Source organism: Brasilonema angustatum, assembly GCF_059505445.1.
The window spans coordinates 64,084-179,426 of record NZ_JCACKO010000117.1 but is presented as its reverse complement, the minus strand read 5'-3'; the positions used below and the strand labels follow the sequence as shown (position 1 = coordinate 179,426).

General features: G+C 42.4%; 97 protein-coding genes, 1 other RNA gene and 3 pseudogenes (1 of these 101 running past the window's edge). 63 read left to right on the top strand and 38 right to left on the bottom strand.

Annotated elements, in window-relative coordinates; genetic code table 11:
* The 3 genes from AC5JM2_RS19430 to AC5JM2_RS19420 form a co-directional block, all read right to left on the bottom strand.
* Positions 1-1,025, bottom strand: the 5' portion of a protein-coding gene (locus tag AC5JM2_RS19430; protein WP_495836483.1) for an acyltransferase family protein. It extends 307 nt beyond the left edge of the window; 1,025 of the gene's 1,332 nt are visible here — the first part of the coding sequence; it begins with the start codon at positions 1,023-1,025; its stop codon lies beyond the left edge, outside the window.
* A gap of 135 nt (positions 1,026-1,160) precedes the next feature.
* Positions 1,161-1,844 (bottom strand): TylF/MycF/NovP-related O-methyltransferase, encoded by a 684-nt coding sequence (locus AC5JM2_RS19425; RefSeq protein ID WP_495836482.1) that lies wholly within the window; start codon positions 1,842-1,844, stop codon positions 1,161-1,163.
* Between the two features lie 156 nt (positions 1,845-2,000).
* A complete protein-coding gene (locus tag AC5JM2_RS19420) occupies positions 2,001-3,617 on the bottom strand; it encodes an alpha-amylase family glycosyl hydrolase (protein ID WP_495836481.1) in 1,617 nt (538 codons plus the stop codon).
* Between the two features lie 383 nt (positions 3,618-4,000).
* On the opposite strand from AC5JM2_RS19420, the gene AC5JM2_RS19415 reads away from it, so the two are divergent.
* The 10 genes from AC5JM2_RS19415 (at position 4,001) to AC5JM2_RS19370 (ending at position 14,128) form a co-directional block, all read left to right on the top strand.
* On the top strand, positions 4,001-4,342 hold the full coding sequence (locus tag AC5JM2_RS19415; RefSeq protein WP_495836480.1) for a polysaccharide biosynthesis C-terminal domain-containing protein: 342 nt from the start codon (positions 4,001-4,003) through the stop codon (positions 4,340-4,342).
* Positions 4,343-4,480: 138 nt separating this feature from the next.
* Positions 4,481-5,590 carry a DegT/DnrJ/EryC1/StrS family aminotransferase gene (locus AC5JM2_RS19410; RefSeq protein WP_495836479.1) on the top strand — a complete coding sequence of 370 codons (1,110 nt, stop codon included), beginning with the start codon at positions 4,481-4,483 and terminating at the stop codon, positions 5,588-5,590.
* The gene (locus AC5JM2_RS19405; RefSeq protein WP_495836478.1) at positions 5,583-6,554 is read left to right on the top strand and encodes a hypothetical protein; all 972 of its coding nucleotides are present in this window, start codon (positions 5,583-5,585) and stop codon (positions 6,552-6,554) included. Before AC5JM2_RS19410 ends, AC5JM2_RS19405 begins: the two co-directional genes overlap by 8 nt.
* A gap of 72 nt (positions 6,555-6,626) precedes the next feature.
* Positions 6,627-7,238, top strand: a complete 612-nt coding sequence (locus tag AC5JM2_RS19400; RefSeq protein ID WP_495836477.1) for an IS607 family transposase — start codon at positions 6,627-6,629, stop codon at positions 7,236-7,238.
* Between the two features lie 41 nt (positions 7,239-7,279).
* The gene (locus tag AC5JM2_RS19395; RefSeq protein WP_495836476.1) at positions 7,280-8,464 is read left to right on the top strand and encodes an RNA-guided endonuclease InsQ/TnpB family protein; all 1,185 of its coding nucleotides are present in this window, start codon (positions 7,280-7,282) and stop codon (positions 8,462-8,464) included.
* Positions 8,465-8,647: 183 nt separating this feature from the next.
* Entirely contained in the window at positions 8,648-9,184 is a 537-nt protein-coding gene (locus AC5JM2_RS19390; protein WP_495836475.1) for a DUF1349 domain-containing protein, read from the top strand.
* A 396-nt stretch (positions 9,185-9,580) separates the two neighbouring features.
* Positions 9,581-10,438, top strand: coding sequence for an alpha/beta fold hydrolase (locus AC5JM2_RS19385; RefSeq protein ID WP_495836474.1), 858 nt, complete (start codon positions 9,581-9,583; stop codon positions 10,436-10,438).
* A 165-nt stretch (positions 10,439-10,603) separates the two neighbouring features.
* On the top strand, positions 10,604-11,554 hold the full coding sequence (locus AC5JM2_RS19380) for an alpha/beta hydrolase (RefSeq protein ID WP_495836473.1): 951 nt from the start codon (positions 10,604-10,606) through the stop codon (positions 11,552-11,554).
* The gene (locus AC5JM2_RS19375) at positions 11,551-12,456 is read left to right on the top strand and encodes an alpha/beta hydrolase (RefSeq protein WP_495836472.1); all 906 of its coding nucleotides are present in this window, start codon (positions 11,551-11,553) and stop codon (positions 12,454-12,456) included. Before AC5JM2_RS19380 ends, AC5JM2_RS19375 begins: the two co-directional genes overlap by 4 nt.
* 7 nt (positions 12,457-12,463) lie before the next feature.
* Complete coding sequence (locus tag AC5JM2_RS19370; RefSeq protein ID WP_495836471.1) at positions 12,464-14,128, top strand: phosphatidylglycerol lysyltransferase domain-containing protein; 1,665 nt, start codon at positions 12,464-12,466, stop codon at positions 14,126-14,128.
* 238 nt (positions 14,129-14,366) lie between these two features.
* Here AC5JM2_RS19370 and AC5JM2_RS19365 read toward each other — a convergent pair whose 3' ends face one another.
* The 5 genes from AC5JM2_RS19365 to AC5JM2_RS19345 all read right to left on the bottom strand — a co-directional run bounded on the left by AC5JM2_RS19365 (position 14,367) and on the right by AC5JM2_RS19345 (position 21,114).
* A complete protein-coding gene (locus AC5JM2_RS19365; RefSeq protein WP_495836470.1) occupies positions 14,367-14,783 on the bottom strand; it encodes a hypothetical protein in 417 nt (138 codons plus the stop codon).
* Positions 14,784-14,803: 20 nt separating this feature from the next.
* On the bottom strand, positions 14,804-15,928 hold the full coding sequence (locus tag AC5JM2_RS19360) for a hypothetical protein (RefSeq protein ID WP_495836469.1): 1,125 nt from the start codon (positions 15,926-15,928) through the stop codon (positions 14,804-14,806).
* A 91-nt stretch (positions 15,929-16,019) separates the two neighbouring features.
* Positions 16,020-17,300: an RNA-guided endonuclease IscB gene (gene iscB / locus AC5JM2_RS19355; RefSeq protein WP_495836468.1), complete on the bottom strand. Its 1,281-nt coding sequence runs from the start codon at positions 17,298-17,300 to the stop codon at positions 16,020-16,022.
* Between the two features lie 245 nt (positions 17,301-17,545).
* Positions 17,546-18,811, bottom strand: coding sequence for a TRAFAC clade GTPase domain-containing protein (locus AC5JM2_RS19350; RefSeq protein ID WP_495836467.1), 1,266 nt, complete (start codon positions 18,809-18,811; stop codon positions 17,546-17,548).
* Between the two features lie 74 nt (positions 18,812-18,885).
* Positions 18,886-21,114, bottom strand: a complete 2,229-nt coding sequence (locus tag AC5JM2_RS19345) for a hypothetical protein (RefSeq protein WP_495836466.1) — start codon at positions 21,112-21,114, stop codon at positions 18,886-18,888.
* A gap of 204 nt (positions 21,115-21,318) precedes the next feature.
* Here AC5JM2_RS19345 and AC5JM2_RS19340 point away from each other — a divergent pair, with 204 nt between their 5' ends.
* The 5 genes and pseudogenes from AC5JM2_RS19340 (at position 21,319) to AC5JM2_RS19320 (ending at position 26,071) form a co-directional block, all read left to right on the top strand.
* Positions 21,319-21,753, top strand: coding sequence for a hypothetical protein (locus tag AC5JM2_RS19340; RefSeq protein WP_495836465.1), 435 nt, complete (start codon positions 21,319-21,321; stop codon positions 21,751-21,753).
* Between the two features lie 156 nt (positions 21,754-21,909).
* Entirely contained in the window at positions 21,910-23,013 is a 1,104-nt protein-coding gene (locus AC5JM2_RS19335) for an NB-ARC domain-containing protein (RefSeq protein ID WP_495836544.1), read from the top strand.
* Positions 23,000-23,635, top strand: a pseudogene (locus tag AC5JM2_RS19330) (tetratricopeptide repeat protein); the annotation flags it as partial. The gene AC5JM2_RS19335 and the pseudogene AC5JM2_RS19330, both read left to right, overlap by 14 nt.
* Before the next feature lie 509 nt (positions 23,636-24,144).
* Positions 24,145-24,420: a DUF485 domain-containing protein gene (locus tag AC5JM2_RS19325; RefSeq protein WP_210617021.1), complete on the top strand. Its 276-nt coding sequence runs from the start codon at positions 24,145-24,147 to the stop codon at positions 24,418-24,420.
* Positions 24,421-24,499: 79 nt separating this feature from the next.
* On the top strand, positions 24,500-26,071 hold the full coding sequence (locus AC5JM2_RS19320) for a sodium:solute symporter family transporter (RefSeq protein WP_495836464.1): 1,572 nt from the start codon (positions 24,500-24,502) through the stop codon (positions 26,069-26,071).
* Between the two features lie 394 nt (positions 26,072-26,465).
* Here the strand turns inward: AC5JM2_RS19320 and AC5JM2_RS19315 are convergent, their stop codons facing one another.
* Together AC5JM2_RS19315 and AC5JM2_RS19310 are read right to left on the bottom strand one after the other, a co-directional pair.
* Complete coding sequence (locus AC5JM2_RS19315) at positions 26,466-27,554, bottom strand: glycosyltransferase family 4 protein (RefSeq protein ID WP_495836463.1); 1,089 nt, start codon at positions 27,552-27,554, stop codon at positions 26,466-26,468.
* Positions 27,555-28,153: 599 nt separating this feature from the next.
* A complete protein-coding gene (locus AC5JM2_RS19310; protein WP_495836462.1) occupies positions 28,154-29,653 on the bottom strand; it encodes an FAD-dependent oxidoreductase in 1,500 nt (499 codons plus the stop codon).
* 187 nt (positions 29,654-29,840) lie between these two features.
* Between AC5JM2_RS19310 and AC5JM2_RS19305 the strand changes: the two genes are divergently transcribed.
* On the top strand, positions 29,841-30,626 hold the full coding sequence (locus AC5JM2_RS19305; RefSeq protein ID WP_495836461.1) for an HAD family hydrolase: 786 nt from the start codon (positions 29,841-29,843) through the stop codon (positions 30,624-30,626).
* 372 nt (positions 30,627-30,998) lie between these two features.
* Here the strand turns inward: AC5JM2_RS19305 and AC5JM2_RS19300 are convergent, their stop codons facing one another.
* From AC5JM2_RS19300 to AC5JM2_RS19290, 3 genes are all read right to left on the bottom strand, one after another.
* Positions 30,999-31,223, bottom strand: a complete 225-nt coding sequence (locus tag AC5JM2_RS19300) for a hypothetical protein (RefSeq protein ID WP_495836460.1) — start codon at positions 31,221-31,223, stop codon at positions 30,999-31,001.
* The gene (locus AC5JM2_RS19295) at positions 31,201-31,392 is read right to left on the bottom strand and encodes a hypothetical protein (protein WP_495836459.1); all 192 of its coding nucleotides are present in this window, start codon (positions 31,390-31,392) and stop codon (positions 31,201-31,203) included. Before AC5JM2_RS19295 ends, AC5JM2_RS19300 begins: the two co-directional genes overlap by 23 nt.
* Positions 31,393-31,567: 175 nt before the next feature.
* A complete protein-coding gene (locus AC5JM2_RS19290; protein WP_495836458.1) occupies positions 31,568-32,002 on the bottom strand; it encodes a hypothetical protein in 435 nt (144 codons plus the stop codon).
* Positions 32,003-32,395: 393 nt separating this feature from the next.
* Here AC5JM2_RS19290 and AC5JM2_RS19285 point away from each other — a divergent pair, with 393 nt between their 5' ends.
* The 3 genes from AC5JM2_RS19285 (at position 32,396) to AC5JM2_RS19275 (ending at position 34,526) form a co-directional block, all read left to right on the top strand.
* Positions 32,396-33,586, top strand: a complete 1,191-nt coding sequence (locus AC5JM2_RS19285; protein ID WP_495836457.1) for a DNA double-strand break repair nuclease NurA — start codon at positions 32,396-32,398, stop codon at positions 33,584-33,586.
* Between the two features lie 421 nt (positions 33,587-34,007).
* The gene (locus tag AC5JM2_RS19280; protein WP_495836547.1) at positions 34,008-34,178 is read left to right on the top strand and encodes a hypothetical protein; all 171 of its coding nucleotides are present in this window, start codon (positions 34,008-34,010) and stop codon (positions 34,176-34,178) included.
* A 75-nt stretch (positions 34,179-34,253) separates the two neighbouring features.
* Positions 34,254-34,526 carry a hypothetical protein gene (locus AC5JM2_RS19275; RefSeq protein WP_495836456.1) on the top strand — a complete coding sequence of 91 codons (273 nt, stop codon included), beginning with the start codon at positions 34,254-34,256 and terminating at the stop codon, positions 34,524-34,526.
* A gap of 154 nt (positions 34,527-34,680) precedes the next feature.
* Here AC5JM2_RS19275 and AC5JM2_RS19270 read toward each other — a convergent pair whose 3' ends face one another.
* On the bottom strand, positions 34,681-34,833 hold the full coding sequence (locus AC5JM2_RS19270) for a ribbon-helix-helix domain-containing protein (RefSeq protein WP_495836455.1): 153 nt from the start codon (positions 34,831-34,833) through the stop codon (positions 34,681-34,683).
* Between the two features lie 141 nt (positions 34,834-34,974).
* On the opposite strand from AC5JM2_RS19270, the gene AC5JM2_RS19265 reads away from it, so the two are divergent.
* From AC5JM2_RS19265 to AC5JM2_RS19230, 8 genes and pseudogenes are all read left to right on the top strand, one after another.
* A complete protein-coding gene (locus AC5JM2_RS19265; RefSeq protein WP_495836454.1) occupies positions 34,975-36,621 on the top strand; it encodes an NCS2 family permease in 1,647 nt (548 codons plus the stop codon).
* A 202-nt stretch (positions 36,622-36,823) separates the two neighbouring features.
* Positions 36,824-37,004: pseudogene (locus tag AC5JM2_RS19260) on the top strand (hypothetical protein); the annotation flags it as partial.
* Positions 37,005-37,440: 436 nt separating this feature from the next.
* A complete protein-coding gene (locus AC5JM2_RS19255; protein ID WP_495836453.1) occupies positions 37,441-38,262 on the top strand; it encodes a WGxxGxxG-CTERM domain-containing protein in 822 nt (273 codons plus the stop codon).
* Positions 38,263-38,557: 295 nt separating this feature from the next.
* Positions 38,558-41,188 carry a DNA polymerase III subunit alpha gene (locus tag AC5JM2_RS19250; RefSeq protein ID WP_495836452.1) on the top strand — a complete coding sequence of 877 codons (2,631 nt, stop codon included), beginning with the start codon at positions 38,558-38,560 and terminating at the stop codon, positions 41,186-41,188.
* A 455-nt stretch (positions 41,189-41,643) separates the two neighbouring features.
* Positions 41,644-41,937, top strand: a complete 294-nt coding sequence (locus AC5JM2_RS19245) for a hypothetical protein (RefSeq protein WP_495836451.1) — start codon at positions 41,644-41,646, stop codon at positions 41,935-41,937.
* A gap of 296 nt (positions 41,938-42,233) precedes the next feature.
* A complete protein-coding gene (locus AC5JM2_RS19240; RefSeq protein WP_495836543.1) occupies positions 42,234-42,980 on the top strand; it encodes a CAP domain-containing protein in 747 nt (248 codons plus the stop codon).
* A gap of 677 nt (positions 42,981-43,657) precedes the next feature.
* Positions 43,658-44,362, top strand: coding sequence for a CAP domain-containing protein (locus AC5JM2_RS19235; RefSeq protein WP_495836450.1), 705 nt, complete (start codon positions 43,658-43,660; stop codon positions 44,360-44,362).
* A gap of 107 nt (positions 44,363-44,469) precedes the next feature.
* Positions 44,470-45,324, top strand: a complete 855-nt coding sequence (locus AC5JM2_RS19230; protein ID WP_495836542.1) for an alpha/beta fold hydrolase — start codon at positions 44,470-44,472, stop codon at positions 45,322-45,324.
* A 173-nt stretch (positions 45,325-45,497) separates the two neighbouring features.
* Here AC5JM2_RS19230 and AC5JM2_RS19225 read toward each other — a convergent pair whose 3' ends face one another.
* From AC5JM2_RS19225 to carA, 5 genes are all read right to left on the bottom strand, one after another.
* Positions 45,498-45,800, bottom strand: a complete 303-nt coding sequence (locus AC5JM2_RS19225) for a DUF1816 domain-containing protein (protein WP_495836449.1) — start codon at positions 45,798-45,800, stop codon at positions 45,498-45,500.
* An 80-nt stretch (positions 45,801-45,880) separates the two neighbouring features.
* Positions 45,881-46,858, bottom strand: coding sequence for a 23S rRNA (guanosine(2251)-2'-O)-methyltransferase RlmB (gene rlmB, locus AC5JM2_RS19220; protein ID WP_495836448.1), 978 nt, complete (start codon positions 46,856-46,858; stop codon positions 45,881-45,883).
* Positions 46,859-46,953: 95 nt separating this feature from the next.
* Entirely contained in the window at positions 46,954-47,436 is a 483-nt protein-coding gene (locus tag AC5JM2_RS19215) for a Mini-ribonuclease 3 (protein WP_495836447.1), read from the bottom strand.
* A 446-nt stretch (positions 47,437-47,882) separates the two neighbouring features.
* A complete protein-coding gene (locus AC5JM2_RS19210) occupies positions 47,883-48,272 on the bottom strand; it encodes an STAS domain-containing protein (protein ID WP_495836541.1) in 390 nt (129 codons plus the stop codon).
* Between the two features lie 272 nt (positions 48,273-48,544).
* Positions 48,545-49,711, bottom strand: coding sequence for a glutamine-hydrolyzing carbamoyl-phosphate synthase small subunit (gene carA / locus AC5JM2_RS19205; RefSeq protein WP_495836446.1), 1,167 nt, complete (start codon positions 49,709-49,711; stop codon positions 48,545-48,547).
* A 367-nt stretch (positions 49,712-50,078) separates the two neighbouring features.
* Between carA and AC5JM2_RS19200 the strand changes: the two genes are divergently transcribed.
* From AC5JM2_RS19200 to AC5JM2_RS19170, 7 genes are all read left to right on the top strand, one after another.
* On the top strand, positions 50,079-51,269 hold the full coding sequence (locus AC5JM2_RS19200; RefSeq protein WP_495836445.1) for a retroviral-like aspartic protease family protein: 1,191 nt from the start codon (positions 50,079-50,081) through the stop codon (positions 51,267-51,269).
* Between the two features lie 435 nt (positions 51,270-51,704).
* Entirely contained in the window at positions 51,705-53,534 is a 1,830-nt protein-coding gene (locus AC5JM2_RS19195; RefSeq protein ID WP_495836444.1) for a cyclase family protein, read from the top strand.
* A 153-nt stretch (positions 53,535-53,687) separates the two neighbouring features.
* A complete protein-coding gene (locus AC5JM2_RS19190) occupies positions 53,688-55,184 on the top strand; it encodes an aldehyde dehydrogenase family protein (protein ID WP_495836443.1) in 1,497 nt (498 codons plus the stop codon).
* 31 nt (positions 55,185-55,215) lie between these two features.
* Positions 55,216-55,449 (top strand): hypothetical protein, encoded by a 234-nt coding sequence (locus tag AC5JM2_RS19185; RefSeq protein WP_495836442.1) that lies wholly within the window; start codon positions 55,216-55,218, stop codon positions 55,447-55,449.
* Positions 55,439-55,828, top strand: coding sequence for a type II toxin-antitoxin system VapC family toxin (locus AC5JM2_RS19180; protein WP_495836441.1), 390 nt, complete (start codon positions 55,439-55,441; stop codon positions 55,826-55,828). Before AC5JM2_RS19185 ends, AC5JM2_RS19180 begins: the two co-directional genes overlap by 11 nt.
* A gap of 158 nt (positions 55,829-55,986) precedes the next feature.
* Positions 55,987-56,196 (top strand): RNA-binding S4 domain-containing protein, encoded by a 210-nt coding sequence (locus tag AC5JM2_RS19175; RefSeq protein ID WP_495836440.1) that lies wholly within the window; start codon positions 55,987-55,989, stop codon positions 56,194-56,196.
* 277 nt (positions 56,197-56,473) lie between these two features.
* Positions 56,474-59,641: an NACHT domain-containing protein gene (locus AC5JM2_RS19170; protein ID WP_495836439.1), complete on the top strand. Its 3,168-nt coding sequence runs from the start codon at positions 56,474-56,476 to the stop codon at positions 59,639-59,641.
* A 200-nt stretch (positions 59,642-59,841) separates the two neighbouring features.
* Here the strand turns inward: AC5JM2_RS19170 and AC5JM2_RS19165 are convergent, their stop codons facing one another.
* Positions 59,842-60,726, bottom strand: coding sequence for a LysR family transcriptional regulator (locus tag AC5JM2_RS19165; protein WP_495836438.1), 885 nt, complete (start codon positions 60,724-60,726; stop codon positions 59,842-59,844).
* A gap of 330 nt (positions 60,727-61,056) precedes the next feature.
* Between AC5JM2_RS19165 and AC5JM2_RS19160 the strand changes: the two genes are divergently transcribed.
* The 10 genes from AC5JM2_RS19160 to AC5JM2_RS19115 all read left to right on the top strand — a co-directional run bounded on the left by AC5JM2_RS19160 (position 61,057) and on the right by AC5JM2_RS19115 (position 69,805).
* On the top strand, positions 61,057-61,350 hold the full coding sequence (locus AC5JM2_RS19160; protein ID WP_495836437.1) for a muconolactone Delta-isomerase family protein: 294 nt from the start codon (positions 61,057-61,059) through the stop codon (positions 61,348-61,350).
* A 209-nt stretch (positions 61,351-61,559) separates the two neighbouring features.
* Entirely contained in the window at positions 61,560-61,988 is a 429-nt protein-coding gene (locus tag AC5JM2_RS19155; protein WP_495836436.1) for an SgcJ/EcaC family oxidoreductase, read from the top strand.
* A gap of 206 nt (positions 61,989-62,194) precedes the next feature.
* Positions 62,195-62,497 carry a muconolactone Delta-isomerase family protein gene (locus AC5JM2_RS19150; RefSeq protein ID WP_495836435.1) on the top strand — a complete coding sequence of 101 codons (303 nt, stop codon included), beginning with the start codon at positions 62,195-62,197 and terminating at the stop codon, positions 62,495-62,497.
* A 185-nt stretch (positions 62,498-62,682) separates the two neighbouring features.
* Entirely contained in the window at positions 62,683-63,648 is a 966-nt protein-coding gene (locus tag AC5JM2_RS19145) for an alpha/beta hydrolase (protein WP_495836434.1), read from the top strand.
* Between the two features lie 98 nt (positions 63,649-63,746).
* Entirely contained in the window at positions 63,747-63,980 is a 234-nt protein-coding gene (locus tag AC5JM2_RS19140; protein WP_495836433.1) for a Nif11-like leader peptide family RiPP precursor, read from the top strand.
* 142 nt (positions 63,981-64,122) lie between these two features.
* Entirely contained in the window at positions 64,123-65,007 is an 885-nt protein-coding gene (locus tag AC5JM2_RS19135) for an NmrA family NAD(P)-binding protein (RefSeq protein WP_495836432.1), read from the top strand.
* A 134-nt stretch (positions 65,008-65,141) separates the two neighbouring features.
* The gene (locus AC5JM2_RS19130; RefSeq protein WP_495836431.1) at positions 65,142-65,879 is read left to right on the top strand and encodes an SDR family oxidoreductase; all 738 of its coding nucleotides are present in this window, start codon (positions 65,142-65,144) and stop codon (positions 65,877-65,879) included.
* A gap of 184 nt (positions 65,880-66,063) precedes the next feature.
* Positions 66,064-66,987 carry an NADP-dependent oxidoreductase gene (locus AC5JM2_RS19125; RefSeq protein ID WP_495836430.1) on the top strand — a complete coding sequence of 308 codons (924 nt, stop codon included), beginning with the start codon at positions 66,064-66,066 and terminating at the stop codon, positions 66,985-66,987.
* Between the two features lie 233 nt (positions 66,988-67,220).
* Positions 67,221-68,222, top strand: a complete 1,002-nt coding sequence (locus AC5JM2_RS19120) for a substrate-binding domain-containing protein (RefSeq protein WP_495836429.1) — start codon at positions 67,221-67,223, stop codon at positions 68,220-68,222.
* Positions 68,223-68,506: 284 nt separating this feature from the next.
* Positions 68,507-69,805 carry a dicarboxylate/amino acid:cation symporter gene (locus AC5JM2_RS19115; RefSeq protein WP_495836428.1) on the top strand — a complete coding sequence of 433 codons (1,299 nt, stop codon included), beginning with the start codon at positions 68,507-68,509 and terminating at the stop codon, positions 69,803-69,805.
* A 243-nt stretch (positions 69,806-70,048) separates the two neighbouring features.
* On the opposite strand, the gene AC5JM2_RS19110 is transcribed toward AC5JM2_RS19115, so the two are convergent.
* From AC5JM2_RS19110 to AC5JM2_RS19085, 6 genes are all read right to left on the bottom strand, one after another.
* Positions 70,049-71,119: a TIR domain-containing protein gene (locus AC5JM2_RS19110; RefSeq protein ID WP_495836427.1), complete on the bottom strand. Its 1,071-nt coding sequence runs from the start codon at positions 71,117-71,119 to the stop codon at positions 70,049-70,051.
* A 141-nt stretch (positions 71,120-71,260) separates the two neighbouring features.
* Positions 71,261-72,364: a TIR domain-containing protein gene (locus tag AC5JM2_RS19105; protein WP_495836426.1), complete on the bottom strand. Its 1,104-nt coding sequence runs from the start codon at positions 72,362-72,364 to the stop codon at positions 71,261-71,263.
* A 143-nt stretch (positions 72,365-72,507) separates the two neighbouring features.
* Entirely contained in the window at positions 72,508-73,545 is a 1,038-nt protein-coding gene (gene rtcA, locus AC5JM2_RS19100) for an RNA 3'-terminal phosphate cyclase (RefSeq protein ID WP_495836425.1), read from the bottom strand.
* A complete protein-coding gene (locus AC5JM2_RS19095) occupies positions 73,532-74,899 on the bottom strand; it encodes an FAD-binding oxidoreductase (RefSeq protein WP_495836424.1) in 1,368 nt (455 codons plus the stop codon). The genes rtcA and AC5JM2_RS19095 overlap by 14 nt, the downstream gene beginning before the upstream one ends.
* A 283-nt stretch (positions 74,900-75,182) precedes the next feature.
* Complete coding sequence (locus tag AC5JM2_RS19090) at positions 75,183-75,395, bottom strand: hypothetical protein (protein WP_495836423.1); 213 nt, start codon at positions 75,393-75,395, stop codon at positions 75,183-75,185.
* Positions 75,374-75,844 carry a tetratricopeptide repeat protein gene (locus tag AC5JM2_RS19085; RefSeq protein ID WP_495836422.1) on the bottom strand — a complete coding sequence of 157 codons (471 nt, stop codon included), beginning with the start codon at positions 75,842-75,844 and terminating at the stop codon, positions 75,374-75,376. The genes AC5JM2_RS19090 and AC5JM2_RS19085 overlap by 22 nt, the downstream gene beginning before the upstream one ends.
* 324 nt (positions 75,845-76,168) lie before the next feature.
* Between AC5JM2_RS19085 and AC5JM2_RS19080 the strand changes: the two genes are divergently transcribed.
* The 11 genes from AC5JM2_RS19080 to AC5JM2_RS19030 all read left to right on the top strand — a co-directional run bounded on the left by AC5JM2_RS19080 (position 76,169) and on the right by AC5JM2_RS19030 (position 92,794).
* Positions 76,169-77,428 carry a GTP cyclohydrolase II gene (locus tag AC5JM2_RS19080; RefSeq protein WP_495836421.1) on the top strand — a complete coding sequence of 420 codons (1,260 nt, stop codon included), beginning with the start codon at positions 76,169-76,171 and terminating at the stop codon, positions 77,426-77,428.
* Positions 77,429-77,516: 88 nt separating this feature from the next.
* Complete coding sequence (locus AC5JM2_RS19075) at positions 77,517-78,821, top strand: URC4/urg3 family protein (RefSeq protein ID WP_495836420.1); 1,305 nt, start codon at positions 77,517-77,519, stop codon at positions 78,819-78,821.
* A gap of 289 nt (positions 78,822-79,110) precedes the next feature.
* Positions 79,111-79,743 (top strand): uracil phosphoribosyltransferase, encoded by a 633-nt coding sequence (gene upp, locus AC5JM2_RS19070; protein ID WP_495836419.1) that lies wholly within the window; start codon positions 79,111-79,113, stop codon positions 79,741-79,743.
* A gap of 1,402 nt (positions 79,744-81,145) precedes the next feature.
* Positions 81,146-84,625, top strand: coding sequence for an efflux RND transporter permease subunit (locus tag AC5JM2_RS19065; RefSeq protein WP_495836418.1), 3,480 nt, complete (start codon positions 81,146-81,148; stop codon positions 84,623-84,625).
* Positions 84,626-85,071: 446 nt separating this feature from the next.
* Positions 85,072-86,445: an efflux RND transporter periplasmic adaptor subunit gene (locus tag AC5JM2_RS19060; RefSeq protein ID WP_495836417.1), complete on the top strand. Its 1,374-nt coding sequence runs from the start codon at positions 85,072-85,074 to the stop codon at positions 86,443-86,445.
* Between the two features lie 1,007 nt (positions 86,446-87,452).
* A complete protein-coding gene (gene corA, locus AC5JM2_RS19055) occupies positions 87,453-88,607 on the top strand; it encodes a magnesium/cobalt transporter CorA (protein ID WP_495836416.1) in 1,155 nt (384 codons plus the stop codon).
* A gap of 62 nt (positions 88,608-88,669) precedes the next feature.
* A complete protein-coding gene (locus AC5JM2_RS19050) occupies positions 88,670-89,380 on the top strand; it encodes a hypothetical protein (RefSeq protein WP_495836415.1) in 711 nt (236 codons plus the stop codon).
* 49 nt (positions 89,381-89,429) lie between these two features.
* Positions 89,430-89,872: RNase P RNA component class A (rnpB, locus tag AC5JM2_RS19045), an RNA gene on the top strand.
* A gap of 89 nt (positions 89,873-89,961) precedes the next feature.
* On the top strand, positions 89,962-90,681 hold the full coding sequence (gene rnc, locus AC5JM2_RS19040; protein WP_495836414.1) for a ribonuclease III: 720 nt from the start codon (positions 89,962-89,964) through the stop codon (positions 90,679-90,681).
* Positions 90,682-90,855: 174 nt separating this feature from the next.
* The gene (locus AC5JM2_RS19035; protein WP_495836413.1) at positions 90,856-91,962 is read left to right on the top strand and encodes a Gfo/Idh/MocA family protein; all 1,107 of its coding nucleotides are present in this window, start codon (positions 90,856-90,858) and stop codon (positions 91,960-91,962) included.
* Between the two features lie 226 nt (positions 91,963-92,188).
* Complete coding sequence (locus AC5JM2_RS19030; RefSeq protein ID WP_495836412.1) at positions 92,189-92,794, top strand: PEP-CTERM sorting domain-containing protein; 606 nt, start codon at positions 92,189-92,191, stop codon at positions 92,792-92,794.
* Between the two features lie 110 nt (positions 92,795-92,904).
* Here AC5JM2_RS19030 and AC5JM2_RS19025 read toward each other — a convergent pair whose 3' ends face one another.
* The gene (locus tag AC5JM2_RS19025; protein ID WP_495836411.1) at positions 92,905-94,938 is read right to left on the bottom strand and encodes an ATP-binding protein; all 2,034 of its coding nucleotides are present in this window, start codon (positions 94,936-94,938) and stop codon (positions 92,905-92,907) included.
* Between the two features lie 288 nt (positions 94,939-95,226).
* Between AC5JM2_RS19025 and AC5JM2_RS19020 the strand changes: the two are divergent.
* The 3 genes and pseudogenes from AC5JM2_RS19020 to AC5JM2_RS19010 all read left to right on the top strand — a co-directional run bounded on the left by AC5JM2_RS19020 (position 95,227) and on the right by AC5JM2_RS19010 (position 97,702).
* A pseudogene (locus tag AC5JM2_RS19020) lies at positions 95,227-95,956 on the top strand (RibD family protein).
* A 44-nt stretch (positions 95,957-96,000) separates the two neighbouring features.
* Positions 96,001-97,182: a GNAT family N-acetyltransferase gene (locus AC5JM2_RS19015; RefSeq protein WP_495836540.1), complete on the top strand. Its 1,182-nt coding sequence runs from the start codon at positions 96,001-96,003 to the stop codon at positions 97,180-97,182.
* Between the two features lie 136 nt (positions 97,183-97,318).
* On the top strand, positions 97,319-97,702 hold the full coding sequence (locus AC5JM2_RS19010; protein ID WP_210619572.1) for a DUF4346 domain-containing protein: 384 nt from the start codon (positions 97,319-97,321) through the stop codon (positions 97,700-97,702).
* 85 nt (positions 97,703-97,787) lie between these two features.
* Here the strand turns inward: AC5JM2_RS19010 and psb32 are convergent, their stop codons facing one another.
* The 4 genes from psb32 to ybiA all read right to left on the bottom strand — a co-directional run bounded on the left by psb32 (position 97,788) and on the right by ybiA (position 103,937).
* Positions 97,788-98,531: a photosystem II repair protein Psb32 gene (gene psb32 / locus AC5JM2_RS19005; protein ID WP_495836410.1), complete on the bottom strand. Its 744-nt coding sequence runs from the start codon at positions 98,529-98,531 to the stop codon at positions 97,788-97,790.
* 154 nt (positions 98,532-98,685) lie between these two features.
* The gene (locus AC5JM2_RS19000; RefSeq protein ID WP_495836409.1) at positions 98,686-99,852 is read right to left on the bottom strand and encodes an acyltransferase family protein; all 1,167 of its coding nucleotides are present in this window, start codon (positions 99,850-99,852) and stop codon (positions 98,686-98,688) included.
* Positions 99,853-100,974: 1,122 nt separating this feature from the next.
* Positions 100,975-102,456, bottom strand: a complete 1,482-nt coding sequence (locus AC5JM2_RS18995) for a SulP family inorganic anion transporter (RefSeq protein WP_495836408.1) — start codon at positions 102,454-102,456, stop codon at positions 100,975-100,977.
* Positions 102,457-103,466: 1,010 nt separating this feature from the next.
* Positions 103,467-103,937, bottom strand: coding sequence for a riboflavin biosynthesis intermediates N-glycosidase (gene ybiA / locus AC5JM2_RS18990; protein ID WP_495836407.1), 471 nt, complete (start codon positions 103,935-103,937; stop codon positions 103,467-103,469).
* Between the two features lie 161 nt (positions 103,938-104,098).
* Between ybiA and AC5JM2_RS18985 the strand changes: the two genes are divergently transcribed.
* A complete protein-coding gene (locus AC5JM2_RS18985; protein ID WP_495836406.1) occupies positions 104,099-104,581 on the top strand; it encodes a DUF2243 domain-containing protein in 483 nt (160 codons plus the stop codon).
* A gap of 78 nt (positions 104,582-104,659) precedes the next feature.
* Here the strand turns inward: AC5JM2_RS18985 and AC5JM2_RS18980 are convergent, their stop codons facing one another.
* Positions 104,660-105,451: a DUF1868 domain-containing protein gene (locus AC5JM2_RS18980; protein WP_495836405.1), complete on the bottom strand. Its 792-nt coding sequence runs from the start codon at positions 105,449-105,451 to the stop codon at positions 104,660-104,662.
* Positions 105,452-105,644: 193 nt separating this feature from the next.
* Between AC5JM2_RS18980 and holA the strand changes: the two genes are divergently transcribed.
* Together holA and AC5JM2_RS18970 are read left to right on the top strand one after the other, a co-directional pair.
* Positions 105,645-106,631: a DNA polymerase III subunit delta gene (gene holA / locus AC5JM2_RS18975; RefSeq protein ID WP_495836404.1), complete on the top strand. Its 987-nt coding sequence runs from the start codon at positions 105,645-105,647 to the stop codon at positions 106,629-106,631.
* 105 nt (positions 106,632-106,736) lie between these two features.
* Positions 106,737-107,216 carry a DUF4168 domain-containing protein gene (locus AC5JM2_RS18970; RefSeq protein ID WP_495836403.1) on the top strand — a complete coding sequence of 160 codons (480 nt, stop codon included), beginning with the start codon at positions 106,737-106,739 and terminating at the stop codon, positions 107,214-107,216.
* A 954-nt stretch (positions 107,217-108,170) separates the two neighbouring features.
* Here AC5JM2_RS18970 and AC5JM2_RS18965 read toward each other — a convergent pair.
* From AC5JM2_RS18965 to AC5JM2_RS18950, 4 genes are all read right to left on the bottom strand, one after another.
* Positions 108,171-108,830 carry a helix-turn-helix transcriptional regulator gene (locus AC5JM2_RS18965; RefSeq protein WP_495836402.1) on the bottom strand — a complete coding sequence of 220 codons (660 nt, stop codon included), beginning with the start codon at positions 108,828-108,830 and terminating at the stop codon, positions 108,171-108,173.
* Positions 108,831-109,221: 391 nt separating this feature from the next.
* Positions 109,222-109,773, bottom strand: a complete 552-nt coding sequence (locus AC5JM2_RS18960) for a pyridoxamine 5'-phosphate oxidase family protein (protein ID WP_495836401.1) — start codon at positions 109,771-109,773, stop codon at positions 109,222-109,224.
* A complete protein-coding gene (locus tag AC5JM2_RS18955) occupies positions 109,766-109,951 on the bottom strand; it encodes a hypothetical protein (protein ID WP_495836400.1) in 186 nt (61 codons plus the stop codon). The genes AC5JM2_RS18960 and AC5JM2_RS18955 overlap by 8 nt, the downstream gene beginning before the upstream one ends.
* A 256-nt stretch (positions 109,952-110,207) precedes the next feature.
* Positions 110,208-110,978, bottom strand: coding sequence for a hypothetical protein (locus AC5JM2_RS18950; RefSeq protein ID WP_495836399.1), 771 nt, complete (start codon positions 110,976-110,978; stop codon positions 110,208-110,210).
* Between the two features lie 638 nt (positions 110,979-111,616).
* Between AC5JM2_RS18950 and mltA the strand changes: the two genes are divergently transcribed.
* Positions 111,617-112,912 (top strand): murein transglycosylase A, encoded by a 1,296-nt coding sequence (gene mltA / locus AC5JM2_RS18945; RefSeq protein ID WP_495836398.1) that lies wholly within the window; start codon positions 111,617-111,619, stop codon positions 112,910-112,912.
* A 389-nt stretch (positions 112,913-113,301) separates the two neighbouring features.
* A complete protein-coding gene (gene lpxD, locus AC5JM2_RS18940) occupies positions 113,302-114,354 on the top strand; it encodes a UDP-3-O-(3-hydroxymyristoyl)glucosamine N-acyltransferase (RefSeq protein ID WP_495836397.1) in 1,053 nt (350 codons plus the stop codon).
* Between the two features lie 430 nt (positions 114,355-114,784).
* Here lpxD and AC5JM2_RS18935 read toward each other — a convergent pair whose 3' ends face one another.
* Positions 114,785-115,078: a tetratricopeptide repeat protein gene (locus tag AC5JM2_RS18935; RefSeq protein ID WP_495836539.1), complete on the bottom strand. Its 294-nt coding sequence runs from the start codon at positions 115,076-115,078 to the stop codon at positions 114,785-114,787.
* Between the two features lie 18 nt (positions 115,079-115,096).
* The coding region (locus tag AC5JM2_RS18930) for a tetratricopeptide repeat protein (protein WP_495836396.1) at positions 115,097-115,343 on the bottom strand (247 nt) is incomplete at its 5' end.

Genomic DNA, 115,343 nt, shown 5'->3' with positions numbered 1-115,343 from the left:
GATGTATAATATTTAGTAAGTACAATTGCAAATATAGTGAACAAAGATGCTGCTACCAATTTCGGTTCTTGAAAAATATCACTTTGCAAAATTATCCAAAGTAGGTGAAAAATAGGAAGCAGGAAACAGAGTAAACGCAAATAAATAAAACCAGAAAAATAGCGACCTGTTATTTCACAAATTATTAATATACAGATTGGCAGAGTTGTTAGGTCAGACAAATTGACAAAACTAGCAACTGGATTGGGAAAACCTAAGCCGTTTAAAATCGATTTACCTGTGAAAAAATGATTTGTAGCATGAAATAGTAAAATATAGCTAATAAGAGGAAAAAAAGATTCTCTCTGACTAGAAGGTTGTACTTTGCATGATAATAATAGTCCACTCAACCAAAAAATCCATCCAGATGCATAACCAGCAATAAATTGTGGAAATAAGGGAAGAAACCAGCCAAGAACACTGATTAGAAGAGCGCTTAAAAATAAATCTAAGATTTTAGGTCGCAACCACCAGACTAAGAGAAAAACTAAATAATATAGAATTTCGTAATTTAAACTCCATACAGCTGCATCACCTGCTATAGGAGGTAGTGAAAAAGAAAAGTATTTATCAAAATTTTGCAAAAAAAATAAATTTCCTAAAACTATATTTAATTTTTCGTTGGGTTTAGCCAATACTGCCAAACAAATAGCAATCAAATAAATAGGTAAAATTCTAATGTATCGGCGTAATATATAATTACGAGCCTGGTAAATTGAGAATTCTTTTGTGGTCGTTAAGCCAATGACATAGCCTGAGAGAACAAAGAATAGTAAAACAGCACTATGTGCCGCTGCTAAATAACCAAAATAAATATTGGGATGGTAGGTAGGGTCTAAAAAGTTTTTTAGAAACAAAACATGAGATGATGCAACAGACAATGCAGCAAGTCCCCTGATACCCTCTAAATTAGAGTCATAGCTTGAATTTTTTTCTAAAGAGTAATCACTTCTGTTATCAGGCTCGATTTTTGCATTCATTTTCATGGGGTTTCATTCACCTCCCATATAACAATTTCTCAACTGGTAAGGTACACCATATCCCATCGAGCAAGGGGCTTAAGCCCCTTGCTTATAACTCATTAACTTAAGAAGCGCTATGTTTACTAAAAAATCATCAGTCTAAATCTTGATTCCAAGGCGCACTTCTTTATCAATGCGTGTCAACATTGGCCCAGGCACATCACGGAAGTAATCATCCGTAGCTTTGCGAGATCCAGCCCAACAGCCATAGTCATCAATGATCAGAACGCCTGCTGTCGAGAGTCGAGGGTAGAGATGCTGAAACTCAACTGCTGTAGATTCATACCAATCAGTATCTAAACGCAGAACAGAGATGGTTTCTGGCTTAATCTTTTCCAATGTCTCAATGACATCTCCTTGAATAAAATCAATCTCAAAATCAAAATTATGGATCGAGAACGCTGCTTTAACCTCTTCCAATAAAGCGTAACACCAACCAATATCGTCCCCATATTGCTCCATCATTTCAAAGCCAGTGCGTCCATATTTGTCCACATCAAATTCAGTGGGGGTTGGCATACCCTGAAATGTGTCATACAAATATAACTTACGATCGCTAACCTTTCGCGCCTTCATAATTAAGGCTGCAAGTAAAGCGCTTCCTCCTCTCCAAACTCCGCACTCCACAATGTCACCAGGTATTCCGCGATCAAGCACATAATTCACCGCTGTATAAAGTGCAAACAGTGCCTCTACGCTGGTCATTGTATAGGGTTTTACTTGCTCAAATAAATCCATGAACACCGAATCTTTGCCAATATCTGGCGTGACCTGGTCTTTCATGGTCACTTGATGCTTGGTGGAGAAAACTATCGTGCGCTCATTAATCATAACAACGAAGAGTGGTAATAGTTTGACTGGATGGGACTTTCAAGGCTCTGGCAATTATACATTATCAAATAGATTAGTAGATAGCCTTTTCGACTTGATATAAGGTCATTACGATTGATGTCTACGCTGGATAATCACACCTTCATTTCCTCGTAGTTCAAGGGTGTCTCCCAACTGTCCTCCCTGGCGATCCATGAATGTAGAGAGGAGAACTGTTGACTGGTTACGAAACTCGACTGGTAATATCCATTCCTGGTATTCAGAACTGAAGTTCAAGGCTACAACAAGCTCCGATGTCTCATTAAAGCGTCGGTAGCAGAAAACCTCTGGGGGTGAGTATAAAGACATATAGTCACCAAGCTGTAGTGCCGATTGTTGCCGACGCAAGCGCAACAGTGCCCGTGTCAGTGAAAGAAATGACCGGGAGTTCTGCTTTTGTGCCTTGACATTGATACTGCTGTAGTCATGGGTGATAGGTAACCAGGGTTGGACTGATTCCAAACAGAAACCCGCATTAGCAGAGTCATCCCAGAGCATTGGTGTGCGCTCACAATCCCGCCCAACCCCAATACCGGGAGCTTTTTTTTCCCAAGGATCTTGGATATGCTCCGAGGGAATCCAGGCGTCTTCCATTCCTAGTTCCTCTCCGTAGTATATTGTTGGCGTACCGCGAAGGGTAAGCAATAGCATCATGCCGATTTTAGCTTGAGAAGTCCCAATTCTGCTGGCAACGCGATGCTTGTCATGATTACCCAAGGACCAATTGGGCCATGCACCTTCAGGTAGCAGCCTCTCGTAGCGCTCGACAATTTCTCGGACGGAATCTGCACTCCATTGACAATCAGATGACATCAATTCTGAATTGAGTGGTAAATGAAATTCGTCATTCGATCCATAGTGCTTAACAATTTCTTCTAGTGATTTATAGAGTTCAGCAATCAAAAGGCGATCGCCATACCCATCTACAAGCGTCCGCAGCATGCAATTGAAATCATGAATTTCCGGTATATTCTTACTAAAGACTTCAAACAAGCGATCTGATGGTTCCATGCCTGGATGCCAGTCGGGATTCACTGGATTATCTCGAAACTGCAAATCTTTGTAGGCACGATAGGCGGCATCAACTCGGATTCCATCCACACCTCGCTGTAACCAAAAATGTAAGACATCTAACATTGCCTGTCTTGCACCAGGGCTACGCCAATTGATATCTGGCTGCTCTTTAAGAAACGAGTGTAGATAGTATTGCTCTGTTTTGTGATCCCATTCCCAAGCAGAAAGCCCATCAAAACGTCCGATCCAATTATTGGGAAATCCACCATTTGCACTTGGATCTTTCCATATGTACCAGTCTCGCTTGGGATGAATACGCGAACTGCGGGATTCAATAAACCACTGATTCTGATCAGAGGTATGCGCGGCAACAAAGTCAATCAATATCCTGAGATTGCTATCGTGCAAATATCCTATCAAACTATCTACATCTGAAAGGGTTCCAAAGATAGGGTCAATATTGGTATGATCGCTCACATCATAACCAAAATCGACCATTGGAGAGGGATAGAATGGTGTTACCCAGATGGCATCTATGCCAAGCCATTCTAAATAATCTAGTCGCTTGATAATGCCAGGGATATCACCGATGCCATCCCCATTTGAGTCCTGAAAGCTGCGTAGATAAGTCTGATAAATAACAGCAGACTTCCACCAAGGAGAATGAGACATTTCTGCTATGGATAACTGAAATTAATGAAAAAATGATTTAGGTAGCTCCATTCTCGCATATCCTGTACTATGACCTCTTTAATTCTCCCGTACAAAGCTTACTAACAATTGCAGTTTGAGATGTGTAAATGCCGGACTAATGTAATTTAAGAATTTCTTCAACTTTTTGAAGGGAAAAATCCGGGATAATTCCTATGTAATTAGCGCAGAACCAGACAATTCGCCTGATTCGTCAGGTGCTAAAGGTTTTTAATTTATTGGAAATGGGGCATCTGTACAAGCCCATAAACCACCCAACTGATACCGATGTAGTATGCGTGTTCTGTGAAAATGTTACTGATTGAGGTGAAATAGTGTTTGAAGTTGGAAAGATATCTTGCTACATGAATCAATCAGATCGAAGGGGTTTATTTCTGGGTCTTGTAAATCAAGGGGTTTGGCAGGAAATAAATTTTGTCAAAACTCAAGCGGCTCAGATTCGAGGCGGGCATTTCCATACTAGAACCAATGAAGTTATTTTTCTGGTGCGCAGTAGGGCAGAGGTAGAACTGCAAGATTGTGATAACCCTCAACAAAAGCAGCAGTTTATTTTGAACCCAGGAGAAGGGGTTCAGATTAAGCCTTATATGCTTCACACCTTGCGCTACATAGAGGACAGCGAACAAATTGCGCTACTGGATGTTCCTTTCGATCCTGCCGATCCAGATTTGCACACTTTTACTTAACCAATAAGGCGACAACAAACTTAAGCTTCTTGTTTTCTCAGTGAGCCAATAGCTTGAGCTAATGGGTTTTCGTCTCTTAGGCTCTAAGTCAGATATTTCAGGAGGCTGGATTTTTCTAAAGCTAAGATAATAATTGATATGATCCCTCAAATTCAACCTTGGATTGACGATAGTGAATGGCAAGAAGTTAAGCGGGTGATGGAATCAACCTACTTAACCGAGAATAAGGTGACAGAAGAATTTGAAGCTGGTATAAGGGCTTTAACAGGGGCAAAGCATGTAATTGCTGTTTGCAACGGTACTGCTGCCTTATACTGCATCTTAAAGGCTCTGGATATTGGTCATGGAGATGAAGTTATTGTCCCTAACCTGACCTTTGTTGCTTCCTCGAATGCAGTGATTATGGCAGGAGCTAAGCCCGTCTTTTGCCCAGTTAGAGCAGATACTTTGTGCATTGATGTAGAGGCAGCTTTCTCGCTGGTCAATGACAAGACCAAAGCGATCATGCCTGTCCATTTGTACGGTCAAAGCGCAGATATGGACGCGGTACTTGCCTTTGCTAAACGCTTTGAGTTGAAGGTGATTGAAGATGCAGCACAGGCGATCGCAGTAGAGTTCAATGATCGCCATGTAGGCTATTACGGAGACGCAGGTGCCATTTCCTTCTATGGCAACAAAACGATCACCTGTGGTGAGGGTGGGATTATTCTAACCGACAGTGATACTATTGCCCAGACCTGCCGTCGGCTTAAGAATCATGGGCGATCGCGTCGTGGCACCTTTGTCCATGAGCATATTGGCTTTAATTTTTCCATGACAGAAATGCAGGCAGCCATTGGTGTTGCCCAGCTCAGAAAGTTACCTGCCATTATTAACCGCAAACAGCAAATTTATGAAGCTTACATGGCTGGTTTAGCAGATGTGCCCCAGTTGAAGCCGATCTTTATGGATCCACGTTGTAAGCCCGTACACTGGTTTACCTCTTTCTATGCTGAAAACCGGGCTGAACTGGCTGACTATTTAGCCAATCAGGGAATTCAAACTCGACTCTTTTTCTGTCCGCTTCATCTTCAACCTTGCTATCAAGGCTGGGTCGATCCAAGCATGACCTATCCCGTGAGTACATCTGCTTATGAGCGAGGAATTTCTTTGCCGTCATCCTATAGTTTGACTGATGAAGAACTAGATTTTATCATCGCCGAAATTCACCAGTTCTATCAGCTTTGTGAGCAATTGGAAAGTGCTTGAATCTCTCCTCTGTCAAACCCCCGAATATCTTGCCTGTCAAGAGAAGGTAGTTACATATTTGGCAGATTTGCCCCAAGGTAAGGCGTTATCTGAGGCACTCATTGCAGGTCGCGATTTTCTTCACTTGATCCATCCCGATGAGGTGGCAGGCGTAACCAGAATTCAGGTGCGGGAGGGGCATGGTTCTCAAAATCTTAATGATGAGCCGCTTGACACACAGTTCCATGCTTATTTGGAAGCTGTGATTAATCCCCAGATTCGGATTGGTCTGCTGGCAGATGGCACCAAACCCAGAAGCTATGACGATCGCAAAGTCCGCTGGTCAGGGGCTGGAGTGACTGGATTCTGGTCTCGCTGTCAAGACAGCTTTACCCTGGAAGTTGGACCAACTAGCTATCCCCATTGTCGTCTGGATATGACTCGTAGTTCGTTGGACGCACTAAAGTTGATGATGCGTGGTCTGACAACTTACCAAGATCCCTACACCTATTTTGCTAGGGGGATTGGGGTTACGGTGGTTCCTCTGACTACGGATGGTAATGTCTACATTGGTAAGCGATCAACTTCATCAGATTACGCAGGCGTTCTCAATTTTGTGTCCGGTTGGGCTACATTTTCTCCTACAGTTCAAGACATCAATTTTTATCAAGATGCCCAGCGGGAGTTGTGGGAAGAAGTGAATGTTGCCATGACCTTAGATGACACGAATACTCGGTTTGTTGGCATGTCTGGCAACCCTATCACGGGGGAAGTTGATTTGGTCTTTGTGGTGCAAACGGAAATGCCCGATCGCCATTTTCAATCCGGTCAGTGGGAAGAGCATTCGTATTTGGTTCGCATTCGGAGTAAAGCTGAAGTTGAGGCTTTACTAGAATATGGACTGTTACCTGGAGAGCAAGAACCTTGCTCTGTGATGTTTTCCTCTCGCTTGGGCTTAGAATACTTAGTCCAATATCATTGGTAAATGGTTAGAGTAGGACTTAGTCTCAAAATAGTTTGCTAAACTTTGCCATAGTTAACCGCTATGGAGATATTCATGTGGAAAGTTGCAGAGTTTGGAGAACTTGTTGGAATTTCCCCTTCTACTTTACGACGCTGGGAAAGGGAAAAGAAATTAATCCCAGAACGGACATTGGGGAATCAACGCATTTATACTGAAGAGCACCTTAGTGTTGCCCGAAACTTGAAAGGCGGTAAAATACCAAGTCGAGTTATTGTCTACTGTCGCGTCTCATCAAGCGGACAGAAAGATGATTTACAAAGCCAAGTTGAAGCAATGGAGCGATTCTGCTTGTCTCAGGGAGTTGTAATCACTGATTCGGTTCAAGAGATTGGCGGTGGGTTGAATTTTAAACGCCCCAAGTTCTTGGAAATTATTCAGTGGGCTATCCAAGGTGAAGTGAAGTCACTGTACGTAGCGCACAAGGACAGGCTGTGTCGTTTTGGTTTTGATTTGGTTGAGCACATTGTACAGTCTGGCGGTGGCTCAATCGTTGTTGCCAATGCTGAAACTTTGTCTCCACAAGAAGAACTGGTACAAGACCTACTGTCTATTATCCATTGTTTTTCGTCGCGATTATACGGTTTACGAAAGTATAAAAATAAGGTGAAGAAGATCGTAGACGGGGTTGATCCTTGCCTGAAGTAGGCTAGAATTATCTATATAGAGAAGTTTGGAAAAGTTTGGCAATGTACGCCATTAAGCGAGAGTTAAAACTAAATAAGGTTGAGACTTCGCTTCTTCGCGGCAATGCTGGCTTTAAGCGCTGGGTTTACAACTTTGGGTTGGATTTAATCCAAGCAAGTTGGGATTTTACGGGCATACAAGCATCTGACGCAAAACGAATTGATGCTATCAAGAAAGTCTTTACTCAGGTCACGATGCGAAGGACTGAAAACGCATGGATGAAAAAATATCCATCTACTGTTTATCAGTCTGCGTTTATTGATTTGAAAAAAGCTTTTTCTCGTTGGCGCGAAGGCTTGTCTGAATTTCCTGTAAAGAAGTCGAAAAAGAAAGGCGATTCTTTCACAGTTTACAAAACGGCTGGTGTTTATCCATCGATTGGACAGCCGCCAATACCTTTCACAAATCGAGTTGTCATTAATCCTGGTAAACGAATTAAGCTACCAGGATTGAAAGAATTTCGATTAAAAGAACGAATCAATTTTTATTGCAGTTCTCAGACTTTTACTGTTTCTAGAACTGCCGATCAATGGTTCGTTTCATTTGTTTTAGATGCCGAAAAAGTTCCACCCATTATCCACCCAATTGAGACAATCGGTGTCGATTTTGGTGTCAAAGCGCTAGCAACATGTTCTGATGGTTCAAAATACGATATGCCTGCTACCACGAAAAAGGCGAAAACCAAGCTCGGTAAGTTCCAATGGCGTAATCGGAATAAGAATCTTGGGAACAAAAGGTTGAAGATTAAGGCGTCTAAAAACGCTTGTAAGTTTTACGATAGATTAACTTGTCAACATGCGCGGATTGTCAATATTCGGCAAGATACTACGCAAAAGATGACAACAGATTTAAGTCGTAAAGCTTATACAATTCGGATCGAGGATCTGAATGTTTTGGGCATGATTGCAAATCATAAATTAGCAAGCGCGGTTAGCAATAACTGTTTTTACGAAATTCGCCGTCAGCTAATTTACAAGCAAGCTCACTATGGTACAAAAGTAGAATTGGTTGACCGATGGTATCCAAGCTCAAAGAAATGTTCTAAATGCAATCACGTTCAACCGATGAAACTCTCAGATCGGGTGTTTCAATGCCAAAACTCTCAGTGTGGGCATATTCAAGACCGTGACGAGAATGCAGCGGTAAATCTTGAATATGCTCCTGAAGATAAAGTACGGCTGGCTTAGTCGGAACTTAACGCCTGTGGACAAGAAGGAGCCGACTCCCTTGAGTGAAGCAGGAAGAAATCACGAAACTTGGTTTGACCAAGTTTCGGTAAGTATTTTGAAGCAGTTTAAGTGTTTAACTTGGTAGCACGGAAAGCTCCTAAAACCTTTGGCAATCAAACATCTTAAGCTGGATGAGACTCTATGCAATGGCTCAATGAACCCTCCCAATGGACCGACTCAGGCGATCGCTTGATTGTGAAAACTTCTCCCAAAACAGATTTCTGGCGAATTACCCATTATGGGTTTATTCGTGACACCGGGCATTTTTACTTTGATTTCATCAGCACTGATTTTGTTGTTGATGTCAAAATACGCGGCAATTATAAGGATATCTACGACCAGGCGGGCATCATGCTGCGTGCCGATGAGAAGCATTGGATCAAGACAGGCATTGAATATGTTGATGGTGTACAAAATCTGAGTGCTGTCGTTACCGATGACTATTCAGATTGGTCAGTCATTCCCTTACCAAATCCTCCTGATGTTTTACACTTGCGGGTTGAACGCTGTAAAGAAGCTATCCAAATTTTCTACTTAAATGAAGCTTCTGACTATGTAATGCTTAGAATGACATATTTACCCTATGAAACGCTTCAAGTAGGCGTTATGTGTGCCTCTCCAGACGGAGATGGATTCGAGGTCACGTTTGAGGATTATCAGGTCAATGCTACAGCTTAAAAAGTAAAAAGATAAAAGTAAAAAGTAAAAAGATAATCCCCTTCTCATCGCACAGGCAAGGAGTGGATACAACTTAACTTCTATTCTTTCGGAATTTTTTCGACTTGCCACAGTTGGTCAACACAACCAACAGCGATTGCCGGAGGCGCAGCTACGCTTAAAAAGTCCGTACACCTCTTTCTCCGTTATTTCCTTAGGTATTCTTCTGGCGGTTCGGGAGTAGTCGTAAGGTTTCTGGAAAACTTTTCGATTTACTAACATTCGCAAAATTTTCATTATGTTGTCATAGAATTGACACATCATTGGCGTAAGCTTTTGACTGTACGACAAAGGACAAGAAAGGAGATGAGTTTCTTGTTATTAATTGTTAATTTTGTTTGACACAAGTCGTGACCAATGAATGACTCTTTTCAAGATGCCTTAGCTGGTTCAACAATTCATCTGCGACGGGGGATAAATTTACAAGTTTGCCACAGTTCGGGGAGAACTCCAGCTATAGTTTTTCTGCACGGAGGAACGGGGAACCGCTTTAACTTTCGTTCTCAGTATGAGTTTGCTCAAAGTCAAGGTTGGGAAGTTCTGGTGTATGATTTGGCAGGACACGGACAGTCTAGTCCCTATCCTCGCTACTCCATCGGGCGACATCGTCGGGATTTAGAGCGATTGTTGTACAAATTGGGCATTTCCTCACCAGTGCTGTGTTGTCATAGCTACGGAGTTCCTATTGGTTTAGAGTTTGCCCAGCACAATTGTGTGAGTGGTTTTATTGCGATCGCAGGCGGAACTCATAACTTAGCACCTTGGTGGGAAATTCCGCTGATGAAGTTTATGGCTTGGGGCGGCAGATATTTATACTCTTTACCTGGTGTACAAGCTTTCTCAAACTTTTTCTCGACTTCTTACCGCCACAGCGTTATAGAACGGTTTTTTGCCGAATGTCCAACACCAACGGATTTCCAATCCTACAAAGCTTTAGAAATCTTTTGGGGTTATAACTTTTTTACGCGTCACTCTTTGCCGCAGAATTTGCATACTCCTGCTTTAATTATAACTGCGGGTCTTGATCCCATGTTTACACACCAGATGGGGAACGATTTAGCAAGACATTTCGTCAATGCTACTCATTTACATGTTACCAATGCAGGACATTTAGTTATGGCAGAGTGTCCAGAGTTAATCAACAGTGCTATATTGAAATATCTTATTGGGATTAATACACAAACACCTTTGTCTTCGCAAATTTCATCTCTATAGGATTCAGGTTTGATTTGGTGAATTGACAAAGTAGAGGTAGGGAACGCTTAACAGGGAACAGAGAACAGAAACTGTACCTAGCTTCGCAAAAATAAAATAGGAATCCTATATAAGTTTTGTCATTTTTTATAGTTTTAATTCAATTGCTATTAATCAACATTCTTGATGAACTGCTTCAAATCTAAAATTGTGCTGCTGGTTTCGATGTTCACTTTATGTAATTGTAATTACATAAAATCTGCACAAGCACAAACACAGGTGCGTCCGCAAACCCTAGTATCTGTGTTACCGCCACAACCAACGGCTAAGGATCTAAGTACCCAGCTAACATATAAAACCGAAACTTACAATAGCAAAGTTATGGGAGGAAATCGCATTTACTGCGTTGCTTTACCTCCGGGCTATGATCAAAACCAAAATCAACGCTATCCAGTTATCTTTCTCCTTCACGGTGGACACGGAAATGCTGACCATTGGTTTACAAAAGGAGATGCCTTAACAGTTGTGCAACAGCTTTATGCAACAGGCAAGTTGCCGCCCAGTATTATTATCACACCAGATGGTAATGACAAACGTGGTTCTAGCGCCTACTGGGATCCCGATTATATTGATGGCCCCAATGGCAAAGTTTCTACAGCTATTGGGGATGAACTAGTAAAAATTGTGCAAAACCGCTACCGTACAATCCCCAGTCCTGATTTTTGGGCAATGGGGGGATTATCTTCAGGAGGTTGGGGTGCAATGAATGTGGGATTGCATAATTTAAATAACTTTTCAATATTATTTAGTCATAGCGGTTACTTTCAAGACAAGAGTGGACCGCAAAATAGTCCAATCACCTATATCAAGACCATTTCACCTCAAATTAAAAAACGCTTACGGATATACCTGGATGCAGGTATAGCAGATACTGAAGTAGGAGTTGACGAATCCAAAAAATTTAATCAAGTACTCAGTACTGAGAACATTTTTAATATATTTCATCCGTTTCCCGGAGGTCATACTTGGGACTACTGGCACGAACATCTGGCAGATTCGCTAACATTTGTAGGAAGACAATTTAAAATCTCGGCTATTCTACACGCTAGTGATAATTTGGGTTTTAACAAGCCATGAAATTATCTAAAGTTTTAATGGGCGTTGCAGGTGCAATTGCAATCCTGACTGCTGCTGGCTACTGGTATGTCTTTATCTTAGGTGCACCACAACTAGATCCGCCTCAAGAGGTTACCAATAGTGGGTTGAAGCTTGAGCTAGAAACTTTTAACAGTCAAGCAATGGGCACACAACGGCAATATGGTGTTATTTTGCCCCCATACTATAATAAGAATTCTCTCAAACGATATCCTGTTATATTTCTACTACATGGTGGTCACGATGATGCTCGTGCTTATGTTGATAAATATGCAATTTTAAAAGTCCTACATGAACTTTATAGAGAGCACAAACTACCGCATTCGATTGTGATTACACCAGATGGAAATGATAACCGGGGTTCAAATCCCTTATTCGACCCTGATTATTATGATGGGCCTAATGGTAAAGTAGGAACGTTGATCGGTTCGGAGTTAGTACAAGTCGTCAAGTCACGCTACCGTACATTAGAAAATCCAAAGTTTTGGGCGTTGGGAGGTCTATCTTCTGGAGGATGGGGCGCGTTTAATATTGGATTACGCTATTTGAAAAACTTCAATATTCTGTTCAGCCATAGCGGCTATTTTACCGATAACAGTGGTTCACAAAATAGCCCCCAACAAATTGTCCAACAATTATCACCTCAGGAAAGACAGGAACTACGCGTATATCTTGATGCTGGAGAACACGACTCTAATTTACTTGCCTCTACCCAAACATTCCACGAAACCTTAGACAAATTAGGTATAGAAAACGTGTTTTATGCCTTTCCTGGAGGACATGGTTTGTCAGGTCCAGATGTTGGGTGGAATTACTTTCACAAACATCTCAAAGATTCGCTATCTTATGTAGGAAAACAGTTTGAAAATTCACAAAAGAACTAAGTGACTAATGACTCTTGATTTGAGAACTCGGATTGGGCTTTGGAGTGCAGCTTTCCTCACTGGTTTAGTCGGAGTGGTAAACTTGGTGTCAGCAGTGACGCCTAACCTGAATGAGCGAAATCACTGGTTGAAGCACTTTTTACCTTTTGATATTCGCGTTAGCGGTCATTTATTTGCAGCACTGACTGGGTTTGTGTTACTGACGCTTGCAACCAACCTGTTGCGTCGAAAACGAATTGCTTGGTTACTCACTATTGGGTTCTTGATTCTTTCTGTTGTCAGCCACTTGATTAAGGGACTGGACTATGAAGAAAGTCTGTTGTCTGGTGTTTTGCTGATGCAATTACTCTTGATGCGCCATGTTTTTACAGCAAAATCAGATCGTCCTTCGATTGCGCAGGGAGTGCGGGTGTTAATTGCAGCTTTGCTGTTTACTTTGGCATATGGAACAATTGGGTTTTACTTGTTAGATGGCAAATTTACGGAAAATTTCACTTGGAGTGATGCCATAGGCCAAACTTTTGATATGTTCTTCACAGATGATAATGGCGGACTGAAACCAAGAAGCCGATTTGGGGACTTTTTTGCTAATTCTATTTATATTATTGCAGCAAGTACGATCGCTTATGCATTGTTCATGCTACTAAGACCAGTTTTTCTACGTGATGCCGCCAGTGTTAAAGAACGGCAGCAGGCAAAAGATATTGTAGAAAACTATGGATGCTCTTCATTAGCAGCATTTACATTGTTAAGTGACAAAAGTTACTTTTTTAGTCCTTCTGGTCGCAGTGTTATTGGTTATGTCCCTAAAGGACGGGGTGCGATCGCCTTAGGTGATCCCATTGGACCAGATGAAGACCGTAAAGAAGTGATTGTGAGTTTTCAGTTGTTTTGCCAACGTAACGACTGGTATCCAGCTTTTTACCAAACTTTACCCAATGATATTGATCTCTACAAGTCGCTGGGATTTCAGGTAGTCAAAATTGGTGAAGAAGCAATAGTTGACCTCCAAAGCTTCACCTTACAAGGAAAAGCAGGTAAAAACCTCAGAACAGCAATGAATCGCATGACTAAGCTGGGGTATGAAGTCAAATTTTACCAACCACCAATTGCTGATAAATTGTTGCATAAAATAAAACCTGTTAGTGACGAATGGCTGCAATTGGTGCAAGGTTCCGAAAAAAAGTTTTCTCTAGGTTGGTTTGATGAAGCTTATTTGCGAGACTCTGAAATCGTAACGGTGCAGTCCTCCGACGGTGAAATTATTGCCTTTACCAATATTGTATTAGAGTACCAGCTCAACGAAGTGACTAACGACATGATGCGACACCGAAAGTCGATTGAGAATGGAACAATGGACTTTTTGTTTATATCTATGTTCCAGCACTACAAGGAGCGAAATTACGATAGTTTTAATATTGGTCTTTCTGCCCTTGCTGGAGTAGGTAAAACTCAAGAATCGGCTCGTTTAGAGAAAGTGTTGTACTATCTTTATAAGCATTTGGAGCGGTTTTACAATTTCCAAGGCTTGCATGCATACAAAGACAAATTTCACCCTCGTTGGGAATCACGTTATCTGGTTTTCCCCAGTTTAACTGCTTTACCCGACGTCGTTGTCGCATTGATTCGTGCTGATTCAGGCGATCGCCTTTTAGATTATTTCAAAGGATAAAACTTGACTGACCTTTCGTGCCCTACGACTTACAAATTCTTTCTTTTGAAGACTTGGGATATACAAAAGTCTGACCATCGTTTTCATTTAAATTATAATAGGATTTCTATTTGATTTTTGCGAAGCTAGGTACACCTTTATCAGTTATCAAGTACCCGCAGTACCAGTTACCAGTGATCAATTGTTCACTGTTTCCTGTTCCCTGTTCCCTGTTCCCTATTCCCTGTTCCCTACCTCATTACTCAGAAGGTGGAGAATTTCGGAATTGCTCAATTCTTGTTAAATAAGAACGTAAAACCTTTCTTATATACTCAAACTCTTCTTGTGTTGATAACTCCCCTTGTAAAAAGTAACCTAGTGCTAGCAGTTCCTTTTTTCGGTTCAAGTTAAGAGAATTTATCTTTGTATGAATGTCAAATCGGCGTTGCAACCACTTATAGGATTTTTGCAACCATTCGACAGGTTCTTCTTCTAAATATTCGGAATCATCCGTGTTTAAATCTGTCAAGCATCGGTTAAGATATTTCTCTACCTCGTTTAGTATTTTAGTCGTAATACGTGAGCTATGATTTTTGCTAATTCGTTCCAAAGCTTCAATTAAAAGAGAAAATTTATAAACTTCTTTCTCAGACAAAAAGCTGATTGCGTTATGCACATCAGCCAGATCATTTCCAATTAAGCGTCTGGCGATCGATTTTGGGAAGACTGGGGCTGATTGTCGTCGCGTAACACCGGACTGTTGGCTGGCTGAAGAAAACTTTGAGGGTTGGTTGTCTTGCTGGATGGCTTGTGTTTGGGTATTGGGGTTGGAGTTAGTGTTGGGGTTGGTGATAATATTTTGGGTTGAGCTATTACCCAGGTTGTGAGCAGAATTAGAATCAGCAGGATCATCCCAACGATCACTATGCGAGTTGTTCGAGGTGGTACTGCTTTTTGAGGTAGTATTGGTTGTGCTGACGGTACTGCTTCTGGTGACGGTACTGGTGTTTTTTTTTCAGTTTTAGTTTCAGGTGCTTTCCAAACATTGCCCTTGTAAACAATCTGTTGGCTATCAGCCGGAGGCTTGACGCTGAGTCCTTCTCCTATCGCAGAGGCTGCGCCAACGGACACGCGCAAGGGAGGCGTATCGCCCTCTTTTTTGAACTCAGCAACAACCACTACAGGTTGCTCAGTTTCCCCAAAGGAAGTTTGACTGATTTGCTTTACTAAAGTATATAACTGGCTCTCAATATCAATTGTTTTCGGGGTTAACCAAACTGACTCACCAAGTTCAACGACGCTGGAAGATATTTTTGACATGAAGTCATCTAAATGTGTGGCAGCATCAGTATATAACTGCTGAATTTGTTGGGCATTAGCTTTAAAGTCATTCAGTCCATCAAAATCAATAGCACTGCGAATCTTGCTTAGAAAAGTTGACTCTTTTTCCCAAAAACTTAGCAAAATACAAGCAGCGAGTTTTCTTAGTTGAGATTCTACTTCGGGCGTTGCATCTCCAACCCACAAAACAACTTCAGAGATTCTCCGCCCCATTCTTTTTGATCGATCTTCTGCTGCATCTAGCCCTGTGACTTCTACAAGCACCTTATTTTCATATCGAGCTAAAATCAGGGACGGTTTAGTATCGTTAATTAAGGAATTAATTGTTACCTGTTTACCATCATCTCTAGAAATAACTCGTTGCTTAAGCACAACTGGCTCTTCCTTAGGCTGTTCGGATTTGCTGATATTGCGCCAATGAATACCAACTTCGCCTAATGGAGAACTTCTAACATAAATTTCTACTTGATTGTAATTCATGCTGACCTCGGGGGAGTGTGGAAACTCTGCGTCTTTAGACCAGAGATTAAACATGACGCGGTTGATTTAGTCAACCGTCCAATTCTTCAAACTAGGCATACGAGTAACCATCCTTTTTGTGAACGTGTTTACAGTACTTGTGACCAATTCCCTGAACTAGTCCTTCTTTGGTTGAAATATTGAAACTACCCGTTGCACGAGTTGCTATTCTTCCAACGTGTACACCTACTTTCTTGCCCGACGTGACAATTGCTTGAACAATGTCACCTGTTTGGAAACCAAAGTGAAATTTAGTTCTAGAACAATGACGACTAGGGAATCCATACTTGTCTGTCCTGCATAATTGCCGTGTACCGTGTCCGTTGGCTGTGACCATCAAAGGTTTGACACCCTTGATATTGAGAATAGGCGTAGATTTACCAACACAAGCTGCATCAACCCAGTGAGACTTAGTAAGATGTTGTTGGCTGCGATTAAACTTGGTTAACCCGCCCGAACCCGTCTCAACGGGTAAACCGGACGCTTCTAAAACTTCCAGTAATGCCCATCTAGTTGTATTGACTGCGGCTGCATCAGCTAATGGTCTTTTAGCTTGTTTCAAGATTTTCTCCAATCTGGCAGGGTCTTTTTTGAGGAAGTCCTTAATATCTTTAGTTCCTTTTTTTACATTGCACTTTTCGCAGCTTAAAGCAAGGTTAGTAATTGAATTAGAACCTCCTTTAGCTCTTGGATGAATATGCTCTACTTGCAATGAGACGTCCTTAATACCACAGTAAGCGCATTGTCTGTTCCATTTTTCTAGTAGGAACTCTCGTGTTTCGTAACCTGCAAGTGTGCCTTGCTGATACTCGTTTCCTTGAATATCTGGATTGCGTATCAACTGCATATCAAAGCGAACAAGTTCTTGACCAAGTGCTTCGATCAATGCAATCTTCCGTAACTTGCTGACCCAAGTTTTGATATTTTCGACTCGACTTTGTAAGCTAGGAGCTAACCAACCTTTAGGGGGGGTTCTATTCAAAAACCTTGATTGACGATACCTGGTTTTACGGTTTCTCCTACTACGTCTTATCTGTCTTCTAGAGGTCAAAGATTCTCTGATTGCAAAACCTCTGTGTTTTAGTTCGGCAGCAAAGACAACTTCACCCGTTGAATCATTCACCAAAGCAATTCCTGTGTGCTTAGCGCCAGGGTCTATCTTTAATCTGAGCGGTGTTACCAAACAGTCAAAATGAGACTGTTTCAAAATCAAAGTAAATGGGAACCGTCTATAAACTGCGGCTTTCTTGTTCCTTAGTAACTGCCGAGCTTGCGCTGAATGAATTGGATATAATGGTCTTTTTTCTGAATCAATGACAAACACTTTGGACATAAAGTCCCTCCTTTCGGGTAAAGTTAGCTTCGACAATGTTTAAGGTCTGTAACTATCCAAACAGCACTGGCTTAACCCATACACCTGTTTAACTGTTCGGTTCTAGAGCAGGGGACTAGCTACGCATCCCTTGGTAGGTCTTTAACACTTGCCTTAAACGTAGTACGCGAGGTACTGAGTCTGGTAAGCTGGGCTTCAACCAATGTTGAAGCCCCTAGCCTTTAGGCAGGGGTTGCTTACCTTAATTATTTAGGAACTGGTAACCATTTGGCTCTACCTTGCAAAATGGCAAAGCCACGCTCTTGCTTACAATCAATTGCAAATTTGGAAATAGCTGTGTTAAAAGCTTGGAGTTGAGCTTGTGTGGCGTCTGCTTTGTCTTGAACAGCAAATTTTTGAGCTTCTGTCTCCTTGAGATCAAACGCTTTTTCCGTATAACTGTTATTAGCTTCATCGTAGGATGTATTAACGTCATCGAAAAGGTTAGCAATTAGTCTGAAGGGTAGCCAAAGTTGATTACGCTGATTTACACGCTGTTCTGCCAGATTTAACTTGCGTTGGGCGCTATTCAATTGATCGTCTTTCACACCAACTTCTTTTTCAAGTTTATAAAAGTCTTCTTTAGCTCGTTCCAATTCTAATTGGCTGCTTTCATTGTATACATTCAATAAAAATCGCAATATATAGCGGAGTGGTTGATCTCCATCTTTAGGATCATAAGGCGCATCTAGCGGTGCTTTGTTGTAAAAGAACCGGGTATAACCATCAGTAGTTTCAGCATGAGAAAAAGCAATGTGTCCAATCGTTTGCACAGGTGTTACGACTACTGCCAATTTGTGATAAATCTCGTCTTCTTTGAAGAAATCCAGTAATTGTCGATAGCCAATTTTAATATGATCCAGCAAGTCATTAGCATCTTTATCTGTTTTCATGTAACTTTCACACTTTAATGGTGCTAGAACAACTAGCCTAGGTTTTGTTATACTTGCGTAGGCATCTTTTAAAAGCTTGGTAATACGATCTGGGTCATTTTTGGGTTCATGCCAAAGTCCAATTTCTGTAGTTTTCGTTCTGCCTGTTTTCTTTTCCATTAAAGCAGTTGAATCAATGGGAATAATCACTGCATCACATTGATTTAACTGTTGTTTGACATACTCCTTTTGATCAGGAGTCGCAGTAGGTTTAAAATATTCTCCAGAAGGATCGGTAAAGCGAATTTTTATGAACTTTTTGCCGCCACTTCCCACTTCAAACATAAATCCTTGATCTTCCCAAGGATCAAGTTGGGGTGGAGTTGGTTCAACTAGCTTTTGTAAACGGTAGTCCATATTTCGTAAGAGGCGTTTACAATCTTCGATCGCATCCAATGTTTTAGTGTCACTTGCCCATGTTGTTAGCCCTGCATTCTCAAATGTTTTGTGAAATTCTTCGTGCATGGCGGCTAACAAACTGGTTTTGCCAACTCCTCTAGGCGCAAGCATGATAATATTTAGTTCTTGCAGGTTATTCATCAAAACAAATCCTGGTTAAAAATCAAGTTTAGTTTGTGCTGAGATTTTTGTGAGTCAACCAGTCGGTGGAAAATTTAAGTCAAAAATTGAATGGTTTCTACACGATTAACCTCTTTTAATCGCTTAACACTATTCAACCAGTCCTGTTGCCGTTGTTGTTCTTGTTCAAGTTTACCAATTTCCTCAGCCCAAACTTTAGCTCTAACTCGCCTGAGAAACTTTTTCCAGTCTTTTTGAGCCTCTTTGTGGTAGATAATGTTGTCAATAAACTTCTCAATCAGCGCGTAAGCAGCAATGCTGGGCTGATAAAGTAGCTCTTCTAAAGCCGCCTTAATTCTAGCAACTGTGCGATCATAGTCAATCTGTAGTGCGTTAAGAATTAAGTCAGCAGTTGTACTTTGTCCAACCTTTAAGGTAACATCTTTCGAGTCTTCATCAGTAAGTTGAATATTGCTAAGTTCAACCAAATTTTGATAGATCTGTGGTTCAATTAAGCCACTGTATGAAAGTTCAAAATTAGAAATAATTCGGAAGCCTTGCTGAAGTCTTTTAAGATCTGAATGTTCTCGCTCTAGCAATTCTCTAAAAGCTTGAATAAATTCCCAGCCTTCAAGGGAATTACCCAAGACACCTAATTGTCCAACTGTGATTAAAATCTCTGCTACTCGCGCTTTCACTTCTTGAGTCGATTCTTTTAGTCCTTCATCTAAATGACTAAAGTGATCGGACAGTAAAGTTCGCAACAAATCACGGTAGTCAGCATAGGCTTTCATTGGATTGCTGGCTTTAATCTGCTTCTCAATTTCGGCTTCTGGATTGTTAGCTGTTAAAATTCCAGCATTTGCTTTACAAGTTTTGTAGACTTTCTCAACACTCGATTCCAGACTCTTAGACGGTAATTGACAGCGTTTAGCAAATTCAAATCTCAATTCTTGGAAGGCGATGGTAATCTCTCGCCACCATCCATCCTGATCGGTACCAAACAAATCGTCATACTGATCGTCAATAAGTGTGGACAAGTCACTATCAGTTGCGCTAAAAACTTTCTGGGCAGCCTGTATTATCAGATCGATATCTTGCTGAATTTTCATTAGCCGCTCTTGACTTTGGCGAGCATATTCTTGATCAATTTCCAGAATATGCTCTGCCAGGTAGTTGAGGATGCGATCAAAAACTTGGTTAGCATCCTCCGGGTTTGAGCAGTCAGCAATTTCGCAACTGACAACTTGCATCTGCAAAGTATCTTTGAGAGCAATACATGCATTGAGATTTTGTGTTCTTTGGCTGTGATTGACAACCATAAACGCTCTGCCTGCAAGGTTATTCAATTCTTGAGCCGCAATATCGTAAAGATCGGTGTCAACCTTGCGCCATTGGTAGCGTTGCGGGTCTGGACGTGTGATAAACAGCACTACATCCACTGCTCTACCAAGAGTATCCAGCATAACTTTTTCATCACCCAGCTTAGAGTCTCCCAAACCAGGAAGATCAACTAGAGCAATTCTACCAACATCAGGATTCTCAAAGGGACAGAATATATTAACTTCGCGTACAGCTAAATGTTTGTACGAAATTAATTCTCCTTGAGGGTTTCGCTTTTGTCTGACATATTCAGCCACCTCCTCTGGGGCGATCGCCACTTCTGGTGGTTCTGCTCCAGCAACAATCAAATGCCGATAGTATTCTAAGTTCTGAAAATAGTCATACCGCAGGTGCTTATAAACTGCTTCATCGGTTGCTCCAACAGGCATTTGGGCAGGTAAAGATGCTCGTGCAAATTCATCTAGGGTGCGCGGTTCAGGCTTGAGTTTAAGCGATTTATAGTAAGGAAGAATCACTTCCTCTAAAAAGGTTTTTTCTGAATGCAGAATGACTCTAACTTCAACAGAACCCTCCTTGTTACAAACTAGGCTACGAACAGCTGTACAAGCTGCTCCTTCATAAGCTGGAATTTCTTGATCGCTAAGTCCACTTAAACTCTTGAGCAAGGTACTCTTTCCTTGTCCCATCAACCCAACAACGCCAATATTCAGCGTATTTCTGGAAAAGCGGCTTTTGAGTTTAGACAATACAAACAGTTCAGATGTAATGCGTTTTTGAATATCAGCAAAATTGATTGCTTTTAAATACTCACTCGCTTGGGTATTAGCATTTTCTTGTAGTAACGCTTGTTGATGAGTTTCCAGATTATATAAGGCAGATGCTCGTGCCTGAAGCTCTTTTTCAACTGTTGCTATCTTATTGGGAAGATAACGGTAACGGTGTTCAATTATACTGGCAACTTGCTCTGCTCTGGAACGCATATTAGTTTAGTCCTATAATGTTTTTGATATTAGCAAATTAGACTTGGTGGCAGTTGTAGGGAACGCTTAACCAAGAAGGGGAAGGGGGAAAGGGGAAAGGGGGAAGGGGGAAGGGAGGAATTTAAAAGTTTTTTACTTTTATTGCGAAATTGAGAAAAAAAACGATGTAATCATAAATAAGACACCGCGCTTACGAGGTAGAACATGGAGCCACTCACTGCTGGAGCGATCGCGATTGGAACTGTGATAGCGACTAAAGCTTTGGAAAAAACGGGCGAAAAGGTAGGAGAAACTCTATGGAATAAAACTGGTGAGTTTATCGTCACCCTCAAAAAACACTCTCCTCATACTGTAGTTGCTATTGAAAAAGCGCCCTCTCAACCACTTGATTACGGTAAAGCTGTATTAGATGTAGAATCAGCGGCTAAAGCTAATCCTGAAGTCAATCAAGCTTTACAGGAATTGGTAACAGAAGCCAAAACTGATCCACCATTGAATTTGGCTCAAGTTCTTCAAGATATAGCACAAGCACTTAAATCACAATCTCCGCAGAATCAAACTTGGATTTCAACAATCGAGAAAATTGTTAATTTTGCTCAAAGAGATATTAATGTTGAAACCCAAAACATCAGTATATGACTGCAGTCGCCCGAACGGGAACGGGCAAAGTTAAATCCCCCAAATAATGTTGTGTTTCAAGGTTCTGCTAACTTTGTTGGCAGACAGTACGAACTTTCCCTACTACGAGAAAGGTTGCAGCAACCAGGCGTAGTGGCTATTTCTGCTGTTTCTGGTATGGGTGGTGTTGGCAAAACTGAACTTGCAACGCAATACGCACGTCAACATGAAGCAGATTACCCTGGTGGAATTTGTTGGTTAAACGCCAGAGAATCAGATTTAGCAGCAGAGATTTTGCAGTTTGCCCTGTTCAATATGAATTTGGAAGTACCGCAGGAGTTGGGGGCACAAAAACTTAATCTCGAACAACAAGTGAAGTGGTTTTGGAACAACTGGCGACCGACCGAAGGTCTAGTGTTGATTGTACTGGATGATGTCACTTCTTTGAAAAGTTGTCGAAAACTGCTGCCAAAATCTAACCGTTTCCGAATTTTGATGACAACGCGCCTGCGACGGATAGACACCAACTTTGTGGAAATATCGCTAGACGTGCTCTCGGCAGAGGATGCTTTAATACTTTTAACAAAGGTGTTGGGTGAACAAGACCAACGAGTGAAACAAGAATTGCAAGTAGCGGAAAATTTGTGTGCGTGGCTGGGTTATTTACCTCTGGGTTTAGAGTTAGTCGGGCGGTATTTGGTAGAAGATCCCGATTTGTCTCTAGCAGAAATGTTACAGCGCTTGAAAGCTCAGCAATTGCAAGATGAAGCAATTAACCCAGAAGATGAGCAATTGCAAGATACAGAAATGACAGCCAAGCGTGGGGTAAAAGCAGCATTTGAATTAAGCTGGCGAGAACTCAATCAAAAAACACAGTGTGTCGGTGAATTGTTAAGCTTATTTGCACTAGATGTCATACTTTGGGAATGGGTGGAGTTCACGAGTAAGTCCCTTAATTGGGTAGAAGCAGATGTGAAGGAGGCGAAAAAGCAACTTTACAAGCTTCATTTAATTCAAAGCCTAGTAGATGGAGATAGTGGTTACAAAATTCATCCCTTAATTCGAGAGTTTTTGAAAGTCAAACAAGCAGCATCTGAACAAGTTGATGAGTTGAAACGCGCTTTTGCAGAAACTTTTATCGCAATTGCTCAACAAATCCCCCAGTCGCCAACCCAGGAGATAATTAAGTCAGTCAAAGATGCTATTCCACATTTAGCAGAGGTGGCACAAAATCTGACTGATGCAGTCAGTGATGAAAATTTATATTGGGTTTTTAACTGAAGCTGAACCTCTCTACGTCAATGCTTTGGTACTCAGGCGACGCCTGCTGGGAGAGGAGCATCCCGATGTCGCCATCAGTTACAATAACTTGGCAGGACTCTACTATTCCCAAGGGCGGTACACTGAAGCTGAACCTCTCTACATCAAAGCTTTAGAACTAAGACAACGCCTGCTAGGAGAGGAGCATCCCGATGTCGCCACCAGTTACAACAACTTGGCAGGACTCTACAAATCCCAAGGACGGTACACTGAAGCTGAACCTCTCTACATCAAAGCTTTGGAACTAAGCCGACGCCTACTGGGGGATGAGCATCCCGATATCGCCACCAGTTACAATAACTTGGCAGTACTCTACAATTCCCAAGGACGGTACACTGAAGCTGAACCTCTCTACATCAAAGCTTTGGAACTAAGCCGACGCCTGCTGGGAGAAGAGCATCCCAATGTTGCCATCAGTTACAATAACTTGGCAGGACTCTACTATTCCCAAGGACGGTACACTGAAGCTGAACCTCTTTACATCAAAGCTTTGGAGATTGCTGAACGCAGCTTAGGGGAAAATCATCCCAATACAATTACTTTCCGTGAAACATTACAATTATTACGCGATAATTATACTTAACACCATAAACAGTGCTCTAGGTGCAGCACGTTAACGGTTGAGCCAAGAGGATCTGTAAGGAAGACTTACGCTCGATTAGACGGAACGGATATTGATACAGCGTCTCGCAGCTGATGAAGCATAATTTTTCAACTTATAGTTGACAACATCGCTTTACATGTTTCAAGAAATCAAAAAATCCACCTCATCTTGACAGAATAAGTAGTTGTGCAATACTAATTGTCTTTAATTTTGAATTTTGTTAGCGCAGCGGGGCGAAGCCCTCCTTTGAACTTTGAATTTGAGCCCGAAGGGCGAGTGACTTCCCGGCGTTGTTTCCAATCTGTGCTGGTTTGTTGGGAAATATCGAGATCTGGCGGTTCGGGAGTAGTTACAAATTAAAGCTTAATATTTCTTAGTATTTTTTATCACGAAAACTCTCAATAAAAATACTAAGAAACTTTAAAAGTTTTTTGCAATTTAGGAATTCAGTGAGACAATCAAACCTATTCTTTTCAATTTCAAAAGATATGGACGATCGCACAAGGGCTATTCAAGCCCTCACTGCTCAACGCTGGCGCGTATCGCTGCTGCTAAGTGGAGCCATGATGTTAATCTACTTTGGCTTCATTTTGCTAATTGCTTTCAATAAGCCGTTATTGGGTTCACAAATCATTCCAGGACTCAGCCTTGGTATTTTGCTGGGAGCACTGGTGATTGTCTCAGCATGGATATTAATTTTTATTTACGTGCGCTGGGCAAACAATAATTATGATGACAAAATTGCAAGACTGACTCGTAAATGAGTGGTAGTGGTTAGTCGAACAATCAATAACTCACAATTGTTCAATTCTTCAATCCAAAATTAGAAATCCAATATCAATTATGAATAGTTTGTGGTGTGATCTGCCACTGGCTGAAGTGGATATTAATAACTATGGTCACTTCAACCCACTGGCAATATTTTTTTTCTTAGTGTTTGTCGTTAGTTCTCTTGGTATTACTTATTGGGCTGCAAGACATACTCATAGCACATCTCACTTCTATACTGCTGGCGGTAATATCAGCGGTTTCCAAAATGGGCTAGCTTTGGCAGGAGACTTCATGAGCGCCGCTAGCTTTTTGGGGATTACTGGACTAGTCGCACTCAATGGCTTTGACGGTCTTATTTATTCTATCGGCTTTTTGGTGGGTTGGCCGATCGTCATGTTCTTAATTGCAGAACCTCTGCGTAATCTAGGCAAGTACACCTTTGCTGATGTGGTGGCTTATCGTTTGCGACAAGCACCAGTGCGAATAGCTGCTGCGATTGGTTCATTAGCAGTGATCAGCTTCTACTTAATTGCCCAAATGGTAGGTGCTGGCGAACTTGTGAAGCTGCTGTTTGGGCTTGACTATAAATTAGCTGTTGTCATTGTCGGTTGCGTGATGATGGCTTATGTGATTTTCGGTGGGATGATAGCCACGACTTGGGTACAAATTATCAAGGCAATTCTGTTGCTGGGTGGGACTGTTTTGTTGGCAATTTTGGTACTAGCAAAATTTGGCTTTAACCCAATGGCACTTTTTAGCAGTGCAGCTGCTAAATATGCAGGTGTGTTGGCTCCTGGCAAACAAGTTTCTGATCCCTTCGATGCGATCTCTTTGGGAATGTCGTTGATGTTCGGGACAGCAGGATTACCCCACATCCTGATGCGGTTCTACACAGTGCCTGATGCAAAGTCAGCGCGAAGTTCTGTAACATATGCCACAGCTTTCATTGGCGTTTTTTACCTTCTCACCTTCATTCTTGGCTTTGGCGCAATGGTGCTAGTCGGGCAAGATGCTATCAAAAAAATTGGAACTGGTGGTAACATGGCAGCACCAATGTTAGCAGAATTCTTAGGTGGTGATGCCTTTTTAGGCTTTATTGCTGCTGTTTCCTTCGCGACGATTTTGGCTGTTGTTGCGGGATTAACTCTTTCGGGTGCAGCAGCATTGTCTCACGATTTGTGGGTGAATGTGGTGCGAAGCGGCCATGCTAACGAGACGGAACAGCTAAAGGTGGCTCGCTTTGCAACTATGATGCTGGGAGCATTGGCGATACTGTTAGGTATCTTGTTTGAAGGGCAAAACGTTGCTTATATGGTGGGTTTAGCTTTTGCGATCGCCGCCAGTGCAAACTTCCCCGCGTTGCTTTTATCAATGCTTTGGCGACGCTTCACCACCAATGGTGCAGTAGCGAGTATGTTGGTGGGTACTATCTCCTCTTTGGTGCTGATTTATTTATCACCCACAATTCAGGTGACTATCCTCAAGCACGCTTCTGCTCCTTTCCCATTGAAAAACCCAGGGTTAATCACTATTCCTCTGGCATTTTTGGTGGGTATTGTCGTTTCACTCTTAGCTAGCGAACGACAAGCGCAGGAAAAATTTGCAGAAGTTGAAAACCGTATTCATGTTGGTTTCGACGGTTAACGGCTCAGTTATCAGTTATCAGTTATCAGATAACAAGTTTGTTTTGCGGGTTTACCTATGGCTAACGCCACGCCTTACGGCTATCGGGAACGCCCGTCGCCTAGGTCGGGAGATCCTCCTCATGCGCGCTGGCTCACTGTTTAACTGTTCACTGATAACTGTAATATTGGAGGTAGGATTAGATGAAAGTTAGCTATTACTGGACTGAAACTGTCATCGTGCTAGGGTAAGTTGAGATGATACTGGACGCTTTTGAATAGGTCTGTGAGTTAAGGAGTTTGTCTGATAGCTATCTGTACCCTCGACTCTGCACAGAGTGTAGATACCCCCAGCAAAAGCTGGGGCAAGCCAATCGGAGTTTGGCTTAAAGCGTATACAGGCGATGATCGCAGTTTTACTTCACAAAAGCTATCGATTCCAACGAGTTTTTCAAAGCATGAAGCAGTCCACTCTTGGCAGTACGTCCTTTGAGGATTTCTTCATACACGGCTTCATACGCATCCACCATTTGCTTAACGGTGAATCTGTTTTCTACGTATTCTCGGCAGGTTTGACGATTTAATTCCAATGCAGCTGGAATCATTTGTGCCATCTGTTCATAGCTATCACAAACAAAACCTGTTTTTCCGTGAGCAATGACTTCTGGTACCGAACCCATGTTAATTCCGATGACTGGTGTCCCAGTTGCCATTGATTCAATCATGACTAAACCAAAGGGTTCTTGCCAAGTGATGGGGAACAGAGTTATCGATGCGTTACCCAACAATTCAACTTTGGCAGCATGATCTACTTCACCTAAAAATTGTATTTGCTCACCATCTATGAATGGGGCAATTTCTTTTTCAAAAAACTCTGTGTCTACAACATCTACTTTCCCTGCCATTTTCAAGCGCCAACCCGCTTGTTTTGCTATGGCGATCGCATGTTGAGGCCCTTTTTCTGGCGAAAATCTACCCAAGAATGCCAAATATGGTGGCTCTTTCGGTTGCGCTACAAATGGGTAATCTTCGATTTTGATGCCATTGTAAACCGTGCTGACGTAGTTCAAGTCTGGTTGACGCTGGGCATCACTAATGCTGACATATCGTTGCGTTCGATGAAGGGTATATACTCTGCTACTTTCATCCGTAAATGCGCCATGCAAGGTATGTACAGTGGGTGTTGACACCATACTTGTTAATTGCAACGCCCATATTCCTATATGGGAATGAATGATGTCGAATTCCCCCGCTTGTTGGTAAACATTGCTAGCATGTAGCATTTCGTACATTACACCTTCTTTAATGTTTGGGTCTAAGCGCAATGCACGAGGATGAGTTGCTTCGAGTCTAGCTAATGTTTGCGAGTCACCTGAAGCGAACAAAGTGACATCGTGACCGCGACGCACCAGTTCATCAGTCAGACAACTCACTACGAGTTCAATTCCTCCGTAAGTTGAAGGTGGAACTCGTTCCCACAAGGGGGCTACTTGAGCGATTTTCATACGTTTTCTTGGTTCTGCTGGTTAAAGTGGTCGTTGAACAAGGGTAATAGATATTTTTACTCCAAGTAATTATACCTTTTTTTGCTGAATCTACCTCCTTTTGCTGAAGTTGGAATTGACCAAACTTCCGAGGAACAAGGTATTTCCATCTAGTTTTGCACCCTTATAAGCGCCACCTCCAAAATGTTAAGCTGCTCAGTCACAATGCAGCTATTTTTTACTTTTACCCCACCTTTTTACCTCTCACATCTATCTTGAGGACTATATAAAAATTTTAAATCACCATATTCATTACGTGAAATTATCATAAAATAAATGTTTTATTCTTATATGACGAATAAAAAGTATTTAAGTAGGAAAAAGCAGAATTGAATGTTTGATAATTCACACTTACTTCACTTTTGTATTATTCTTCAAAAGTACGTCCTGAATATTGAGATGTATCATGTATTGTTATGAATTGACACTGATTTACAGGAATAGCTTGAGGCTGATTATTTGACTCTTTGTGGGATTATTTTTGTTAGCAATGCTATTGGCTTATAGACACAGTGTCTTAAAACCAAATAGCAATAAAAAATAGTATTTCGGTAATGATTCTACTGGAATGTCTCTAATAGTTGGTTAACATTGCGGCGGTAGACTTTTTGACTATAATCTTGCCACTGTTTATCTGACCAGTAGAATCGCTCTAACGTTGCTTTTTGGATATCAACCATGAAGGAACGACGAAGATGTTCAAATTTCTCAAAAGCTTCACTTATGGCTTGTGTATTATCCCAATCATGCTTATCTTTAATATTAGCTATCAGTGTTGCAATAGCTAGTGCATCTTCAAATCCTTGATTAGCTCCTTGAGCCATAAACGGAGGCATCCCATGAGCTGCATCACCAACTAAAACGACTCGCTGTGCCTTCCAAGCTGGTTGCATTTCCAAAGGATGAGTGTCAATATTTAAGTTCGCCGTACTCGGAAATTGTAGACGGTCACTAATCATAGCACGGTGAATGTAATATGGACGCTGCAGCATATTGGCAGGAGGGGAAAGACTCACTAATTCTTTGATACAAGCAGGAAAGTTAGCTTTTTCTAGTGAAAGCAAAGCTAAATCAATTAATGCAGTTTCAGATTTGTGTTTCAACGAGTCTAAAGATAAGGCGAGATGGATGATATACCCAAGTTGACCATCTTTTCTTTGAAACAAAATTATCCATACGTGTTCCATACAGTCAGAATCTCTGGAGATTTCATCATTAAAGATTGTCACAATTCGTGAGTTTTCAAAAAATTTATCATTGAGTTCTGTGAGTAGTTTATTTGGAACTTCAGATATTTCTTGACACCCCACTGCTGCAAAGCCGGAATACTCAGGTCGTGCAAAAGCATGATACGGAGTGTTTTTATAGAGAATCCGACGAATCGCAGAATTGATTCCATCTGCTGCGACAACTAGCTTTGCACGAAACGATTTTGTTTCTGATTGTTGGGCAATAATCTCTAAATTTTCAGGTTGTGCATCTTCATGATTCTGTGCATTGGTCCAATGTGCGTAAGGGTTTTCTTCTCCCCCTAAATGAGAGACACAATCTACTCGAACACACTTATACTCTGGTTCATGAACAACATTAATACAACGATGATTTGCTTTGACGCTATCTTCAGGGAGTAAATTTCTCAGCATGGTTTGTAAATCATACCAAGTGATTGACACTCGACCTTCTCCATATTGCTGAAACCAATGATCGTATAAAAGAGGAATTGCCCGAATTCGCTCTCCCTTAAAATTTTTTTGTACCCATTCGGGTGAACTCTTTGGAGATTTTGGTTCCTGAGTTGTTTGGTTAGCGTTGTTGTCATTGGACGGTGTAGAAGTAAAGAAACTCATGCCTTTTTTCTTGACTTCTTCGTAAGCTTTTAAATCTATATATTTGAGAGAATTTAATCCATTAGGAAGAAGATCTATCACCTGACCAACTTGACGAAAGGCGCGAGTTTGATCGATGACTAGAATATTTTCAATTCCACGCTGGCGTAAGCCAAGGGCAGTTGCTAACCCAATTGGTCCAGCCCCAACCACTAAAACATCGTAGATATGCATAACACAATGGGAAAAGACAAGATATTTGCTTTTTATTCCATTGTACCGAGGAATTTAATATTCTCTTTCAATTTCAATCTCTGCTCTCAAGTATACAAAAATAAAGTTATCCCACGCTGCTGCATGATTTGCAATTGTCAGGTAAGCTGACAACAGCAGCTAAAATCTGTTAATTCATTTAAAAACAATGACGGCAAGCACTCCTACAATTCTCGCCCTAGACTTTGATGGTGTTATTTGCGACGGATTAATAGAATATTTTGAAGTCGCTTGGCGTACCTATTGTCAAATTTGGTCACCAAAGCAAGAAACACCACACAATGATTTCGCATCAAAATTCTATCAACTCAGACCTGTGATCGAAACTGGTTGGGAAATGCCTGTTTTAGTCAAAGCCTTGGTAGAGGAAATTCCTGAAGAAAAAATTCTTCAAGAATGGACAACAATTGCCCAAGAACTTTTGTTAAAAGACAATCTCAAAGCAACAGATATTGGCCATAAATTAGATAAGATACGGGATGAATGGATTGCTACAGATTTAGATGGATGGTTGAGTTTACATAGATTTTATCCAGGGATAATCAAAAAAATTAAAGCAACAGTTGATAGCACAACTAACCTGTATATCATCACAACAAAAGAAGGGCGTTTCACACAGCAGCTATTGAAAAAAGGAGGAGTCGATTTACCGCGAGACATTATTTTTGGTAAAGAAGTCAAGCGTCCCAAACACGAAATTATACGAGAATTAATTCAGAAAACAAATACTTCACCAGAAAGAGTATGGTTTGTAGAAGATCGACTGAAAACATTACAACTTGTTCAACAGCAACCGGGTCTTGAGGAAGTAAAATTATTTCTTGCAGATTGGGGTTACAATACTTCAACAGAAAAAGTAACTGCCCAAAATGATCCGGTAATTCACTTATTATCACTCCCTCAGTTTCCTAAAGATTTCTCGCAATGGTTTTAAGAGGATGTTTGGAAAGTGTAATTGAGGACACAAAATTGTTGTAGATCCCTTCTACTCCCCCTTAGGCTACCACGTACACACAAGTGATCGAATGATTCAAAACTCCCTCTCTACGAGACGCTACGCTAACGAAACCTCACCCTGCCCTGTCGGGCATCCCTCTCCTACTTCCTCAAGTCTCCCGCCGATTCTCTGATACTCGAAACCTCACCCTGCCCTGTCGGGCATCCCTCTCCTTAGTAAGGAGAGGGAAAGATTTTAGCGCAGCTAAAAGCGAGGGTGAGGTAAAAAGCGATATGTGTGTACACCGTAGCCCCTTAAAAAGGGGGGAAAAAGTCCCTACAACTACTCAAAATTTGAATTGGTGCTACCTCACCTTTGATACTTCTGATACTTCTTCTTATACTCCTCCAACTTCTTCCGCACAGCTTTAATTGTCTGTTCAGAACCAATTTTGACTAGTTCACCTTGCTGATTTGCATTGTGTGAGAAGGAGTAAGTCACCTCAATAACATTCCCCCCACTTGTATAGATCGCAAATTTATGTAAGCCTTTTACAGAATCTCTTTTGTCGTTACGGATTAGTCTTTGTTGCATCACTCAACACATCAATAGCTTGGCGGTAAGCTCGTTGATTGAGAAGCTGAATTCCTTTGTGCAGTAACTCCTCTCCAGTGACTTGTGGAGTTTGATATACATCACCAACATGCCCAATACTCTCTGCTTTGATCTGATAATTTTTCCCGCCGTAATTGTTTTGCTCCATGTTTGTGTCCCAACAAAAAATTACTTAGTCAGGACTTAGGCACTGAAAACCCAAAACCTCGAACCCCTCTAGCCCCCCTTTTTAAAAAACTCTTTAAAGCCCCCTTTTTAAGGAACTCTTTAAAGCCCCCTTTTTAAGAGGGTTGGGGGATCTCTTCTGCGTAAGTCCTATTAGTCTAATCATCACCAATTCGATCAATTCGATTTGCTTGAACTTGAAAACCTTTGGCATTGTCACGGTTTAATTGCTTCATTTCGCCAAACTGCACTTGTTTCTGACTTATGTTTTGAATATTGATAATCTGCTGTGCGAGTTGTCGCAAATCATGAGCAAAACTTGGTTCTTCCTCCATCTCGTCATCTAGGTAAGTTGTCAATTTGTTGAATGCTTCTAGAGAATACTGTTCCTGAACAGCAGTTATTGCTTTTTCTGCTTTAACATTTTGTCTATCCTTGAACCGTGACACAATCTTGTGACGTAATTCATTAGCTTTGCTTAAAGCCTCAGTAGTCAGCTTTTTGGCAGCTTCGCCAGCACTAGATTTAATAAACTCATTGAAAGCAAGCTTAAGAATTTCAGCAGCACTCAAAGCAACAATTGGGTTAGTCATGCAATACTCCAGAAGACTAGTAGATTTACTTAATTTTTTATACTCTCAACAATCAGATGCCACATATTTTATGTAACACCTGCAATTGAATAGCAAAAACTGTACCAACACCGCTCAATTGAGCGAATATGGCGCTGGCAATTGACACCGATTTGGTTCTACAACTCGGCGTATACTACATTTTATTATACTTGCATTGTAAATCTATATACTTATATGTCAGTATAGTAAAATTTTTATGGATATCATTTGATATCAAAACATTTCGCCTCTGCTGGCTAGTGAGTATCACCACTGATAAAACATCCTCTAAGATAGTGCTGAGTACTGAGTTCTGAGTCTCTTTATTTCAACACTCAGAACTCATACTTCACAACTGGTAAACTTACTATTATGCTTGACCTCACTAAGCTGGCAAGACAAATGCAGGGTTTGAGTCAACATCTGACGCAAGAGGCGGCTGCGAGTCGTCAGCGTTTAGAATTGGCTCAAAAACATTTTCAAAATGCTTTGGACTGTCAGGATGACTTGCTACAGCGACAGGAAAAATGGCGCGATCGCATCCTCTTTGCCAATGCGACTCCCCTAGAACCACTCAACACCTGTATTGATATCCCGGTTCCCCCTAAAATACACACCGTCATTGCAACCGATGGTTCGCAAATATCTCCCAGTCACCACGAAATTGCCTACTGCTATCTTCTTAATATCGGTAGAGTTGTCTTACATTATGGACAAAACCGTTACCCACTTCTAGATAGTTTACCGGAGATATTTTATCGCCCCGAGGATTTATATTTTTCTCGCAAATGGGGTATTCGTACTGAAGAATGGATGGGTTATTGCCGCACATCAAGTGAAACAACGGTGCTGACAGAATTGGCTTGCAGTGTAAAAGAGGACAGGGGGATAGAAGAAGTCCCTACGTTAGCAATGGTGGATGGTTCGTTGATTTACTGGTTTTTAGAACAATTACCTTTAGAAGCACGCGATCGCATCTTACCCCCCATCTTGGAAGCTTGGCAAAAGTTGCGTGATGCTCAAATTCCCCTGATGGGTTATGTGAGTGCTTCTCGCAATGTTGAAGGCATGAACTTTTTGCGTCTTTTAGCTTGTCCGCACACAGTACCAGATTGTGCAAGCTTTTGCCCAAATCAACTTGAAAAAGTCCCTTGCAAAGTCTTTGAACCTTTACGAGATACAACTCTTTTATCCACTCTACTTAAACCAGGACAACGCGGTTGCTTATGGCGCAGCAATGTTCGTATTCTTGACTTGTACCAAGACCAACAAATTTACTTTTGTTACGTGCATGTAGGTACCGAAATTGCCCGGATAGAAGTGCCATCATGGGTAGCCCAGAACACAACAATGTTTGACCTAGCATTAGGACTGATGTTAGCACAAGTGCAGAAAGGATATGGGTATCCAGTGGCGATCGCCGAAGCCCACAATCAAGCGGTGGTACGTGGCGGGGATAAGGCGCGATTCTTTGCCATCCTTGAAAGACAAATGATCAAAGCTGGTATAAAAAATGTAGGAACTTCTTACAAAGAAGCCAGAAAGCGTGGCAGTATTGCTTAGTCATATCAGAATGATATGCAAATATCGACACAAAAAAGTGACGGCACCTGTAAAGTAATGTCTGGGGAACAAACCCAAAGTTGCCAGGTGTGGGCTGGGGAAAGGTTAAATGGAAAAGGGCAAAGGATAAAATACCTTTACCCCGCCACGTTCCCTTTAAAAGGGCAATAGGCAATTTAAAATTCAAAATTTAAAATTCAAAATTTAAAGTTCAAAAAGAATAAAAAAGGGTGCTGGCAAAGATCTTACCTGTGGACTGTGTGCAAATTAAAGGCGTGACGGCTTAGACATAGGAAAATTATACTGCAATGAGTCTAGCCACGCACACAGCGCAAATCTTACAATTTTTCAATCTTTATTCTCTGATTTACTTGGCGTATAGTCATAATCTATGTCGGTGAGCAACAAGGCTTGATTATCTATGGTTCGTGAACTTGAAAAGAAACGCCAAGGTGCAAAATTTCCAGAAACTGCTCCAGCTGCCAATCCAGTGTTTTTTAGAACCTATAGCCGTCGTCAAGAGGCTGGAGTCAGAGAGACTTGGGATCAGGTGTGCGATCGCACCTCAAAGATTCGATCAGTTTATTGTTGATTTCCTCGCTGATAAGTAAAATTCCCAAACGCAAACTGCGTTTGGGAGAAATAACACATTTTAAAACATTTAATTATGGCAAACAATCACACTGACTCGCAATTGGACAATTGTACAAGCGCCAGTCAAATCGAAGACTTCAATCAAACAAAATTGACACAGAGGATTGCCATAGCAGGTAAGATTGTTGCCTTAGCTATGGTTATCTCGATTAATGGAGTTGGATTTGGTTTAATCTTTTCCAAAAGAATCGAGCTTGGGGTTACCTTCTTGAGTTCTGGTGGATTTCTAGCAAGTGTTGAATGTCTTAAGTTGACGCAGGATACACACAAACGAAAACCCAGATAGGGCAGGCGTTTTTGCTCACTCCGTTTTTAAAGTAGAGTGAAGAATTATCAGAAGCCGCTCTAGTTCTACCTTCCACAAGAATTGTAGGTTGGGTTGAGCATAAGCGAAACCCAACAAACACTTGCTCATGTTGGGTTTCGTGCCTCAACCCAACTTACTTTACTCTGCCTGCTTGCAACTTAAGCCAGCGCTCAACAATCAAGCGTCGGATCAACTCACTCTTGTCTGTTTTCTCGTGAGCCAAGATATCGGCTAGCTGGCGTTCTGTTTCTTCGTCTAGTCTGACAGTGAGCATGGCTTTTGTCATACTTGTATTGCGCTTATGACAAGTTTAACAGAAAGCTTTTTCCAAGGCATACTTGAAGATTTACAACTCCAAACAGTACCCTTACTGATATCCTTAAACCAACAAGTGAACCCAAAAAAATTGTCGAGGCAAAAGTAGACGATGGAAATCTCAACAGTTAAAGCTCCCCGCTGGTTTGTCCGCAGAGATATAGATGGTTTATTTGGGCTTTTCCTCGACAACTTGATTCAAATTTTGTTGATTGTGAATTTGTGTCAAGGGGTGCTTGGCTTTTCTCCCTTGCTGGTGTATAGACGTATTCTGCCAGGAATTGCTTTAAGTTTGATTGTTGGTAACTTTTATTATGGGTGGTTAGCTTACCAACAAGGTAAGCGGGAACAACGGGATGATATCACTGCTTTGCCTTATGGCATTAATACTGTGAGCCTTTTTGCTTATGTATTTTTGGTGATGTTGCCTGTGCGGTTGACGGCGATCGCTCAAGGTGTATCATCAGAACAAGCTGCTGAACTCGCATGGCAAGCCGGTTTGGTTGCTTGCTTAGGTTCAGGTTTGATTGAGTTAGTCGGTGCATGGATTGGTAATCCTCTGCGTCGCCTTGCTCCTCGTGCAGCTATGCTTTCCACTTTAGGTGGTATTGCTATCACTTTCATAGCGATTGGCTTTCTATTTCGGACTTTTGCCAATCCCGTAGTTGGTTTAGTTCCTTTAGGCGTTATCTTAATTACCTACTTTGGACAAGTGCGATTTGCCATTCCTGGTGGATTATTAGCAGTGCTTTTGGGAATTGGTTTGGCGTGGGGTACAGGTTTGGTGAGTTGGGATAACGCCAAGTTCGCCACTGCAGTACAACCGATAGGAGTTTACATACCAAGGTTATGGTTAGGAGATTTATGGAATAGTCGCGCAGTTTTACTGGACTATTTCAGCATCATTTTACCAATGGGACTTTTTAACCTTGTCGGTAGCCTACAAAATTTAGAAAGTGCTGAAGCTGCTGGAGATGCTTATCCTGTAGCCCCAAGTCTTACAGCTAATGGTATTGGTACATTGGTTGCAGCCATTTGTGGTTCTTGTTTCCCAACAACCATTTATATTGGACATCCTGGTTGGAAAGCTTTAGGTGCAAGAGTGGGTTACTCCATTCTCAACGGTATTTTTATGGGCTTGCTGTGCTTAACTGGAACCGTTGCCATCCTTGCTTATTTTGTCCCTATTGAAGCTGGAATGGCAATTGTGTTATGGATTGGCATCGTCATTGTAGCTCAAAGCTTTACAGCAACTCCTTCTCACCATGCTCCGGCTGTTGTTGTTGGTTTGTTACCAGGTATTGCAGGTTGGGGCGCTTTAATTGCTAAAAATGCATTACGCGTAGGAGGTTTGGGAACACCAGACAAACCCCTGACACCTGCTTTAATTGAAAAGTTTAAATTGAGCGATACATATATAGATGGTGCTTTTGCTTTAGAGCAGGGCTTTATTTTTTCAGCTATGATTTTAGCTGGTATCACAGTTTATATTATTGAGCGAGACTTCCGCAAAGCTGCTTATTGGTCTATAGCCGCAGCTTTCCTCTCTTGGTTTGGATTGATGCATAGCTACCGTTGGACTGTAGCAGATACTGTTGTCAATTTGGGTTTTGGAACTGGAACGCCTTGGGCTGTCGGCTATATTTTGCTTGCTATTCTCTTTTTCTACACCGAATGGCAAGCGCGTCATCAAAAAGGAAATCGAATGGTTGTTCCATCGTCATCACAAGATGCTTTTGATGGAAATTTAGAGAAATGAGGAAGCAGCGATAATTCCGAAACAAACGGATTTGATAAGCTGAAAATCTTACAATTTGCACACCCTATTTTAATGGAACTCTTGTGGAGTCGCTATCTTGCCTGCCCAAATTATGCAAATTAAAGGCACAACAGCTTATCAAACCAACGCTTTAAGCACAGTGCAATTACAGCTATCTTGGAAAAGACCGATGGCAATGTCTCAACGAGTACGTCGTGCCTCCAGGGATAGTCAAGAACGAGATTTCTATGTTTGGAGTAATAGTCCAGAAAAATATCAAGAGGCGTGGATTATTTTCAAAGACTTTCAAACCTTAAAACTGGTCTTGCGACCCTGTTTACATACCATACTATTGGCATCGTTTCTACTCCCATCAGCCAGATTTCAAGAAAATTGGATATTTTTTCGCATGTTTGTGTCTGATCGCAATCGCATTGCTATATCTCCTACTTATAATTGCCACATCTTTGAGATTGAGACCTGTTAACTGTATCTATGCTCTTAAGCTAACTGAAAATCCAGCTTACTCCTTGAGGATTAGTCGGTTTATTCCTATGGTAGAAGGTTGAGAAAAACAATAGCAGGTATCGTACTAACTAGTAGTGTAAATTTTACAAATAGCAGATTATGTTGTTCGATTCCACAAAAGCTCTTGCAGAGTTATTAAAGATTGCTATTGTTTCTATGGTAGGAAAAAAGCTTATTAAAAATTCAGATGAAGTTATAAGTCTCGAAAAAACTAGCAATTTATAACAGTTCTCATTTAAAAAAAGCAGACAATTTATCAAAAAAACTTGCAACACAAAATCAACAAAAACTATGAAACTTTCTCATTTATCTAAAAATGTTTGGGCTAGCGCCTTCGCTCTCGGTTTAGCTACTTTGACTTTAACTCTACCTGTTTCTGCCCAATCTGGTGGTGGTGGTGGTAGTGGAGGATCTGGTGGTGCCAGCAGTGGTAGTGGTGCTGGCACTGGTGCTGGCACTGGTAGTACAGGTACAGGTACTGGCACAGGCACTACCGGTACAGGTACAGGTACTGGCACTACAGGTACTGGTACTACAGGCACAGGCACAGGCACAGGCACTACAGGTACAGGTACAGGTACAGGCACAGGCACAGGCACTACAGGTACAGGTACAGGTACAGGCATGGGCACGGGCACTACAGGTACAGGTACGACAGATGGCACAGGAACAAGCGGTACCGGCACAGGCACAGGCACAGGCACAGGCACTGGTACAACAAATGGGACGGGTACGACTGGTACTGGCACTGACACCACTGGTGGCACTACTGGGACTGGTACAACAAATGGTACGGGTACAACTGGTAGTGGCGCTGGTGACACAACTGGTGGCACTACTGGAACTGGTACAACAAATGGTACGGGTACAACTGGTAGTGGCACTGACACCACCGGTGGGACAACTGGTACAGGCACTGGCAGCGCCACAGACACGACAACAAATAATCAAGGCGTTAGAGAGGTGAGAACCGAAACCCATTCTGACTGGGGTTGGCTTGGTTTACTTGGTCTTGCAGGTCTTGCAGGTCTTATTCCTAAACGCTCTCAAACCCGAGTAGTTCGGGATCCTAATGAAGTAACGCGTCCTGGATCTACCTCTACTAAGTTATAAGGCTTGGCTGAAGGTAGAAGGTACAGCGGTGTAGGGGTGTAGGAAGGAGTATTGTAAAAATAGAGAGAGAATTTTCTTTTTGTGCAATGCCCTTCGGGTAGGCAATAAATAGTGATGGGTTGGGTACCCTCACGCTCTTACATCCCCTACACCATTACACCCTTACACCCCTAGTTGTTGACTTTAGATATTAAATTTAATTATTAGAAATTCTAAATAAGATAAGCGCGCTCAGGTACAAACTGCGTTACCCTGGTATACGTTTCGTGTTTTTCACTGCTAGCTGGAAACGCATATGTCCTTTGTTCCTTTGCACATTCATAGTGATTACAGTTTGCTTGATGGAGCAAGTCAACTGCCGGATTTAGCGGATCGCGCCATCGAACTGGGGATTAAAGCAATAGCCCTGACGGATCATGGTGTGATGTATGGTGCGATCGAACTGATTAAAATCTGCCGCAATAAAAATATCAAGCCAATTATTGGCAATGAAATGTATATCATCAACGGCGATTTTACAAAACAAGAACGCCGTCCCCGCTATCATCAAGTTGTTTTAGCCAAAAATACAAAAGGATATAAAAATTTAGTTAAGATCACAACAATTTCTCATCTTCAAGGTGTGCAGGGTAAAGGGATTTTTTCCCGTCCTTGCGTAAATAAAGAATTATTAAAAGAGTACCACGAAGGCTTAATTGTAACGAGTGCTTGTTTGGGTGGGGAAGTTCCGCAAGCAATTCTCAGTGGGAAATTAGAGGCCGCACGTAAAGTTGCTCGGTGGTACAAAGAAGTTTTTGGTGAAGATTATTATTTAGAAATTCAAGACCACGGCTCACAAGAAGACCGGATAGTGAATGTAGAAATTGTCAAAATTGCGCGAGAACTTGATATTAAAATTGTCGCCACCAATGACTCACATTTTATTTCTTGTTACGATGTTGAAGCACACGATGCTTTGCTATGCATTCAAACTGGCAAATTGATTGCTGAAGATAATCGAATGCGTTATAGCGGTACAGAATATCTAAAATCTGCTGAGGAAATGAAGCGGCTGTTTCGTGACCATTTGCCAGATGATGTCATTGAAGAAGCTGTAATAACTACAGTTGAAGTTGCAGATAAAGTCGAACCTTACCAGATTTTAGGTGAACCTCGCATTCCCAATTATCCCATCCCATCTGGTCATACTGCTAATACATATGTTGAAGAAGTTGCTTGGCAAGGACTTTTAGAAAAATTAAATCGTAAATCTAGAAATGATATTGACCAAACTTATAAAGATAGGTTGGAGTATGAACTAAAAATGATTCAGAAGATGGGTTTCTCCAGCTACTTTTTAGTTGTGTGGGACTACATCAAATTTGCGAGAGACAAGAATGTTCCTGTAGGTCCTGGTCGCGGTTCTGCCGCAGGGTCATTGGTTGCTTACACTATGGGGATTACTAACATTGACCCTGTACATCATGGACTCCTCTTTGAAAGATTTCTCAACCCTGAACGGAAATCCATGCCTGATATAGATACAGATTTCTGTATCGAACAACGGGATAAAGTCATTGATTATGTGACAGAAAAATACGGTAAAGAGAGAGTCGCCCAAATCATAACGTTTAACCGCTTGACTTCTAAAGCAGTTTTAAAAGATGTTGCCAGAGTCTTAAATATTCCCTATGGAGAATCAGACAAAATGGCAAAGCTTATTCCTGTTTCCCGAGGGAAACCCACTAAACTCAAGGTAATGATTTCCGATGCAACACCAGAACCAGAGTTTAAAGAAAAATATGATAATGACCCAAGGGTACAGCATTGGGTTGATATGGCAATTCGTATTGAGGGAACAAACAAAACATTTGGTGTGCACGCGGCTGGTGTGGTGATTTCCGCTGAGCCATTAGATGAAATTGTCCCACTGCAAAAAAATAACGATGGTTCTGTGATCACCCAGTATTTCATGGAAGATTTGGAATCACTAGGGCTGCTGAAAATGGATTTTCTGGGTTTAAAAAATTTGACTATGATTCAGAAAACCATCGATTTGATTTCACAAAGCCGAGGATTTAGAGTTGATCCATATGACATTACGACTCAAGAAAGAAAAGCTCAGAGAATATTAGCAAAAGGTGAATTTAACACCTTGCCCAAAGATGTTGAAAAGACTTACAAACTCTTAGAGGCAGGAGAATTAGAAGGTATATTTCAATTAGAATCTTCTGGAATGCGGCAAATAGTACGCGATTTAAAGCCTTCCAACATAGAAGATATTTCCTCTATTTTGGCACTCTATCGACCAGGTCCATTAGATGCAGGACTGATTCCCAAGTTTATTAACCGCAAGCATGGTCGAGAAAATATTGACTATGAAACCCAAATTCTAGAACCGATATTAGATGAGACCTATGGAATTATGGTCTATCAAGAGCAAATTATGAAAATTGCTCAAGATATGGCTGGATATTCTTTAGGACAGGCAGATTTGCTGCGCCGTGCAATGGGGAAAAAGAAAGTTGAGGAAATGATGAAGCAGCGAGAAAAATTTGTGGATGGTGCTGCCAAAAATGGAGTAAAAAAACAAATTGCTGAAGAATTATTCGAGCAAATGTTAAAGTTTGCTGAATATTGTCTCAGCTATGACACAGAAGTGTTAACGCTAGAATATGGGTTTTTACCTATTGGGCAAATTGTGGAAAAAAGAATTGAATGTAGCGTTTACACAGTCGATAGTAACGGAAATATTTACACACAACCTATTGCTCAATGGCATAATCGTGGGCAGCAAGAAGTTTTTGAATATTGTCTAGAGGATGGTTCTGTTATTCAGGCAACAAAAGACCATAAATTTCTGACGACTGATGAGCAAATGTTGCCAATCGATGAAGTATTTGAACGGGGTTTGGAGTTGATGCAGGTTAAGGGTTTACCTAAATAGCTATTAATAAGACATTTAAATATGATGATTTTTAATGAATAGTTTATTTTTAATTAAAAATAACTATATATAGTTCCTGCTAAGTTCACTGATTCTTTATAAAGCAGAGTGAAATTTACTTATCCACTAACTGAACAATATCGAAATCACGTTCATTTGTGACGTATTCTGCAGTTATTCTGCAGTTATATTGACTAATTGTAAAAAATACACTTTGTTTACTGCTAAATTTATGAGATAATTTTGTGAACTGTAAAAAGTCAGTGAAGACACTTAATTAATTTGTTTGCAAAGTATTAACTATTCTGGTTGATATCAGGGAATAATACTAGATAAGTGTAGAAATATAAACTACAACGATTGTTTATATGTGTGTATTCTCTTCTTGGTCTTGGCTTGGAAAACGACTTCAGTGGCTGTGTTGCTTAACTGCACTATCCTTGGTTTGTTTGATCATGGGTTGGTCACTTCCCACAAATGCAGCAAATTGCATCAGTCAGCAATTAGAACAGCAAAATGTACTATTGACTCATGAAAAACAACTTGGTGAGTTGCTGTGTTCAGATCTGGCCAAAGATTTTTTGGCTGTTCAAAGGTTTCAAGGTGCTCACACCTTGCCTGGTGACCTCTGGAACCATCATCAGAGTGCTGACAGTGCAATCAAGAAAGATATAAGGCTTGCTCAGAGACTGGGATCTTCTCGCATCCCCTTGTTTGTGATGAGTGGTCAAAATTTATCTGGTGGATAGTCACTGTCTGATACAGGAAATGTCTTGAATCATCACTAGTTTTCAGTTCTCATCGGGTTTTGCTTAGTATAAAAGTTGTGCGTGTCTAAGTTTTTGCATCATGAGTCATCACTGATAATCCCTATTAAGCTAGGATTACTGTTTATTGTGTTTAGTTCGCAAGGTTACAAAGGATGCAAGTACATAGACTAAAATGATGTGTATGATTATACCAAAAATTGGTAAATATGAGCAAAACGCGATGCATTCCAAATAACCCTATTAACTTTGGTGGAACACAAATCATGAAGTCATTAATGCGTTGCAGTGGATTTTCTGTGTTTTTTCCTATCGCTCTGGCTGCAAGTTACAGTTCTCAACTATTGATATCTAAGCAAGCGGTGGCAGAAGATGCACAGATTCCCCCCACTGGAGTCCAAGAAGCTTATTCTACTGGAACGATACGGGTAAATTACCTATCTCCGTTAGAACAACAAGTCATTAATGAAATGAACAAACTACGGGCAAATCCCAAGGCTTACATTCCCGTGTTGGAAAACTATAAACAGCGCTTTCAAGGTAAGCTAGTTAAAATCTACGACCGGCGCTTTCTCCAAACACACGAAGGGCTATCAGCCGTTGATGAAGCAATTAACTTTCTTCAGTCAGCGAGTCCTGTTGCTCCTTTAAAGATATCTAAGGGAATGTCTTTGGGTGCTAAAGACCTTGTCAAAGATAATGGCTCAAGAGGTTCGACAGGTCACTTAGGTAGCGATGGTAGTGATCCATCTACTCGTATGGAACGCTACGGAAATTGGCAATCTACCGCTGGGGAAAATATCAGCTATGGTCCGAGTACGGCTGAAGATATTGTCATACAGTTAATTGTTGATGATGGAGTGCCCAATCGTGGTCATAGAAAAAACATTTTTAACCCTACTTTTAGAGTGGCTGGAGTTGCCTATGGGATTCACGCTAAATACAAAACGATGTGCGTGATTAATTATGCGGGAGAATATCAGGACAAAGAAATTGCTGTTTCTAAGCTCAAAAATCGTCGTTAAACATGGCTTTTGGAGCTTAGAAACTCTCTATCCCACTGCTTTTTCTGAATGCGAGTGCGTGCCATAGTCATTAACGAGGAGTCTTCGTGTTTTCAGTTCGCAGTGGTATCAGTTACTAAATCATCACCGAAGCCAGTCATCAATTCATGCATCTAAAGACATATAGCGATTCTCACTTGTATGAAATACAGGTATGGGATAAACGCACAGCGTAGAACATTGGTGTCAACTGAAACAAAACTCAAATACAACAGGACTTTCAGGGTATTTTGTTGCCATGCTTTGCCTGGGATGTCTCAAACCACGCACAGCATAGCAACGACAACAGGTTATGGACTTGGGTTTTTTTGTTCAATTGACATCAATAGCTATAGAACAGCTCCTATAAATATAGGACTTACGCATTGACAAAAAGCTGTCTTTGTGAATTTGACATAAGCTTCTACTAGAGGTGTTTAAGGATGTATTGCCTTTCTCTTAGGAGATTTACATACTAAATAATAGATGTAAAAAGTGAGGATCTTGTGAGGATTATGTCAAGTTTCTCAATGTAAATGTGCCATAGAGAGCAGTTTTCTTAATACATACGACTGTGTATTTGTTCAGTGCGTAAGTCCTAAAAGAATCTGTATCACACCCAATTGGGAACTGCTATATTGACTGGTTGCTCCAAAGTTATGAGACTGTTGATGCGTCAGATGGTATTTTGGATATTAACACTTGTCACCCTATCCACGACATCTTGTGATGTATTGTTTGAGCCTGACTCCTCTGTACCTAACATTCCCAAAGGAAATTCTGATGTGTCGCTAACCGGGAAAACTCTTTCTCGCCTTGAACAACAAGTGATTGTAGAAATGAACAAGGCGAGAACGAATCCCACTGCTTATGCTGCAGTATTAAAAAACTATAGACAACGTTTTGAAGGTAACCGAGTTAAAATTTCGCGTCATGTCTATTTACAAACAGAGGAAGGAGTGAAAGCCGTTGATGAGGCGATCGCCTTTCTCAAGTCAGTCACTCCAGTCGGATCTTTAACAGCATCCAAAGGAATGTCACGAGCGGCGAGGGATCATGTCAAAGACCAAGGTTCAAAAGGAATTCTTGGTCACAAAGGAAGCGACAAAAGTGATCCCTTTACTCGCCTAAGCCGCTACGGAACTTGGAAACTCACCGCCGGAGAAAATATTAGTTATGGTTCCCACACGGCACAAGATATTGTCATGCAATTAATTATTGACGATGGAGTTCCAGATCGTGGTCATAGAATAAATATGTTTAATCCTGCTTTTAAGGTAGCGGGAGTTGCTTTTGGAATTCACAACACATACAGGCAGATGTGTGTGATTAATTATGCAGGAAGGTATGTAGAAAAGTCATAATTCCTAACTCAATGACCTTTGACAGATGACTGATTCATGTGGCGCGTGGTACAAATGTACCCGTAATTTGCCTATGTGACATAATTATATAAAGCAACATAATAATGATGAACTCTCGCCATAGCAACACAGCTTCATCTGCTGTTGACCTCAACGTTCACATTCAAGGTCAAGGCTTCCCAATTCTCTGCTTACACGGTCATCCTGGTTCTGGTTCTAGTCTTTGTGTCTTTACCAATCACCTGTCAAAACGCTTTCAAACTTTTGCTCCAGACTTGCGTGGATATGGCAAAAGTCGGTTTAATGGCAATTTTGATATGCGCGACCATTTGATTGACCTGGAAGCGCTTTTAGACCGTTTTAGAATTAAAAAATGTCTGATACTCGGCTGGTCGCTCGGTGGCATTTTAGCAATGGAATTAGCACTACAGCTACCTCAGCGAGTCGCTGGACTGATTTTAGTGGCGACAGCTGCCCGACCCAGAGGCAATCATCCGCCTATAACTTGGCAAGATAATGTTTACACCGGTGTAGCTGGGTTGTTGAGTTATATTAAACCAGATTGGCAGTGGAATATTGAAACTTTTGGCAAGCGATCGCTCTTTCGCTACCTAATCCAACAACACACTCCCGCAGCCTACAGCTACATAGCAAAAGATGCAGTATCAGCCTACTTACAAACTTCTGCTCCTGCGACTCGCGCTCTTTATTCGGCAATTGGGGCTGGGTACAATCGACTAACAGACCTAGAAAAAATTCAATGTCCTTCTTTAGTACTAGCTGGTGCATGCGATCGCCACATTACAGCTGACGCCAGCTTAGAAACTTCTCGCTACCTCAAAGATTGTCAATCACACTGCTATCCTAATACTGCTCATCTTTTTCCATGGGAAATCCCTAACCAGGTATTGAGCGACATTGACCACTGGCTTGAGAAAAACCAAAAAGTTGTCAGTGTGTAGTTACGCCGAAGCGCAACTACAAGATAGCCTTATAACCAGAAAAGAACTCAGCGATCACTAAATTGATAACCCTATGGCTGACGCCACGCCTTAGGGTTAGTCCAGCGCTGCGGGAGACCCTCCAAAGAGTGCTGGCTCAGTGATAACTGACTACTGAATTCTCCTCAATTTAGTTACATTTGACCGCTAAAGACAGGCTGTACTTTGCGGTCAGTGCGTTCCCCCAGGTCATCAGCAATCGTCAAAGCACTTGGTTTACAGCGTTTTACATCAACCCCAATTCCTTGCGCTCCTTCCAGTTCCAAATCTTCTACGTAGCCTTTTATCGCCGCTTTTGCATCGGCAGAACTGACAAAAGGTCCAAAGTAGTAAGTGCAACGGGGGTTTTGTGTTACAATTTCCACCCACCAAGCTAAGCCAAAATTGTCGAATATGTTAATCAACAATTCCTTAAGGTTATTCCAAATAGTTTTCATGGTTCTCGCCAATTTCTAAATGTGATACTCGGTTTTAAATGCTGCCAGTTTTGACTGCTTTACATTTCTTTATACTCTGTTTACTCTTCTTTTTTCAAAGAAATTTTTTGGAATTTATCCTGGTATAGGGTATTTATCCAGCGATGACGATAAATTTCATAAAGCGCCATACCCGCTGCTACTGAGGCATTCAGGCTTGGAGTCTTACCTTGCAAGGGGATCGACACCAAAAAATCACAATGTCGTTGTGTCAATATACTGAGACCTTCGCCCTCAGAACCAACTACCAAAACAATAGGACCGTTAAATTTCACGCTATGTATAGGTTCGCTTGCTTCTGTAGCAGTACCGTAAATCCAAAAGCCAGCAGCTTTTAGTTCTTCCAAAGCACGTTGCAAGTTCACCGCCCTAACGACAAGAAAGTTTTCTAAAGCACCAGCAGCCACTTTCATGACTGTGGAGGTGATCCCACATGCTCTGCGTTGTGGGATCACCATTCCTTGAGCACCCAATGCTTCTGCTGTGCGAATAATTGCTCCCAAATTGTGGGGGTCAGTAATTCCATCAGCGACAACAATAACAGGATCAATTTCAGATTTTGCCCTAGCAATCAACTCATCCAAGTCAATGTAGGCGTAGGGAGCAATTTGCGCCGCAACACCTTGATGGTTAGCTTGCTCTGTAATTTGGTCTAGGCGCTTAGGCTCAACTTCGTCAACAATTGTGCCATTTTCTTTCGCTCGTAAAATCAGCGAATGAAAGCGGGGATCGTAACGGAGGCGGGAAGTAATCCAGATACGGTTAAGATCCCGCTCGCTTTCCAAAGCACTTAACACTGGATGACGACCGTAGATCAAATCTTTATCTTCTGATTGCTCAAAAGAAATAGATGAATCAGAGAATTTACGATGTGGGCGTGGGCTGTCTCTCAAACCGTTAGCACCCTTACCTCTGGGATTGGGACTCAGATGAGAAATGACACGCTTACCCTTGATTTTCAAGGGTTGCGCACTATTCTGTTCGCCAGAAGTCTTAATTTTTCTTGGTTTATCTATCATGTAAGTTATTGGTAGAGCTTAATAGGTAAGCATTGTTGTGATCTCAATTGGTCTAAGCCGACTCTGCAAGTTTTGCGATTCGTGAATTGAATTTCTTACGGCTTTTCTAAGTCAAGTTTTTGCAAAAGTTCACTTAAGCGATCAAAATCGGTGAGATACAGGTAGCCAATTAAAGTTTCTAAACTAGTTGCTTGTTGATAGGTTGCCATATCAACCCGCCTAGGGCGTCCGCTGGCAGCGTTGCGACCCCGTCGAACAATTTCTAACTCAGTGTTATTTAGATGAGGATACAGCGACTGCAACATTTTGGCTTGCGTCTCTGCCCTGACTTGTGCCACAACTAGACGATGGTATGCTTCGGGTCGCCTTGGTGGTAGTAGATAAAACATTCTAACGTAGAGCTCACAAACTGCATCTCCCAAGTAAGCTAAAGCAGTAGGAGATAATTGTTGCAGTTGGGCTAGTGAAATCTCTTGGAACAATTGCTCTTTGCTTGCCCTTAGTAGTTGACACCAAACTGAATCCTGACTAGGAATTTCATTTGAGCCATCTAGTAGGTTTTCCTCCTTTGATGTCACAAGTTGTTTTTTCCTCACACGCTATATTAGGCAGGTTTACCTAAGAATAGTCAATGCTAAAAAACTTACTTGCTAAATTTTATCTTTTTTTCAATTTTGGTTACCATTTCATACACTAAAAGCACTGACGGATGAAGTGTGAGATCCAGATAAATCCATAATGATTTATCTAGGATCTAAAAGTAGAAATATTTTGAAAGCCTTAAATTATAAGGAATGAGGTATGAAATGGACTTTACATGAACCTATTATAGCATACAATTACACGTCCTTGAGCCTCATACACTATTTCTTTATCTTTCTCAACCCAATATATTTGTACTTTACCTTTTTGCTCCGTACTTTATCAGTTAACGTTATGCAAAATCATAAATTTTAATTTCATAATAATTAAGCTATCCAGATTGAATGATTGGATAGCTATATGAAGTTATCAGGTCAAGGAATCAAGACGATTTGACGTTTTCTAAAGCCACATCAACTGATTGTTGTAGGGCAAGAAACTTCTCCAAACGAACAAGCTTGACCGTCTGAGTAACACGGGCATTAGTGACAATTTGGAAAGTGCCTTCGGAGTTTTGAGCCTGCTTGGCTAACTGTACCAAAGCACCCAAGCCAGAGCTATCAACAAAATCGATTTGCGAGAGATCCAGAATAATGTGCCTTGGTCCCTCGTCAATCTTGCTCCCAATAACCTTGCGAAATGTTGGTTCGGAAAAGGCGTCTAACAAACCTGTGAGGCGGAATAGCTGGCAGTTATCCCGGACTTCACGAGTGCCTCTCAGGCTTACAGTTAGATTAAGTGGCTCAGCAATAATTCCCTCCTCATGAGTTATGGTGAACGCTCAAGTATAGATGGTTTTAGTGTAGGTTGTCTACAACCTACTGGCAGGGAAGATGGGAGATAGGGGAAGTGAGGAAAGTAGAGAGCCACAGAGTAAGACTGGTGCTGCTTTGAGGTTACCCAACTGCAGCCAACTGGCGTTAGCCATAGTCATACCCGAAGGGTAGGGGAAAATTCTCCCTGCCTTTTTCGCTCCCTCATTTTCTTACTTTCTCACTTTTGTTTGTTGTCCCCTTGTCCTCTTTTGTGCGGCTTTCTTCATTTTTATCCTACTTTGGCAACTGTTGCTCGACGAGCAGCTCGCATTGTTTGGACAAATTGCTCAAATAGATAATCAGCATCATGAGGACCAGGACTTGCCTCTGGATGATATTGTACAGAAAAAACAGGTAAAGATTTGTGACGTAACCCAGCAACAGTGGAGTCGTTTAAATTAAGATGACTAATTTCTACAACACTGTTAGGTAAAGTGTCTGGATCAATGGCAAAGCTGTGGTTTTGGCTGGTAATTTCTACTTTTTGTTGTAGACCAGCTGGCTGATTTAAACCACGATGACCAAATTTTAGTTTAAAAGTTTCCGCTCCTAGTGCATGACCCAATATCTGGTGTCCCATACAAATACCAAATATCGGTTTGTTAGTCTCTAGTAACGCTTTCGTCGTTTTAATTCCTTCGGTAACAGATGCTGGATCGCCAGGACCATTAGAAAGAAAGATCCCATCGGGATTGTATTTGAGAATTTCTTCTGCTAAGGTGTTTGCGGGAACAATAATAACCCGACAACCGTAACTTGCTAAACGACGCAAAATATTGCGTTTTACCCCAAAGTCAATGGCGACGACAGTAAAAGATTCCTCGGAATTTTCTTGACAAGCAGGGTTAAACTCCCATACTGGCTGGGTGGGATCAGACCATTCATATATGTTTGGGGTAGTAACCTCGTGCACAAGGTTCAATCCTTTCATGTTAGGGGCTGCCTGTACTTGCTCTAGCAATTCAGCCTCATCCAGAATTTCTGTGGAAATACCACCATTCATGGCTCCGAACTCCCGAATTTTACGAGTTAAGGCGCGGGTATCAATTCCATAGATACCAGGTATGTGGTGCTGTTCTAGGTATTCTGGTAAAGATTGTGTTGAGCGCCAATTACTCGGTCGAGTACAAATATTGCGAGCAATAGCACCCCGCACCTGTGGTTTACTTGATTCTTCGTCCTCTAAATTAACGCCAGTATTCCCCAACTCAGGATAAGTAAAAACAACTATCTGACCGCAGTAACTAGGGTCTGTCAGGACTTCTTGGTATCCACTCATACCAGTGTTAAAGACAACTTCCCCAATCGTGGTTCTAGTCGCACCAAAAGACCAACCACGATATGTGGTTCCATCTGCCAAAACAAAAATAGCAGGTCTTGCGTCAAAAACAGACATAGGCGATAACATTCCAAGATTTGTGATGTGATTAGGCGACAGGTAAACAGTTCAAAATTCAAAACATGCCCTATGCCTTGGGCACGCACTTTACACTCTTTCCAAATTTCAAATGAAAAAACAGTATTGGTAACCATCCTGCTCGCTTGCTGTATGCAAATTTAATGGAAGACAGGTAAAACACGAGCTACAAAATAATTAAGCTTTAATTTCATCATCACTTCACCTGTCCGTTTACAGATTATGAAATTCTTACCCCGTACCTTACAAACTAAAATTTAAGAGCATGACATATAAAATCTTCCAACAAGAATAGACAGTCGCAGTAAATTTCGACGCCGAAGCGCAAGTAAAATCATAATTAATCATGCATCAGTTTATCTTATCCCGAGCAGCGCTGATTCTTCTGTCAACCACACTAGCGGTTTTGACTGTTGCCTGTAATCGAAAGCAACAAATTAGCGTTACAAGTCGTGAGGAGCAACCTGCGTCTAAAGATCAAAGCGTTGCCTCGCCTGTAGCGACAATGGCACCTCCAAGTGCAACTCCACAACCACAGCCAACGATGCAGCCCACCAGAGAGATTTCAGTTAACTATTTTGAACAGGGACTGAACAAAGCTGTTGGAGCTCTCAACGTCAGCCAATCCGCTAAATCGACAGAGGATTGGAATTTTGTGGCAATTCAGCTTGCAGATGCGATCGCCTTGATGAGAAAAGTGCCAGCTGATAGTCCTGATTTCACAAACGCCCAAGCAAAAATTTTAGATTACCAGCTTGATCTCAAAAATGCAATACACAAAGCCGTCCCCCCTATCAATCCGGCACAACAAGCACAACCAGAAAGAATAGCTGCCATTCCTCAAGTTTCTGTGACACCAGCTGTGACACCAAGTGTGACACCAGCTATTACCAAACCAAGTCTCACCAAAATACCTGCTGCACCTGTAGAAAAATTCCAACCACCATTACCACAGGTAACTCCACCAGCACCGTTTAAACAACAACAGGTGTTTGTTCCACCAACAATTAAACGACAAAACGAACAACAGGTGTATATAGCCCAGATTAAACGGCGAATTGGTGGTACGCCAATTATCGAAGTCACCTTTAATGGCACTCAACCGTTTGAGATGATTTTGGATACCGGGGCTAGTGGCACAGTGATCACCCAGAATATGGCAAATGCTTTGGGAGTGGTGCAAGTCGGAAAGGCTAAGGCAAACACAGCAAATTCTAAAGCAGTGGAATTTCCTATCGGTTATGTGGATTCGATGGAAGTTGCAGGGGCGAAGGTGAATCATGTTTCTGTGGCGATCGCAGGCGCGGATTTAGAAACTGGGCTTCTCGGACATGACTTTTTTGGTGGCTACGATATCACCATTAAACGCGACATTGTAGAATTTCGTCCCCAACCGACTTCGCCTGTTTGGGGTGGGCGATCCGCGCCAATGCCCATTGGGCGGCTAAGAGATAACGCATCGCAAACCACTCCCAGAGTAACTGAATTTACTGCTCCAACTGCGCCCAAGCAACTCCCTTCTGTAACAGATCCTTAGTGTTTGTGATAAAACTCTCCACTCAACGCACTGTTATACTTGCCCATCTCTTGCTTGACACCTTTCAAATCTAAGAACAACTTATACCGTTTTGGATTTTAGATTTTAGATTCTCAAACAGTTACTAGTAATCGCTTAATGCGTTCCATCTATCGCAAACATTTTTTGAATTGGTATCATTTCATTTAAAAAAACTTGACATTTTAAACTTTTTGATCGCTAAAGAAGTTTCTTAGCATGACATTTTTTTACCTTACCTTAACCTTTTCTTAACTTCCACTTAATATTGACGTTGTTTACTTATTACTAATTCACTTTTTGCTGCAACATTTAAGCCCTCCAAAATCTGATAACTCCAGAAATTGGAGGGTTGTTTCTGCTACTAAGTAGCAAGTCAACCTTTGCAATCCTATCGAAGCAATATTAGAACAGACTTTGAAGGATAATCACTTTCTCTTAGATACAGCCAAGTCCTACTTGCTCAAAGAAATTGTACCTCAAGCGAACAAGATAGACCATGATCCAAATACTTTATTGTATGCACTCCGAGGTCTTGGCGAATTAAACCTTTTGGCACTCAAGGTTCCACATCACTGGAGTGGAAAAGAAGTTAGTGAACAGACATATGGCGACTTTCAAGAACTAGTAGCACGCTATTCTGGTGCTTTAGTCTTTTTGCAAACTCAACACCAGAGTGCGGCTGGTATGCTTGTTGCTAGTGGCAACTCGTCGCTACAGGAAAGATACCTCCCCCGTATGGGCAACGGTAAAATTTTACTCGGTGTTGGTTTTTCCCAGTTGCGACGCGCAGGTGATCCCCTGACTGTAGCCATACCGGTTGCTGGGGGATATCAACTTAATGGGGTTGTTCCTTGGGTGACAGGATGGGAATTTTTTGGGGAATTTATCATTGCTGCCACATTACCAGATGGTGGCGCTGTTTATGGTATTGTCCCGTTAGTCGAAACACATCAAGAGTCAGGAGGTACGCTGACACTTTCACCTCCAGCACAGCTGGCGGCGATGACATCAGCTAATACCGTAACCGCTACCCTGAAAAACTGGTTCTTGCCCACAGAAAGTGTTGTTTTCATTAAACCTGCTGGTTGGATTCACGAAAACGATAAAAAGAATATTCTTGCAGCTGTTTTTATGGCGACAGGATGCGCCCTTGCTGGTTTAGATATTGTGGAGTCCGTTGTCAGCAGAAAACCTCTACCTTTTATCCAAAAAGCTTTTGATTCTCTGCAACAGGAATTGAATAACTGTCGCAACGCTGTTCGCGAAGCGCAAAATAATTCTAGTTTGGAATTTGCTGAACGCTTACAATTGCGGGCTTGGGCGATTGATCTTGCGGGACGAATAGCTCATGCAGCGGTGACTGTTTCTAGTGGTGCTGCTATATATAGTCATCATAATGCACAACGGGTGTACCGTGAGGCGCTGGTCTTTACTGTCATGGGTCAAACTCCTGCTATTATGGAAGCAACTTTGGGGAGATTGACGCGATCGGGTTTTGATAATGAACCGCAAAGGCGTAGAGAGCACGAAGCAAGAAAAGAGAAGAAAATTACTTATTCGCGGGTGATACATTTGAGTCATGTCATTGACTCAGATATTCCTCAATGGCAAGGTGATCCACCAGTTGAATTTGAGACTGTGGCCCAACTGCATAAGGATGGTTATTATCTGCGGCGTTTTTCTCTAGGGGAACACAGTGCGACTCATATTAATGCTTCCAACAGTTTTCACCTTGATGGTGTAGGAATTCACGAGTATTCTGCTGAGTCGCTGGTTGTCCCTGGGGTAGTTATTGATATTCGGGAACAGGCGCTGGTAAATCCGGATTATACTCTTTGTGTTGAGGATATTCTGAGTTGGGAGGAACGCTACGGTAAGATTCCGCCTGGTTGTGTGGTGTTACTGTATACAGGTTGGCAAGAGAAATGGTCGGATAAAAAAGCTTTTTTATACCAGGACGAGCAAGGAAGTATGCATTTTCCTGGGTTTGGTAGCGATGCGACGCGGTTCTTACTTGAGGAACGTCAAATTGCCGGAGTCGGAATTGATACTCATGGAGTAGATTCGGGGCAGGATACCACTTTTGCGACTAATTCCTTGGTGTTGGAGAAACCGCGTATTGTATTAGAGAATTTAACGAATTTGGATCAGTTACCGCCAACAGGGGCAACTTTGGCAATTGGTGTGCTGCTGTTGCGGGGTGGTTCGGGTTCTCCGGCTGGGGTGTTGGCGTTGATTCCATAAAAAATCTTTGTTGGCTTTGTTGAGATAAAAATAGATAAGATTTTGTTTTGTCTCTAGTTGGCGATCGCCCTCGGTGTGACTTGACTACAACTGATAAATCAAGCGAAACTGGTGCAAATGTTCCAGTGCATCTCAAATCCGGAGGTGTATATCATGATCACTCCCCTGACTTGTCGCAATTACATCGCTGCTGAATGGGTGAATGCTGCTTCTGTTGACACCCTAGAAAGTCGTAACCCTGCTGATAATCGGGAAGTTGTTGCGACTTTCCCGCGTTCTACAGCAGTTGATGTTGATACTGCAGTCGCAGCAGCCCGCAAGGCATACCGCAGTTGGCGACTTGTCCCCGCGCCAGCAAGAGCAGAATATATCCATAAAGTGGGAGAACTTTTACAAAAATATAAAGAAGAACTTGCCCATCTCATGAGTCGGGAAATGGGTAAACCCCTGACGGAAGCACGCGGAGATGTTCAAGAAGGTATTGATTGCGCTTTTTACAATGCTGGTGAAGGACGGCGATTGTTTGGACAAACGACACCTTCAGAAATGCCCAACAAATTCGCGATGACTGTAAAAACGCCTGTTGGAGTTTGCGCCCTGATCACTCCGTGGAATTTCCCAGTCGCTATTCCCTGCTGGAAAATGATGCCAGCTTTGGTGTGTGGTAATACTGTTATCCTCAAACCCGCTGAAGATACTCCGGCTTGTGCAACGAAACTGATTGAAATTTTTGCAGAAGCTGGTTTCCCTGAAGGCGTTGTCAACTTGGTGCATGGAGTCGGACAAGAAGCCGGAAAAGCTTTAGTTGAGCATCCTGATGTTGACTTGGTATCTTTTACGGGTTCTTCTGAAACGGGTGCTTTTGTCGCCTCGACTTGCGGACGCACTCACAAGCGAGTTTGTTTGGAGATGGGCGGTAAAAATGCTCAAATTGTGATGGAAGATGCAGATTTAGAACTTGCTCTTGAGGGTGCAGTTTGGGGGGCTTTTGGAACAACTGGGCAAAGGTGTACTGCTACAAGTCGCCTGATTTTGCACCGCGACATCAAAGAGAAATTTACCGCTATGCTCAAAGAGCGTACTAGCAAGTTACGCTTGGGTGCAGGAATTGATCCCAACATTGATATCGGTCCAATTATTAATGAAAAGCAACTTCAACGGGTGAACAAGTATCTGGATATTGCCCGTGAAGAAGGTGCAAAGGTGTTGATTGGTGGAGAAATCGCAAGTGAGGGAGAATTAGAACACGGTTACTTTTTTCAACCGACGATTCTTGATCAAGTCACTCCTAACATGCGAGTCGCTTGTGAAGAGATATTTGGACCTGTGGTGGCGGTGATTGAGGTGAGTTCATTTGAGGAGGCGATCGCCATCCTCAACAACACTCTCTACGGTCTTTCTTCTTCAATCTACACCCGCGATGTCAACCGCGCTTTCGCCGCTATGCGCGATATCGAAGCCGGGATCACTTATATCAATGGTCCTACGATTGGTGCAGAAGTTCATTTGCCCTTTGGTGGTGTCAAACAAACTGGAAACGGACACCGGGAAGCTGGTTCTGCAGTTTTGGATGTGTTTACAGAATGGAAGACTGTGTACGTGGACTTCTCTGGAAGTTTGCAGCGTGCTCAAATAGATAATCGTAGTTAGAGTATTCTTGATGAGTAAGGGAAAAACAATCGTGCAATCCATTCAAGACAAGATAATAGAGAAGTTGCAACTTTTGCCAGAAGCAACTTTAAATCAGGTGCTTGATTATGTAGAATCTTTGGCACAGAGAACTACAAAAGAACCTGTAGGTGTCCCAGGTAAGCAGTTATTGCGTTTTGCCGGAACAATCCCCTCCCAGGAGTTAGAACTCATGGTACAGGCAATAGATGCTGATTGCGGCAAGGTTGATATAGATGAGTGGTAGATTTTTATTAGATACCAACATCGTAATTGCTCTATTTCAGCTAGATGTTTCAGTACAGGAAAACTTAGCAAAAGCTGAACAAGTATTCGTCTCTAGTATTGTGGTTGGCGAACTATATTATGGAGCTTATAGGTCGGGACGAGTGGCTGCTAACTTAGCACGGATAGAAGAGTTTGTGGCTGGCAATATTATTTTGCAATGCGATGTAGTTACAGCACAGATTTATGGTAAGGTCAAAAACTCCTTGAAATTAAAGGGAAGACCAATCCCTGAGAATGATATTTGGATTGGTGCGATCGCCTTACAGCATCATCTCACTTTGATATCGCGGGATCAGCACTTCAAAGAGATTGATGGATTAACAGTAGAAACTTGGTGAGTCTATCAACTGAGGTCTTGCACTATTATCAGCAACCGTAGGGTGGGCACTGCACACAACCTAAAAATAAGAGTTTTCGCGCACGGTTGGCAGTGCCCACCGAAAAAAAATTCCTGCAGCGTGCTCAAATAGATAATCGTAGTTAGGTTATTAGATTTATGGAGACAAGCGCGAGCACAATTAAACTCGATCAGTTTTTAAAGTTCGTGGGTATAGCACCAACTGGTGGGCAAGCTAAGCTACTCATTCAAGCAGGTGATGTCAAAGTTAATAATACAGTTGAAACCCGACGAGGACGGAAATTAGTATCAGGCGACAAAGTGACGCTGGGAGGACAAACTTTTGAGGTTGATTTGGAGAATTTATAGTTTTTTAATACCGTTTCACGAAACACTTAATACAAATAATTTGTCTCTAAGTAGCTGGACAAAAATATTTACAGTCATTGCGAGCGGAATGAAGCAATGACATTGTGTAATTAATTCTGTCCAACTACTTAATTCTTTCCCCCTGCTCCCTGCTCCCTGCTCCCTACTCCCTGCTCCCTGCTCCCTGCCCCCTGCTGCCCATTTGTATCAACCTTAAAGTAAAACGCTATAAAAGATATAGGAAATAACATCAGTCATTAATCAGTCAACTTCCTGCATGAGCGCAGATTTTCAAAAATACCTGCAATCTGTGTGTGATGCTTACCAATGTTGGTGGAGCCTGTACACCATCACGGATGTAGAAGGGTCTAAACCAGTAGAGCGTAAAAGTGTAGCGTCGCCTTTTGATTTTGGCTTGATGGTGCAAACGGTACAGCCTCAGCAGCAGGAGAAAGGCGAGACACCAGAGAAAACCGAACGCCTACCAGTGCAGGAAGGCTTACGTAAATATTCTGTTAATAATGTATTACTTGTAGGAAGACCAGGTTCAGGCAAGTCCACAGCTTTAGCGCGGCTATTGCTGGAAGAAGCAGGAAATTCTGTCATTGCGAGTGAAGCGAAGCGGAACGACGCAATCTCCGCCACAACTGAAATACCCGTACTTGTACAACTTCGTAACTACGGCACAAACGAGAACAAATCCGTCCTCGACATTATTCAAAACTTCCTCTTGTGCCACGATCCCAACTTAACCTTTGACAGCGAAACTTTAAAAACTTGGTTGCGACAGGGACAATTTTTGCTGCTGGTAGATGGAGTCAACGAGTTACCCAATGAAGATGCACGGCGAGACTTAAAAACCTTTCGGCAGAATTACCCCAACACCCCAATGATTTTCACCACGCGAGATTTGGGCGTGGGTGGCGATTTGGGGATTAAGAAAAAGCTGGAAATGCAGCCCCTGACAGAAGAACAGATGCAGGAGTTTGTCCGCGCCTATTTGTCAGAACAAGGTGAGGAAATGCTGCGGCGGTTGGGTGGAAGATTGCGGGAGTTCGGGCAAACGCCGTTGCTGCTATGGATGCTGTGTGAGTTATTTAGAACAACGGGCAATGTTCCACCGAATTTGGGTTTAGTGTTTCGCTACTTTGCCCAGAGTTATGACGGCAAAATCAAAGATGATGTCCCAGTTTCTGGTGAGTCGCGCCGTTGGTGGCAGGAGTTATTGCAGCATTTGGCGTTTGCAATGATGCAGGTAGAAACGCGTACAGAGTTGCGAGTCACGATTGAGAGGCGAGAAGCGGAAGCAATTTTGGAGAAGTTTCTTCGTCAGCGCAGTGTTGGTGATCCTGCGAGTCGGGCGAAAGAATGGTTAGAGGATTTGCTCAAGCATCATTTAATCCAGGTTGCCAACAATGAGCAAATAGAGTTTCGTCACCAGCTGCTTCAGGAATATTACGCGGCAGAATGTTTACTCCAGCAGCTTCCCAATATTAATGATGATAAGTTGAAACGAGATTATCTCAATTATTGGAAGTGGACAGAACCTTTAGCGCTGATGTTGGGGTTAGTAGAGAAAGAAGCGCAGGCGTTGTGGGTGGTGAAGTTAGCCCTAGAGGTGGACTTGGCTTTAGGGGCAAGATTGGCGGGGGAAGTGAAGCGAGAGTGTCAGGAAAAAACAGTTGGTTTAATTTTAGGCTTACACATTCATAAATTAGTCAAGATAGAGTTTTTGGGTATCACGCGCTCTAAGTATGGGGTCGCTTTTTTAATTAATTCATTACAATATGAAGATTCATCTGTTCGTGAGAGTGCCGCATCTGCATTAGGAAGAATCGGCAGTGAATCGACAATCAATGCTCTGCTTAGTGCTTTACAAGATAAATATTTATCTGTTTGTTGGAATGCCGCATCTGCGTTAGGAAGAATCGGCAGTGAATCGGCAATCAATGCCCTGCTCACTGCTTTACAAGATCAAAATTCAGAAATTCGTAGGATTGCTGCATCTACGTTAGGAAGTATTGGCAATGAATCGGCAGTCAATGCTCTGATGATTGATTTACAACATGAAGATTCATTTGTTCGTGTGAGTGCCGCATCTACGTTAGGAAGTATCGGTAATAAATCGGCAGTCAATGCCCTGCTTAGTGCTTTACAACATGAAGATTCATCTGTTCGTTTGAGTGCCATATTTGCATTAGAAAAAATTGCTAATGAATCAGCAGTTGCTGCCTTGATAACTGCTTTTTTACAACATGAAGATTTATTGGTTCGTTCGAATGCTGGATTTGCGTTAGGAAAAATAGGTAATGAATCGGCAGTTGCTGCCTTGATAACTGCTTTACAACACGAAGATTTATTTGTTCGTTGGAATGCTGCATCTGTATTAGGAAGAATCAGCAATCAATCGGGAATTAATGCCCTGTTCAGTGCTTTACAACATAAAGATTCATCTGTTCGTGAGATTGTCGCATCTGCGTTAGAAAGAATCGGCAATCAATCGGGCATTAATGCCCTGCTTCCTGCTTTATATCATGAAGATTTATTTGTTCGTGGCATTGTTGCATCTGTCTTAGAAATAATAGACAATAAATCGGCAGTTAATTCCCTGATAGCTGATTTACAACATAAAGATTCATCTGTTCGTTCGAAGGCTGCATATGTGTTAGGAAAAATAGGTAATGAATCGGCAGTTAATGCTCTGCTTACTGCTTTACAAGATGAAGATTCAGATGTTCGTCTGAATGCTGCATCTGCTTTAGGAAGAATCGGCAATGAATCGGCAGTCAATGCTCTACTTACTGCTTTACAAGATGAAGATTCAAATGTTCGTTGGAATGCTGCATCTGCTTTAGGTAATATTGCAGGATCTGAAATTATGCTTTCTATATGGAAGTTACGGATTGCTGGGGCAGAGTATACAAGGGATATAATTTTAAAAATTCAAGAGCGTTGTAAGTTTTATAATAATGAAATTTTTCATTCTCCCCCAGGTAAGGAGGACAAACCTGCTTCTTTCAGCGATAGTGTAGATAAATTCAGTCAAAGTATTAAAACTATGTCAGAAACTCCTAAAATTGATTTTAGTAATGCTACCTTTGGAAACATCACGGGCAGTGTGACGGGAAATATCCAAGGTGATAATATCGGTACACAACAAAACTACGCGCCAGAACAGAAACAAAATTTGGTAGAAGCAGCCAAAGAAATTCAGGAATTGCTAAATCATCTGTCTGTGAGTTATCCAACAACTACTACTGAATCTCAAAAGCAAGCGATCGCCAATCAAGCAATAGCCCGTATCAAGCGCGATAACCCAACCACCTGGCAACGTTTACGCAGTGCTACTGAGGCTGCATTAATTGAGGCGTTGAAGGAAGTGCTTGATAATCCGTTTGTTAATGTCACGGTTGCTGCTGTTGAAGGTTATAGGAAAGCTGAGTAAGGTTTGATTGAGTGTTTTATAAGTAATATCAAGTGCGATCGTCTAAAAATTCTCAAAAAAACATATTACCCAAAGTTTGGGACTTCCCTTTCGAGAACTGTTACCACAGTCCACATCAAGGACGTCCACGTTACAAATCGGGGGAATCTTCTCTGCCAGCGCTGCTTTGTGCAGCGTCACCTGCTCTCGACATGTAAGTTTTAGCGCATTTTTTGCTCTAGGAACTCTAGAAAGACTTTGACTTTCATTGGGAGATATTTTCGACTGGGGTAAAGTGCGTTAATCGGGATCGGAGCTGATGACCACTGGGGTAAGACGTTTACTATATCCCCAGCGTGTAACTGCTGCTGAAACAGAAATTCCGGTAGCAGCCCAATCCCTACTCCAGCAACGATTGCTTGATAAATGGGGGCAACGTCATTGCTGAGTAGTCGTGGATGAAAGGAGAACGTTACTGTTTCGTGCTGTTTATTATGCAATGTCCAGGTCACTTCGTTCTGATGATGAGCCATATAAAGCAGCGTATGACTGGTCAAATCAGCAATTGCTCTTGGTTCGCCAGCGGTTTTGAGATAGGTTGCGCTGGCAAAGAGTTTCTGACGACCTGTGCTAATCCGTCGCATGATCAGGGTTGAATCGTCCAATTCCCCAATCCGAATCGCTAGATCATACCCTTCCTTCACAATATCCTTGTATTCAGTCGTCGCATTGAGAATTACTCGAATATCAGGATACGTCAGCAGAAACTCCGGCAAATTGGGTGCGAGAAAAGATTGCACAAACAACATGGTGGCTGTCACTCGCACAGTGCCTTGCGGATGCCCCTGGAGGCTCGCGATCGCATCATCACCGTCATGTAACGCATCGAGAATGGGTAAACAGTTTTCGTAATACAGTCGTCCTTCTTCAGTAAGAGAAACCCGCCGCGTCGTGCGATGAAATAATCGGACTCCTAGCCGTTGCTCTAGCTTATTGACCTTCAGACTGACAGTAGATTTAGGCAAGTCTAGCGATCGCGCGGCTGCGACAAATCCTCCCAGTTCCGCGACTTTGAGAAATACTAAAACAGCATTCAAATCGTCCATAACCTGCACTAACTGCAATGAGAGTATCTACACTCTGCTATTGTCCAATATTACAAACAATCAATTCATAAAAACCACCTTTATCTATATAAGTTGATTAATCATACTGGGAGATGTTAAATACAGAGGAAACTTTGAATCGAAGCGATCGCACGTTATGAAATCAAGCCTTGAACGAAAAATACTACGGTGAGTTCACATTGTTTTGAGCATCCCAGCGCACACTCAGTCGCCACCGAAATGAAAGCTCGTTTGAAAAACACCGTCCGTGTTACCCTTTTGACTTCCGATTGGATCAGAGTCTATAAGCAAGCCAAATACAGGTGTCATATGCAATATCTTGTTATCTTCACGCCCAAACAGAAATTCGGAAGCGATGAAATGCCTTCTGACTTCCCGCAATTGTTACTCGAGGAAGAGGCGCGAGCAAAAGATCTCTACATGGAGGGACTTCTCCGTCAATCGTGGGTACTGGGCAAGAGGGATCATGGCGCAGCCGTTCTCTTTGAAGCAGAGTCACCGGAGCACATGCAAGAGATAATCGACAGCTTTCCACTGATCAAGGTTGCCTATTCTAATACCCAGGTCTTCCCACTCGCGCCAGATCCTGCATTTGCGCAGTAAAGATTAACGAATATGGTATAAAAGTGTTTTGGATTATACCGATATCAAGCATCCAGAGCCGAAAGCGGACGAAGTTTTGGTGAAAATTCACGTCGCGCAGGTCAATCCGTTGACTGGAAAATCCGCGACGGTTTGGGCGAAATGTTCAGAATGAAACTTTTGATAATCCTTGTTTTTCCTGCGTCGTTTCATTAGTGAGAACAATCAGTATGTCTACAACAGAAACCAGTGCAAAGGATGAAGCTGCAATCAAAGCAAAGATAGCAAAGTTTGCTGAGGCGTGGAACGCTAAAGATGCGAAGCACTTGGCGTCGTTGTTTGCCGAGGATGCCGATTTCGTGGACGTCATAGGTCATTGGTTAAAAGGGCGAACCGAGATCGAACAAGTACACGCGCAAGCGTTGGCCTCGTTCTTAAGCGATAACCACATAACTATTACTGACACTCAAATCAAATTCCTCACCCCGGATGTGGCAGTCGTACATAGCACTTGGGAAACTACTGGTGGACACAAGAGTCCTGATGGAGTATTTCAAATACAAGATACAGGTGTTTTGACAGCCGTAACAACCCGCAAGGAGAACACCTGGCAGATTATCGCTTTCCAGAACACAGGGACTGTGCCAATTCCTGACTGAAGCGTAACAAAAAGTTTGCTTTAAGCTACTGCTCCTACGGGGTGTGGTAGTAACAAAACGAAAACTAACGCGCTAAGCCCACAAAGCTTCCTAGGACTGTATTTTTGCATGAGTTGATGTCTGAAACTATCCCACTAATAAAATTTGCGGTATGCCTCCTTTTTTGTCCGGTTTTCACAACCAACTAAGCTAAACAGAAGTGTCTTATGCAATATCTTGTGATCTTCACATCCAACCCGAAATTCAAGACCGACGGAATGCCCTCTGACTTTCAGCAACGAGAACTTGAAGATGAGGCACAAGTGCAAGTCCTTTACATGCAAGGAGGTCTCCGTCAAGCGTGGGCGCTGGACACGAAAGACCACGGTGCGGTCGTTCTCTTTGAAGCGGAGTCACCAGAGCATCTGCAAAAGATGATCGATAGCTTTCCGCTGATCAAGGCTGACTACTCTAACCCCCAGATCTTGCCGCTCGCGCCGTATCCAGCATTCGCGAAGAAGTCCGTCTAATCGCACCGCATAACAATACGCTCCAGCAAATGGAGGCTAGCGATCGGGCTTTGTGTGTTTGTCTGCTCTTGTGTTGCCAGTCGCTGTCACTGAGCTTGGGTTCGTTAGCCCGTCAACACTTGCAACATAGCACAAACTGCCAAGCGGTGCCCGAACGAATTGTTGTCAAGCAACGGAGAGAAACGATGCAGTCAGACAATGAGAAGCTTCAACACAGCAATGCTAATGCAGCCGAGATCCGCCATCCGCTCACCGAAAAGGATGGCGAACTCGTCGCTGTGATGCGGACGGAGGCTGCTTCCTCCAAAGGCAAGTTGAGCGGACCGGATGCTCGCGGTGCCTTCGACGAGATCCAGGAGAAAACCCCGGACGCGCCGGGTGTCAGCTACGAGCAAGGTACAGTCGGCGGCGTGCCAGGTGTTTGGTGTCACCCGCAGAACCCACACCTGGGCGTCGCCATCCTCTATCTTCACGGGGGAGCCTATGTGCAAGGTTCGGCGCACGCATATCGGCATCTCGCCGGTCAGATCGCCGCGCGCACGAGCGCATCCGCGTTCGTCGTGGACTACAGGCTCGCACCTGAACACCCCTTCCCAGCCGCTTTGGACGATGCGAAGGCGGCTTATCGCGGACTCGTCGAACAGGGCACCCAGAAGATCGTGATCGTCGGAGACTCAGCCGGCGGCGGTCTTGCTCTCGTCCTGTTGTCAGTCGCACAATCCGATGCTCTTGGACGCGGTGGCGTCGCTCCATCCGCTGCAGTCGTGATGTCACCCTGGACGGATCTAGCCTTGACAGGACCTAGTTTCCAGGACCACGCAGACGACGATCCACTGTTGACGAGGGAAGTGTTGTCAATGGCTGGCGCGAGCTACCTGAACGGGCACGATCCAAACGATCCTTTGGTCTCGCCGCTTTACGGCAGTTTCACTGGCCTGCCCCCAATTCAAATTCACGTCGGAACGAGTGAGGTGCTTCTCGATGACACGCGCCGCTATGCCAAGCGTGCCCATGCCGAGGGGGTCGATGTGACGGCTCACGTGTGGCAGGGAATGACGCACGTCTTTCCGGGGAACGTCGGAACACTGAACGCAGCGGAGGCGGCTTTGGGCATGATAGCTACCTTCCTGAAGAGCAAGACTAATCCGTAATACGTTTTGTTGAGCAGAAACTTGCCAATCATGAAAAACAACAAAGCGAACAACATGCCATAAAGCTACTGCATCAATTCACAAGGAGATAAATTGACATGGCTCAAGCACCGATCAACCAATTTTTTGCAGCTATTAGACAAAATCAAGCGTTACAGGCACAGTGTCAAGCTGCAGGCGATATAGAAACCTGCGTCAACCTTGCAGAAGCACAAGGCTATCTCTTCACGGCTGAAGAACTGCAGGCTGAGTTGAGCAAATTATCAAAAGAAGAGGTGGCAGAATTGGTCAATCCAGGAGTAGCCCCTCGACTACATATTGAACCGCAGTGATTTGTGATTTAGGAGACTGTTGATATTTCTCAACCCGAAAGTGACAAGGAAAGCGATCGCTTTGCAGTTAGACCGATTAGAGGGTGTCTAAGCTATAGGGCAAGTCGTCTGAGCATCAACAGACAAACAATGAGGCAAGACAATGAATTTTAATACAGACAAGATCGCCCTTGTGGTCGGAGCTGCAGGCCATTTTGCTGGGCTTACCGTTCCTGCACTGCATAGACGAGGTATCCGTGTCCGCGGTTTTGTCCGGACAACAGACCAAGCAGAGGTGGCACTTCGCAATGGAGCTTCCGAAATCGCATTAGGAGATCTCCAAGACAGCCAAAGCGTGCAGACCGCGTTGCGTGGAACGGAAGCGGTTTTCTACATTGCACCCCAGTTTAGTCGAAATGAAGCTGACATTGGAATAAATTTTGTAAAATTATGCAAAGAGGCTGGTGTGCGCCGCATCGTTTTTTCGTCAATTCTACACCCAACAATTACATCATTGCAGATACACTCCGCAAAAGGTCCTGTTGAAGCTGCAATTATTGAGTCCGGCCTAGAATTTGTAATTTTACAACTAGCTATGTTCTATCAAGACATCAGCCTGTCATGGCCTAGTATTGTACAATCTGGCATTTTTGCCGAGCCGTTCTCCCCTACTGCAAAGCTCGCGCGGGTTGACTATCGAGACGTAGCGGATGTCGTGGCAATCGCCTTCACCGAGGACCGTCTTACAAACGGGACATTTGAACTTTGTGCAGAAGGATATTACAACCGACAAGATGTGGCATCGATAATGAGCGATTGTCTTGGGCGTCAGATCAAGGCTGACACTGTAACATTTGAGGAATGGGTTGAGTTGACCAAACCAAAGCCCGACGACATAAGACCTGAAAGCGAAATGTACGCGTACTACGGAAAGTATGGATCTCCGGGAAATTCATTTGTCCTGCGAAGTATATTAGATCGGGAGCCACGCACCATAAAACAGTTTGTCTGCGACCTAATCGACGGAGTCGCCACCGTTGCTTCATGAAAATGGGTGGAGTCGAGGGGGTTATGGCACTGTGGGCATGTTCGCGGCAAAATTGTGCTGCAAATTAGCGCTTAGGGGTTATCGATTCGCAAAAAATGGGTCATTTGCTTTTGAACATACAGAGAAAAATTACTATGCTGAATGTAGAAAACAAAGTGATTACCATCACCGGAGCCAGCAGCGGCATAGGTGAAGCTAGTGCCAAGTTGTTAGCTCAAAATGGCGCGAATGTTGTTCTAGGTGCGCGCCGCACCGAAAAGCTGGAAAAGATTGTCGAGGAGATCCGCGCATCAGGCGGCACAGCAGAATTCAAAGCCGTGGATGTCACTAATCGCGAGGATACCAAAGCATTCATCCACTTTGCTAAAGACAAATTTGGTCGCGTCGATGTTATTTTTAACAACGCAGGCATTATGCCCCTGTCTCCAATGAACGCTCTGAAAGTTGAGGAGTGGGATCGCACGATCAATGTGAATATCTACGGCGTGTTAAATGGCATTGCTGCCGGTCTACCGATCATGGAAGCACAAGGCGGCGGTCAGTTTATCAACACCGCATCCGTCAGCGCGCATGTGGTGGTACTTAACAGCGCGGTCTATTCTGCTACAAAATTTGCTGTTTGGGCTATCTCCGAAGGACTGCGGCAGGAATCGAAAAATATTCGCGTGACCACAATATGCCCCGGTGTGGTTGCGACTGAACTCGGCTCAGATATAACCGACGAATCATCAAAAGACGCTTTGCATAAATTCCGCCAAACTGCACTTACCCCGGATGCGATCGCTAGAGCCGTCTTGTATGCTGTGTCCCAGCCGGATGATGTCGATGTCAACGAAGTGATTGTCCGCCCGACAGCTTCAACTAATCTGTGAAACAGAGCTGCTAGAGACTCTGAAAACAAACGTTAGCGCAAAATGATTAGGAACGAACGAGATAGTTATGGCTCATCATCGAATAGACGTTCACCAACATGTTGTTCCTCTTCGTTTTCAGTGAGTTTTCTGTCCTTACACCCGATCAACATTTCACACCTAATCAAAATCTAGGAGTAACACCATGCAAGCAATCCGCGTTCATCAATATGGAGAGTCAGACGTGTTGAAACTAGAAACGATCGCACAACCTGAACCCCAACCGAATGAAGTGCTAATTCGAGTTCAGGCTGCCGGGGTCAATCCACTCGATTGGAAAATTCGCTCAGGCTACATGAAAGAGGTTTTTCCCATACCAATGCCGTACACGCCCGGAATGGATGTTGCAGGCATTGTGGAAGCGATCGGTGCGGATGTAAAAGCGTTCCAAGTCGGTCAAGCGGTGTATGGCGAACTGAATATGGGCGCTTATGCTGAGTTTGCGACGGCTTCACAAGATGCGATCGCACTCAAACCGCAGACGCTCGATTTTGTGCAAGCGGCATCGGTGCCAATGGTGGCAATGACCGCCTATCAAGCGCTGTTTGATTATGCTGATCTCAAGCCTGGTCAAACCGTTCTGATTCATGCTGCATCAGGCGGGGTGGGCATGTTCGCGGTGCAGTTTGCGAAATGGAAAGGGGCACATGTGATTGGAACTACCTCAGCCGCGAATACAGAATTTGTTCAATCTCTCGGCGCAGATCAAGTGATCGACTACAAGTCCACATCCTTTGAACAAGTGGTTAAGAATGTTGATGTGGTTCTAGATACCTTAGGCGGCGACACCCAAGCGCGGTCTTATTCAGTGCTGAAGCCGGGTGGCATTTTAGTTTCAACCCCTGCTCCCCCCAATGCTCAAGATGCTCAAGCACGAGGTGTCCGTGCTGAGATGGTGAATATGAAACCCTCTGCCTCGCTGCTGAAAGAAATTACGAATTTACTTGATTCTGGACAGGTTAAGACAGTTATCGCTCAGACCTTTTCCTTGTCTGAAGCCCGTCAAGCTCAGGATCTGAGCCAGCGTGGTCATGTTCGCGGCAAAATCGTGCTGCAAATTAGCGCTTAGGGGTTATCGATTCGTAAAAAATGGGTCATTTGCTTTAAATCGTGGTGCAGTCGTTCTTTTTGAACATGAGCCGCAAGTGACAAATCCAAGGAGTAGAAAAAGGTGACATTTTAGGTCAAGTTGAGTTGGTGTCTGAAATTTTCCCAGTTGCTGGATAATGAGCGATGATTGTAAGGATTGGTCTATCCTTAAAAAGTTTTTGCAACACAACCAACAGACAAGAAAAAAGCCGTATGGCAGATCTAAAGCTTGACATTGCATTTTGGAACTATGACCGCACCCGTGCTCTGGCAGATGGCACGGTGAAAATCGAGGGTGTCGATGCTACGTATCACAGCGCCTCGATCGTGACAGAAATCTTCCAAGGCATGATTGGGGATCGGAAATTCGACGTCTCCGAATTGGGCATGACATACTTCCTGCGCACATTTGAGGGCACAGAGTCGCCATTCGTTGCGATTCCCGTCTTTCCCAATCGAGCGTTTCGGCATTCCGCGATTTACATCAACAAGGCGAGCGGCATCGAGAGACCTGAAGACCTTAACGGTAAAACCATCGGCGAACTCGCTCTCTACAGCCACGATGCAGGCATCATGCCGAAGGGGATGCTGTCGGATGAGCACGGGTTCAAACCCGAGACGTGCCGCTGGGTTATCGGCGGACTCGACTGGCCGTTGAAGCCGATCAACTTCGTTCCGCATACGCATCCGGTAAATGTCGAGGTGACGGACATTCCAAAGGGCAAAGAGTTGGGTGCCATGCTTGAAGCTGGCGAACTCGATGCGCTGATTTCAGCGGATGTGCCGAAGTGCATCCTTGAGAACTCACCCAAAGTGACGCGCCTCTTTCCTGACTACCCAACGGTGGAGCGCGAGTATTACAAGCGCACGGGCATTTTCCCGATCATGCACACCGTGGTCATCCGCAAGGACATTCTCGCGCAGCATCCCGGATTGGCGCAGTCAGTGTATAGGGGCTTCTGGGAGTCCAAGAAGGCTGCGGAGGAAGAGTACAAGCACGGCATGATCTTCAACAACATGGGCACGATGTTCCCGTGGTTCAGCAAACTGATCACAGACGATCGTGCTGTGCTCGGTGAAGACTGGTGGCCATACGGGATCGAGGCGAACCGGAAAGCTATTGATGCTGTGCTTCGCTACCACTTCGAGCAGGGCATCACCAATCGCCTCTTCAAGATCGAGGATATCTTCCTGTCGGAGCTGCTCACTGCATAGCAACTCCGTCCCAAGCTATGTTTTTTGTTTTCGGAAAATGACTCAATATGTTTTTCAAACGCTTTTGGTTCGGAAACAGAATTTGGCTATAGAGGTGCTTCTCGATGACACGCGCCGCCCTCACGGGCACTCCTGTCGTTGCCAAAAAGAAGGGATGGGGGTAAGATTTGCCTATCACTCGTCAGAAATTTATGGTCTTCCGTTGCTTGAATGATCATCTTATCCGGAATCTTTAATATCCAAAGTGATGTTTTAAGTATTGCATTGCTTACTGAGCGCCCTGCATGAACGAAACAGACAGCATCGACAACCTTGAAGCTAAACCTCACCCCTGGTGGAAACGTATTCCGCTGACTTTACAAATTGTCATCGCGCTTATTCTAGCAGTCACATTGGGTGTTGCATTGGGTGCAGGAAACCCCAGCGCAGCAAATAAAAGTTTTATAGAAACTTTAGCCATTCCGGCTGAATTGGTGCTTAAGGCTCTCCGCGCCCTTGCAACACCGCTGATTTTGATGGCAGTATTGCATACCTTCTTGACAACTAATATACCAGGTACAGCAGGACGGCGTTTAGCGGTGCTGCTGTTTACTAACACAACAGTCGCGATTGTGATTGGGCTTTTCGTGGCAAATGTTCTGCGCCCTGGTACATGGGGAAGTTTGACTGCACCAGGAGGTGGAGGTGGAGAAACAGCCAGTAAAAGTTTTGATCCCTGGGGATTGTTGAAAGACGCTATACCAGAAGCTATCCTTCAACCTTTAGTAAATAATAATGTTATCCAACTTATTGTTATTGGTCTTTGTTTGGCGATCGTCCTGCGGGCAATAAAATCAGAGCAACTCGCCCAAGGTAAAAGAGGATTCCAGTCGATAGAGGATATAATCGGCATTTTGTTTGAGTCTATCATCCGCATCCTCCACTGGGTGATTGCCCTAGTGCCATTGGCAGTTTTTGGAATTGTGGGTAAAACTGTTGCTGAAAAAGGCTTTGAGCCATTTAAATCGTTAGGCGCGTTCGTCATCGCAGTACTCCTGGGGTTGACGTTGCAAGCTTGCTACTACCTGACTCGGGTAAAATTAGGTTCTTGGGTGAACCCATTAAACTTTTTGCGTGGCGGTACTGATGCCTTTTTAACAGCTTTCTCAACTGACTCCTCAACAGCAACAATGCCTGTGACATTTGAGATTTTACAAACAAAAATTGGCTTGCGGGAATCTTCCGCTGCTTTAGGAGCGTTAGTTGGTACAAATTTCAACAATGATGGTACAGCCCTTTACGAGGCGACATCTGCGTTGTTTATCTCTCAAGTGCTTGGGCTACATCTGAATATTGGGCAGCAGTTAATTGTCATTCTCACGTCGATTTTTGCGTCGGTGGGTGCAGCAGGTATCCCAGAAGCTGGGTTAGTCACGATGACACTGGTGTTCACTTCCGTTGGCTTACCCACACAGTATATTGCCTTGTTGATCACAGTGGATTGGTTTTTGGATCGCTGTCGTACTGTCATCAATGTTATGGGAGATATGACTGTGAGTGCTTTACTGGATGGGAAAAAGCCGCGTTCTGTTGATGAGGCGTAATTTAAGTAGCTCAACCTAGTTAAACATAAAATGTCATTACGTTCGCGCAGCGTGCCCGGAGGGCATACGGAACGAAGTGAAGCGAAGTAATCGCAAGAATCGTATTTTATGTTTTTTCTGTTGACATATTTATCGCTCGTAATTCGTAATTGGATTTGAAAAGAATTACGAATTACGAATGATTAATTACTAATAATGATTTTCACCACGTGGGATTTGGGCGTGGGTGGCGATATGGAATCTTTACTGATTACAAGTTTGATTACACCTACCAACTTGTGCCCAAACTTGCCTCTGAGGTGAATTCGGACTAGTCTCCTCTAAAAAGTCTGGTTTGATGATAACTAACTTTTGTCCGGGCTGAAGCTGATCTAGCAGTGATGATGAGGGAGATTTTTTTTCTCTTAAATCCACCTTGCGTTTAATAGTAACTACTCCTCCTGGTGCTGGAACCAAAAGGTTATCAATTATCTGATTATCTGTAGTTTGAAGCAGGTCATCTCCATAAATTAAACCCTTTGAGGTATTATTAACTAGACCAATCGGTATCCAGCCAATTGGGGTAACTTGTTGTGTTGCATTTAGAGTTGGATTAGATTCTAATGAAGGAATTCTTAATAAATTGGGTAGTTGAGGCAGAAAAACGCTTGCAATTGCGATAAAGATAATAGGCTTAGCAATCAGTATCAGTTTTGCCCTATTCCGCCTACGATACCTTGCTCTCGTAGGGAAGGAAGAAAAAGTTGCAGTTGCCAGATTTACAATCCCACTTGTCAAGTTCCAAAAAGTCCTTGCAGTAAGTCTCACACCTACTTCAATCTGCTGAAGAGATTTTTGAACAGAAAATGGAGAACCAGTAAGTTGCTCAACTTCCTCCCGGATACCTTTGGCAATATTTTCAAAAGCATGGTTATGATCTCTCCATTTTGTTACAGGTTTTTCTCCTTCAGGCAAGACTTTGAGATTGCCAAATTCGGACTTCCAATTATCAAATGTACTGAACAGCACAAGGATAACGCGAGCTTGTCGAGTCTTGTGCAGTTCCATAGCCCGCTTTACTAATACTCCCCAATGATAATCAGAATATATTAAGTCAGAACTAATCAGGAGCAAAATTATATCAGCCGTATTGAGGTGCCTATCAATCTCAATATCCCATTCTTGTCCTGCGCTGATCATACCTTTGTCCCAAGTAGTAATTACCTCCTGCCGCTTCAAAAGACTGAGATGCTTATCGAGTTTTTGCCGCAGGTCTTGGTCTTTGTTAGAATCAGAGCAACAATAAAAGACTTTAATAGCTTCGGTAGATGACATTGACTTCAGCACCTAATTATTTAAAATATCGTCTTTTAATACTTCACAGAATAAGGTTTAGCTTTCGCATAAATTGCTATTGAAATTTCCAGCACCTTATCCAGTTACAATGACATACCGTTAGTAAATGAAAGTGGTATATCATCGATGATTTGCAATCAGTTCCTCAATTGCCACCCGGATACCTTGAGCAACACTCTCAAATGCTTCCTCACGATTTCCCCACTTGCTCACAGGCTTACCATCTTTAGGTAGGGCTTGAAGTCTAGCAAACGGTGCGCTTTTCCAATCAACTGGTTTAAGAATTACGGGAATAACGCGTGCTTCTCTAGCGTCATGTCGTTCCATCGCTCGCTTAACCTCAACATCCCAGCAATAATCCGAAGCGATAAAAGCCGAACTAATAAGCAGCAAAACTACCCGAGCTGTGTTTAAGTGTGTGTCTATCTCATTCTTCCATTCTTTTCCCGCTCCTATTTTGCGATCATGCCACCCTGTAATTACACCTTGTCGCTGTAACAGACTCAGGTGCTTTTCTAGTTGATCTCGCAATTTTTCATCTTCACGAGCATAAGAGAAGAACACTTCTATAGCTTGAGTAGCAGGCATAGGTTTGTTTTTGACTAAAGGCAAGTTTTTGGGAAAACTTGGAGCAACAGTTGTAATGCTGAGATTAAGATTTTTTTTAATAGTTGGAGTCAGTTCCTCTGAAATACTTTCCCACTGAATGGCATTAACGCCAAATTTATGCGCTACCTCTATGGTTCGCCCCGCCCCCAAGGCATCGTAAAAACCAACGGCAAATTTAACCGCAGCCCTATCCCCAATTGCCTGCTTCATCCCAATCACATAATCAATGTGTTGGACAATTGCTTCAGCCTGCTTCTCTGAATAACAAGCATTGAGCAGTACACATTCTACCTGTGCAAATAACTCAAAGAGTCCAGCAAGTGCCTCTGGCTTTACTGGCTTTGCTTGTCCAGTTACGTCTTCAAGTACCAACCCCCCGTCTGCGTCACCATGTCCGCAAAAATGAACAATTTCTGGCTCAAAGTCCAATATGGATCGGCGAACATCATCTGGACGTACTGCCCACCTTGACTCTATGACAAATTGATTAGATTTTTTTGATCTGCGTAAACCTTCAGCAATTTCACGAACTTCCTCATCCAAATCCAGTTTCATAGTATTTTTCGGATTTGCTGCTAGAATCAAGATTTTCTTTACGGGAGTATCACTGCTCATGTAATGGTTCAGTAAAGATACTATTCTTAACTAGTATAACTTTATATAATCTCGTGAATGATACTGTAGAGACAGATAACAAAAGGTTTACTATCAACAGTATTTTTGCTTATGTAAAACAAACAATAATACTTAATAATTAGTTAACAGTCCACCACCACCATCTTCTCCACTTCATCCAGCATCACCCGCGCCAACCCAAATTTCTCAATCACCCAAGCATTCGTCGTCAAATGCTGACTCACCTTAGCCACTCGGTACTCACTCCCAGTTGACGCCAAAGCTGCAGGCAATAATAATTGATCTCCCAAATGTTCATCCACAGGTGCGCCTGTTTGATGAAACTCCAGCAGTTCCTCGCAAGCCATATTTGCGACTTTTTCTGCAGGCAAACCGAGACGCCCCAACGCACCAAATCCAGCTAAACTATTTTCGTACTCAGCAGTGAGAAACAAACCCGCCCCTGGTGCGACACCTTTTGCTCGCAATGGTTGCACCGCTGGTTTCAATTGGGCTTCACGCAACACATTTTCAGCACGACTCGCGATTCTTTGGGGAATGTGGGAAGGTAGTTCCGTGACAACTGCTAACCCCCGCACCTGTTGCAAGTCGCCGCGTTCCACCAAGTTGATCCCGCCAAGTTTGCTACCACCACTTACAAGTAGTTCCACTTCTCCCCCGCCTTGGGGATACCACCCCCAAGCGTTCAGTTTCACTTCAACTTGCACACCCATGCGTTGCAATGTTGGCAGGTAAACTTGTTGAATGTAATTCACAGAAGGACTATGACTAACATGAGTTCCCCCCTTGAGTGTCACCTGAGAGTCACCAGTTGCTAACACCAAAGGCAAGAGAATAGTTTGTAACACCAAAGTGACTGCACCAGCAGAACCGCCTTCCCGCGCTTCACTCACATCAAAGGTATAACTTCCCGCTTGTACGGAATTACCAGGAATAAACTCTAGCGTCATCGAACCCAAAGCATCACCCCGCACTTTGGCGTTACAAATAGCTGCAGCGGCGCGAACTGATGTAAGGTGTTGTGCTGCGAGTCCCGGTTTTGAACGTCCGGCGCGGATGTTCTCTATCTGTATTGAATCACCAGTAATAGCAGCAAGACTCAGTGAGGTTCGGAGAATTTGTCCGCCGCCTTCACCGTAAGAACCGTCAATGTGAATCATTATTAAACTTCAAAACCTTGCTCTTACCAGGATTCATCAACCCATAGGGATCAACCATTTCCTTAAACTTCAACTGCTCAGGGTCAATCACCTTTCTACCGCTATCTTCAATAATATACGTGTGGGGATTGGCAATAAACACACCTTGCTTTTCGTGGTAGTGAATAATCTCGTTGAGACGTTCCTCACTCGTATAGCGGACGAGTTGCAAACCCACAGGAACTACTGTACCGTTAACCCGAGCAAATTCTAAATGCATCATCACTTCATCACCGAAGTGGTGATACATATGCTCTACCATTTGTAGATTTTTATCAGCAGGGAACGTACTTTGCAAGTAAGTGATGGAAGTATCTTCACTTCGGGCGTGTAAGGTGGTATGATTCCAGGTAAATTCCCCTAAATGTGTGCCTTTTCCGGCATCAGTAGCTGTTTTTTGATATGTGATCTTGCCACCGTATTGCTGTACTAACCCAGGTAATAATTCCAAACTTGGTTCCGCAAGAATCAATAAAGCAGCGTGAGTTCCCTCTGGAATATACTGCCGTAAGGCAGCAAAATAATCTGGAATCGGGGATGCAAAAATGCTAATCTCCTTTTTAATCATCCCATCGGCATCGCTTAAAGCTTGACTAAACCTTGCCGCAGCCATAAATTCTGGGAAAGTCACAATCACTTCTGCCCAAGGATAAGCTGCTCCTAATGGAATTTCTATTTCAGTGATAATACCATTGATGCCCCAGGCATGGTTCACTTTTTGCACTTCATCACCGCGCAGTTCAATAACGCGTGGTTCATCTTCCATCGTTACAATTTGTAAAGCCAGAATATTACCTCGTTCACCCAAAAAGCCATACTGTATCGATCCTATTCCGCCGCTACCACCAGCAATAAATCCGCCAATTGTCGCGGTACGGTAGGTTGAGGGTGTCATCCGCATTTCCCACCCGATTTCTCGTGCTTTTTTATTCAACGCCGCCAATTTGACGCCAGCTTCAACCCGTGCAACTCCTGGTTTCACCCAAGGTATTTCTTGCATCCGCGTCATATCCAGAATGACGCCTCCATGTAACGGCACGCATTGCCCGTAATTTCCTGTTCCTGCACCGCGCACTGTGACTGGTACTCTGTGTTTCACGCAATAGGCTGCTACTTTTAGTACTTCTGCTTGATTGGTGGGACGCACAACTATATCCCCAACCTTTCCTTCCAGTTTGGGTACAAGTACTGGGCTGAATGTGTGGTAATCCTGAGATAATTTTGCTACCTGTGCAGAGTCAGTAATAATTTCAATACCTTTTAAGGAAGCGGTGAGGGCATCTAAATCAAATGATTTTACGGGTGTTGTTGTCATAATTATCAATATTAAATATGGAACCCATAACAATTCAATTAAACTACCTCACCCAATATTCAATATCTCCCTTATGTTAGAGTCAGCGATTAGACATTGGGGATTTTTGAAAGAGATTTAGCGCACCACTCGCTATGAATGAAAGAAACACCATCTCCCTTGTTAAAACAGTTATCAGTGAACAGTTATCAGTTATCAGCTACTTACGCAGTACCAGTCGTCAGTTATCAGTTTTTACTGTTCACTGTTCACTGTTTACTGTTCACTGTTTACTGTTCACTGTTTACTGTTCACTGTTAAGCGTTCCGTAGTTTTTGTAGATGGCAGTTACAATAGCCCGATAAAGTCTCCCTTGTTCTGCTTGTGCTACCCAGTGGATCCCAAAGGTGACTTTATCCAAGCCAGAGTTTTGGTTGGTTGCTATTGCAACAACTTGTGGTTTATATGATAATTTTGCCTTCTCCAATTTGTTATTTAGTTCAATCGGAAAGTACATTCCAAAATAAATTTTTGATTGACTTGAGAATAAGGTTGAATTTCCAAAGCACGATGAAATGCCCTGATCGCTTCAATATACTCTCCCATTGCGGTATAACACAAGCCCATACCGTGAAGTGCGCCGAAATGTATTGGATTGATCTTGACGACCATTTGACAGTCTACCAAGGACTTTCGATACTCGCAGTTAGTATAGTAAAGAAAAGCACGGCGATTCCAAGCTTCAGCAAAATCTGGTTGGTTATTAATAAGTTGTGTCAGCACAGCTTCGGCTTCAGTGATTTTTCCAGAATCTATTAACCTTTGACTACGTTCAATCACTTCCAGTCCATGAACTCCCTTTTGCTGAAACCAAATACGCCAGATTTTCCTGGTTGCTTGTTCCCGGACTGTTTCATCGGGATTTTTCAAGTCTTTAAGTAAGGAATTGATAAGTAAAGAATCCATGAATTCAAGATCGTTAGTTGATAGTTGTTCTGGATCAAATTTCGCATATTCTGATCTCAGAAGTCACTAAAAAGTGTTGAGTACTGAGTAAAATGTGAAGAATGAAAAAAGAATACTCAGCATTCCTTGCTCAAAACTTAGGACTTTTGAATTAAAAAATAGCAAATTCATTGTTATTTTCTGTAGTCTGGAATACGATTAATACCTAAGTCAATATTTAAAGTCATTGGTATGTCATACTTTTACAAGTCACAACTGGTGATAATTGTAGAGGAAGGGTAAATGACTAAGAATTTATAAAAAGTAAGAGAAAAAGAAACGACTATGCCAAACCAAAAAAGCGTTTCCGGGCATATTGTTCTCACTTCGCATCCCAGTCGGTTTGGTCCCAAACCAATTTCTATTCAATGGGGAGCAGCCGATCCAATGCAACGTGGTCCAGTCATTGCTACACTAACTAAGCAGGGACACCGTAACGTAATTGGCACTCACTCTGGTGGTTATGCGATTTACCGTGCCTTAGCGGTGGCTAGCGGAGCTCTTCAGTCAGACCACAGGGCAGACCTTACTAATACATCTCCAGTAGAATATATTGGACCACATCCCAGTTGGGCTGATCCAGAGAAAATTGTCTCGCTTGATCCGTTTGGGGCGACGGTTGGTGAGGCATTTGCATCATATTACACACAGGGATATGACATTCGTCCCACAATCGCCATCACAAAGGCGCACATCAACATACCCGAGTTACAAGAGGCGGTGACAGCAGGACGCTTACAGGTTGATGGCAAGATTATGAAAGCTGGTGGCGATTTAGTAGTGACGAAAGCTGCAATTGAGCCAGTATGGTACTTACCAGGAATTGCCAAACGATTCAACATCACAGAAGCAGAGTTACGCCGCGCTTTATTTGAACAAACAGGAGGAATGTTCCCAGAATTAGTGACACGATCTGATTTGGAGGTGTTTTTGCCGCCAATCGGAGGTATTACCGTGTATATTGTTGGAGATGTAGCAGCTATTACTGATCCCGATAAGCCTTTGGCACTGCGAGTACATGATGAATGTAATGGTTCCGATGTGTTTGGATCGGATATTTGCACCTGTCGTCCTTATCTGGTACATGGAATTGAAGTTTGCGTACAAACCGCACAACAGGGGGGCGTAGGTGTCATTGTTTACTGTCGTAAGGAGGGGCGTGCTTTGGGAGAAGTAACGAAATTCCTAGTTTACAACGCTCGTAAGCGTCAGAAAGGTGGCGATCGCGCTGATGCCTACTTTACCCGCACTGAGTGTGTGGCTGGCGTGGAAGATATGCGGTTCCAAGAATTGATGCCCGATGTGTTGCACTGGTTGGGCATTACCCGTATTGACCGTATGGTATCAATGAGTAATATGAAGTACAACGCCATTGTTCAGTCAGGAATTGAAATTGTAGAACGAATACCAATTCCAGAAGAATTGATTCCCGAAGATGCGCGGGTGGAGATGGAGGCGAAAAAGGCAGCTGGTTATTTTACAACAGGAGAGGTGTTAGACTCTGACAGTTTGAGTGGTGTCAAAGGACGTTCTTTAGCAGATTGAGTTTCAGAGGCGAGAGAGGGAGGAGAACTTCTGTGACTCCTTTTGTCTCTCGCTTTTGTTATGGGGTGAATATTAGGAGTGTATCGCAATGGAAATGGAAAACGCAGAGGCGCAGAGGAGCCAGTGCGTTGCGGGGGTTCCCCCCGTTATAGCACCTGGCGTAGCGCAGAGGAAAGAAGGGAAGGAGTTGGTTGGTTATTTGCGATCGCCTAGTGCTATCCGAGATCGTTGTCAGCAATTGTTTGAGTTGGCCCTTATTGGTGAGTCCCATCACTTTAATTGCGATTTGACACAGTTGCCAAAAGTGGCAGAGTATGTTGAAGAGGTGATGCGGGAACAGTACCCAGATTTGCAAATTCCGTTTCACAGCCGGTGGCGACATTTTGAGGCTGGAGGTGTACAGCGTCTATCTCAGTTGGATCACAAGTTAGCAAAACTCACACCTGAACAGAAAGCCGTTGCTAAGTTTGATTTGGCGATTATCAGTGTTTTACTAGATGCTGGTGCAGGGGAAAATTGGTACTATCACGAGCAGGAGACTCAGCTAGATTTTAAGCGTTCTGAAGGTTTGGCAGTTGCCAGTTTTCATATGTTTTGTGACGGAACTTTTTCCAGTGATAGGCAAACAGCACCTTTGCAAGTTGATGCTCAAAAATTGCAAGCCTTAACAGAAAAAGAATTGGCAGATGGGTTTGGTGTGAATGCAAACAATCCCTTGGTGGGCATTGCTGGACGGTTAAAATTATTGCAAAAATTGGGTCAAGCCCTACTTTCTTCACCTCATCTGTTTGGCAAAGAAAATCCCCGTCCGGGCAATTTGGTAAACTTTTTCATACAAAACTCACATAACAAGCAACTAGCTGCGGCAAATGTGTTATGTGCAGTTTTAGAAGGGCTAAGTGAGATTTGGTCTGGACGAATTGAGATTGCCGGAATAAATTTAGGAGATACTTGGTTTCACCCACGTGTTGCTGATGATGGCTTAGTACCATTTCACAAACTGTCCCAGTGGCTAACCTATTCTCTGCTTGAACCTCTACAAGAACTTGGCTTGGAAATAACAGGTTTGGATGTCCTGACTGGATTAGCAGAATATCGCAATGGGGGATTATGCATTGATTTGGGACTTATTAGCCCAAAACATCCGGAAATTTTGCAGCAGTCTCATTCAGTTGCATCAGAGGTTATCGTTGAATGGCGTGCCCTGACCGTGATACTGTTGGATCGCATCGCCGCCACAGTACGCGACAAGTTGAGCATGAATGCTGAAGAACTGCCACTGGTAAAAATTCTCCAAGGTGGAACTTGGACAGCTGGGCGCAAAATTGCGGCTGAACGTAGAAAGGGTGCTGTACCCCCCATACAGATAGAAAGCGACGGTACAGTATTCTAGCTATCAGTACTCATTAGTTATCACTCATTTACTGAGTTCTTATGTTCTATGCCTACGGGACGGCTGCGCCGTTCGGTTGGATCACTGTGGACTGTAGTTACGTTGTTCGTGCCCAAGTCCCTAATTTTTTGTGCTTGCTGTGGAGGAACTCCAAATTGGGCTTAGCATCCCCTTTGGGCATATTTTGAATTTTGCGAGGTAAGCGATACCTTTTTTCTCTACGTCTTATAAGGCACACATTTTGCCTCTCAAGTCCTTTTTGGTTTGGATAATAAAACATTTAAGACATATGCACAGTCAAGTTAAAGTCATCCAGCATCCATTGATTCAACACAAACTCACACTGATGCGTAAAGCAGAAACGACTACGACCACATTTCGAGTCCTTCTCAAAGAAATTAGCCTGCTGTTGACATATGAAATAACACGAGATTTACTTGTGAAATATGAACAGATTAAAACTCCTCTTGCGCCAATGAACGCCCCAATCATTGCGGATAAAAAGCTGGTGATTGTTTCCATCCAACGGGCAGGACAAGGAATTTTAGATGGGATGCTAGAACTGATACCATCAGCAAGAGTAGGACACATTGGATTGTACCGTGACCCTAAAACCCTCATTCCCGTTGAGTATTATTTTAAGGTTCCTCAGGATATAGAAAAGCTAGATGCACTGGTGGTTGATCCAATGCTGGCAACTGGTAATTCAGCTGTCGCAGCAGTTGAACGACTCAAATCAACCAATCCAATGTCGATTAAGTTTATTTGCATACTTGCTGCACCAGAAGGCATTGAGCATTTCACCGAAGTCCACCCAGATATACCTCTTTACACTACGGCTATTGATGACCACTTAGATGAAAACGGTTACATTATTCCAGGATTGGGAGATGCAGGGGATAGGTTGTTTGGAACGATATAAGCTAACGTACATTTAGATTATTCCGACAGAAGCCCCCACGCTGTAATGTACTCATTCAGCGTGGGATGAATGGCATCGCTTCTTTTCAATGACCAAGAAAAGGGTGTAGGGGAGCCAGTACTTGATGAGGGTCTCCCTCCGTAGGTATAGCAACAGACATATTGTTTAGGACATCGTATTTTGATTAAGAGGGAACAGGGAACAGGGAACAGGGAACAGGGAACAGGGAAATGTCCTAACAATTGTGGCAACTGCTATATCTGGCGTGTATGGGGGTGTAAGGGGAGCCAGTGCCGTGGGCGGGTTTCCCGACTTGAGGCATCTGGCGTTGTGAGGGGAAGAGAAAATTTTCTAGCCCGTAAGAGGGGCGCACTCTCGGATGTGGTACACCTGACATCTTGCACCAAGAAAAATTGATTGAATTCTCACCCTCAGTACGAAGCCGAAAGCTCTTATTTTAGCCAGAAAAGCAAAGAAAAGTGATGTAACTTTATTGCGCTACTTTTGACTAAGCCCAGGCTTATACGGATAGGTGCAAGATCTGAAACACCCCCTACCCCGGAACCAACAAGGACGCAAGCCCCTTATTTTAATATTGGAAAGAAAAGAAAAGTATTTCGAGATACGTAGTACTGAAGTTGAGGCGTCCTTAGTTCAAGCCCAGACCGCCACTAAAGCGAACGGCACTGCGCGTTTTATTGATGGGGTTCCCCTACACCCTTACACCCGCACCCGTTGCGGCGTTGACTGGCTTGTCCAACAATTTCCAAGTCTTCTACAAAATGATGCTTGTCAGTTGGTTAGCTATTTTTCTACTCATTGTTGAAAATAGTCCCTCAATCTAAGATAACTTTACTTTACTTATCTCGTAATAATTCGTATTCTTATTATATGTACCATAATAGTTTGACTCACAAACTCATAACTTAGCTAATCGTGAGGTTCAGCATGAATCAGTTATTTTGCTACATAGTTGTATCTTAAACCTGCACATCAAGTGGATAAGTGGCAAAGACGGCAAGTCTAATTGCCCACTTGCGGAACTTGAACACACAGCGTTTTTAGATATTGTAAAGAATCAGTATTTTTTGAAAACTACTGTTGATTAACTATAAGTACGCATTCCAGGGCAAACGCATCTTTTCAATCAAACCCGAAAAAATCCCATTAATTTCTGTTTGTTGACAAAAAAAAGTGATGATTTTGACATTATATCTATACAGTCACGAAAATCAGCTTTAGCAACAAACCCGGTTCTTTTGTCTACCATAAATTCAGAAAAAAATAAACTGTGTTTGGTGAGATTTCGATGCATTAACCGTAGGTTAATGTCTATTTACAAGCAGCTTCTAACAATGCGAGTTGGGGGCATTTGCAGCAAACGCATTTCAGAGGGAATTGCATGTGGATCGTCAAAATTGCTTTACGTCTTCCGTATACATTCGTAATCGCTGCCTTGATGATTGTGATCCTAGGTGTGGTAACGATATTTGGCACACCTGTTGATATTTTTCCATCAATCAACATTCCGGTTGTCAGCGTAGTTTGGACTTACACAGGTACCACACCAGAAGAAATGGCACAGCGAATCGTTACAATTAGCGAACGCGCCATGACAACAACCGTTGGTGACATTGAACACATTGAGTCTCAATCTTTAAGTGGTGTTAGTGTCGTCAAGGTTTTCTTCCAACCCAACGCTGATATAGCCTCAGCGGTCGCTCAAATTACCTCTGTCAGCCAAACAATTCTGCGCCCTCTGCCACCTGGTATCACACCGCCATTCATCATTCAGTACAACGCTTCGAGTGTACCGATTATCCAGATGAGTGTGAGCAGCAAAACCTTGCCGGAACAAGCGCTCAACGACTATGCTACCAACTTCGTCCGCACCCAGTTAGCAACAGTGCAAGGGGCAAGTGTACCTTTGCCTTATGGTGGTAAACCTCGGCAAATTATGGTTGATATCGATCCCCAGGCGATGTTGGCTAAAGGTGTTTCTGCTCAAGACGTGACTAACGCTGTTAGTGCCCAAAACTTGGTATTGCCCGCAGGCAATATGAAGATAGGCACTCAGGACTTGGCCGTACGAATTAATAATAGTCCAGATGTGGTGGCAGGCCTCAACGACTTGCCAATTAAGCAAGTCAACGGTACCGTGATTTACATTCGCGATGTCGCCCAAGTACGAGATGGGTTTGCCGTGCAAACGAACGTTGTACGTCAGAATGGAAGGCGATCAAGCTTACTTAGTATTCTTAAGAGTGGTAATGCCTCGACTATTGATGTGATTGATCGGGTAAAAAAAGCTTTGCCTCGCATTCAATCCACCATGCCCCCAGGACTAAATTTATCATTTTTGTTCGATCAATCCATATTTGTTAAAGCTTCCATTGAAGGTGTTCTTAAAGAAGGATTGATTGCAGCTACTCTCACCGCGCTGATGATTCTGATTTTCCTGGGAAGTTGGCGCAGCACTGTGATCGTAGCCGTCTCGATTCCTTTGTCGATGCTGGTTTCGATTATTGTGATGAGTCGTTTAGGACAAACTTTTAACATCATGACTTTGGGTGGTTTGTCCTTAGCTGTCGGTATTCTCGTAGATGACGCTACAGTCGAAATTGAAAATATCCACCGAAATCTCGCACAAGGTAAACCAATCAAGCGAGCAATCTTAGATGGAGCTCAGCAAATCGCAACTCCAGCACTTGTCGCAACATTATGTATTTGTATTGTCTTTGTGCCTGTCGTGTTTCTGAGTGGAGTGGCAAAGTATCTGTTTGTTCCCTTGGCGATGGCGGTAGTATTTGCCATGCTTGCTTCCTATCTGCTATCTCGGACTGTAGTACCGACGATGGCAAGCTATTTGCTACCATATGAAGCTGACTTGCATAGAGAAGAAAGCGAAGCTCATAATGATCATGGCGATCGCTACCATAACGAACATTCCCAAGTCGAAGATCATAATGGTCATGGTGATCGCCATAATATAGATTCACCAGTCCAGAATAATGGTCGTGACAACCACCATACTCATTCGCCAGTCGAAATTCGCGATCACCGCGACAACCACAACACTCATTCGTCAGTCCAAAATAATGGTCATGACAACCACCACCAAACTTCAGAGCACAGAACACAAAAGACTCAACCTGTCAAGAAAGACTGGATCTGGCGGCTGCACGAAAAATTTAACCGACAATTTGAGAAATTTCGCAACTGGTACTATAATGTCCTGACCTCAGCATTAAATTACCGCAGCATAGTCTTCGTGGTATTCGGCGCTTTTATAGTCAGTGCAGGAGTTTTGTTGCCATTCGTTGGTCAAGACTTTTTCCCTGATGTCGATGGTGGTCAGTTTAGCCTGCATGTTCGGGCTTTACCTGGTACCCGCTTGGAAGAGACAGAAAGAATTGTCAGTCAAGTAGAAGGTGTCATTCGCCAGACTGTACCGAAGGACAATCTCGCTCTGATTTTGGATAACATCGGCTTACCCAACAGTGGTATTAACCTTACCTATGGCTACAACGGTGCCACAATTGGTCCGGCTGATGCTGATATTCTTGTCTCGCTAAAAGAAGCTGGTTCTACTTTTTCTTACATCAAGCAACTACGCCCGAAATTGAAAGCGACATTTCCCAATTACACCTTCTTTTTTGAGCCAGCGGATATTGTTACTCAAATTCTAAATTTTGGTTTGCCTGCTGCTGTTGACGTTCAAATATCTGGTCCTCTGCAAAACTCAAAGAAAAACTTTGAAATTGCCAAACAAATCGAAGCGCGGATCACACGCGTTCCTGGTGCTGTAGATGTACACATGCAGCAAGTTGTCGATGCCCCAGAGTTACGTCTTGATGTAGACCGCACCCAGGCTCAACAACTGGGTATAACCCAGCGTGATGTTGCCAATAGCGTCCTGACTTCCTTAAGTTCAAGCGGTCAAGCAGCAATCAACCAATGGCTCGATCCCAAAAAAGGCGTGAGTTACACTCTTGCTGTACAAGTTCCACAGTACAAAATTGACTCTATTGACAGCCTCAAGAATACGCCTATTAGCAACAGCAACGGTCAAACCGCACCCCAAGTTTTAGATAATTTGGCTACTGTTAGACGCGACACAGTGATGCAAGTTGTCAATCACTACAACATTCAGCAGGTTTACGATATCTACGCTAACTCCTCTGGTCGTGACCTTGGGGGAGTTGCCCGTGATGTGGAAAAAATCATAGCTGATTATAAGAAAAAATTGCCTAAGGGAAGTCAGATTACTGTACGCGGGCAAGTGCAAACAATGAACTCTTCGTTCCTTGGACTTGGTTTGGGACTTGTGTTCGCGATTGTGCTGGTTTACTGCTTGATGGTAGTAAACTTCCAATCCTGGCTTGATCCCCTGATTATCATGATGGCACTACCAAGTGCCTTGGCTGGTATTGTCTGGATGCTGTTTGTCACCCATACCACCTTCAGTGTGCCTTCGTTAATGGGTGCAATTATGAGTATAGGTGTAGCGACATCAAACAGTATTCTAATGATTACTTTTGCTAATGACCAGCGTCTGGAAGGGCAAAATGCTTATAAAGCAGCCCAGGCGGCGGGCTACACGCGGTTACGTCCCGTGTTGATGACTGCCTTAGCGATGCTTATTGGTATGGTGCCAATGTCTCTCGGTCTTGGTGAAGGTGGTGAGCAGAATGCACCCTTAGGTCGTGCTGTGATTGGCGGCTTATCGGCTGCAACAGTCGCTACTCTCATCTTTGTACCTGTTGTATACAGCATGTTACGGCGTCAACAACCTCGTCGTTTTGATGAGGATGACGAGGATTTAACTCTGGTGGATAAGCATACCGCATACTCCTTGTCATCATCCCAAGGTAAGTCTTGAACAGGGGGTAGGGGCAGCACGTTTCGGGGGCAAACTTCCGAACGTAAGCTGCCTTGTCAAGAATATGGCGATTCACACCCTAGCCAGTTGGCAACAGTGTATGGGCTGTGTACGCTTGTACTTGAACGTTTTCCTACATCCCCATATTCAAGCAAATGTTTACACACATCTGACAACCTCACCTTCATTTTGAACGTAGCTAATATCTTTCCCTCTCCTTTATAAGGAGAGCCAGTGCGTTGGGCGGCTTTGCCGACTTGTAGACGCCGGAGGCGGCTTCCCGCAGGGTAGCACCTGGCGTGAGGGATGCCCGATAGGGCAGGGTGAGGTTCCAAGGAAGCATAGCGACGATAAGCAATTCAAATTTCAAAATTGTCAAAGCCAATAATGGTAATGAACGTAGCTACTAAATTTATACAAATTCGATAATATGGGACAGCTTACCTATGGATTCTCAACAAGAAAGGACTTCTAGACAACAAAGGCGCGGTATCGGTGGAATTGGTTGGGCTATAATTGGTACTGTTTTTTTCGGTAGCCTACTAGCTATAGGTATTTTGCCCCGGTTAAGCCAAAGGTCAGAATTACAAGCAGCAGTCAAGGAAGCAAGCACTCTACCCTCAGTCAACGTTATGACTGCCCGTCGTGCTGCTGCTACGATCAATTTGGAACTGCCTGGCAGTGTTGTAGCCCTTAACCAAACGACGATTTACGCTCGCAGTACTGGGTATTTGCGGCGGTGGTACGCAGACATTGGCGATCGCGTACAGGCTGGTCAGTTGTTGGCAGAGATTGATTCACCAGACACCGATCAGCAAGTTCTGCAAGCTAAGGCAGAGTTAGCACAAGCACAAGCCAATGTGTCTCAAACTCGTGCTAGTTTAGCTAAAGGTGTTGCTGATTTGAAGCAAGCCCGCGCTAACCTACTGTTAGCACTTCAAAGCTGGCAACGCTGGAAAGTTCTTGTCAAGCAAGGTGCAGTCGCTCAACAAGATGCAGATACAAGATATGCCACATATCAGGCCAACTTAGCCAACGTTGAGGCAGCACAAAGTACTGTTAATTCTGACTCTGCCAATGTCAAGGCAGCACAAGCTAACGTCTACGCTAGTCAAGCAAATTTCCAACGTTATTCTGTACTGCAGTCTTATAAGAAAGTTACTGCTCCCTTTGCAGGAGTGATTACCGCACGTAACGTAAATTCAGGTGCTTTGATTACAGGAGGTACTGGCAATACCAATACTAGTAGCAATACCAATACTAGTAGCAATACCACCAGTACTAGTAATACCACTAGTACTAGCAGTACCAATACTAGCCTTTATACCATTGCTGCTTACAATGCCCTAAACGTGAATGTTTCTGTTCCACAAAGTTCATCAGCGTTAGTTCAGGCTGGTCAAACAGCACAAATTACAGTTAGAGAGTTACCACAACAAGTGTTTACGGCTAAGGTAGTGCGTACTAGCAATGCCATAGATCCAAATACTCGCACTTTGCTGACACAGTTAGAAGTGCAGAATTTGGACGGTGCACTGCGACCAGGGATGTATGCCAACGTCAAATTTGCCATGAACCGCCCTAATCCTCCCTTTATTGTACCTGCTAGTGTCGTAGTCTATAACGCAGGAGGTACCCAGGTAGCAACTGTAACCAAAAACCAGACAGTGCATTATCAAAAAGTTGCCGTTGGGCGAGATTACGGCACTGAAACAGAAATTACCTCAGGTCTGACAGGAAATGAATCGCTGATTACCACTCCTACAGTTGATGAAACAGAGGGTTTGCGCGTGCAGCCCGTCGCACAAAAAGCAAAGTAGACTCAATAGTGTAAATTAAGGGTGTAAGACCATTTCACGAAATCCCTGATACAAATGATTGGTTTCTAATTCTTTCCCCCTGCTCCGGTGCTCCCTGCTCCCCATTTGTATCAACCTTAAAGTGAAACGGTATAAGGGGATAGGGGTGAAATTAGTCGCGTAGGGTAGTGAAGTAATCACAAAGACTCTATATATATATATAGGACTCCTATTTGATTTTTGACGAAGCTAGGTACACTTTGTGTTCCCTCTACTTTGTCAATTCACCAAACCAAACTGGATTCCTATACGTTTTTTACTCCCGAACCGCCAGAAGAATACCTAATTTAACGATTAGCAACAAGACGAGCCAGCGCTACAGGAGGGTTTCCAACGCCCTTCGCCGGGGAGAACCTATGCCCTGCGGGCACGCTGCGATAGCCGTAAGGCGTGGCGTTAGCCATAGAGCGGTTCCGCTAGCTCCTAAGGGGGCCGGAGCTAACGCGCTCCGCCAGTCGCCTAGGTCGGGAGACCTTCCTGCAGCGCTGGTCTCACCAGATACCTCTGTCGGGAGACCGTCATCAAGTACTGGCTCCGACCTAGGTGACTGGCGTCGCCAAGGACGCCAAGAAAATCAAAAAGAAGATAGGTAATCTTGCACGCCTGATGGGAGTAATCTTGATCTACTTAATCAAATATTGTATTAAGATTTTTGAAGCAGTTTGTCTTTGTAAGCCAAACTGTTTTTTCATGGTATTGCTAATTTATAGTAGCCTTGGCTGTATTCAAGATCGCTTTTATGGGATGGATATCTGACCTGCCTTTAACATAAGACACAGAAGACACCGCTCTCATAATAAAATGAGAACTAAAATGCACTCATAGAACAAATGCACTATAGTACTACAGAAATTACTGATAAATAATAGGGATAAATTCGATCCATCGCGTTACCAAAAGTCGAGAGTCACCAAGTCAGAAAAAAATGACTAATAACTCATGACTAATAACTCAATTAGGAAAAATTCATGGCAAGAAAAGTTCGTCGTTCCCCTCAAATGCTCACTAAACCTGATAACGAAGATGAGTTCTATCACCAACCAGCAACCATACCAGGAACCATCATTATTCCCACAGATGCTTCACCACCACAGATGACATTGATCGACTATAATACTCGCGATGTTATCCGTAAAGAAATCAAAACCCCGGAAGAGTGCGCTTCTTATCTAGATACAGCATCTGTTTCTTGGGTAGAAGTCCAAGGTTTAGGGGATGAAGGCATTTTGCGAAGACTGGGGGATGTGTTTGATTTACATCCTTTAGTTCTAGAAGATATTGTCAATTTGGTAGAGCGTCCAAAAATAGAAGATTATGAAGACCATTTGGTGATTATTTGCCGAATGGTTGTGCCAAAAGAAAAAAAATATGGATTTTATAGTGAGCAAGTGAGTCTGGTGCTAGGAAAAAATTATCTACTTACAGTACAAGAAGAACCAGATCATGATTGCTTAGAAGGAGTGCGATCGCGAATTTGTAACAACAAAGGTATTATCCGCAAGCGCAAAGCAGATTATTTAGCCTATAGTTTATTGGATGCAATTATCGATGGTTATTTTCCTGTTCTGGAGGATTATGGTGAGCAAATTGAAGATTTAGAAGAAGAAGTAATGCTAAATCCTTCGCGGCACACACTACAAAAAATTTATCAAATTAGGCGAGAATTGTTACAACTGCGTCGCTACATCTGGCCTCAACGGGATGCAATAAATTCTTTGATTCGCGATGGCAGTGAACTTATCAGTGAAGAAGTGAGAATTTACTTGCGAGACTGTTATGACCATACGGTGCAGGTAATGGATATGCTAGAAACTTACCGGGAACTTGCCACAGGATTGATGGATGTTTATCTTTCGGCAGTAAGTAACAAAATGAATGAAGTTATGAAGTTTTTGACTGTTATATCGTCAATTTTTATTCCCCTCACTTTTCTCGCCGGAATTTATGGTATGAATTTCAGTACGGAAAAATCGCCATTGAATATGCCTGAACTCAACTGGTATTGGGGTTATCCTATGTGTTTAGCATTGATGGCAGTAATTGCCTTTGTGCAGGTCTTCTTCTTTTGGCGGAGAGGCTGGTTTAAGAATTTTTCCAAAATTAATCCTGATGCCAAAAATTGACATGATCACTCAGTGGAAGAGAAAAAGTGAATTGAATATAAGGGAGTTCATAGACTAAAATTATGGGAAACGCTGACAACAATTTACTAATTTTGACGCTTTATATAATCGGCATTACTTACACCATCAATCAAATGATTGAGTCAATTGCCGAACAAATAAAAATAGATTTTAATAAAGCATCTGTAGACGAACAACTAAAAGAACAAAGTCTTCAAGACAAGATTGGGATTAGTTTTGGGGGACTGGCAAAAACGTACGATATTGAAAAACCACAATCTTTGTCAATTCTTATCGAAAATAAATCTCAGGATGTAGCAATATACGTTGATTGGGACAATTGTGCTTTTGAGGAATTTGACGGAACCTCAAAGCGAGTTATTCGGATGTCACCAGACATCACTCGTGACTTAGGCGTATTTCAAAGCCCCAGTCTAATTGTTCCAAAAAAAACACTTAAAGAATCAGTTTCATCTGAAAGTGTTTTCCAGTTCGATAAGTTATCTGGAACATACACAGCAACAAAAAGCTCGGTAGCCAATGTCCTCAAATGGAAAACAAGTATCATCAGGGCACAGAGAAAAGAGTTTAACAGATTTATGAGCAGAAAACGCAACTTTGATTTCTCACTAGATTTAGTGTTCAGGCTAGCCGAAACAAATATTGGTGTCGCTCACGGTACAAAAGCACCTCCCCTTTGCATTGTCAAGTGTCCCTTCACTGTTAGAAAACTCCCTTGGACGTATGCCTTGCCTTGGAATCAGAGGCGGTAAACTTAAACGAGTGGTTCGGTCATTCAAAGATTACACTGGATATTGGGAGAGAGTAGGCGCAGGTGGTTGCAGACTAGTTTCGTTGAAACTGGTTTGAGGAAAGTCCGGGCTCCCGAAAGACCAGACTTGCTGGGTAACTCCCAGTGCGAGCGATCGCGAGGATAGTGCCACAGAAACATACCGCCCTTTTTCAGTGAACAGTGAACAGTCAGTAACTGATAACTGATAACTGGTAACTGAAGAGGGTAAGGGTGCAAAGGTGCGGTAAGAGCGCACCAGCATGATCGAGAGATCATGGCTCGGTAAACCCCGGTTGGGAGCAAGGTGAAGGAACTACGGTTGGTCTTTTACCAGTTCCGCTCTGATAAGATCCGCTAGAGGCGTTTGGTAACAAACGTCCCAGATAGATAACTGCCCTCTTAAATGTAGAAACGTAATGTGTTACGTTTTTACAAAAGAGAACAGAACCCGGCTTACGTTCCGACTCTCTCTCTCTTTTTGTCCTTTATGATTGGTCTTTAGTCTTTTGTTAACAAGTAAGGACTAATGACTCATTGCTCGTGACTCATGACTAATAACTAATGAGCATTGCTTATCCACGCCGTCAACGACAACTCGAAAGCTTGGTCAGAAAATTAGGTCTCCAGGCAGATGCGCCAATAAAGTGGGAACTGCTTGACTTAGCGCTGACTCATCCCACTGTCTCCGAGTCAGCAAATTATGAACATTTGGAGTTTGTCGGCGATGCAGTCGTGCGATTAGTGGCTGCTATTGTTCTATGGGAAAATTATCCTAATTGTCCAGTGGGAGATTTTGCAGCTATTCGTTCGGTGTTGGTGAGCGATCGCATTCTCGCCCAACTCGCCAGAGAATACGGCTTGGAGTTACATTTATTAGTTGCAGGCAGTGCGACTGCTGATAAAATTGGTCAAGAGTCAAGACTGGCTGATGCTTTTGAAGCAATTTTAGGTGCTCTTTATTTGAGTACACACAGTCTCGAACTCATCCGCTCTTGGCTAGACCCTCATTTCAAAAAACTTGCAGCAGAAATTCGCCTCGATCCGGCTAGATTTAACTACAAAGCCGCCCTGCAAGAATGGACTCAAGCAAAGTATAAAGTCTTACCTGAATATCGAGTCATGGAAATGAATCAACCCCAGCACATTCAAGAGCGTTTCCTGGCTGAGGTATGGCTACACGGACAAAAGCTCGGTCAAGGAAAGGGACGCTCTATCAAAGCTGCCGAACAAGCTGCGGCAAAAGTTGCTTTTTTATCACTGGATAATCAGGAAAAGCCCTGAAATAAAACGGTAGATGATAAGCTAATGTGAGTTATCTTTTGTCTTACTCTTTCTTCTCCTGTCAGCAGACGCTACTTTGTATGCCTACAGTACGGGGCATACGGAACTGTAGCAACGGGAGAAGGCTTCTGGCGGGCGTCTACGTCATAGCTAATGACTAATAACTCATGACTAATGATTAAAAAAATTAAAATTGCTGTAGTTGGTGTTGGACGTTGGGGCGTTCATTTGCTAAGAAATTTTTTAGAACATCCGCAAGCAAGTGTAGTGGCGGTAGTCGATCCGAACCCAGAATGTTTGGGGGCGGTGAAACGGCAGCATAACTTAGGTGACGAAATTTTACTGACAACAGAGTGGCAAGCAATACAGCAAATAGAAGGTTTAGAAGCCGTTGTTATTGCCACTCCCGCTAGCACGCATTACTCCTTAATTAGTGATGCTTTGCGTTGGGGTTACCACGTTCTAGCAGAAAAGCCTTTAACTCTCAACCCAGCAGAATGTCGAGAACTGTACCAGTTTGCCCAAAAACAGCAACGACAACTGATAATTGACCACACCTACTTATTTCACCCAGCAGTTGAGCGAGGGAAAGCTGTTGTACAGGCGCGTCAATTAGGTGATTTACGTTATGGTTACGCGACTCGCACTCATTTAGGACCAGTTCGCCAAGATGTTGATGCACTGTGGGACTTAGCCATTCACGATATTGCCATCTTTAATTCTTGGCTAAACCAAATTCCAGTGAAGGTGCAAGCAACAGGTACAGTGTGGCTGCAACCAAGCGTAGAGGGAGATAACAAAAAAGAACAAAAAGAGGAAAGCCCTCAGTCTCTGACTCCCTCATCTTCTTCAGTACAAAACCAAGGATTATCTGATCTCGTCTGGGTGACACTGACATATCCGAACAATTTTCAAGCGTACATTCATTTATGTTGGCTCAATCCTGATAAACAACGACGACTAGGAGTTGTTGGAAATCTTGGTAGTCTGATTTTTGATGAAATGTCTCGTACCTCACCTTTGACGATACTACACGGCGAATTTGAGGTGCAGGAAAATCGATTTATTCCTGTAAATCAGAAGCAACAAGTGCTGGAAATAGAAACAGGTGAACCATTAGGGCGAGTGTGCAATCACTTTATCACTTGTGTGCTTGAAAATACTCCCTCAAAGGTTTCCTCTGGTTTTGTAGGTACGCAGTTAGTGCAAATTCTTGCTGCTTTGACAGAATCTCTTAATAATGGTGGCAAGCCTGTTTTTCTGAATGCAAATGAAGAGTGAATTACCCACACTTCTCAGTAGTAGAGTAAGTGTGGGCTTCCGGCTTCAACGACAGATGCCTTTCTACCTTTGAGCTTATTGGTCTTACTCCGTGTTAACTCGTTTAAATTTATTCGACTTCTTCGCTGTCGCTCCCGTGTATCTTTGGTGTTAAACTGCCATTAATTTTGAGTTGCGCTGTAGATTAACTCAATCTATAAGATCTGCGATCACACTAACAACTTCCATGAAAAATCTAGCTCTACTAGCTGTCACAGCCATCGCCACCACATCTGGACTGGTTTTTGGGACAATGAATTCCGCCTCTGCTTTAAATTGGAACTGGAATTATTCTAGTACTGGCATAGCGGCGAGCGGTACTTTCACCACTAATGACACCCCTAACGATTTAGGTTTTTACCTGATTACTGGAATTACTGGTACACGAAATGGTGAAACAATTACTGGTCTGCAAGCAGCCGGGACTCCAATACCGGGAAACGAACCTTTTAAGGTTGACAATTTAATTAGTCTTAATAATCAGCAATTAACGGGTGACGGTTTTGGGTATTCCACCTCAGGGGGAAACTATTCTAGTCCGTTTTTCGCTAGTTTTTTGCCGACACCGGGTTATTTAGAGGTTTTTTCTGTGCCGCCACTTATACCAGGTTTTGAAAATTTTGGTTCGGAAGATAGTGAGTTACCTATCAGTTTCTCTGCAACTATAATCACAGTCCCTGAACCCACCTCCATCCTTAGCTTACTAGCCCTCGGCACTCTCGGTGTTGGCTTAGTACTGAAACGTAAGAAACCATCCACATTTACTGAGAAAAAGCTCGAAAAAGTTTCTTAAAACCATCAAATAGTTGGTTAGCTTATCTTGTTAGCTCAACATCTATGTTAATAAGAAGACACTTCCTTGAAGCTCCGTGATCAACCTCTTCGAGATATAAACACGGAGCATCAAAACTTTGTATTTTGCACACTCAGTGTTGAATTCTTTAATTCCTTGTTGAGAGTAGACGGAAAGCGGTTTTTTTGCAAACTAACTTCTTCTGCTGCTTGCTTTTCCCCTCTTACTGCTTGATCCCCGGAGGAAACACTGAGGCTTTCTGAATCTTTTTTACCTCCTGCGCCTGGTAACAGTGAGTCATCAATTAAAGGCAAAGTTATTGTCATTGTTGTGCCTTGATCCAGACCTGCACTCTCAAGAGTAATAGTACCTCCCATAAGTTCCATTAAATTTCGTGAAATGGCAAGTCCTAATCCTGTACCACCAAATTTACGTGAATCTGAACCATCCACCATCACAAAAGGGCGAAATAGTTTTTGCTGTTGAGCGGGATCAATTCCTATACCTGTATCTGTAACAGAAATAATGACTTTAGATTTATCATCTCTACGTTGAATTTCTGTCGAGATTGTAATGCTTCCTTGTTCGGTAAACTTAGTTGCATTACCAATGACATTAATCAGCACTTGTTTAAGCTTGGCTGCATCAGCATTAACTGGAATTGTCTCATTCAGTTGAGGGATATTTAGTTGCAAGCCTTTTTGTTGAACATTCACTGATTGTATGTTAATAACCTCTTTAAGAACTTGCCGCAGATCAATAGGTTGCAGAACTACTGAAAGCTTTCCTGCTTCTATTTTGGAAATGTCAAGTAAATCGTTAATAATGCCTAATAAGTGAATTGCTGCATCATCCACACGATGGAGAAACTCCATTTCTTCTTCTCGATCATCGCACATACCATCTCGAACTAGACGAACGCAACTAATGATGGTATGTAGCGGGTTTCTCAACTCATGGGAAGTTGTCGCTAAAAACTGAGTTTTCACCTGATTGGCAGCTTTTGCTTCTTTCCATGCTATTTCCAATTCTTCAGCCCAAGCTTTCAACCGTTCAACCATTTGCCCGAGTGCTTGCGCTAACTGGTTAAACTCCCGAATTTTGAAGTTGTCAGGAATTGGTTCTGTTGATTGGTTCAAGTGAAGATTTATAGCGTAGTCTCGCAATTGTTCTACAGGACGTGCCAAATAACGAGCTAAATACAGCGATGCCAAAATACTTGCGCCAATTAAACCTAATGTTAAAACAATGAGGATAAGTTTAATTCCCTCAAGACCATATAAAGCATTATCCAATTCTGTAACGGCGATAATCACCCATTTTCCCTCTTGCCCTTCAGTTAAGGGACTGGGTATTGCAGTATAGCCAGCAAGTAATTCTTCACCCTCATTTTCAAAAAATAAATGCAGAAAGTATTTCTTACCTGCCAGAGCAGCTTTTACAATTTTTTTGAGTCGCCCAGCATCTGTATGTTGAGCAATATTAGTCCCAACCCGATTAGCAATTGGGTGTGCCAGAATTGTTCCATCATCAGCAATAACCATCGTTGAGCCTGTTAGGGAACCAGGCTTAGTTCGCTCTTTTTCTTGCAGTATTGTCGTACGAAAAATCAAGGCATAACGTAAATCTCCCATACTATCGTAGATAGGAGATGATAACAGTAATCTTAGTTGATTTGGTAAGTCTCTTTTCCCAGTTGTTCCGAGCTTTGGTGGTAATATTGCCTCAACATTAATCCCATCATTGGGTATGGGAAATTTTAATTCACCAATTGGTTCATTGCCGCAAGTACTTGCAACAACATTACCGCTTTCTGGCTCAGTCAGTTGAATACACTCTACTTGCCTTGGTAGTTGTTGGGCGATTTGATTAAGAAATCGTTGTACTTGTGTAGGCGAACCTGACTGGATAACCGTTGTTTGACTTGCACTTAGCAAGTTTGTTTTCAAGGCAGCGCTCGTCTCTACAATTTTTTCACCTTTGATAACGGCACTTTCTGTTAAATTTTGACGGGCAGTTTCCAGAAGGCTAGAACGTGCCTTTTTATAGGCTACAATCTCCCCTATCAATAAAACCGGAACTAACAGAAGCAAGATTTTTGATACTAAAATCCGACGAAAGGATGATTGACGGGGTTTAGCCATCGGCAGTCTCTCTTAGTATGTGCCAATCACAACAGTAATCCTAGATAACTTAGAGCAGCTAGTAGTGTTAAGTTATAAAAACTCTATTTTATAATCATATTAAAAATATAAAGTCATTTAAAATATAAATGAACCTTCTTATACAAATACTCACAGAAACTAGCTCATACAGGGGCTGCTGTTGCATATAAATATTACAGAATAAATAGGGAGAGAGGAGGTTTCCTATATCACTATTTTTGAAAATCAGCATTTTGTACAGAAAACAAAAATTATCAGACCAACCCAATGGTACAACATCGCCCATATACCACTGTGATTTTGGCGATGAGTGCAGACGGCAAAAAAATAGCGGATGTCAGGCGATCGCGTAGCGGCTGCTTTGCAGCATCGCCTGCTCGGTTTGGTTCCAAGACGGACATTGCACACCTGGAGGAGCAAATTGCCTGCTTCAGATGCTGTTTTATTCGGTGCTGGTACTCTACGCGCTTACGGTACAACCCTAACTGTATCGCACCCACAACTGCTGCAACAACGAATTCACGCGGGAAGCCTTCCCAACCTGTCCATATACTTATTACACATTCTGCTAGCCTCAATCCGGAAATACGATTCTTTCAGCAGCAAGTCTTGCGTTGGTAAGTAATGACAACAGCAGGAGCCCTTTTTTGCAAAGAACGTCAAGAATTTAAGCTAATTTTGACTTTTGAAGCACCAAAGGCAAAAGTTGACATTCATGCAGCTTTACAACACTTAACTACTTTAGGTATAAAACGCTTAGTTGTTTTGGGCGGCGGTACTTGTATCACCTCCATGCTGGAACTAGATTTGATTATTGATGAATTTTGGCTCACAATCTGTCCGTTGATTCTGGGCGGTTCTACTGCACGGAGTACAGTAGAGGGTAGCGGATTTTTGTTTGAGTTGCCTCCCCGTCTGTAGTTGCTGGAAGTTCACACAGTAGAGTCTGGAAGTTTTTGTGCATTATAGGCTGCAACGATCAACAGATTTAGATTAGGCTAAATAGAGCTTGTGCCAAATTTTGTATCTTTAAAACCCGCAATGGTGGAACAACTCAAGCCTCGCTCTTCTGTCGCTTGGATAAATAAAATTGCTGAAGTACCACAAGAGGCGTGGGATGCTTTGGCATTACCACTCAAAACTCCGTTTTTAGAATGGGAGTGGCTGAAAAATCTCGAAGCCTCCCAAAGCGCTACAGCTAGCACTGGTTGGTTACCGAATCACTTAACCGTATGGCGAGACAGAACGCTGATTGCTGCTGCCCCACTTTACCTGAAAGGACACAGTTCTGGCGAATTTGTTTTTGACCATCAGTGGGCAGACTTAGCACAACGCATTGGTGTAAAGTATTACCCCAAAATGCTGGGAATGACTCCATTTACGCCAGCTGAAGGCTATCGATTTTTGATCGCGCCAGGGGAAGATGAAGATGAGATCACGGCATTGATGGTGCACGAGATTGATGCTTTCTGCACCAAACACCGTATTTCTGGGTGTCATTTTCTTTATGTAGATCCCCAATGGCGTCCTGTTCTGGAACGCCAAGGCTTCACACCTTGGCTGCACCACAGCTACATCTGGGAAAATCTTGGGTTTAACAATTTTGATGACTACTTGGCAGTGTTCAACGCTAACCAGCGTCGTAACATTAAGCGTGAACGCAAAGCAGTGGAAAAAGCTGGTTTGAGACTACAACCTCTGGCTGGCGATGAAATTCCCCAGTCACTGTTTCCTTTGATGTATCAGTTTTACGCTGATACCTGTGATAAATTTGGCTGGTGGGGTAGTAAATACTTAACAAAGAGATTTTTTGAACAGTTATACGCACATTATCGCCATCGAGTTGTGTTTTTTGCGGCATACACAGAACAGGATAATCATCAACCAGTGGGGATGTCTTTTTGTCTGTTTAAGGACGATAGGATGTATGGACGCTACTGGGGTTCTTTTCAAGAGATAGATTGCTTGCATTTTGATGCTTGCTATTATTCACCAGTAGAGTGGGGGATCGCCAACGGTATCCAAATTTTTGACCCTGGTGCTGGTGGACGCCACAAAAAACGTCGCGGTTTCCCTGCAGCTGCCAATTACAGTTTGCACCGCTTTTACAATGCTCGTCTTGGACAAATTCTGCGAAATTATATCAGCGAGGTGAATGAGCTCGAACACCAGGAGATTTCCGCAATAAATGCCGATTTGCCTTTTACTAGTTCCAATCCTTAATACAAATTTTTGTTATGCATTTTCCGCAATGGTCTTGTGCTACAATCGCCAAAATGTGACAAACGGTAAGGAAGATAAGAATTACACTTTATAAGGGGTAAAAAACCCCTAAGACAAGTTAATTTTTATGGTGATTATGGATTTGACTGTTGAAAACTTGGCGGCAATTGACGATAAACTTTCTCAGCGTCATATTGACCTTGACCCCGGTGGGTATTTCATTATTTATTTAAATCGGGAGGAAGGATTAATTTATGCCAAGCATTTCACGAATGTGATTGATGAACGTGGTTTAGCTGTTGATCCAGAAACTGGCAAGGTCATTCCAGCACGGGAAAAGGTGGAACGCACTCACACGACTGTGTTTAGTGGAAGAACGGCAAAAGAGTTGTGTGTGAAAATTTTTGAGGAAACTCAGCCCCCTCCTGTGACTCAGTTAACCCATGCGGCTTATTTGGGTCGTGAGTTTGTCCGATCTGAAATTTCTTTAGTGACAGGACAAGATTATGTTCAGGATTAAAACAGTGAACAGTTATCAGTGAACAGTGAAGTTGATAACTGATAACTGATAACTGATAACTGATTAACTGGTTAATAAGCGAACATCATCCATTAGAAGATGGCTGAAACACTTGATAAATGTAGTAAGTCGCCATCGGAATAACGGTGGCGGCGATTAAAAGTCCTACCACCCAAGCAGTTGCATTACCTTTATTGATATTGGTATCTTCTGCTTTCGCAAAGGTACTTTTTACCTGTACGTTATCAGTGATTTGGGGAGGCCCGGGGTCAGGTTCACCAGATAAAACGGCGACTAGGCGATCGCTAGCATCTAGAAATGCCTGATTATATTTGTCACCGTCCCGTAATGGTACCGTCAAGGTTTCAGAAGCTACACTCAGAGCAATATCATCTGGCATCAAAGATTTCACTTTATCGCCAGTTATAATTGCGGTACCGTTTTTTGCGGTATCAATCATTAATATTGTCTGATTTGCTTGTGCTTCCTTTGTTGGAAACCATTTTTCAAACAGTGCTTTGGTGAAGCTTTCCGGAGTTTCACCGTAATCAAGGCGGCGCATTGTGACAATTCTTACTTCATTACCCGTTTGCTTTGCCAAATTCTCCAGGGTGCTGCTAAGCTTACCTTCATTGAAACGGCTGATGACGTCAGCTTCATCCACAACCCAAGTGGGTTCACCACTTGTAATGGTTGGCATATCATACACACCAGTCGCCCAAGCAGATGTAGCAAACAGTAAAGAAGCCAGAATCACCATCACTGACGGCAGAAGTAGCCGTTGGATGCGTTTTTTCCAGCTATAGACTCGATTGAGGAGCTGTTTCATGGGATTTACCAAAACACACACTACTTGCACAAAAAAAATACTACATAACCAGTAGCAAAGTCTCCTACTTTGCCTGCGTCTTATGTGCAAAGCGCAATAGTGGTTATGCGAACACTGCTAATAACTTCTAGCTTAAATCTCAAGTAGCATAAAATCAGTGGGTTTTTATGTCAATTGATTTGTGTTTTAGTCTTCTATTGGTTGTAAATCGTCGTTCAAAAGCTAAATAGAACAAGTAGGCAAATACTAACGATATTCCCACACTAACCAGATACAGTAACACTGTATACGTAATGGCAGATAGTTGCAAGTCGTGTAGAAAGTGATGCACTAGCGTCACTATCACTCCGTGAGTGAGATAAAGGCTGTAAGAAAATGCTCCGAGTGTGATTGCAACAGGTGATTCTAATACGCGCAGCCCTTTTGGCAACGTATTTTTTTCAAGAAGAAAGTTAGTGCAGTAAATTATCAGACAAGCTGCAGCTAGGGCTGCAAAACTTTCAAAAATCCATGCATCTAATCTTAGTTTTTTCCATTCTGTTAGAAAAGCAATACCAGCAAAAATAACTGCTAACACAGACCATGGTACAGACTTTCTTAACCTGATCCAATCAGGTTTTTGTGAAAATCCAATTTCAGCGGCTACCATCCCTATAGCAAATGAACCTAGCAACCAAGGACGGCTTACGTCCATCAAACCATTGAATAAATAGTGGGGTGTCAGTCCAATTATAAAAGCAATTAAAATAACTGATAACCAACCCCAACGTCTCAGTAAAGGTAGTAACAACAGTGGAAACAAAAAATAAATTTGCCATTCTACTGCCACACTCCACAAGGGCAGGTTAATAGCATGTGCTAGCGTTCCTGGAGTTAAATTATGAATTAGTAGTAGGTGTAAGATGACATCAACAAAAGAATAGTTAGGATAAAACCAGTCGTAAGGAACAGTTTGCCATTTAAAGTGAGTCAGTTTTTCTAAAACAAATATAGCTGCTGTTACTAAAAAACAAAAAATAAGAGTAGCGTAATAGGGTGGTAAAATCCTTCGTGCTCTGCGTTTAAAGTAATCTACTAATGTTCCTGGAATATAACCTGTTTTTTGTCGTACAACTGGCAGCATCAAACAGTATCCAGAAAGAACGATGAAAACAGCAACCCCCATAGATCCAAACCTCAATAATTTGGTCGCTAGAAGAATCCAGGCAGGCAAATTGTGACTTTGGTGTGGCAAAATATGGGAGAACACTACATATAAAGCGGCAAAACCACGTATACCATCTAAGTATTGAAGACGAATTTTTCGATCAGTAGACACCATTAAACTACCGTTTTTTTTGATATTTTTTGATTTGAATTATTTCTTACTTCCAATGAATTCTATCATTAGAATTAGCATTTTTTCTAAGAAAAAATAATATTACTCCATCTACTTTTTTTAATTGCAGATTAGCGAAAAAGTGTCAAATAATAGCTAAAGTCAGGTTTATAAAATGTTTGAAAAATCAAACATCTTGCTCTAACTTTAGGAACTATTAAATGTATGTAATATTTGACTGTTAGATGTAATCGCACAATAGATAATCTGTTTGATCACAAGTAAATTCTGTCGCTAGTATTCAGTATTAACATCTATTTGGAAATCAAATAAACCACTTTTTTATCTTTTGAACTGACTAACAACTGAATTTTAATGTTTCGCAGCAGCATCTACCATCCAACTCTCAATTTGCATCAGTTAGCAGATCGACAAGCTATTTTTATTCAGGTACTTAGTTATCAAAATCTCAAAGCAGTTATTTCAGATTAATTGCATCTTTTGAAGTTATTCCAAAGGAAAAGCGAAATCTTTTCACTCTACAAAGATTCAATTATTAAGTTTATGATTAAATTTCCAAGCAGATATAAGCACATCTGAATCAAGGAGGAGTATCTCCAACATCAGCCATTACATTGAAGTCAACCATCGGAGCGAATAAGTAAATACTTCCTCGACTACTATAACGGCTTTTCTGCAGCCGGTTTTTGTAGTTTGCTGCTGTTGTAATCATGATGTGCCAAGAAAACTTACATATTTACTAAAGCGCCTTTTTACTGACACAAGTAGTCTGCATTTACCATACTAAAATTCATTTGCAAATTTTATGTAAAGAAACAGTATTTTTTTTATAAAAATCATAAAAATTTCAAAAACATATAGGACTTACGCAAAAATAACTACGTTATTTTTCGTCACGAGTACGTAAGTCCTAACATAGACTTGGTTTTCGATGACGTGTGATACTCCGGACGTCTCTATTCTTAAGCAGATCTAAGGCAAATTCAGCATTTTTCCTCGTTTTTTAAGTATAATTAAGTCTGCATATGCTTCAAATTCGTGGAGACTGTTAACTAATGTTACATTTCGTTACATAGGTGTATTTTTTAACCCAACTTACTTAATTTAGTGGTTATTAAAGTTTTCTAGCGCGCCTGGTTTATCGTGAATAGCCAGCTTTTCTAGTAATGTGGCACTCGCTTCATTCAGTCCCACGAGGTCTACTTCTACACCATTTCTGCGAAACTTAATCACAACTCTATCGATGGCTGCAACTGCTGCTTGATCCCAAATGTGAGCGTGAGTCAGGTCAATTTTTACACGTTGCAATTCTTCTCTAAAATCAAAAGCAGCAAGAAATTGTTCCACCGATACAAAGAAAAGTTGACCTGCAATGCTGTAAATTCGATGAGTTTTCTCATCGCTAAGAACTGTGTCTACAAACACAATTTTGGCAATATTGCGGGCAAACAAAACGGTACTAAATGCTACCCCTACGATAACTCCTATTGCTAGATTGTGTGTGAGTACGGTCATGAAAACCGTTGTCATCATGACAGCAGTTTCACTTCTCGGTATCCGGTGTACGTTCATCAGAGATGACCAACTAAAAGTTCCAATAGAAACCATAATCATCACTGCAACTAGGGATGCCATTGGTATCAGCCGCACCCAGTTACCTAACACCAAAATGAAGAACAGTAACAACACCCCAGCACATAAGGTGGAAAGACGGCTGCGTCCCCCAGATTTAATATTGATTACTGACTGACCAATCATCGCACAGCCTGCCATCCCGCCAAAGCATCCTGCCACAATGTTGGCAACACCCTGACCTACAGCTTCTCTATTTTTATCACTTGGGGTATCAGTCAGTTCATCGAGCAGTGAGGCAGTTAACAATGACTCCAGTAAACCCACCACAGCTAAAGGCAATGCGTAGGAAAAGAGAATCGAGAGTGTCTCAAAGGTCAATGGAACTGTAGGTAAGCTGAACAAGGGGAAGGTAGTAGGAAATTCACCCATATCACCTACTGTAGGAACCTTAATCCCCGTGAGGATAGAAAAGGCTGTCAAGACCACAATCGCAACTAATGGCGAAGGTACAACCTTGGTGAAGCGGGGTAGCAAGTAGATGATGGCAAGACCCACAGCGAGCATGATATAAACTTGCCAGGGTACCCCAACCAGCTGTGGTAACTGAGCCATAAAAATTAAGATTGCCAAGGCATTAACAAAGCCGAGCATGACTGATCGTGGCACATACTTCATCTGACGACCTAGCTTGAGCCAGCCACAGATAATCTGAATCACACCAGTTAGAATTGTCGTTGCAAACAGATATTGCAGCCCATGTTCTTTGACCAATGTGATCATTAACAGCGCCATCGCTCCTGTAGCTGCGGAAATTAAGCCAGGGCGTCCTCCCGCAAAAGCTGTCACAACAGCTATGCAAAACGAGGCGTAAAGCCCAACTTTTGGATCAACGCCTGCAATAATTGAAAATGCGATCGCCTCCGGAATCAGCGCTAGCGCTACTACAGTACCTGCTAGGATATCTCCTTTTGTATTGGAGAACCATTCTCGCTTCAAAACGGTTGTGTTCAAGTTGTCCTCTGCTATTAAGGGGTTAGAATTTTAGATATACAGCTTGTCAGCCACATTTTTTACTCTGTTTGGCATTCACTTCCAGTTCACAGACTTCTCAAAACAGATCGCTAGGAAATTCGTTTTCTTGTTTAGATGAAAACATCACTTGGTTATATCAGTGAATAGAGATATCTCAACACAACGTAATTCCAACACAAAGAATTGATGTTACCTTTTCGGAAATTTCTTTGCTTTGGTTAATTTTTATCCTGCAATTCTGCTCATAGAACAGATACTTTGAATCTTAATGTGTTCGATATTTAGTCAGTATGGCGTACAGTATGGCAGAAATAACTAGACGCTTAAGTAAGTCAGCCTAAAAGAATAACCTATATAACGAGATGTAAAATGAGCAAACTGCATAGAAACAGGTCATTTAATACTTTTTACAAAACTCAACATAGTCTTCTTGTACCGACTGACTTATAAATAGGCAAAAGCTAATTGCATGAACAGCATTACAGCCTTATGCTGCTTGCATAGCTGCCTTCTTGCGCTCGTTTCAATGTTGTTTTAAGGTGGACTATTTTTTTGTCCTAAGCTGCCGAAAAGTACTGTAAGCCTTAGCATCATTGGATTTTGAGTAATTAATGGAAGGTTACTAAGATCTGTTGAAAGTAAGAGTAACCATTAGGGGTAAAGATATCACAAGGATTGAATAATTTGCAACAAAACTAGAAATTTCAGTTCCTTGATGTTCAGCAGATCATGACATACTTATTATTTTTTTCACATAAAAATATCTTTGATTTTAAGTATAAAGTGATCTCCGTGACATACTCCCGACGCTCACCGGAAGCGGGTAGAGCTACTGCTAAAGCTTTCAAAGACTTTTCCCAGCCACTCTTGCCCTTTATACTTTTAATGGGTACAGGACTTACGCAAAAATAACTTACTTGCACCCGTTGCGACGAGGAGTGCGCAATTTCACACTCTTGTTCTTTCGTAACTCGTGCGTAAGTCCTAAACTAATCAGAAACGACTGACAAAGATGGTATTTTGCGGATTTCCTCACGCACACTCATAAGGGTTCTACCGAGATGATTGTGACCCGTTTTATCTACACCACAACCCCAGAAATAATCATTTGGTGAGTTTTCTACAATCAAGTTATCACCAGTCATTAAAAGGATTTCTCTAATATCAGTATGTGTCATAAACTTCTTGAGTACAGCTTCTCGCATCAGTTGAGTTTTGACCTCCTCCCAGTCTAAACGAACTTGGCGCGTGCAGTCGCGTCCTAATGATGCCGCAAGTTCTGGTGTTTCAGCACTATGGATAAGAGGTATGATCATAGCATCTGAGGTTCCAACAAACTTTTGAGCTTGATAATAATGCTCAACTGTTGACCAAAAGATGTCTTGCATGACGATTCCATGAGGAGAAAAATTGGAAAAACAGCCGTAGGGCTGCCAAACCTTGTAAAAGTAAATAGTCATTTGAAAATTGCTGTTTTATACATTAATATCCACTATCACGGTAGATACTAGCAAGAAATAGTCTGCTTTGAATTCCACCGCAGTACTAGTCTAAAGGTAGAAGATTGCTTTCAAAATAGAGTTCTATGGTGAAGTGAAAAGTCGGTAGCGAGAGGTTAATAATGGAGGCAAAAAGTGAAAAGAGCAACCAACCGGTTCCGTTGATTGTTGCTGGAATTTTCCTAGGTATAGGTCTTGGTGGCTTCTTTGATGGCATTGTACTGCATCAGATTCTTCAGTGGCATCATATGTTGAGTAACATTCGACCTCTGACCACAATGTCTAATATAGATATGAATACAATCTGGGACGGATTATTTCACGCCTTTGATTGGATAATGACTGTGATTGGAGTGGTGTTGCTATGGCGGGCAGGACGGCGTGAAGATGTTCCTTGGTCATCCAACATCTACTTTGGGTCCATACTTATCGGTGCTGGGCTGTTCAACTTGGTAGAAGGAGTTACTGACCATCATATTCTTGGCATCCATCATGTAAAACCAGGACCGAATCAGTTAGCCTGGGATTTGGGATTTCTTGCCGTTGGTGCGCTTCTTGTTGTCATTGGCTGGGTAATGTTACAACAAAGAGAACATAGAAGTTAGCTAATTCGTTTTTATATTGGTTTTGCTTACCCATCCAAATCTTTGATTTGGATGGGGACTATGCTGAGTATTTCTATTTCAAAAATCTAAAATTGGCCAGTCTGGTTCGCGATAATAGCGCGTCATGTCGTCAAACTTCCGTAATTCGGCACGGTTTATGCTCAATACCAGGGAATTCTCTGCCCATTGCTGATTCAACTGAGAAAACATCCTAGCAAGCTCTTCGTAGTCTAGATTGGGCGCAATTTCTCCAAAATAGCCTAATGTCACATGAGCGCTAAAGTGATAATGTTGCTCAATCCCTAAGGCCATCAAGTTGGAATTTTGATAAATTGCTCGACGCAAGTTAACAATTTGCTCATAGGACGCTTCATCCTGAGGTATCAAACAAACGCCTATAGCCCTTGGCATTACCACCAGTCCCTGAATTTGCCAGCGAATGGGGTGAGTTTGCCTTTGCTTCGATTGTTGATACTGCTTAAAAATATCCCTAAAGCAAGAGCGTAGATGTTCTTCAAATTTTGGGTTTTTTTCGCGAGCATCATAGTAAGCACTGTCCCAAATCAAGTCCGCTAAAGTCAAATGAAAGCTTGCAGGAGGTACAAGCACGATCCAATCAGAGTTGACTCTTAGCTGTAAAAGTTCCTGTTGGTAATCCTGTAAGTGTGCGTAGAAAGTAGAGTTGTCTGTTTCTTCTTTCCAAGGTGGGGTGATCACTGTATAGCCAGGAAAAGATACTGCTTGCCTTCCTTGATCTGAATGCGGCTGAAATTTAGAAGATGTCTGGATATGCTGGACCTGAGTTTTGTATGCTTCGCTTAGCGTCATCCGCACTAAACGATTTAAGTAAATTTGATATTTGTCGTCCAACGTTCATATCCTCCAACTCCACGCTTATTGATTGTAGGCAAAATCACCTGCATTAAATCAGCAATTTAAAAAGTATTTAGCTTTTTTGAGGTGGTAGGGTGATCAGGAAAATAAGGAACACAAAGAAATATTATAAATAATGACTACTCTGGCCTGATTGCATCTACTTTCTCTAACAACAGTGAGGTTCCCTATGCCAGTCTACTTTTACTGGGGTGAGGATGATTTTGCGATAGGAAAGGCGATCGCTCTTGTGCGCGATCGCATCCTAGATCCCCTGTGGACAAGTTTTAATTACACAGTACTACCTCCAGATTTACCTGATGCGCCGATTCAAGGATTAAATCAAGTGATGACACCACCTTTTGGCACTGGCGGACGTTTGGTATGGCTTGCCAATACTACCCTCTGCCAGCAATCCTCAGATAATGTGTTATCAGAACTGGAGCGAACTTTGCCTGTCATTCCCGAAAATTCATATTTGTTACTCACCAGTAGTCACAAACCAGATGAACGCCTCAAATCAACCAAAATTCTGAAAAAATTTGCTGAATTCAAAGAATTTTCTTTAATTCCGCCTTGGAAGACGGAACTACTGATGCAGTCTGTCAGTCAAGCTGCTCAAACAGTGGGGGTGAAACTAACTCGATCAAGTGTAGAGATGTTGGCGGATGCTGTAGGCAATAATACACGCCTTCTCTACAATGAGTTGGAGAAATTACGACTTTACGCTGAAGGCAGCAATCAACCTTTGGATACAGACAGCGTTACTCAGTTAGTCCGAAATACAACTCAAAATAGCCTACAATTAGCCGCAACAATTAGAACAGGAGACACAGCTAGAGCTTTAGCGATATTAATCGATCTTATTAATGCTTGTGAACCTCCTTTGCGAATAGTTGCCACCCTGATTGGGCAATTTCGCACTTGGTTATCGGTCAAGCTCATGGTAGAAAGTGGTGAGCGCAATTCACAAGTTATTGCTAAAGCTGCGGAGATAGGCAACCCCAATCGCATTTACTATCTACAGAAAGAAATTCAATCTGTTTCTGTACAGCAACTTATTGCCAGTTTACCTATACTGTTAGATTTAGAAGTTAGTCTCAAACAAGGAGTTTCAGAGATGTCCGCACTACAGAGTAAAGTCATAGAGCTTTGTCAAGTCTATAAAAGAACTTAACAAAAAAAATAAACATTTCTTGTTTGAGTGTTTTCTGGAACTTCTCACTCATAAAATAATTCACAGTGATTAAGATATCCCGACTGTAGTTGTTTCATCAAACAAATGAAAAGATCTTACCAGAATTTTTTCCAAGTTAGTCTAATTCCCATACTTGCCCAATCTTTATTTGTGGGCATCGTTGCAACTGCCAGTTTGGTTTCTAGTACTTTAGTTTTGAGTTCAAAAACCGATGCTCAAGCTCCACAAGGAATTAATCCTGGTGAACTTAGAAACTATGCTAGAGCTATGTTAAAAATGGAACCTGAGCGTCAACAAGCCTTTGACGAAATAAAAAAAATTATGAATGCCGGAGACGTTCCAAAGATTGTTTGTAACGATAACAATAGTTTAAATGGTCTTCCTGGTAAAGCAAAAGATATTGCGGTTAATTACTGCCAACGCTATCAAAAAGTGGTTGAAGATAATGGCCTTTCAATTGATAGATACAACACAATTACGACACAGGTTCAAGGTAATGAAGATTTAAAACGGAAGATGTACAATGAATTACTTCGCCAACAAAAAGTGCCTAAATCTCTGTAAACAAACTGAAAAACAAAAAAAAATTCTTGATTGTCCTGGTTAAAACGATATAAACATTTTAGGTCTTGTAACTCTTCACAAAAGAGCAAACCTCATAGTCCATAATCTTATGTCGAACCTTTTGGTAAGATAATTATGGTAATGATGTGTCATACTAATGCCATTTTAAAAATACCTATTTAACGTTCACTCTTGTCGTGCCGCAGGTATACCAAGAGTGCGTAGGTTACCCATACAACCAAACCTACACGGAAGTAAGGGCGTTGGCACATCAAGAACGCCAACAAGAGAATAGGTGATCTTGTAGTGAGAAGGAAGCTATTTTGAAATGCACAACTTGTTAGGAATTTAGTTGCAATTAATATCTATTTTGTAAAAGCACAGATTGATATACATATTTTAGAAAAAAATAGAAAAATGTCAGATTGAGTGTTATGCAGAAAAACAAAGCCTTTCGGAAATTTCACCTTTTGAAAACCCTCAAAAACTAAGCATCTTTACTTTACTCAAAATGACACTTTTGTATCAAATATCCCGTTTTTGTAGTGAGTACATGATAAACGATTATCATACAGTCAGAAAGTACCCTTGGGGGTACTCTTTTTATCAAGAACTATCAAACCACCAGTAAACACAAGTATGTAAAAAAATTAATCTGTCACCTTTGCGATGATTGCCCCTTCAAGATAGACATAGCCTATGCCCTACACCACGGCTGAGTTAAACAGCTAACAAAGCAGTGTCTTGTGAAGGAGATACCTGTAATACCATTTTCATATGAAGATGCATAGAAATAACCGCATCGCCGTTAACTGCCCTCCCCGCAGGTTTGGGGAGGTTTGGAGGGGTCGAAATAATGTGCAGCCTCACATAGAATTGGTATAAAAGCCAAAATAAAAAACGCTTTGAATCTCCCTATTTTATTTTTATATATAAAATTCATAATTCAAAGGCTTAATCTTCACAATTTAAAAATGCTTGTCGCTTTGCATGAATATTTCTCATGTGCTTTTTCACTGTATTCATAGAAATGTAAAGTTGCTCGGCAATTTCTTTATAGCTAGACTTTCTTCTATAAAGATACCAAATTTCTGCCTCTCGTGGTGTTAATTTGTATTTGGTTACTTCTACAATGGCAATATTTTTCAATGACTCATATTTGTTTTCCATGATCACTAAAAGATAAGAACTATTACACTTTTCTAAATAAAGCCATCTGGCACGAACACAGAAAACTTTTGACCTATCTACTACAATTTCATGAGATAGAATCATAGTTTTTTTGGCTATCATACTACGGTTTTCTAATAATGTCTCGCAAATACACCAGATAGCAGGTGGTATACAATTTGAGTTGGATCTGCCTTGATTAATTTCAGAAACGATACTAGAAGCAGATGTATTTGCATGAATCAATTCGCCTGTCTCGTTCAAGAGCAAAATACCGTCTTGTAAGCCTTCAATCACTTCTTGGAAAAAATAAGCTCGCTGAGAATCATGCAACTCAATATTATCTAACTGTTGTCGTTGAACTGTTTTTTCTTGAGATATGGGTGAGATTTTTATTGTGGTTACCATGGAACATACTTTTTTTTTCACAACACTATTATTCATTCAGTAGTTTTATTTATGTTGAAAATATGTACCTTAATTGTCTGCATAATATTGCAGAACAATGACACATAGGAATGAAAATGAGTGTGTCATTGATAACATGGCACACATGAAAGTGAACTTTCAGAAGTTTTCCTAGCTTTCTTTAGAACTTAATTTTAAATACAACTGTTAAATGGTCTATTTCGGATATAGCTTTTGTAAGTGTAAATTAATTTATGTATGTGGCGATCATTATAAAAGCGTTGACTCCCTTTGGATCTCAGCGGAAAAGCATATTGTCAATAAGAAGAGATAAATATCAATAAGTAGACAAGCACATTATGCGATCGCATACAACTACCTTTGCGCCAAAATCAGCCAATAAGAGAGCCAAAACTTTTCCTAAGTCTCATGACTTACTCAATGGAGTTGCTAAACCATCAATGCTGACCAGATTTTTTTGCTGATGATATTCTTTAAGTCCGGCTTCACCTTTTTTATTTGCCCATTTGACTAAAGTCTCCCTCTGTCCTTTATATTCATAAAGTGGTACGCCAAAACCACAGGAGGTCTGCACTCTTGAGATATCCGCTACAATAATTTGACGCGCTCCGGGAATCTCTGAAAACAAGGGATACAGAGTTTTCCATTCTGGCGAACTGGGAATAACTGTGTATCCTTTACCGTAGAGACGGAGAATACTCGGGGGTTCAGCAAAAGCGCAAAACATAAAAGTAATTCGCCCATTTTCTTGCAGATGGGCTGAGGTTTCGTTACCACTACCTGTAACGTCCAAGTAACCTACACGATGGGGACAAAGAACGCGAAAACCTCCTAGACCTTTAGGAGAAAGGTTAACATGACCAGTAGAGCTTAAGGGTGCAGAACCTACAAAGAAAAGGTGTTGAGCTTCAATAAATTCTTGCAGTTCTTCAGTGATGGATTCAAAAAGTTTAGCCATAGATTGAATAGTTTCTGTTGATAAATGCCCGACGTTCTACTCCATTCATTTTCGATGCTGCCAATCGCAAGTCTTCGATATACGATGATGTTAATCCTTTGAGTGCGCCTGCTGGAGCTAAGGTATCCAAAATGCTTTCTCGTGTTTCCTTCGCATCAAGAGTACATTTTACCTCCATCGGTAAATTTTTTCATAGAAATCACCTTAAGACTTGCTTATTGATGCAGCGTTTTATACTTGTACAAATTCTCTGTAAACTTGCACTTAATACTTACTTTTTCATTCTTGGCGTTCTAGCCTGCGGCACGCCGCTGCGCGTCTAAGGCGACTGCGTTGGCGTAGCCTGCGCTTTGCGCATACGTTTAATAAACATTAAGTGCATGTATGGCACTTTACGGGCAAGCTATCATGAAGAATTGGTATTAATAGCGTTATCAAGCAAATAATTTAAATCTTGCTAGGTGGGTTTCAATGGTTTGAGGCAAGATTTTACTGAGTTCTTTAGTGTCTCGAAATTGCAAAATTTGTGATGGTGGTAAGTCAAAAGGAAACTGCCCTGCTATATCTGAGCGTTCCATTTGGGCTAGTAGAATATGTTCAGAGCGCTTACTTTGAATAGCATAACCAATTTCAATACAGACATATGGGCTAGGAAGTAGCAGATCCGTCTCTTTACCGTCAATTTTAGTAATAGGTGTCGTGTCAGCAATAAACAACAAACTTCTATGAATTTTTCGCATCATTGTTCGGCTGAGTCGTACAGAACCTTCCTTGGGACGGTAAGACTCCACTAAAGATAGAGGTAAACGCGATCGCAAGTTTAAAATCTCCAAACTCTGAAGCAGTCCTTCTCGTAAAGCCTCACTTGCAACTGAATACTCAGTTTGATAGCACAAAAAAATTGTGGGTTCTAACTGCGCTAACACAGCCTGCTTGGTGAAATATATTTCGTGACTTATTAAATCAATATTCGCGACACAATAACCACCACTACCTTCAACATAAAATTCAACGTTTTCTCCTTCTAGATAGCGCCCGAACCATAGAGATTTTCTGACTTCCTGACTCTCTTCCAAGAAGTCCGCTCTTAGCCCTGATTTCAGCAGGCTTTTTTTACTGAGGCGAATATCCGGCGGACGTTTTTCCAATTCTGGAATCGGCTCATAATTCTCTAGATACCATGCTCTAAGAGCAATTATTGACATAAGACGCTATTCAATGGTGTCTCTTTTTATTCAACTTTGTACAAGCTTACACCCAGATGCCCTCTGAAGAAAATCGAAATTCTCTACTCCCCACTTTCTCGGGAACTGTTAGTGGGATCACAATCGTCAAAAGCTACAAGGACAAGGAAATGAAGCAGTAGGAGAATGGAACAATTTCTTACACCATTTCACGAAATCCCTGATACAAATGATTAGTTTCTAATTCTTTCCCCCTGCTCCCTGCCCCCTGCTCCCTGCTTCCCATTTGTATCAACCTTAAAGTGAAACGGTATTACCCTTGTTCTCTCCCTCTTTCTCTTCCCATTCGAGGGTTGCGTGGTTAACAATCAGTTGAATGTGTTCCAAATGATTTAACGTGATGCCCAAAAGACCAAATCAGTACACCGTATACCTTCTAGTGGAAAATGCTCACCGTGAAAAAACTCGTTTTCCAACAATTCAAAAATTTTAGAAGTGGTATGGTGGCGAACCTGTGCCGAAGTCTGCTTCTAATGACAATATCCGGGCACCAATCAAAAATATTTAGTCCTGAGTACATAGTCGTGCGTCTGTCTCGGATTGTAGCTATTCGGGTAAAACCCATTTTTTGCTCTAGTGTGGAAAGATTTACCTAAATCATGAGAAAAACGCTTACTTTATTTTTCTTGAGTCTAGGAGTTGCTCTTTTTATTCCACTTTGCTCAGTTTTTGCTGAGGTTCCTGACTTATCACCGATACCAATACCAGTCCCAAGCCAACCTGAGACTTTGCCAGTGTCAGTGCCAGTGCCAGTACCAGTGCCAATAACAAAACCCACTCAATTTAGACACCTTATATCAGCATTAACGCCTGTAAATGTGGGGACAATCTGTAGCTCTTCATACAATTGCTTGGGTTGGGATGAGCAAATTTGGGGTGAAAATGGCAAAGGAGGCGATCGCAAGGCACTCTTAGCAGCAATAGATAACAGCTTGTCTTTCTTAACAACTAATAAGGCTGCAACAGTTTATCGAAATTATCCGATTCGAGGGATTACCCTTGATCGCGTCCGACGTAGTTTGCTGCGTTTCCGCCAGCTGGTTGTTAGCTATGATTCACCAGCACAACTGCAAGCTGCTATTCGTCAGGAGTTTGTCTTTTACCAGTCTTCTGGAAAAGATCACAATGGTAACGTGACGTTTACTGCTTATTACGAGCCTGTATATACCGCCAGTCGCGTACGCACACCAGTCTATCAGTATCCCATTTATCGACGACCACCCGACTTTGAGAGATGGGCGAAACCACATCCAAAACGGGTTGATTTAGAAGGAAAAGATGGTTTACAAGGGGATAGAAGCCGGTTACGTGGTTTGGAGTTATTTTGGTTTGCCAATCGCTTTGATGCGTACATGATTCAAATTCAAGGTTCTGCCCAACTCACGTTAACTGATGGTACGACAACATCTGTGGGTTATGGAGGTGCAACAGATTACCCGTGGACAAGCATAGGGCGAGAACTGGCGAAAGATGGCAAACTTCCCTTGAGTGGTTTAACATTACCAGTTATGACTCAGTATTTTCAGCAGAACCCAAACCAGATGGATATTTATCTGCCGCGCTGGAAACGCTTTGTCTTCTTCCAGGAAACTGGTGGTACAGCGGCTACAGGAAGTATTCGCGTGCCAGTCACAGCAGAACGTTCTATTGCGACTGATAAATCTATTATGCCTCCAGGAGCATTAGCGCTGATTAACACCAGTGTACCTTTTCCCACTGAGTATGGACAGCTTGCGTATCGTACTGTGAGCCGCTATGTACTTGATCAAGATACAGGAAGCGCTATTAAAGGACCAGGACGAGTTGATTATTTTATGGGAACTGGCAAATTAGCTGGCGATCGCGCTGGTGTCACTGGCGGCAATGGTCAACTCTATTATTTATTATTGAAGTAATAACTTTGGTAATTCTTCAATTTTTTTTAGAGGTGATAAGTCACGCCAAGACTGCCTGTAAATATAGTAAGGAACAGGGAACGCTTAACAGGGAACAGGGAACACTTCGACAAGCTCAGTGCATCGCAGGAAACAGGCGTGTGAAAGTCTGGTGATGTCCGTTTTTTCTCATAAGTTCTATGTCCTAATCTACCTGGCAACGGCTATATATAGTTGTAGGATGTTTTGAACCGCAGATGCACACAGAATTACGCAGAATATTTATTTGTGTTTATCTGTGTGCATCTTACGAAAATGTTAAATATTATTCATCTACGTGCAAACAACATAATCTTAAGAAAAAGCGACAATTATTTTGCCTATATTTCAAGGACTCCTGAAAAATAACCATGAAATTCAGTAAAATTGTAGAAAAACTTGGTGATAGCGGCTCCTGCAATAGCTTCTGTTTCAATAAAGAAAATGACCCAGAAATTACAGGGGTTACACCAGTTGATGAAGCGACAACGGGTGCTCTCAGCTACATTGAAGGAGCAAAATTTGCTTCGATGGTTAGCAAGACGAATGCTAGTGCTTTAATTTTACCTGCAGATGAAACATTACAGGCACAAGCACAAGAACGGAGTATTGTTTGGATTGCAACGCCAGAACCACGGTTGTTATTTGCCAAAGCGATCGCATTATTTTATAAACCCTGGCGTCCGACTCCAGAAATTCATCCGACTGCAGTTATTCACCCGACAGCAAAAATTGGGCAACAAGTGTATGTAGGTGCTCATGTTGTGATTCAGCAGGGAGTAGAAATTGGCGATGATGTGTGCATTCATCCTAATGTGGTAATTTATCCAGATGTTAAGATAGGCGATCGCACAACTTTGCACGCCAATTGCACCATCCACGAACGGACTCGTATTGGTGCAGATTGTATGATTCACAGTGGTGCTGTCATTGGTTCAGAAGGCTTTGGCTTTGTTCCCAGTTCCACTGGTTGGGTAAAAATGGAACAATCCGGCTACACTGTTTTAGAAGATCATGTAGAAGTGGGCTGTAATAGTGCTATTGACCGCCCAGCCGTAGGAGAAACACGGATAGGTCGCCATACGATAATTGACAATTTAGTGCAAATCGGTCACGGTTGCCAAATAGGTGCTGGTTGTGCATTGGCAGGTCAAGTTGGTATAGCCGGAGGTGTGAAAGTTGGCAATGGTGTTATCTTGGCTGGACAGGCGGGAATTGCCAATCAGGTGAAGATTGGCGATAGGGCGATCGCATCTGCAAAAGCTGGTATTCATAATGATATCGCACCAGGTGAAATTGTCTCTGGAAGTCCAGCGCTACCGCACAAACAGTACTTGAAGGTGTCAGCTATTCTCAGCCGCTTACCAGAGATGTATCAAACGCTGAAACAGTTACAGCGTCAGATTAATAATGGTAATGGTTAGTGGCTGCTGAGATACACAAATCTCTTTTATTCCGCGTTGATTTGACCTCACCCTCGCTTTTAGCTGCGCTAAAATCTTTCCCTCTCCTTACTAAGGAGAGGGATGCCCGATAGGGCAGGGTGAGGTTTTGCGCCAACGAGGTTGATTTGACCTCACCCTCGCTTTTAGCTGCGCTAAAATCTTTCCCTCTCCTTACTAAGGAGAGGGATGCCCGATAGGGCAGGGTGAGGTTTTGCGCCAACGAGTGGGAATCCAAGAACTTGTGTGTACATACATCGTAGTTGCTAAGGGGAGAGGCGGTTTTGGCGTCAGACAAAACCGGGGTGGGGTTATGCAACGCAATTATTCGCGAAAAAATTCCAGTTTGCTTCACTTGAAGAGGAAAAAAAGAAAAGAGCAAAGAGGAAAAGGACAAAAGTACAAAATAATACTAAATAACTGAGAACATTCTACCCACCAAATAAACGCCCCCAAAAGCCCTTCTTTTTATCTTATAATTCTCTAAGTTTTTACGATACAGCGTACTACTAGGATCAAGGCGAACAGCTATTTCCAGTTCTGCGATCGCATCTTCGAGTTTGCCTTGATCGTACAGCGCCCTCCCCAGGTTATTGTGAGCATTTGCATCATTTGGGTCGATTTGCAAGGCTTTACGGTAAGAGGCGATCGCATCTTCGAGTTTGTTTTGATCGTACAGCGCATTCCCCAGGTTATTGTGAGCAATTGCATAATTTGGGTTGATTTACAACGCTGTTTGGTAAGAGGCGATCGCTTGATCGAGTTTGCGTTGATTTTTCAGCGCCAACCCCAGGTTATAGTGAGCATATGCATAATTTGGGTCGATTTGCAAGGCTTTACGGTAAGAGGCGATCGCTTGATCGAGTTTGCCTTGCTCGTACAGCGCATTCCCCAGGTTATAGTGAGCATATGCATCATTTGGGTCGATTTGCAAGGCTTTACGGTAAGAGGCGATCGCTTGATCGAGTTTG

What these genes read in the sequence shown, in the direction of transcription:
- AC5JM2_RS18970 (WP_495836403.1), top strand. Translation starts at nt 106,737, where the DNA reads ATGAAAAGATCTTACCAGAATTTTTTCCAAGTTAGTCTAATTCCCATA.
- AC5JM2_RS19385 (WP_495836474.1), top strand. Translation starts at nt 9,581, where the DNA reads ATGAATGACTCTTTTCAAGATGCCTTAGCTGGTTCAACAATTCATCTG.
- AC5JM2_RS19270 (WP_495836455.1), bottom strand. Translation starts at nt 34,833, where the DNA reads ATGACAAAAGCCATGCTCACTGTCAGACTAGACGAAGAAACAGAACGC.
- AC5JM2_RS19400 (WP_495836477.1), top strand. Translation starts at nt 6,627, where the DNA reads ATGTGGAAAGTTGCAGAGTTTGGAGAACTTGTTGGAATTTCCCCTTCT.
- AC5JM2_RS19395 (WP_495836476.1), top strand. Translation starts at nt 7,280, where the DNA reads ATGTACGCCATTAAGCGAGAGTTAAAACTAAATAAGGTTGAGACTTCG.
- AC5JM2_RS19340 (WP_495836465.1), top strand. Translation starts at nt 21,319, where the DNA reads ATGGAGCCACTCACTGCTGGAGCGATCGCGATTGGAACTGTGATAGCG.
- AC5JM2_RS19390 (WP_495836475.1), top strand. Translation starts at nt 8,648, where the DNA reads ATGCAATGGCTCAATGAACCCTCCCAATGGACCGACTCAGGCGATCGC.
- AC5JM2_RS19235 (WP_495836450.1), top strand. Translation starts at nt 43,658, where the DNA reads ATGAGACTGTTGATGCGTCAGATGGTATTTTGGATATTAACACTTGTC.
- AC5JM2_RS19090 (WP_495836423.1), bottom strand. Translation starts at nt 75,395, where the DNA reads ATGTACTTTCCGATTGAACTAAATAACAAATTGGAGAAGGCAAAATTA.
- AC5JM2_RS19060 (WP_495836417.1), top strand. Translation starts at nt 85,072, where the DNA reads ATGGATTCTCAACAAGAAAGGACTTCTAGACAACAAAGGCGCGGTATC.
- AC5JM2_RS19015 (WP_495836540.1), top strand. Translation starts at nt 96,001, where the DNA reads ATGGTGGAACAACTCAAGCCTCGCTCTTCTGTCGCTTGGATAAATAAA.
- AC5JM2_RS19325 (WP_210617021.1), top strand. Translation starts at nt 24,145, where the DNA reads ATGGACGATCGCACAAGGGCTATTCAAGCCCTCACTGCTCAACGCTGG.
- psb32 (WP_495836410.1), bottom strand. Translation starts at nt 98,531, where the DNA reads ATGAAACAGCTCCTCAATCGAGTCTATAGCTGGAAAAAACGCATCCAA.
- AC5JM2_RS19425 (WP_495836482.1), bottom strand. Translation starts at nt 1,844, where the DNA reads ATGAAAGACCAGGTCACGCCAGATATTGGCAAAGATTCGGTGTTCATG.
- corA (WP_495836416.1), top strand. Translation starts at nt 87,453, where the DNA reads ATGGCAAGAAAAGTTCGTCGTTCCCCTCAAATGCTCACTAAACCTGAT.
- AC5JM2_RS19135 (WP_495836432.1), top strand. Translation starts at nt 64,123, where the DNA reads ATGAATTTTAATACAGACAAGATCGCCCTTGTGGTCGGAGCTGCAGGC.
- AC5JM2_RS19280 (WP_495836547.1), top strand. Translation starts at nt 34,008, where the DNA reads ATGGTTCGTGAACTTGAAAAGAAACGCCAAGGTGCAAAATTTCCAGAA.
- AC5JM2_RS19380 (WP_495836473.1), top strand. Translation starts at nt 10,604, where the DNA reads ATGAACTGCTTCAAATCTAAAATTGTGCTGCTGGTTTCGATGTTCACT.
- lpxD (WP_495836397.1), top strand. Translation starts at nt 113,302, where the DNA reads ATGAAATTCAGTAAAATTGTAGAAAAACTTGGTGATAGCGGCTCCTGC.
- AC5JM2_RS19420 (WP_495836481.1), bottom strand. Translation starts at nt 3,617, where the DNA reads ATGTCTCATTCTCCTTGGTGGAAGTCTGCTGTTATTTATCAGACTTAT.
- AC5JM2_RS19300 (WP_495836460.1), bottom strand. Translation starts at nt 31,223, where the DNA reads ATGCAACAAAGACTAATCCGTAACGACAAAAGAGATTCTGTAAAAGGC.
- AC5JM2_RS19065 (WP_495836418.1), top strand. Translation starts at nt 81,146, where the DNA reads ATGTGGATCGTCAAAATTGCTTTACGTCTTCCGTATACATTCGTAATC.
- AC5JM2_RS19225 (WP_495836449.1), bottom strand. Translation starts at nt 45,800, where the DNA reads ATGAAAACTATTTGGAATAACCTTAAGGAATTGTTGATTAACATATTC.
- AC5JM2_RS19010 (WP_210619572.1), top strand. Translation starts at nt 97,319, where the DNA reads ATGGATTTGACTGTTGAAAACTTGGCGGCAATTGACGATAAACTTTCT.
- AC5JM2_RS19350 (WP_495836467.1), bottom strand. Translation starts at nt 18,811, where the DNA reads ATGAATAACCTGCAAGAACTAAATATTATCATGCTTGCGCCTAGAGGA.
- rlmB (WP_495836448.1), bottom strand. Translation starts at nt 46,858, where the DNA reads ATGATAGATAAACCAAGAAAAATTAAGACTTCTGGCGAACAGAATAGT.
- AC5JM2_RS19190 (WP_495836443.1), top strand. Translation starts at nt 53,688, where the DNA reads ATGATCACTCCCCTGACTTGTCGCAATTACATCGCTGCTGAATGGGTG.
- AC5JM2_RS18960 (WP_495836401.1), bottom strand. Translation starts at nt 109,773, where the DNA reads ATGGCTAAACTTTTTGAATCCATCACTGAAGAACTGCAAGAATTTATT.
- ybiA (WP_495836407.1), bottom strand. Translation starts at nt 103,937, where the DNA reads ATGACTATTTACTTTTACAAGGTTTGGCAGCCCTACGGCTGTTTTTCC.
- AC5JM2_RS19320 (WP_495836464.1), top strand. Translation starts at nt 24,500, where the DNA reads ATGAATAGTTTGTGGTGTGATCTGCCACTGGCTGAAGTGGATATTAAT.
- AC5JM2_RS19230 (WP_495836542.1), top strand. Translation starts at nt 44,470, where the DNA reads ATGAACTCTCGCCATAGCAACACAGCTTCATCTGCTGTTGACCTCAAC.
- AC5JM2_RS19415 (WP_495836480.1), top strand. Translation starts at nt 4,001, where the DNA reads ATGAATCAATCAGATCGAAGGGGTTTATTTCTGGGTCTTGTAAATCAA.
- AC5JM2_RS19085 (WP_495836422.1), bottom strand. Translation starts at nt 75,844, where the DNA reads ATGGATTCTTTACTTATCAATTCCTTACTTAAAGACTTGAAAAATCCC.
- rnc (WP_495836414.1), top strand. Translation starts at nt 89,962, where the DNA reads ATGAGCATTGCTTATCCACGCCGTCAACGACAACTCGAAAGCTTGGTC.
- AC5JM2_RS19150 (WP_495836435.1), top strand. Translation starts at nt 62,195, where the DNA reads ATGCAATATCTTGTGATCTTCACATCCAACCCGAAATTCAAGACCGAC.
- AC5JM2_RS19025 (WP_495836411.1), bottom strand. Translation starts at nt 94,938, where the DNA reads ATGGCTAAACCCCGTCAATCATCCTTTCGTCGGATTTTAGTATCAAAA.
- AC5JM2_RS18950 (WP_495836399.1), bottom strand. Translation starts at nt 110,978, where the DNA reads ATGTCAATAATTGCTCTTAGAGCATGGTATCTAGAGAATTATGAGCCG.
- AC5JM2_RS19170 (WP_495836439.1), top strand. Translation starts at nt 56,474, where the DNA reads ATGAGCGCAGATTTTCAAAAATACCTGCAATCTGTGTGTGATGCTTAC.
- AC5JM2_RS19275 (WP_495836456.1), top strand. Translation starts at nt 34,254, where the DNA reads ATGGCAAACAATCACACTGACTCGCAATTGGACAATTGTACAAGCGCC.
- holA (WP_495836404.1), top strand. Translation starts at nt 105,645, where the DNA reads ATGCCAGTCTACTTTTACTGGGGTGAGGATGATTTTGCGATAGGAAAG.
- AC5JM2_RS19200 (WP_495836445.1), top strand. Translation starts at nt 50,079, where the DNA reads ATGCATCAGTTTATCTTATCCCGAGCAGCGCTGATTCTTCTGTCAACC.
- AC5JM2_RS19290 (WP_495836458.1), bottom strand. Translation starts at nt 32,002, where the DNA reads ATGACTAACCCAATTGTTGCTTTGAGTGCTGCTGAAATTCTTAAGCTT.
- AC5JM2_RS19125 (WP_495836430.1), top strand. Translation starts at nt 66,064, where the DNA reads ATGCAAGCAATCCGCGTTCATCAATATGGAGAGTCAGACGTGTTGAAA.
- AC5JM2_RS19165 (WP_495836438.1), bottom strand. Translation starts at nt 60,726, where the DNA reads ATGGACGATTTGAATGCTGTTTTAGTATTTCTCAAAGTCGCGGAACTG.
- AC5JM2_RS19285 (WP_495836457.1), top strand. Translation starts at nt 32,396, where the DNA reads ATGCTTGACCTCACTAAGCTGGCAAGACAAATGCAGGGTTTGAGTCAA.
- AC5JM2_RS19360 (WP_495836469.1), bottom strand. Translation starts at nt 15,928, where the DNA reads ATGAATTACAATCAAGTAGAAATTTATGTTAGAAGTTCTCCATTAGGC.
- AC5JM2_RS19345 (WP_495836466.1), bottom strand. Translation starts at nt 21,114, where the DNA reads ATGCGTTCCAGAGCAGAGCAAGTTGCCAGTATAATTGAACACCGTTAC.
- AC5JM2_RS19250 (WP_495836452.1), top strand. Translation starts at nt 38,558, where the DNA reads ATGTCCTTTGTTCCTTTGCACATTCATAGTGATTACAGTTTGCTTGAT.
- AC5JM2_RS19115 (WP_495836428.1), top strand. Translation starts at nt 68,507, where the DNA reads ATGAACGAAACAGACAGCATCGACAACCTTGAAGCTAAACCTCACCCC.
- AC5JM2_RS19075 (WP_495836420.1), top strand. Translation starts at nt 77,517, where the DNA reads ATGGAAATGGAAAACGCAGAGGCGCAGAGGAGCCAGTGCGTTGCGGGG.
- iscB (WP_495836468.1), bottom strand. Translation starts at nt 17,300, where the DNA reads ATGTCCAAAGTGTTTGTCATTGATTCAGAAAAAAGACCATTATATCCA.
- AC5JM2_RS19335 (WP_495836544.1), top strand. Translation starts at nt 21,910, where the DNA reads ATGGGTGGTGTTGGCAAAACTGAACTTGCAACGCAATACGCACGTCAA.
- AC5JM2_RS19295 (WP_495836459.1), bottom strand. Translation starts at nt 31,392, where the DNA reads ATGGAGCAAAACAATTACGGCGGGAAAAATTATCAGATCAAAGCAGAG.
- AC5JM2_RS19315 (WP_495836463.1), bottom strand. Translation starts at nt 27,554, where the DNA reads ATGAAAATCGCTCAAGTAGCCCCCTTGTGGGAACGAGTTCCACCTTCA.
- carA (WP_495836446.1), bottom strand. Translation starts at nt 49,711, where the DNA reads ATGTCTGTTTTTGACGCAAGACCTGCTATTTTTGTTTTGGCAGATGGA.
- AC5JM2_RS19245 (WP_495836451.1), top strand. Translation starts at nt 41,644, where the DNA reads ATGGGTTGGTCACTTCCCACAAATGCAGCAAATTGCATCAGTCAGCAA.
- AC5JM2_RS19240 (WP_495836543.1), top strand. Translation starts at nt 42,234, where the DNA reads ATGCGTTGCAGTGGATTTTCTGTGTTTTTTCCTATCGCTCTGGCTGCA.
- rtcA (WP_495836425.1), bottom strand. Translation starts at nt 73,545, where the DNA reads ATGATTCACATTGACGGTTCTTACGGTGAAGGCGGCGGACAAATTCTC.
- AC5JM2_RS19145 (WP_495836434.1), top strand. Translation starts at nt 62,683, where the DNA reads ATGCAGTCAGACAATGAGAAGCTTCAACACAGCAATGCTAATGCAGCC.
- AC5JM2_RS18955 (WP_495836400.1), bottom strand. Translation starts at nt 109,951, where the DNA reads ATGGAGGTAAAATGTACTCTTGATGCGAAGGAAACACGAGAAAGCATT.
- AC5JM2_RS19050 (WP_495836415.1), top strand. Translation starts at nt 88,670, where the DNA reads ATGGGAAACGCTGACAACAATTTACTAATTTTGACGCTTTATATAATC.
- AC5JM2_RS19110 (WP_495836427.1), bottom strand. Translation starts at nt 71,119, where the DNA reads ATGTCATCTACCGAAGCTATTAAAGTCTTTTATTGTTGCTCTGATTCT.
- AC5JM2_RS19160 (WP_495836437.1), top strand. Translation starts at nt 61,057, where the DNA reads ATGCAATATCTTGTTATCTTCACGCCCAAACAGAAATTCGGAAGCGAT.
- AC5JM2_RS18985 (WP_495836406.1), top strand. Translation starts at nt 104,099, where the DNA reads ATGGAGGCAAAAAGTGAAAAGAGCAACCAACCGGTTCCGTTGATTGTT.
- AC5JM2_RS19035 (WP_495836413.1), top strand. Translation starts at nt 90,856, where the DNA reads ATGATTAAAAAAATTAAAATTGCTGTAGTTGGTGTTGGACGTTGGGGC.
- AC5JM2_RS19375 (WP_495836472.1), top strand. Translation starts at nt 11,551, where the DNA reads ATGAAATTATCTAAAGTTTTAATGGGCGTTGCAGGTGCAATTGCAATC.
- AC5JM2_RS19155 (WP_495836436.1), top strand. Translation starts at nt 61,560, where the DNA reads ATGTCTACAACAGAAACCAGTGCAAAGGATGAAGCTGCAATCAAAGCA.
- AC5JM2_RS18965 (WP_495836402.1), bottom strand. Translation starts at nt 108,830, where the DNA reads ATGAATAATAGTGTTGTGAAAAAAAAAGTATGTTCCATGGTAACCACA.
- AC5JM2_RS19130 (WP_495836431.1), top strand. Translation starts at nt 65,142, where the DNA reads ATGCTGAATGTAGAAAACAAAGTGATTACCATCACCGGAGCCAGCAGC.
- AC5JM2_RS19080 (WP_495836421.1), top strand. Translation starts at nt 76,169, where the DNA reads ATGCCAAACCAAAAAAGCGTTTCCGGGCATATTGTTCTCACTTCGCAT.
- AC5JM2_RS19105 (WP_495836426.1), bottom strand. Translation starts at nt 72,364, where the DNA reads ATGAGCAGTGATACTCCCGTAAAGAAAATCTTGATTCTAGCAGCAAAT.
- AC5JM2_RS19410 (WP_495836479.1), top strand. Translation starts at nt 4,481, where the DNA reads ATGATCCCTCAAATTCAACCTTGGATTGACGATAGTGAATGGCAAGAA.
- AC5JM2_RS19180 (WP_495836441.1), top strand. Translation starts at nt 55,439, where the DNA reads ATGAGTGGTAGATTTTTATTAGATACCAACATCGTAATTGCTCTATTT.
- AC5JM2_RS19370 (WP_495836471.1), top strand. Translation starts at nt 12,464, where the DNA reads ATGACTCTTGATTTGAGAACTCGGATTGGGCTTTGGAGTGCAGCTTTC.
- AC5JM2_RS19265 (WP_495836454.1), top strand. Translation starts at nt 34,975, where the DNA reads ATGGAAATCTCAACAGTTAAAGCTCCCCGCTGGTTTGTCCGCAGAGAT.
- upp (WP_495836419.1), top strand. Translation starts at nt 79,111, where the DNA reads ATGCACAGTCAAGTTAAAGTCATCCAGCATCCATTGATTCAACACAAA.
- AC5JM2_RS19030 (WP_495836412.1), top strand. Translation starts at nt 92,189, where the DNA reads ATGAAAAATCTAGCTCTACTAGCTGTCACAGCCATCGCCACCACATCT.
- AC5JM2_RS19000 (WP_495836409.1), bottom strand. Translation starts at nt 99,852, where the DNA reads ATGGTGTCTACTGATCGAAAAATTCGTCTTCAATACTTAGATGGTATA.
- AC5JM2_RS19310 (WP_495836462.1), bottom strand. Translation starts at nt 29,653, where the DNA reads ATGCATATCTACGATGTTTTAGTGGTTGGGGCTGGACCAATTGGGTTA.
- AC5JM2_RS19140 (WP_495836433.1), top strand. Translation starts at nt 63,747, where the DNA reads ATGGCTCAAGCACCGATCAACCAATTTTTTGCAGCTATTAGACAAAAT.
- AC5JM2_RS19305 (WP_495836461.1), top strand. Translation starts at nt 29,841, where the DNA reads ATGACGGCAAGCACTCCTACAATTCTCGCCCTAGACTTTGATGGTGTT.
- AC5JM2_RS19255 (WP_495836453.1), top strand. Translation starts at nt 37,441, where the DNA reads ATGAAACTTTCTCATTTATCTAAAAATGTTTGGGCTAGCGCCTTCGCT.
- AC5JM2_RS19095 (WP_495836424.1), bottom strand. Translation starts at nt 74,899, where the DNA reads ATGACAACAACACCCGTAAAATCATTTGATTTAGATGCCCTCACCGCT.
- AC5JM2_RS19120 (WP_495836429.1), top strand. Translation starts at nt 67,221, where the DNA reads ATGGCAGATCTAAAGCTTGACATTGCATTTTGGAACTATGACCGCACC.
- mltA (WP_495836398.1), top strand. Translation starts at nt 111,617, where the DNA reads ATGAGAAAAACGCTTACTTTATTTTTCTTGAGTCTAGGAGTTGCTCTT.
- AC5JM2_RS19175 (WP_495836440.1), top strand. Translation starts at nt 55,987, where the DNA reads ATGGAGACAAGCGCGAGCACAATTAAACTCGATCAGTTTTTAAAGTTC.